This is a genomic window from Sporomusa sp. GT1 (assembly GCF_014634905.1).
GTDB lineage: Bacteria > Bacillota > Negativicutes > Sporomusales > Sporomusaceae > Sporomusa > Sporomusa sphaeroides.
In genome coordinates this window covers 115344-212892 of record NZ_BMBX01000005.1, presented here as the reverse complement: position 1 = coordinate 212892, position 97549 = coordinate 115344, and the positions used below count along the sequence as shown (strand labels likewise).

Sequence of the window (97549 nt, the reverse complement as noted above, 5' to 3'; positions counted from 1 at the left end):
GCTTATATTTAAAGTGCTCATTGAGCACCGCACATCTGGCTTTTTATGATGCATTACTTACATTGTTCAGTTTTCAGAGAACGCTGTCACATTTGCTGCCCAGCAGCACCGTGACGTTTATATATGTTACCAGATTACTTACATCATGTCAACATATTTTCTTTGTGTTGTTACCACCCTGCGGCGGCAGCTTTTATATACTATCACATCACTTACGCCATGTCAATAATATATCTTTTTGAATTTTCAATCGCATGTTTCAGCGACTTCTATATATTAGCATATAGCAATTGGTCTGTCAACATCTCATTTGAGTAACCATCGGTTAAATCTTCAAGCGAACGAGTAGTATATTAACACAATGGCTGTGAGCTTGTCAATCAAAACAAGATAGTTGTATGACAGCCGTCCACACCATGTCTTGTATCGGCACCCAAAACTTATAAACAACTGTCAAACGTATAAAAAGCTGACCGGCCGCAACCGGTCAGCTTTTTACACGTAGTTAATCACGGTGACGCATATGTGGGAAAAGCAGCACATCCCGGATGGAATAGGAATCGGTCAAAAACATAACCAACCGGTCAATACCAATACCCAGACCACCGGTAGGCGGCAGGCCATACTCAAGTGCGGTGATATAGTCTTCATCCATCATATGAGCTTCATCATCACCAGCCAGCCGCTGTGTCAGCTGATCAGCAAATCGTCCGTGCTGATCAATCGGATCATTCAATTCCGAAAAACCATTGGCAATCTCACGGGCAAAAACAAACGCCTCAAACCGGTCGGTAATGTCCGGATTGTCTTTGTTACGTTTAGCCAAAGGTGATATCTCGGTAGGATGGCCAATGATAAAGGTTGGCTGAATCAAATGCTGCTCTGCCACTTCCTCAAATACATTGTTCAAGATTCCGCCAATCCCATGCTTTTGTTCATACTTAACACCTAGTTTATCGGCAATAGCCCTAGCCGCTTCGATGGTAGTAACCTCATCAAAGTCCACTCCGGCAAACTTTTTAATAGCTTCCGGCATAGTCATCCGGTTCCAGGGCGGTGTCAGGTCAATTTCCTGGCCTTGATAAGTAATCTTGGTGGTGCCAAGAACGGCCTGGGCGACACCGGCTACGACTTCTTCTGTCAGACGCATAACATCCTGATAGTCGGCAAACGCCTGATACAGTTCGATCATGGTGAATTCCGGATTATGCTTAATCGAAATGCCTTCGTTTCTGAATACCCGCCCGAGTTCATACACTTTTTCAAAACCGCCCACAATCAGGCGTTTGAGGTATAGCTCCGGAGCAATTCTCATATATAGCTTCATGTCAAGTGCATTATGATGGGTAATAAACGGCTTGGCTGCTGCCCCACCGGCGATCGGATGCATCATGGGGGTCTCCACTTCCAGGAAACCGCGATCATCCAACTGTTGGCGCATAGCTCTGATGATTTTGCTGCGTATGACGAAGTTATTGCGTACCTCAGGGTTTACAATCAAATCAAGGTAACGCTGACGATAGCGGGTCTCAACATCTTTCAATCCATGCCACTTTTCCGGCAGCGGCCGGAGTGTTTTAGCCAAAAATTCAAAGCTGGTGGCCTTTATGCTGATTTCACCTTTTTGGGTTGTAAATACCACGCCTTCAATGCCTACAAGATCACCAATATCTAAGAGTCGAAACTGCTCATAGGCCGTTTCCCCCAGCACATCCTGGCGAAAATAAACCTGAATTTTGCCGGTCATATCCATTACATGGCCAAAGCTGGCCTTCCCATGACCGCGTACGGCCATAAGCCGGCCGGCTATGCGGACAGTTTGTCCTTCTAATTGAGCATACTGCTCAATGATGGTCTGCGCGTGATGGGTAAAATCATATTTCCGCCCAAAAGGCTCAATCCCCTGGGCAGCAATTTTATCCATCTTCTCCCGGCGAACCTTCATCAATTCGTTTAGGTCTTCTGCTGTCTGCTGATTATCTTGTACTGCTTCTGTTTCTGCCATGTAACGTCTCCCCTGTCCTACTTTCTTCAAATATCAGATTACTATTGTCGTCTGATCTCCATGACTTCATATTTCAAAATTCCGGCTGGAACATTTACTTCTACCACACTGCCGACCTTTTGGCCAATAATAGCCTGACCAACAGGTGATTCGTTAGAAATTTTGAATTCGGCAGGATCGGCTTCAGCCGAACCAACAATAGTATATTCCAATTCATCATCAAATTCCAGATCTTTAAGCTTAACGGTGGAGCCCAGCGCCACAATGTCGGTTCCTACTTCGCCTTCGTCTATGACTTTGGCATTGCGCAGAATTTTTTCCAAGCCCAGAATTTCACCTTCAATAAAGGCCTGTTCATTTTTGGCATCCTCATACTCTGAGTTTTCGCTGATATCACCGAATTCAATGGCTTGTTTAATACGCTCAGCCACTTCCCGGCGGCGAACTGATTTTAAATGGTCAAGCTTTTGCTCCAACTTCTTCAGTCCGTCTATGGTCAGCATAACGTCTTTTTCCATTATTACATTCTCCTCTTTATTCAAATATTTGCAAAAGTCTTTTTTGCAAATATTGCAAATTCCTTTTGTGATAGTGTATTCGGTTGAGTAAAAAAATTGCCCGAAGTTGCGGGAAAATCTTTAGCTATCAGGACTGGGCAATATAAATAGTGTCAAGTAGGACTTGACACTGTTGATGGGTAAGAGGCCTGATACTATGACTATCCTCTATTTTTCATTATTATAGGCATAAATGAGATTTTTGTCAATATTTTCTAAAGCACCCCTTTGTATACCTGATTGTACTTGAACAGCTTTCCGGGCAGCATTATTTTTAATCCCAGTCAGTTCCGGCGGCGTAATCGCTCTCTCAAAACTTCGGAATCCGGCAAGTTTAAAACCGTGCTTATTCGCCAATTTATTAATAGTTTCGACTTGTTTTACCGTCAAGTCCCGCCCTAGCGTAAAGTTTTCGTAACGTCCCTCTAACGCTAATATCATGGTTTCAGCCATACAGGCATAGGCAGTTTGCGGCGGAAACCCAAAGTTTAAGCCAAACTGTACATCTCCCGGGACCTCAACTATCCCACCTTCGATGACAAGTACATCATTACGTATTTCTGCTACCCGACGGGAGACATTGCGCGGCCTGGCTACATCGCACACAATAGCGCCTGGCTTTAGGTCCTCAGGCTCAATTATACTGTCGATAGCGCTGGTTACGGCTACAACAATATCTGCATTCCGAATAGCATGTTTAGTATTTGCAGTTACCCGCACGGCTAATCCTGTAGATTTTAAAATTTGTGTAGCAAGTTTTTCAAGCTTGGATTCATCACGGGCAGCCAGTGTCAAATAGCGCACTTCCTTGGCTAAAATCTGTGCACAAGCTGCGCCAATAGCGCCTGTCGCACCCAGAATAAGTACATTAGCCCGTTCTAAATCAATTTCCATCAGCTTAGCTGCCTGACGCGTTCCTTCCAGTGCGGTTGCCACCGTGTAACTGTTGCCTGTGGTCACTGCAATATTCAAATTCTTGGCGATAGATATGCCCGCATCACCAACGATGGAAGTAAAAGCACCAAGGCCAACAATTTTTGCGCCCAGTTTTTCAGCTACTTTGCCGGCCTTAATAATCTTTTTAATTACATAGGGTTCAGGCATGTCCAGCATTTGACGGGATGTCAGGGGGCACCCTATAAACCATCCTTCAGCCGTATTATGCCCAGAATCGATACCTCTAATGTGAGATACTTTAAACGGCGGTATGTATTTAATAATTCCCTCTACTAACCCATCAGGCCAGTTACGGGTAAAGGAAAATTTCCGGCTAAAATCCCTGGCTTCAAGCGGATGAACTACAAAAGCAAATTTTTGCAAATACAAGCGCCTCCTTCATCATAAGGTTTTTAACCTCGGCTCAATCCCGTTTTGTTCTATAAGCTGGGTATAATCTTCTACCGTTAACTGCTCGGGGCGTTTGCCGGATAAAGCGGTCAGTACCCCTTCTAAAATATTGGTGCCAAAAGACCTCCCGCCCATCTCCGGCGTAGTGGTTACCAGGGTGGCCACGCCGCGTTTTCTGAGCAGGGTTTCATCCTCTTGGGTCACAGTGTTGGTAATAATTAATTTATCTTTCATAATCGCCGGCATATATCGTCTAATGAAATGAAAATCTCCGGCAATAATACTGGCGTTATGGAAATACTGCTCAAATTTGGGGGTAACTTGTGTCTGCTTGTCACCAGTAGGATAAAACAAGCTGACAGGCAGTTTGGTGACAATAGGAGCTATCAGGATGGCCAGCCGGGACAAACCGGTTAAAGTGGTAATAGGTACAGGCAGCCCTAACCCAAACATCAGGTCACCAAATACCGTCCGGCTGCCGGCCGCCGCCAGGGCTTCGGCCAGACCAAACCGGTCAACGGCACACACGATAAGCACTTCTTTATCTTTGAAATCCCAGCCGTGTTTAGTCATAAGACAGGATACTACCCGCCGCTCCAAGGTGTTTTTTATGGCACTGCCGTCAACTACCGGCGTTATTTTGGCGTTGGCAGCCAAAGCTGCCGACTCCCGGAAAGTATACCGTTTTGCACCGGCATAAATATACAGGTCCGTACCGCCAAGCCCGATAGCATCCACCTGACCGTCCAGCTCACGAATAAGCCGCGCCGCCTTATTTTTATCCCCGTCTGTTCCTATTCGGTTGATACAAAATTCGTGCCCGCCAAAAGTGGCAACTGTCGTACCATTGCGTTTAGATGAACCCAGACTGATGCTTACCACCTGTTTCATCGCATATCCTCCCGACTAAAACCTGAGCTGCTTAATAAGTGCACAAATATCCTCCGGATTCACATATTTATCTTCTGCGATTGGTGATTCCCCGATTTGTACGCCGATTACGGCTTTGTCCAGTAAGGTCTCCATTAGCTTTATCCGCATATTTGACCCAATAATAATTACTATATCATGCTTACGCACACTGGAAATGATCTCCATAATGGTATTGAAAAGCTCGATACCGCTCTTAGTCTGAACAAAGTCCCAGCGCTCCTGCTCAGACAAAAGCAGGCAGTAATCAATGCCTTCCCGTCTGGCTATGGCGTAAATTTCCTCGCAGTTTTTTATCGGGAAACCAATGAGTGCTATCCGGCCGCCTTTGCGAATCTCGCCAATCGTCTCCAGACGTGAAACAAAAGTCCGGTCAACACCCGCCTGCCCCGCTACTTCCAGCTGTGACAGGCCGCCCTTGCGCAGCTCAAGAATTTTGTCCACAGTATGATGAATCTTCTGACGGTCAACAATCTTGTCACCAATGCGAAGCAACACGACTTGGTCATCTCCCCTTGTAGTATATGTGCACAATATTGTGTACATACATATTTTAGCATTATTTTTGCTTGTTAACAAGTTTTTCCATAAAATAGGAAAATTCGAAAAAAACCGTTATCCCCAGGGTTCAAAGGGGAAACGGCTTATTACTTTCTTATAGGTTTGCAGCTTTAATATTGTATCATCATGAACCATACCTTTTTTAAGCCCTTGTAAAACACGGATGCCTTGGTTCATAGTAAGACCGATATCGTCAGTCAGCTGAGACATCGTCGAGCGGCGGGCTTTATCCAGTGACTCATTCAAGGATTTGCCTGCTTCAATATTGCTGACAAACTCTTGGGCCAAATATACCTGGGCTAAATTGGTCATAGGATTGCCGCAGGCACCGCTGGCCGTCAATCCTAAAGCCTCCGGCAGGGTATGCTTGATGCTAAACTCCACCGATTTTTTCAGTTCGTCGGTTTCCCGGCTCATAGCCGCAATCAGTGTCCGGGGCGTACAAAGCCCGTAGGTCTGTAATGCCCTAATGACAGAGTGTTCAATGGTGTGAGCTTGTTCCAGTTCAACCAATCCGCCTAAATTAGCGGTTATACTTACTTGCCGGCCTGTTTCCAGGTCATTCCCATATAAAGTAACAGGAATATCACTTTTATCCCGGAACTCTGTATAGCCGCCCTGCGGCGCCCACCCGGCACCGGAAATGGACGGGTACTCCTGCCGCAGCTTCTTTAAGTTAAGCTGTTCAACATTATCGGAATAGATATAGCTGCCAGCCGTACGGAGTGTGTGCCAGCGGGCATGGCCCCGCCCTTCCAGCTTAGCCATCAGTACGGGAGTTTCAACGCCGGTCTCATCGACAACCGCATGATTCCAGATATTCATGATACGGACAATTACACCTACAGGATATAAACCTTGTTCTTCCACAATCCAGGGACAGATGAGAATTTCTTTTCCAACCCCTACATCTAACAGTAACTGGCCGCCATTTTCAATAATAAACATACCGGTAATCGTCCCGCCCTGCGCTCTTGGCAATACGCCGTTTGCGACAGGCATAATAAGCATATTCACGATATTCACCTCAATGCCAGCGCACGGTAATCTTCCATAATTCGAATAAAATCGGCTTTACTTGCCGCCTGGTTAAAGGTAAGCCTTAACTCGGCCGATTTATGCAGCCCCTTGGTGTACCAGGCAGCATGACTGCGCATTTCTCTGATACCAACATACTCGCCTTTGTGCTCAACAAGCATATCCAGATGCCGCAGCAGCATGTCAATCCGTTCGTCAAGTCCTGGCGGCAACAGTATTTCGCCGGTGGCCAGATAATGGATTATTTGACGGAATATCCAGGGATTGCCTTGGGCTCCCCGTCCTACCATTATGCCATCACAGCCGGTCTCAGTCAATAAACGCTTGGCATCATGCGGCGTGCGGACATCACCATTGCCGATAACAGGTATGCCAACAGCCTGTTTTACCTCCCGGATAATCTTCCAGTCAGCCTGACCGGAGTAAAACTGTTCCCGGGTCCTGCCATGCACACTGACAGCCGCCGCGCCGGCCTGTTCGGCCAGTTTGGCAATCTCTACGGCATTAACCGACTTATCATCCCAGCCTTTGCGAAACTTTACAGTTACCGGCACATCGCCAGCCGCCGTTACGACGGCAGCAATAATGCGATAGGCTAAATCAGGGCTTAGCATAAGCGCCGAGCCTTCGCCATTTCTAACAATTTTATTCGTAGGGCAGCCCATATTGATATCAATAATATCAGCTCCGGCATTAGCAACAATGGTGGCTGCTTGTCCCATGCTGTCAGGCTCTGAACCAAAGATCTGCAGCGCCACCGGCCGTTCCCGTTCATCAATAGCCAGCAGCTTCTTGGTATGAACATTATCATAAATAAGGCCTTTATCACTAACCATCTCGGAATAGACCAAGCCACAGCCCATTTCTTTGGCAAGCAAACGAAACGGCAGGTCTGTTACCCCGGCCATGGGTGCCAGAATAACCGGATTGGCCAATTTGAGTTTCCCGATTTGCATATGACCTCCTATATTTTTAAAGGGCGGCCATATTGACCGCCCTGCTTAGCCTCTGTATTACCGGTTGCGTTCGTAAATAAGACGGAGACCCTCTAATGTCAGGAAGGTATCCACCTTATCAATGGTGTTAGACTCCTGGGCAATAAGGTTGGCTAAACCGCCTGTAGCGACAACACTCGCCTTCTGTCCCATCTCAATACGCATGCGACGGACAATTTCATCTACTTGTCCAACAAAACCATAAATAATGCCTGACTGCATACTATTGATAGTATTGCGGCATATCACATTTTTAGGCTTAATAAGTTCGATGCGGGGCAATTTAGCTGCCCGCTGGAATAAAGCTTCAGTGGAAATACCAATACCTGGTGCAATGGCACCACCCAGATAATCGCCATTTTCCGCCAAAGCGCAAAAGGTGGTGGCTGTGCCAAAATCCACAATAATCAACGGTCCGCCATATTTGTCATAGGCCGCAATGGCATTTACAATACGGTCTGCACCCACTTCGCGCGGATTTTCATACTTGATACACATACCGGTTTTAACACCAGGCCCGACAACAAGCGGGTCGACATTAAAATATCGCTGGCACATCCTGGTTAACGGTACAACCAGCGGCGGAACAACCGAAGAAATAACAATGGCTTCAATATCTTCCATTTTCATGCCGCGATAAGTAAACAGGTTGTAAATCAACATTCCGTACTCATCACCGGGCTTTTGTTTATCTGTCGATACCCGCCAGTGGTACACAAGTTCTTCGCCGTCAAAAGCTCCCAAAACGATGTTGCTGTTGCCAACATCAAATACTAATAACATGAGTAAAATCCCCCTGTGCAGCCGGAAGCTGCCTGCGCTATTTGTGCAGATTTAATTATTAATAGCTATTATTGTACCGCAAAAGCGGGAAGATTGTAAATACACTCTAAAAACAATACGGGGAATTGACAGCCATTTATACAGGTTGCCTGCTGCCAAGCAAACCGGTTTTTAACAAAGCCCGGCGTACACGTACACCAACATATACAGCAGCCGCTGTTTTAATCAGGTCAAACGGCAAAAAGGGCAGCACTGCCAGATTCAGCGCCCTGTCCAGCGTCATAGCTTTGTGCAGCACATATTGGAAGGAAAGCATGAATCCCGCCAAACCCGCACCATAAATAACCGCCAGACCGGCTAACATGGACAAAGCGGTATACTTGTAGGTCAGTTCAAAGTGTTCCGCAACATAGCCAACAATATACGTACAGAAAAAATAGCCAACAATATAACCGCCCGTAGGACCAATTAAGACAGCCGCTCCTGCTTTGCCCTGGGCAAAAACCGGCAGCCCGAATACACCTAAAAGCACCCAGACGGCCACACTTGCCGGCCCTAAACGGCTGCCCAGCACCATACCGGCCAGCAGCACCATCATAACCTGCATGACAACCGGCACAGGCCCAATAGGAATAGATATCTGAGAGCTCACCGCCAGCAGAGCGGCAAACAAACTGGTAAGCGCCATCGAACGAATTTGCATCAGGTTCCCTCCTCAATACTAGGTCTGATAGATACATCACCGGCCAGCACCCGTTCTATGCCTTGCGGTGTCTTAATGAGCAACGCGCCGTCGGCATCAATATCAACAGCCAGGCCGGTAAAATTCCGGTCAATACCATTCACCGCCACCTGCTGCCCTAAGGTGATCGACTGGCTTTTCCACTCGGCAAGTATTGGCGCAAAGCCTGAAGTTTTGACTGTACTATACACATTTTCCAGTTCAGCCAGAATAGCTGTCAGCAGCTTCATGCGCGGAATCCGGCATCCGGCTGCCATGGCTAACGAAGTGGCGGTAGCGGCAATTTCTTCGGGAAAATCCTGCTCCTCCATATTAACATTAACACCAATGCCAATTACCACATAGTTAATGGCATCCATCTCCGCACTCATTTCTGTAAGAATGCCTACCACCTTGCGGCCCTTGCACAGAATGTCATTAGGCCATTTAATGCCACAGCCGGCGCCTGTTACAGCGTTTATTGCCCGGTTTATACCAACTGCTGCCATCAACGTGCATTTAGCCGCCTCCATGGGAGCAAACGGCGGCCTGAGAACCACTGACAGCCAGATCCCTTTGCCAAACGGCGAATACCAGCCTCTGGCCAAACGGCCGCGCCCGGTAAGCTGCTCTTCGGCAACAACAATAGTACCCTCCGGACAGCCGTCGGCTGCCAATTTTTTGGCCGCATTATTAGTTGAATCAATTTCGCTAAAATAATGAATTTCCCGCCCCAGTACCGAACTGGTCAGATGAGCCTTAATCTCCCCCGGCAGTAAGCGTTCTGTCATTTGTCTAAACACATATCCCAGCCGGGGATGGGCTTCGATTTCGTAACCGGCTTGCTTAAGGGCGCGAATATGCTTCCAGACCGCTGTTCGCGATACCTTTAGTAACTGAGAGATATTTTCGCCTGAAATGTATTGATCTGAATTTTTCTTTAAGAGTTCCAAAATGGCCGTTCGCATTGCATATTCACTCCAAAGTCAGCATTGTTACCCTAATAATAATTCATTGGTTAACCATTGTCAATTAGGCCTTTCCCCTCATTTACACAACCGCCGGAGTATGATAGCATTGCTTTAGGTTCTGGACCCACTTTATCCTTTTGAAAAAAAATGTATTTAATCACTATCGTGTGAGGTGGCTTATGGAACAGATCAAAATATTGCTGGCCGACGATGAAGCGACTATTGTTGAAGTCATTCAGCTTTATCTGGAGCGCGAAGGCTTTAAGGTCTTTACCGCATTTGACGGACAAACGGCCCTGGCAATAGAAGAGGAGCACCGTCCGGATTTATTAATTCTTGATGTCATGTTACCGAAACGAACAGGCTGGGAAATTTGCGCAGCGGTGGAACGCAAAGTACCTGTGATCTTTTTAACCGCCAAAAGTGCGGAAGCCGATAAGCTTACCGGATTTTCCCTGGGCGCGGATGATTATATCACCAAGCCCTTCAGTCCCCGCGAAGTTATTGCCCGGGTTAAAGCCGTACTGCGCCGCAGCGGCCTCTTGGTCGAGGCCGGCACCTGTATAGAATTTCCTGAGCTCAGTATCGATTTAGCTGCCCAAACAGTAGCCTCCGGCAAAACAAGCAATCAACTGTCCCCCAAAGAGTTTGAGCTGTTAACTTTTCTGGCCCGCCATGCTAAAATGGCTTTTTCCCGGGAGCAGCTCCTCATTAATGTCTGGGGCTATGACTTCGACGGCGCCGACCGCACCGTTGACGCTACCATCAAACGCCTGCGGCAAAAAATTGATAACCCCAAATACTGTTATATCCATACGGTGTGGGGCGTAGGCTACAAATTTGAGGTGACTGCCAAATGATCAGATCGCTGTTTGCTAAACTGCTGTTATCACATGTGGCAATTATTCTTGTCAGCATGTTGACCTTAGGCTTACTTATGTCTTACCTGGTGCGTGATCATGTTATCGAAAACAAACGCCGCGACCTCCTGGCCAAAGGCAAAGCAGCCGTAGATATGCTTACACCCACCTTAGCCAAAGGGCAAAAGCCGCCTGACCGGTGGATTGACCGCATGGGCGATATGGCCGGCGGCGATATCTGGCTCATGGATAAAAACGGCAAGGTCCTTGCCGGTCAACCGCCAAAAGGCTGGAGAGGAAAACGCCTGGGAAACTTGTCCGAGTTATGGGATAAAGCCGATTGGCTGGATTTGGACAGCAACGGCTCACAGAAGATATTGAAACCCTGGCGCAATGGCGACCCGGCGATAGTGGCAGCCTTGCCGCTGCCACCGCGGGAATCCGATCCGCCAGCCGCATTATTTCTCTATTCTCCACTGAAAGGTGTTACCCGCACAACGCAGGCCCTGGGAAATTTGCTGCTATATTCTCTGGCAGCCAGTGCTTTTGCCGCCATGATTGTGGGACTGTTAACGGCCCGCAACCTGACCCGTCCGCTGCGTGATATCAGCCAGGCCGCCGCTGCCTTTGCGGCCGGCAATTATGCCAGCCGCACCACAGCCACGCGAAGTGATGAAATCGGTGAACTTGGCCGAACCTTTAACACAATGGCGGCAGAGCTGGCACAATTGGAACAAAAACGGCGTGAATTTTTGTCAGATGTCTCCCATGAAATAAAAACCCCGGTAGCCTCAATCCAAGCTTTGGCTGAAACCATGCTGGACGGGCTTGTCACCACCGAAAAACAACGTGAACGCTACCTCACCGGCATTGTGGCCGAAAGCAACCGGATTGGCCGGCTGGTTGGTGATTTGCTGGACCTTTCACAACTGGAAGCAGGCGAAATCCCCCTTGCCGCTCAGCATATCCGGCTCACCGAGTTCATTACCGAACATACCTCTGCGCTGATTCCCTTCCTGGAGCTCAAAGAGTTAACAGTAGAGACAAACATCCCGGACACACTGCCGCCAGTCCTGGCCGATCCCGACCGGCTGGATCAGGTGCTTACCAACCTTCTGACCAACGCGATTCGCCATGCTGTACCAGGTTCGGCCATCAGTCTGTCTGCCCGTACCTTTCAACAGCAGGTAGCTATTGATATAAGTAACACCGGCCAAGGCATCGAACCCGAACACCTGCCATATATCTGGCAGCGCTTTTACCGGGTAGATAAATCGCGTTCCCGCGGTGACGGCGGCACCGGGCTTGGCTTAGCCATCACCCACAAGTTAGTAATCGCGATGGGCGGCACTGTCGGCGCCACCAGTACGCCGGGCCAGACCACTACGTTTACGTTTACGCTGCCGGTAAAATCCGATTAAAAACATTGCCACGCCCGTCAATGCCGGCGTGGCAATGTTATTTTTACATACTTGTATTAGGAATTCAGCCTGTCAACCACACCCTCGACTAGCCCATAGACATGCTCTGCCAGCTCGACAGGCAACGCTCCTGTGCCACAGCTTGGTGTCCAAATAATACTTTGCCGCAATACGGCAGCATCAACACCCCGCCCGGCCAGTTCGGCACACTGCTCATCAAACCGCCGCAGTATTGACGCCGGCGTTTCCTGCCAGGCTTCTTCCGAAGTAGGAACAAGCCCCCAGGCCAGTTTGCCGCCCTGCTCCAGGTACTGAGCCAAACCGTCTGCCTGCAGTGCCATGCCGGTAAAATAATGATACGCATCAAAACTTATTACATCCACTGGCAGCGCAAACAAAATTGACCAGTCAATGCCGGCGCAAGCATGCACCCCCACCTTAACACCTTCGGTGTGGAGGGCGTCAATAACAGCAGCCAAAGCAGCGGCGGCAGCTTCTCTGGTTAAGGTAATATGCGTAGATGCACCAATCAGAAACAATCCCGGATCATCAATAAATATAAGTACAGGTAAACCCAATGTTTTTAGCCGCCGTGCTTCGAGTACAGCCTCGGCGGTAAGGCAATGCACTAAAATTTCCCGCAGCGTCTCATCATAAAAACACGCCCTGCCCCGCTCATCCTTAATTTGCATCCCTACCGTCAGTGGCCCGCTGACATGACCTTTGACCCCTTGAGCCTTAGGGAAACAAAGGTTAAAATTCCTGATGAACGCTTCAAGACCGGCAAAAGCCTCACCCTCAAGCGCAAAGGTCTGCTCCGCCCTGCTATCGCCATTGACAAAGGCCAGATATTGCTCGTAAAAGTTACCGGCCTTATCCTCCCAGCCGGGCTCTGTCCGAACAAATACCGGATCCTTAAGCGGCCTTGACGTCAGCACCCCAAGTCTAATCAGTGGCTGAACATACTGTACGACAAAACCCTGTTCCGGCATCTTCGCCGGCAGCTGCGGCCAATGCGGCCAATCCGGCATGGCCTTGGCAATTACCTGCAGGGCCGTTAACTCATCCTGATGCGGCAAACTTCCCAGACCGGTAGCCTGATACGGTTTTATCCAACTCATCCTTCTCCCCCTCTCACGAGTCAGAGAACTGTCCCTTGACTCAGTCTCTTTTCAGCAGCATAGCCGTAATGACAGCAGTCAGCGGTATAGCGCAAACCAAACCGATGCTGCCGGTTAAGGCTCTGGCAAATTCGGTCACGATCAGATTTAGATTTAGTATCTTTAGCATCGGCGCATTCTGTTGTGAAGCAATCAGCAGCATCAGCGGCAGGGAAGTGCCGGCATAAGCCAGAATCAGGGTGATGGATGTGGTCCCCATAATATCCCGCCCCACATTCATACCTGCCCGCACCAGTTCCTTAAAACCGATGGTCGGGTGAACGCTCCTGACCTCATATACCGCCGAGGCAATGGAAATGGTAACATCCATAACAGCCCCCAGGGAGCCAAAAACCATTCCCGCAAACAGCACGCCCTGAAAATCAATCTGTGCCAGCATCGATGCTTTGAGCAGCATGGCCTCTTCGGAGTCCAAGCCTGTCAAGTGCATAAGCTTGACCGATAGCATTGACAGTATTCCGGCTATCGCCACACCGCCGACAGTCCCCAAAATGGCGGCCAGGGTTTTTTTCGACACCCCGCTTACCACCACCTGGGTCACCACGGCAATAATGGCAGACACCACCAGGGTCAACAAGGTTAAGCTGTACAGATTAACCATCACCTGATCAATAAAAAACTTAAAGATGAGCAGCATCGCAAAGGCGATAACCAATACCGACTTAGCGCCCACCACTCCGCCAAACACCACCAGCGCCAGCACAAATAAACCGCCCAGCACATACACATAATCAAAGCGGTCAAAATCACTGACATGATAGCTTGTTCTGCCCAGGTCACTGGTGACGGCAACAATAACCTTGTCACCCGGCTTAACCCTGATTTCATAGGCCGAACGGTCTGAGACAAAATTAAAGGTATCGACCACTTTGCCGGTCTCCGGTCCGCTTGTCAGCTGAATACTGACAAGCTCACCCTGGGCCATATGATACTGCTTCTGCATCGTTTGATCCAGCGGCCCCACAAATACCACAACACCTTTTTCGTATGCAACCGGCGGAGCCGCCGGGGCGGCTTGCAGCACCCCGGTTGATAATAGCATAATCACTATAATTACTAACAGTTTTCTCACCCTGAACCTCCTTGGCATCTATATTTACATATAACAAAACGGCAGGTATGTATACCTGCCGTTGTTCAGCTTACTTTCAGTAGCGCGATTCAGCCAGACCAAAACTATAAACAATCTTAGGACTGTTGCCGGTATCCGGGTCAGTTTCGGCATTGACCGGCGGCAGATCAGCAGGCGGCACATCATCCTCGCTGCTTAAATCTGTTTCAGTTATACTGCCCTGATTTAACAGCTGCTCCAGTTCATGGGCCTCAAGCGTTTCACGCTCTAAAAGCGCGTTGGCAATCAGGTGCAGCTTGTCAATGTTGGTCCGCAGCAGTTCTTCTGTCTTGTCATAGGCTTCTTCAATCAGGCGGCGCACTTCCTTGTCAATGGAATAGGCAACCTCTTCACTATAGTTGCGGTCACGGGAAATATCGCGGCCTAAGAAAACCTGCTGCTCCTGGCGGCGGCCAAAGGTAATCGGACCTAATACTTCACTCATGCCATACTCGGTAATCATCTTGCGGGTCAAATCGGTGGCCCGTTCCAAGTCATTTTGCGCGCCGGTACTAATTTCACCCAGCACGACAGACTCGGCAACCCGGCCGCCTAAGAGTGTTTTAAGCTGTTCCAGGAGCTCTGTCCTGGTTGCATAATAACGGTCTTCCTTCGGCAGCATCAGCGTATAGCCGCCCGCCCGCCCGCGGGGAATTATCGATACCTTATGCACCGGGTCGGTATGGGTCAGCATCATGCCGACAAGCGCATGACCGGCCTCATGATAGGCGGTAAGTTTTTTCTCTTTATCACTGATGACCTTGGATTTGCGTTCAGGTCCTGCCACAACACGCTCAACAGCCTCTTCCAGCTCCGGCATTTCAATCCGCCGCTTATTGCGTCTGGCAGCCAAGAGCGCCGCTTCATTAACTAAATTGCTGAGATCCGCGCCGGTAAAGCCGGGACTGCGGCGTGCCAGCACATCAAGATTAACTTCTTTGGCGACAGGCTTGCCTTTGGTATGCACTTTGAGTATTTCCAAACGTCCTTTAACATCCGGACGGTCAACCACAATCTGGCGGTCAAACCGGCCTGGGCGCAAAAGCGCCGGATCAAGGATATCCGGACGGTTGGTAGCGGCGATAATAATAATCCCCTCATTCACACCAAAGCCATCCATCTCAACCAATAATTGGTTCAAGGTCTGCTCACGTTCATCATGACCGCCGCCAAGGCCCGCACCCCGCTGCCGGCCAACCGCGTCAATCTCGTCGATAAACACAATACAGGGAGCACTTTTCTTCGCTTGTTCAAATAAGTCGCGCACCCTGGAAGCACCGACACCGACAAACATTTCCACAAAGTCGGAGCCGCTAATGCTAAAGAAAGGTACACCGGCTTCCCCGGCTACCGCCCGTGCCAACAAGGTCTTACCTGTACCCGGCGGTCCGAATAAGAGCACCCCTTTGGGGATACGCGCCCCTAAATCGTTAAATTTCTTCGGATGCTTCAGGAACTCAACAACCTCTTCCAGTTCCTGTTTGGCCTCATCTGCTCCGGCCACATCGCTGAAGGTAACCTTGGTTTTATCCTCACCATGCAGTTTTGCCCGGGATTTGCCAAAGGACATAACCCGGTTGCCGCCACCCTGTGTTTGCTGCATGATAAAAAACCATACACCAATCAAGAGCAGTATCGGCAGAATGGATGAGAAAATCGTCGTCCACCATGGCGGTTGGGGCGGCTCTTCGGCCTTGATGTCAACCCCTTTTGCCCTGAGCTCATTAATCAGCGTCGGATCATTAGGGGCAATTGTCGAAAACTCCTGCCCATCTTTGAGCTTACCGCGAATAGCGTTGTCAACAATCGTCACCCGCTCAACCTTTTGCTCCTGGACTTGCACTAAAAATTGAGTATAGCTGATTTCTTGCTTAGGTGTTGTTTTCGACGAATAGTAGTCGATTATCGAAATGGCTATTATGATAATCAACAAGTAAAAACTGACATTCCGGAAAAACTTGTTCAACAAGTAGCCCTCCTCTCGCTGGACCACAAAAACGGCGTTACTAACAGGTTATCATTCATATCGCATAATTATAGCATATTAAGGAAAAGTTGACAATTAAGAAAGCAGTTATCCTTCATAAACTTTCGGTTTAAGCACCCCGATAAAGGGCAGGTTGCGATATTTCTCTGCAAAATCCAAACCATAACCCACGACAAAATGGTCGGGAATAGTGAACCCATTGTAGGCAATGGGAACTTCCACTTTGCGCCGGTCTGGCTTGTTTAAAAGTGTGCAGATCTTGATACTGGCCGGTTTGCGGGACCATAAATTCTCTATCAGATAATTTAATGTTAACCCTGAATCAATAATGTCTTCAACAATAAGCAGATGTTTGTTTTCCACATTTTCATCAAGGTCTTTTAAAATCCGGACAACACCGCTGGAAGATGTGGCCGCACCATAGCTGGATACCGCCATAAAATCGATAGCCACCGGCAAATCTATGGAGCGGGCCAAATCAGCCATAAAAATCACTGCGCCGCGCAAAACGCCAATCATCAGAATTTCTTTGCCGGCGTAATCGGCAGTAATGGCCGCACCTAATTCTTTAATCCGGTCGGCTAATTCATCCTTACTAAATAATATCTTATCCAGGTCATCCAGCATTTTATTACTCATATTTAAACATCCTTCCATTAGAAATACTAAGCTGCAGTTTTTTTTGCGTATTAGCACTAACCTTTCCATGTTCACTTTGCCGGTAACCCGCCACCCAGATAATTTCCTGCTGATCGGCAATAAGCACAATAGAATCCCGCTGAATTTCCGGGATTTTATTGTCAATAAAAAACTCTTTGAGCTTTTTACTGCCGCCAAGCCCTAATGGCCGGAACCTGTCACCAGGCTGCCGTGTCCTCACAACAAGCGGCAGCCTGAGCTGTTCAAGATCAAATATGGCTGTGCCTGGTCCCTGACTGGACGGCGAGCCGGTGATCATCTCGGCCAGTATTTTCATACCGTTAACAACAGTTGCACCAGGTACAGCAACTTCTCCCGGCTTAAAGCCCCCTGTAAACGGTGCTGGTTTCAGATCTGAGGCACTGTTCAACAATTCCAAACCGCTATAGGTTTTTTGGGCAGTCAGCCCGCCGGGCAGTGTCAACACTGAGCCAACGGTGCCGGTTAATGCCATGATTAATAATTTTTCCACATGACCATAGCTGATTCCTGTTAGGTCTCCACGTTTTTTTTCAATAGCTTGACGGATAAGTTCACGCTGCAGGGCTTTATGCAGTCCGGCCAAAGCCTTGCCATCAATAGCCACCCGGTCACCGGCTGTCGCTACTGTCCCCCATAATTTGGCAGCCTCCTGGCTAAGATACTCATATTCATCACCCGCCAATTCAGAGAGCCGCCACAATGCGTCCCGTATAGCGGGATTATAATCAGCCTCCAGGGTTGGCAAAAGCTTAAGCCTGACACGGTTTCTCAGATAATTGGTTTTGTAATTTGAGCTGTCATACCGCGGCTTGAGTCCCCGGTCAGCGCAATAGGCTTCAATATCCCGGCGGCTGACAGCCAGAAGCGGCCGGATAATATCACCATTTTCCGGCTGCATGCCTCTTAAACCGCCGCTGCCGGCACCGCGCAGAAGGTTAAGCAGCACGGTTTCCACCTGATCGTCCCGGTGATGGCCTGTGGCAATCCGCGCCCCGCCCCAGCCGGCGGCAACGCTGCGCAAATACTGATAGCGCAGCAGTCTGCCCGCCTGCTGTGATGACAGCTTATTGGCAGCAGCATAGGCTGCTACGTCAATAGCTGTTACATGGCAGACAAGTCCCAAACCTGCTGAAAAAGCAGCCACATATTCCGCTTCCCCGGCTGCCTCCGGCCGAAACATATGATTGACATGGGCAACAGCCAGACTAAAGGAGTATTCCTCTTTAAGACTGTTAAGCATATGGACCAATGCCAGCGAATCAGGACCTCCCGAACAGGCTGCCAGAATCCGGCTGCCCGGTCTGATTAAATCATAGCTGGCAATCCAGCCTTTTACAATATCCAGCATAGTATCCCCGGCTCTCTACCTGATAGTCTGCACTTACCTGCTGATACAAAGCAGAGCTGGCCAAAGGACCAACAGCTCTGCCTGCAGACTTTTTATTATCAATTCGCGCCATAAACTGCATTTTCCTGCCACCTGTTAAACCCTCGCTGCCGCCGGTTTACTCCGGTACCGCAAAAGGTCAACAAAAGCCTCCAGCCGGGTTCTGATGCCGGCCTCGCCTGTCTGTTCATCATAGGCCAGGGTCAATACCGGCATGTCCACATCCTGACTAACCTTGGGCAAAATATTTTTGGCAATAACCTCCGGCATGCAGGTAAACGGATAAACCTGGATAATACCGTCATAATCCTGCTGCTTCTTTAAAATAGTATAAGCAATGCTTTTTAAACCATGTCCGCCAACATAATGCCCCAGATAAGGCGCAGCCATAGCCGAAAGCTGTTTGAACATTTCCACATAACTGCGCCGGCGGAGAAGATGGCCGCGTACATAGTCGCTTAATAGCATGGTTTTTGACGTTTCTACACCCATGCCGGCAAGGCATTGTTCCAAATTCTGATTGATAAACGGTTCCAGCATGACATAAATCTCTCCCACTACCGCCACACGCAAGGGACTAACACCTTGAGCCAGCTCTATTGCCTGCAATTTTGCCAACAGCTCGGCTCTAATGGCTTGTACTGACTGACAGCTTTCAGCCAAATCCACGGCGGCAACGGTCTGCCGCCAAACTCGCTCGGCTGAACCGCTTTTCATTTCGCGCGGCCTGATAACGGCAAGCTCGCGCTGTACATCATCAAGCAGGTTCATTTTGGCGCCGGCCAGCCGGAAGGCATGATAAATTTCGCGCCAGCTTTTCTGCGGGGCAAAATATTTTAGCTGTTTATATACATGGATAAGATTAGGCTCTATGGCTATCATGGTAAAACGATAACCTCTTTCCGCCAGAATTTTCTGCTGTACGGCGGCGTAATAACCCAGACGGCAAGGCCCGCAGCCGCCGCAGGTCACAATGGTATCGGCCCCCTGCTCCAGGGCTTCCATGAAATTTCCCAGCGTCATTTTAAATGGCAGGCACACGGTTTCCGGCGAAAACTGAGTACCGAGCTCCATAGTATGTCTGGTCATCGGCGGCGGGACCAGCACCTGGCACCCCAACTGGCTGAACAACGATTTCAGAACAATACTCAGGGTTCCCATATGCGGAAAAGTGACAATCATAGTCTGCGCCTCCGTTTAATCATATCGGTAAAGGCTTCCAGCCGGGTAACTACACCGGCTTCTGCCGTATGCTCATCCAGTGACAGCTGCATACAGGGGATATCCAGGCGCTGGGCTTGCTGGCGGATAATCTCCCCGACGAAGGCATCCGGTCCGCAGGCAAAACAAGTCACAAAGATAATCCCGTTTAAGGGCTGATTGCCAAGCATCAGCGCCAACGCCGCACCAGCCATGGTATGGCCGCCTGACCAAAACAGTCTTTTCTCCAGAGTGGCGGCTGCCTTATTCACTTCACCCGGCCTTACCATTTCCGGGGTCAAAACCTGTATACCCAGCTTATCCAGCCTGCCCAGCACGTCAAGGCTGACCTGACGGTCATACAGAATATACGGATGCCCGACAACAGCAACCCGGGGGCGCCCATCCAAAGTCAGCGCCTGCGGCTGCGTTCTTACCCGGTACTGCCAGGCACGAACCCAGGCACAGAGGCTTGCAGCCATACCCTGACCGAACAACCGGCCCACAGAAACAATAGCCTGATATAATTGCCAGCTTTTCTGCCGCATATTGACATGAATATCAATCAGTGGCGGCAGTTTGCCGGCATTGTGCTTAAGCACATCAGACATCCCGATAATTTTGGGGCAGGTATATTGCCCCTGGCTCACGCTGATAATCCTCGGCAAAAATAAATAATCCACCTTGTCCTGCAAATAACAGACATGGCCGAAACAGACCTTGGACGGCAAACACATTTCATCTAATACACTGCCACAGTCAAGCGTCTGGCGTGAGGTCTCGCCGGATAAGACCACCTCAGCCCCCAACCCGGTCAGGAAACGTTCCAGGACCGGGCCATACTGATAATACATCAGGGCTTGCGGCACTCCTACGCGAATACGCATGCCGGTTCACCTTCCTCTGCTGCTGTTCGTTCAAGAGCACTCTGGGTCCACTTGCCGCAGCGGTCACCCCAGCGTCCGAGAATAGCCTCATCGGCTTTGAGTTCAATGACTTCACAGAGATTGGCACAGCCGCTGCATTCGAAGCTGCGGGTGGTATAGGCGGCCTCAAGCGCCGTAAACCCTTTAAAGGCGGAAACGCCCTTGCCGGCCACTTCCTCCCTGGCCGCCAGCGCTGCGCCGATAGCTCCCATGACATTATAATAGGGCGGCACAACAACAGGACATTGCAGCGCATCTTCAAAGGCCCGCTGCATCCCCTTGTTAGCAGCGACGCCTCCCTGAAACACCACCGGTCCTGTCACTTGCTTGCCTTTACCGACATTACTCAAATAGTTTCTCACCAATGCCTGGCAAAGACCCTGCAAAATATCGGAGATTGCATGGCCTGTCTGTTGTTTATGAATCATGTCCGACTCGGCAAATACCGCGCAGCGCCCGGCAATACGGACAGGTGCCGTAGCCGTCAGCGCCAGCTCGCCGAATTGGCTGATGGGAATATTCAGCCTGGAGGCCTGCTGGTCCAGAAATGAGCCTGTTCCCGCCGCACATACTGTATTCATGGCAAAATCGGTTACAATACCGTTGCGGATAATAATCAGTTTCGAATCCTGTCCGCCAATTTCCAATACTGTTCTGACATCCGGCACAATATGCATAGCAGCAATTGCATGGGCGGTAATTTCGTTTTTTATGCTGTCGGCTCCCACCACCATACCTGTCAGATACCTGCCGCTGCCGGTGGTTCCCACACCCAAAACTTCCGCATCGCCCAACCGCTGTTTTATTTCCTGCAAGCCTGTTTGCACGGCTTCAATCGGCTTTCCCCGGGTACGAATATACAAACTGTCAACAACACTTCCCTCTTGCCGGAGGACAGCCACATTGGTGCTCACAGAGCCAACATCAATCCCCAGATATACCTGCATCGGAATCACACTCCTTGTAATTTCAAAAACCAGAACACGTTTTAACGGTCTGGTAAAGAAAGCAGTCTTAAAAACCTGTAGTTTTATTATTGGCTCTGATTCCATAATTATACATATCCAAAAGAAAGAGCCAGGGACTCTGTTCCCCGGCTCAAAACTTGTTTATTTATTGGATAATTCCCGGTGGCTCAGCTACTCTGGCTACCAGCACGGCCATGTCGTCGCCCGCGACGCCGCCTGAATATTCCAGAGCCTGCCCTAAGATTTTATCGGCGATGTCCTGCGGCCGCTCACTGCCTGTGCGGCGCAGAAAATTGGCTACCCAGTTCTCCTTGGCAGTACCACGCCCGGCATCAATAATGCCGTCACTGACCATAACCACGATATCACCCGGAACCAGCATCCGCCGGACAGGTTCAATCTCAATGGTTTCCAGGATGCCGATAGGCGGTGCCGCCGGGTTGATTGTCACAACTTCCCGCACTCTTTTCACATAGCTTGGTGCCGAACCTACTTTCAAAAACTCGGCTTCGCCGGTAAAGGTGTCGACAACCACCATATCCACGGTGGCAAAGCTGTCGCCCGGCATTTTTATCAACAACATAGAATTAACGGTCTTAACCGCGGTATCAATATCAAAGCCTGCCGCCAACAGCTGCTGCAAAAATTTCACAGCATGTCCGCTCCCATTGGCGGCCGCTTCGCCACTCCCCATACCATCACTTAAAATAAGCGCTGTCCGTCCCCGGCTAACCGGCTCTGCTACACAAGTGTCTCCGGATATTTCTCCTCCCCCCTTGGCCATTGTCGCCATACCTGTTTCCACATGGTAACGCTCAGCCAATTCCATAGCCAGTTTGCAATCCTTGTGGCGGATTTTACTGCCACACTCGGCATGCAGTATCATCTTTTCCTGCAAGAGGTTGGTGGTGGCCGGTAAAATGGTATTAACACATTCCCTCGTCCCCTCACACGCAGCTTTCTGCGCCTCCACTAAAACTTTACCCCGTTCACTGGTGACCCGTAAGCCGGTAAGCGGACATCCCAATATGGCTGCCCGTTCTGCCAGCAATTCGGCGGCTTCGGCATCACTCTGCGGCCCCTTTTTGAGTTCCTGCGCCAGATTGCCAATAATCATCCCTGTAGCCTTCAACTGCTCGACAGTTACCTGGCGGCAATCATGCAGTTTCTTGTGCCAATACCAATGAGCCCTGTTGCTCTCCGCCACTTGCACAAGCAAGTCGGTGAGCCCCTGGCGGTTTATGCAGGCAGTTCTTATGCAATCAGGCAAAACACCCGACTGCAGCCTGCCGGCCTCCGCCAGAGCCAGCATATCCAGCATTGCCTGATAGGTCTGGTAGAAATCCCGTTCCCAGCACTCATCGCGCCGCGCGCAAGGTCCGCAGACCCGCTCCCCCACAGCGGACAGGGCCTGTGCCAACTGGGCCTCTTTAATTTTTTCATTATAAGCAGTATTCTCTTTAGCGCTGCCTGAGCCAAACGCACCTGACAGGTCCTTGAACATGCCGGCAATCTGATTAAGCTTGTCCACTGCCGCATTAACTGTCTGCTGCGCCGCCTCAGCACTATCACTCTCATCCAGGCAGCGCTCACGCCACTGGCTTAGTTTGGCAGCAGGCACCAGCATGAAAGCCGCTCCTGCTACCGCTGCTTCCACCAGCACCAGCAGCAATTCCCCCGGCCGTCCCAAATATAATACGGCAATGGCGCTTCCCAGAATAAAGCCTAACAATACTGCCGATTTGCCCATACTTCGGAACAAGCCGCCCAGCATGCCGGCTAAAGCGCACATGGCGATACTAGAAGCTGCATTACCGTCACTCAGGCCTACAGCCAGTCCGGTGACAATCCCCACCGAAGCACCTAACCCTGAGCCGCCGCTGAAAGCCAGCAGCATGATAATCAGCGCTCCGGCCATATTGCGTACACTATAGTCATATATCATTACATTGCCTAACCCGGCAACAGCCGCAGCCAAGATAATTATGCCGCAGATTAAACCTTCGGTGCCGGCCTCGGGCCGCTGTGCCTGAGTCAAAAACAGCGGGACACCATACTGAAAAATAAAGACCAGCACCATACATAATGTTGCGTCAAAAAAAACTGCCAGCATACTGTACAAGGCCCAATCCTGCCAAGGCAGGAGCGCCATCCCGCTTAAGAAAACACTGCCAAACATAAACAACGGTACAGCCTGCACTTTTTTCTCATACCGCGATAGCTTGTCCGATAACCGCCAATATAACAGCATAGAAATCAGATAAACCATCGCCTCCTGATAAAGCCCGGCACTAAGCACACCGGCCAACGCCCATACCCCCACGGCAGCCGCCCGTTCTCTGGTTAGGCCGGCGACAGCAGCAAACAGTGCCAACCCGAAGGGAGCAACCTCGCCCATAAGCGATACCCGTCCGAGCAAGAGCGCCAACATATTAAACGGTAAGTTTTGCTGATGAAACAGTGCCCGGGCTACCGCCCTGACCCAGCTGAAAAACTCCTGCCAGGGAAAACGGCGCTTGCTTTCAGGCATTGCTTCTGCCGGCACTCTCGCCGCCGGCGGCTGCAAAACTTCTTCAGGCAGTGTAATAACAGATACTTTTGGCATGGTCCTCACCCCTGTAAATAATTGTCTCGTACTGTGACTCAAATTGTACAGAAGGTTATGATAAAATGTTTGTCTGTTTAGGGCATCTGCCGATAAAAAAAAACCGACACAGACTCAGGTGAAAATGCAAAAAGCCACCCGGCTGATTACGCCTGGTGGCTGACACGCTATTTTTTTACGTTGCATTATTTCAGTATTTGTCGAATAACGATCCTTTATTGGGGGATTATTCCGCCCGACGAGCCGGACCGCCGCCGCCACCGGCACCACCCCGGCCGCCACTGCCGCCGCGCTTGGATTCGGTACTGCGCTTCAAATCTGACAGACGCTCATCACTGTCTTTTAAAAACTTACTCAGTTTATCTTCAAACGTCAAGCTATTCACTCTATTAGACCGGCGGAAATCGTTGGTATGCTGTTTCTTGGGTGCTGGCGGTTGCAGCTGCTTAATAGATAAGCCAATCTTGCCGCGATCATCCACAGATAAGACTTTTACTTTTACTTTGTCCTGCTCTTTCAAAAAATCCTTAACATCGCGGACGTATACGTCAGCAACTTCGGAGATGTGAATCAAGCCTACCTTTCCACCCGGCAACTCGACAAAAGCGCCAAAGTTAGTTATGCCGGTCACAACTCCTTCTACAACACTGCCAACTTCAATGGACATACTAATCAAATTTCCTCCTTAAAATCTTTCGTACTTTTTACTGTGCTATTTGAATCTCGCAATCCATATTATACTCCCGCCGGTGAAAATGTGTCAAGGAATAGCTGGTTCCCTGGCAGGAATATAAGGAACTTCTCCCGGTTTAACCAAACCAAGCTGTTCGCGGGCCACCTTTTCAATATAAGCGGCTGTACTCAAATTCTCCTTTTCCGCAAGCAAGCGGCTGTTAACCTCACGCGCCTGCGCCATCTGAGCGTTTACCACCTCGGTTTCCCGGCGGATTTGGTACAGTTCGGTTTGCTGATCAATCACGGCATAGCAAAAATATCCGGCCATGATTAAAAGACATAACCGAAACCAGCTAAACTGTTTGGATTTCCTACGTTTTTGCGGCATAAACATCACCATATTAATAGTAATTCTTACCTATATTCGCTCTTTACACGCTAAATCCTCTTTAGGCTGGTAATTTATATAAAATATTACAGACATTAGAGCGGTGGTATTTCTTCCGGCGGCGGCGGACGCCGTCGTTTGTACCAGGCCGAATACTTCCTGCCAATAAACCGACAAGGCCATAGGACCGTTCGTGTTACGAAAACAACCGGTTTAATTATCGTAAAGGCAACTGCCAGTTTTGTCAGATGACAGAGTTTCGTAATCAGCAACAGCAGTGCCATAATAAATTTCATTACATATTGACTGACCAAACGATAATAGGCAATAATTCCGACAAGCAGTGCAATATAAACGTAAAACCGGAGTTCTCCCCAATTACTGGCAAGGAGTGCCGTAAACGCAATGGCTGATGCAAGCAGGCAATACAGCAGATCAGTCAGTGAAGTCACCAGCCACGGCGGCCGGAAACGCCGGCGCAGTACCCGATAGGTATCAAACAGTATCCCCAGAACAATCCCGGTTGTCACAATGAGTACAAATGTCCTAATCTGCGTGGATAACTCCATCGGTTCACCTCCCTGTCACCAGTATAGGAAAAGCGCCGATCACTCCCATCAGTACCTTGTCAGCTCTAAAACGGTAGAATAATGGCGAGACTATTTTTCGCAAACCAAGGCGGAGGAGGGAAGCATACCGGACGTATGCTGACTGACGACAACGAAGGGTTGCGGAAAATAGACCGTCAGTATTCACTGGATTAGGGCTGACAAGGTACTATCGCCAATGAAAACCTCTATGCCGCCGCAACAAATACCTGCCTGTTAACACCAGGGCACTGACTGTCATAACCATGCTCCAGCCTACTGCATAAGTAATTTTTGTCCAGGTACCGGCCGCCAAACCCGCTGGCGGCAGACGGCCGCTAAGCTGGTACCAGTAGCCGACTACCCGCTCTACATATTCTGTCGTTTCCGCATATGGCGGAATCCCGCCGTATTTATCAACTGCCCCCGGCCCGGCGTTATAGGCTGCCACCGCCAGTTCAACATGACTGTTATAACGTCTGACCAACTGGCCAAGATAATAGGTGCCGACAGCAATATTAAGTTCCGGATTATAGAAACAGTCACTGCCGCATTCCCCGTCATGCCGGCCATGGCAAATCAAAGCCTGGTTATTTACCAGCCGCCAAGTACCCGGAATGACCTGCATTAGCCCATAAGCTCCCGCTTTTGACAGCGCCCGGGCCTGAAAAGAGCTTTCGGCCTTAATCACGGCAGCTACCAGTTCCGGACTGATGCCATAGGTTTTACCAGCCTGATTAATCAGTTCCGAGTAAGGCAGACCTTTCACATCCTGTATGGCGGCAGTTTCTGTTGTAAAATGAGCATATAATGCCCGGCGACTGTAAGCGGCAAGACTGTTGGCAAAGCTATAGGCCACAGCTTGCGCTGCCAGCACAAACAGCAAAAACAGCCATAGCGACAATGCCCGGCTACGCACGTTACTTCAAAAACCGTTCCAGCAAGCCTTTTTTCTGGCGTGTCTCATCCTCATAAGTTAATCCTTTTACCGTTCCCTCTATAACAATATTGCCTTGCTCCAGATTAAGCTGTTTAATATTAAGACCCTCGCCGGTGATGGTAAGCACGCCCTGTTCAGTTTCCATAACAACTTCTTTTTCGTCATAGCTTCCCAGACTGCTGACTCCGTCCACGGTAAGTTCCTCCCGGTCTACCAATGTCAATTGATGACGCCACTTTGGCGTTTTATTATCTATCGGCATAAAAATATCCCTCCCTGCCAATGCTATCTCAAGTTATGTATATGTGGCAGAAGCTGGTTTTAGTACAAAGGATTGGGGACGGGTTATCCTGATTGTCAGGCTGCCTCATAAGCAGGAGGTATTCATGAGTAATATAGCATACTATTGGCAAAAGCTGGCTTACCTGCTGGTTCACCAGACTACTTTGTGGCTATTGCTTGTATTTTTTGCGACAGCACTTGTCGCCCGGGTACTGGCTTCAGTTCTGGAAAAACACAACGGCCGGGCCAGCGAAGCCAAATTCGCGAAAAAAATAGCAGCCGGGTATACCGTGGCCGCCATAGGGTTATGGTTATTCAGCATAATCTTTAAATAATTATTTGTGCTCACCCAACTGGTGAATAGTAACATTGACCGATACCACCAGCGGGATGAAGGGAAATATTTCGTCATGCCAGCGGTCTTTTATTTCTGCCCATTTTTTCGGATAGCGAATCTGCATTTTTTTCCCCATCCGCAGCGCATCGGCCCGTAAAGCCTGATGACGTTTATACGAATGATACACCGCCTTTTTTACCTCCTCGGCAAACTGCAATTCCAGTTTCCTGACGTACTGCGGATCCCTTACCTGATGATTATGGGGCTCCGGACAGCCCTCCATTTCGCCAATATTGCCATACATAGCAATATCAAGCGTATAGTAAATATTATCGCCGGACACATGAGGCGTGAGCCGGGTATCATGCCGGAACAGTTCAAATGCATATATCCGGTCAGGATGCTCCGTACAGGCAGTGGTTATAATGGCACTCTTCTCAAGACCTGTGATAAGCTTGGCACCAAGACTGTCATATTCATCTACATAACCGGCCAGTTCTCCTTTCATAATGAGCGCTGTACCGCCTACTTTAAGAACATCACCGACTAATTGGATTGTAGGGAAAGGAGCCGCCACCTTATTATCCATCCGTATGACGAGAAACCCGAGTTCAGTATCTGCACCGGCAATATGGGGATTCTTTAGATAGTTGCGGCCAATCCCTGCCAGAAATAACCCGTTGGGCTCACCGTTGGGAGGCTGATACTCAATAATGGGCCTGGCCTCACCGGTAGTAACATATACCCGGATACGCCAACGCATCTCTATATCACGCACAAACCAGTCCATTATCTGTCCGATCCCGCCGGCTTCAATAGCTGCCTGGCTGATAACAATGGCTTGAATATGCTCCCAATTCATCGGTTTGCCAAGCTGTCCCAGCATATCCCGCTCAATCTCGGAAAATAGGCGTCCGGTGCCCGAAATGACAAAAGTACTGATTTTTGCCCCGCGCTGCTGTTCCCCCTGCTGCGGTTCAATATCAAGCATCTGCACACTAAGCCGGAACACTTTGCCTCCATGCGGCTGAACAAATTGCTCCTGTTCCTTACCTTCGCCCTCGGCGACATCAATGGCTGCGGCCAGTACCATCTGCCGGTTCTGCAATTCCCGCTGATCCCAGCAACCGGCAAGTGGGAGACAAATAGCAGTCAGCAGCAGCCAAATCACAAAATTTCTGGCCTTATTGTTCTTTGTTATCAACAAATTCACCATATTACCCCCAGGCCAAGACACCTGCTGTCACAGTCGGCATCGGTTCAGGTATAGCACATACACTCCTGCCGGTTCCGGTTTGCCGAAACGGGTTTACTTGTGCTCGCCAAGCTGATTGATCACAACATTTACAGACACTACCAAGGGAACATTCGGGTATATTTCCTCCCAGTCATCCTTGATGGCATTCCAGTCTTTAGGCTTATACCTTTTGAGTTTGTTGCCGAAATTCAACACATCGACTCCCAACGACTGACAGACATTTTTGCTATAAAGAACAGTGCTTTTTACTTCTTCAGCCGCCTGCCGTTCCACCCGGCGGATAAATGCCGGATCATTGGCCTTTACTGTACGGTGGGGAAGTTGATGCTCGCCTAAATTACCCCACATAGTGATATCCAGGGTAAAATAAACATTATCTCCGTCAACATGCGGTGTAAGCCGGGTATCGTGACGAAATACTTCTACCGCCAAAAGCTCACCCGCTTCTTCACCCGGCAGCGTAATAATGGCCGACTTTTCTGTAGCACGAATCATTTTTAGCCCGGCTACCGCCCGTTCATCAACATAGCCGACGAAATTGTGTTTTTTGAATACCGCAGCACCCTTTGCCTTCACTACATTACCGGCCATATCAAGCCGGGGAATAATCAAATCAGACTTACTGTCCAGCATGATGCTAATATTCCCCAAGTCAGTACGGGCACCGGCAACATGAAGATTTTTAGTATGATTTCTCACAATATTGGCCAGATAGATTCCGCCGGCTTCTTTGCTGGGCGGCGCATATTCAAGAATGGGCCTGGCCTCGCCGGGCGTAACATATACTTTTATCCGCCAGCGCATTTCGGCATCGCGCAAAAAAAAGTCGATAATCGGGGTAATGCCTGTCTCCCGCAGCACCGCTTCACTGATAACAACAGCCTGGATATGCTCAAAAAACAGACTTTTGCTGGTTTGACCCAGCATATCACGAACAATCTCAAATATCGACTGCCCTGTATTAGACAGGACATAGGTTCTGTTATCACCGCCATTTTGTCCATTGCCGCCATTCTTAATTAATTTCAGTATCTGTAAGCTGACCCGGTAGCGTTTATCCCCCCGCGGCTGGACAAAGGTTTCTGCTTTGGCTTCCGCTTTTTTCTGCTCTGTTTGCTGACCGGCATCGGCTGTATCAATGGCCACAGCCATGACAAAATTCCGGTCCTGGATTTCACGCCTGTCCCAGCAACCGCCGGTAAGAGCGGCAATCGTCAGGATAAGCAGCATACCGGCCAGGCGCCTCCTAACTTTCACCTGCGGTCACTCCTCGATGCTTCCACTTAGCATAAAGATATACCAACGGTATGATTCCCAGAGAAAAAACCAGCGCCAGCAGGTTGATTACCTTTCCGGCCAAGGCAATCAGTTCCAGGCCATCCAGCAGCGTTGCCCCGATATAAATCAATGGCACCAATGCCAATACCCAGGGACGGTGATCGGCAAATCCCCATAACCGGGTCATGATCTTGGCCACCATATAAAGAAACAGCGACTGAGAGTTAAAGCTGAGCGGAATCCAGGCAAGCAGAAAATAATTTTCCAACCGTTCCACAAAGGTACCCGGCAATTCAACACTGCGTACAACAATTAACGTTGGATAAGATTCATTGGGAACAGCCGCTGCCGTTAATACCCCAACCGTCATCACAACAATGCTTACACTGACCAGGGTGATCAAAATAAAACTAATCCCCACCACTTTCACAAGGTTATGACGTTTTTGGCAAATTAACGGAAACAGTAATAAAACAATCTCATACCCGCCGAACGTTTCGCTGGTATTTAGGGCAGCCTGCAAAATATTCATAGGCTTATCTGTCCAAAAAGGCAGCAGGTTTTCCGGCTGGAAGTTGAAAATTCCCGCAAACCAAATGACACCACTCATGGCAATAGCAACAAAAAAGGTAAATTCAGCTACCCGGACAATGGTTCCCAGATCCTGCATGGTGGAATATACGATAACAGCCAGCATGGACAGGATAATCACATCAGGCGGTGTACGGTCAAACAGAAAAAACGTTACTACCCGGCTGAACTGGTTTTGCGCTACACAGAGCGCTATCAGGAATATCAGCACTAAGAAACCAATGATACCAATCCCAAGCCATTTTCCCAAAAGCTGTGGCAGATAGTCCGTAAGATCGGTTTGCGGATAGAGTGCTGCCAGTTTAATCATGATCCAGGCCGAACCAAAAAACAGGGCACCGCCAATCAGGACACTTATCCATGCTAACTGCTCGGCCAGGGGAACAATTTGAGTAGGCAGGTTAATATACCCGGCCCCCAGAATGGCGGCTGACATAACAACGCCAAACTGCGCTGCCGACATCTTGTTTTTTACTTCCAGATTAGCCATAACAGCAGTCCCCCAAGCCCAAATCCATAGTGTTCCTGTCGCGATTCATCCGCTAGCTTTAGACTTGGCGGACTACTGACTGTCACCTGTCCGCTTTTTATCCTGTGCGCCAAACTCTACCGGTCGATTCTTCATGAACCTTTGCGGCGCGCGAATCAATGTGTCTTTCCAATCAGAAATAGTATCAACATCCAGCATGCTGCCAAGATAGGACTCGCCAAAATTTTTCAGCGAACAAAGGTGCACGGTAATAATAATAACACCCAGCATCACTCCGTATAAGCCCAGGGTAGCTGCCAGAAACAGTATGGGAACCCTGAGCGCCCGCAGCCCCAGGCCAAAAGAATAGTAAGGCATGGCATAGGATGCAATAGCGGTAGTGGCAATTACCACAACCAGCAGCGGGTTGACCAGTCCGGCCTGGACAACGGTAGTGCCAATAACAAAAGCCCCCACCATACTGGCGGCACTGGAGACCTTCTTGGGCAGCCGGGTAATGGCTTCCTGAAAAAGCTCCAGCAGGATTTCCATTAATAGTGCCTCTAAGAACGAGGGGAAAGGTGTCCGCGCCCTAAGTTCGGCAATGGATATCGCCAAACCGGTTGGCAGCATGCCGGGATGATAGGATACGATCGCAATATATAATGCCGGCAGGTAGATGGCAATAAACGCGGCCGCGTGACGGCTGATCCGGACCAGGCAGGCCACCGAAGCCGGGATGGTATAATCGTCAACAGCCTGCATAATACTGGCATAGGTACAGGGGATGATAATGGAAGCCGGAGTATTATCCACAAGAATTGCCATCCGTCCTTCATAGATGGCAGCCATTACCTTTTCCGGCCGCTCCGTAGAGTCCAGTTGCGGAAAAGGCGTCCAGGGATGCTCAACAAGAGTCTCTTCCAGCGTTTTGGATACCAGGATAATATCCTTATCAAGAGCCTGAAGCCTGCGCTCTACTTCCTCCATAAGTCCGGGCTTAACCAAATTCGCCGAATAAATCAGCGCTACTGCGGTCTTGCTGCGCTCACCCACTTCCAGGATACGGATTTTGATATTGGGATCTTTAGTGCGCCGGCGCAGCAGCACAAGATTATCTGCCAGCGTCTCATTAAAAGCATCTTGCGGTCCGCGCAAACTTTCTTCAAGCACCGGTGCACTGACACTGCGTTTGACATGTTTAGTGGCGTCAATTAGCAACAGCTCCGGTATACCGTCAATTAAAATAAGAACATTGCCGCTCATGACAGCCTCAATCGCAGCATTGGCACTTGTTTCCAGGTTAAGGGCAACTATCGTGAGCCTTTCCTCCATTAGCTTTTTTAAATCGCTGCCCTCTTCGGCAAACACCATCAGCGGCTTCAATACATTAAGTTCCAGCGCAACCGAATCAATCATACCATCCAGAAATACCAGCAACGCCTGTCTGCCGCCTGTTTTAAGAAACCGGAATTTGATATCATTGCAATCGCGAAAAACCGCTTTTAATAAAGTAATATTTTGCGATAACTCTGGTGTAAAAACAAACATATCATTATTGGAAGATGGTACAGCCCTAAGATCAGCCAAAACCCCGGACATCTCCTCGCCAATGCGGGCGCTGTCCTGAATCAATTGCTTTAGCATGGTCAGGTGTCTCTTGACTATATGCAGCTCATTCTCCGGTAAAATATCTGACAGCTTGCCAAGCCTGCACGGGTTATCTTTATTGTTTTTCCCCACCGCCGGACAGCCTCCCTTTACCGTTCCAGTACGCCAATAGCCTGTGCCATATTGTCTGACAAAATATTTTTTACCGTCTGAAGCTCAGCTGGCTCACAACGGATAATAAGAACAATCTGGCCAAACCCGGTATTACAGGCTCCATTTTTTCCCCAGTTTCTTTTCCGAAAAATAATTGAACCTGTCAGCCACAGGCCAGTCCCGCAGAACAAGCCGATCAAGCCCCAGACAATCGGCCCCCCATACCAGACAAACCCGTATATTGTCGCAAGCACCATGGTAACCGTCCCAAAGGCCAACGAACCCCCAACCATGCCTACTCCATCAGTATCCTGCAGGGAAGTCAACACATGAACAGAAGTTCTTTGACATTGTAATGGCACAGCCATAATGTTAGCTTTACCCAAGCCTTGTTCCTCCAGGCGGGCAACCGCTAGCTCCAGATTGAGCGAGTGGCGATAGGTAGCGATAATATACATGTTTCAGGCCTTCCATCATAAATACTACTACAAGCACTACAGCGGCATTTCAAAGGCTGCATCCTGGTAATTATTGTGCAGAAACTGGGCTTGCTCCCGGTCAAACAGACTATTGTACTCCACACAATAGGCATAAGCATCATACATGCTAAAACAGTAAATAGAAGGAAGAAACAGCAGCCATTGAGGATCAGCAGTCAATACCGCCTGGCCGAACTGACCAAGCAGGGTCAGGTGCAGCGCCGGCAAAAAACCCGAATAAAAGACAGTCATTGTCCATATTCCAATCAGCACTAACGCCGTGGTGAGTCTGGTCGTATAAACATGCCCCAGTCCGGGCATGAGCATCGACCAGACAATCGCCAAATAAGGCGGCCGCTTGTCCAGGATATTAATCCCTATCCCGGTAATAGCCTGCGGCTTGATACTGAGCGGCTGATTTTGGGTGATTTGCGCCACTTTATTGATGCTGACAGCCATCCGGTAGCTGCACCAAATGTTAAAAATGTAGACAGGGCAATATAAGAGCAGCCACCGGCTGTCAACTACGGCAATACTCATGTCAAACCGGCCGGTAAAAGCGTAAACAATGGCTGCATTTAAGTTGGAATTAACATTGATGATAATCTCCCAGATAATAAACAGATACCCCTTCAAATGGCTGCACAGCGAAATATAGCCAAATCCGGGAAAAGCGGCCGACCACCAGGCAATCACGCCAGGAGGACGGTGATAAATCATCCCGATAGTATAAAAAGTAACTTTGGCTGTTTCACGCCGGTGCATACAAGGGGACGGTTCTTCTGTCTTATTCACCTTAATCCCAACGCTTTTCGACTTTCACGCCTTTAAAATAATGGGTAACAATGTCCTCAGGCTTTTTACCTTCTTTCGCCATACGGTTAGCTCCCCACTGGGACATACCGACTCCATGACCGTAGCCCTTACCGGCAAAGGTTACATTCTCTTCCCCGACTTCGATTTTGTCTAACAGCATGGATTTAAGTTTGGTACTGTCCAGCGCCACCCGCAGTTCAGGTGCTGACACTTCCACTTCCCGGTTAACCCTAAGCATAACTGCCCGGCCTGACGGGCCTTTCTGGGTAATTTCAATACTGCTGATATCGTTTACTTTTTTACCCATCTTAGCCATAGCTGCCATAACAGCTTCTTTCGGGAAAACAATTGTCCAGTTTTTAATATCTGCAGGTGCCAACTCATCCGGTGATTGAACAGATTGGATGTACGGCGGCTCAGCCTCCCGGTAGTTGAGCCCCTCTTTGGCAGTAGCGGTAATACCACCGGCCGAAGCGTGGAACCAGCCTTTAATGGGTTTGCCCTGATATGTCAAAACCATACCGCGTGTCATTTGCACGGCCTTTTTAACATTGTCATTAACCGCTTTGGCATTATAAGCCTGAAATTCCTTGATATCGGTGGAAGCCTGGGTGCCGCGTTCAGGCACACCACCTTTGGTCTCCATCGCCTCCAGCGTAAAAGTGCGGGCAATAATTGCCTGAGCTGCCAGCGCTTCTACCGGCCAGTCGTTCTTCATCTCCCCGGCCACAACCCCGGCAAGATATTCTTCCATTTTCATAGTCTTTTTCTCACCGGTTTCATGCATAAATACAGTAATATCCGGCTCTTGCTGCTGGGTGGCTTGTTGGGGAGCAGGCGTCGGAGGCGTTTCCGGTTTTTTCTGCGGCGAACTGCAGCCGATAAGCGCCAGACTTAAAACACCAAGTAATACCAAACAAACAATAATTTTTCTGTTCATCCTAAATCCACCTCGCTAAACATTTTCTTCTATCTTATTATGGCAAGCAAAGGCCTGTTGCATACATTTATAAAAACTTAACACAATCATTACAAAGCATGTCTTGTTGAGGATTATACTGGATATAGTTACTAGTCTTGTTAGGAGGAATCACGTTGCCACTAAAACTGCCTCGATGGCTGGATGACATTTGTAGTAGCATTATGGGATTTAACAATGCGGCGCTGCAGCTCAGCGGTATTTCCCTGGCCGATGCGGCAATATCATCCGCGCCCTGCATCACACCAGACTTAGGAAAAGAGCTGGAGGCAATTATTAAAGGCAGAAGAATCACACCTGTTTATCAACCCATTGTCAGCTTGCAAACAGGAACTATCATGGGCTATGAAGCATTGAGCCGCGGCCCGGCAGATAGCCCGCTGCATTATCCGGCCAACCTCTTTCGCGTTGCTATCGCTACTAACCGCCTATTAGCCCTCGAGCAACTATGCCGCGAGACAGCACTTAGACATGCTACCACCCTCGGGGTAAAGCAGCTGCTGTTTCTCAATATGAATGCCGAGGTTGTCAAGGACCCTGATTTTCGCGGCGGCCTGACTAAGGCATTCTTAATCCGTCAGGGTCTTAATCCTGATCAGGTTACTTTTGAAATTACCGAGCGTACAGCCATTACGGATTTCGAAAGCTTTGCCAAATCACTCAACCATTACCGCCAGCAAGGGTACCGCATTGCCGTAGACGACGCCGGTGCAGGCTATTCCAGTCTGGAAGCCATTGCAGCACTTCGTCCTAATTACATCAAACTTGATCGCTCCATTATTCATGCCATTGATAAAGACCCGCTCAAACAAGCTATGGTTGACGCTATGACCAAGCTGGCTGCAGTTATCCACAGCAAGGTTATTGCCGAAGGCATTGAAAGCGCTGACGAACTGTCCACCCTGATTAGTAAAGGAGTACACTATGGTCAGGGTTATTTTCTGGCACGCCCGGACTTTCCGCCGCCGAAAATATCTGAGGAGGTGCTGGAGATGATTGCCGATTTTAATTTTCAGGATAAACAGGCCAAATCCCGTTCCCGTAAAGGCCTTGGAATAAACATCGGCGAAATTGCCGAGCCGGTTCCTACCGTACAACCTGCCACAGCGGTAAATACGGTTGAGGAGATTTTTACCACAAGACATGTCAATGGCCTTGTGGTTGTTGATGATGAGGACCGGCCGGTCGGCTTACTCATGAAAGATAAACTGTATTATCAGTTAGGCACAAATTATGGAATGTCCCTGTATTACCGGCGCCCGGTTGAGCGGGTAATGGATAAAAAACCACTCATTGTTAATGCCGAACTGCCGCTGGAAGCGGTATCACAAATTGCCATGGGGCGGGAAGAATACAACCTATATGACTTTATCATTGTTGTCCGGGACGGAAAGTTTTTGGGTATAGTATCGGTGATGTCACTGTTAAATAATATAACCAACCTGCAAATCCACCGGGCACATAATTCCAATCCGCTTACCGGCCTGCCGGGTAATCTGGTTATCGAAAGCCGCCTTAAGGAGCTGATTGAGAACAGAGATGCTTTTGCGGTTATGTATCTTGACCTTGACAACTTTAAGGCATACAATGATAAATATGGTTTTGAACGCGGCGATAAAGTACTGCTGCTAACCTCACAGGTAGTAAGCCGGAGCCTTGGCAAGGCAGGCTCTGCCGATGATTTTTTCGGCCATATCGGTGGCGATGATTTCATCATTATTACCAAACCCGAATATGTACAAAATATCGCAGAAAACATTATTGAACTATTTGACCGCGAGGTTACCAGCCAGTATCACCCTGACGATCTAACTAAAGGCTATCTGGAAGTCAAGAATCGCAAAGGCCAGTTTGAACGCTTCCCTGTCACTTCCATTTCCATTGCCGTCGTCACTAACCAATTGCACCCTTTTAACAATTATCTTGAGCTTGCCGAAGTAGCCGCCGATCTAAAAAGTCTGGCCAAACAGCAAGCCGGTTCCTGCGTTGTCTATGACCGCCGGCACAAAGCGAGTCAGACAACAGCCCGATAGCTTAGCAAAAAACACGCCGCTTGTTTGCCGCTTAGCGGCCTTTTTTGTATATAAAGTCAACTTACATCTTACTGAATCCTTTGGAGATAACTCCCTTTGAGAAACCCAGCCCCATAGAGCGGGTTAAGCATCAAAAAAAATTTAACACTTTATTAATCCGGTGTTAACAGTCGTCTTGCTGCAACTTGCTATCATAGTAGTAAGACTCCTGCTTCTGGCATCCAGCTTTAAAGCCAGAAAAACAGCAACTGGTTATCGGATAAAAATAAGGCTATATATAAACGCCAGTGGTGGAGCGCTGTCAATGCACCACCCGCCTGCACCTATGAGATTCTTTAACGCGGAATATATAGTGACGAGGTGATAACTTTGTTGACAAAAAACAAACCGGTAAAAATTTTATTGGTTTCCGCATCACTGGGAGCCGGCCATACACAGGCAGCCCAGGCGATTAAGACAGCACTTGAAAGCAATCATTTAGCTGCAGCCGAGGTTGTCGACTTCATGGCCGGCGGCAACTCGTATCTTAATACACTGGTAAAAGAATCGTACCTTAAAATGATTGATATCTTCCCTGATATGTATGATCTTATGTACCGCTTGTCGCAGATGCCGCTGCCTGGCAGTAAAGTGCAAAATCTCATGGCCATAACTATGAAACGAAGCATGCTTGATTTAACCCTCAAACACCGTCCGGAGGCCATTATCTGCACCCACCCCTTTCCCTGCGGCGCGGCGGCCTATCTTAAGCGCACCCGCCAAATTGCCACACCGCTTATTGGTGTTATTACCGATTTTTCCTTACACCGCCTCTGGTGCTATAGCGAAACTGATTTATACTTTGTCGCCACCGCCAAGTTGAAACAGGAATTAACGCTGCAGGGGATCAACCAAGCCCGCATTCATGCCACCGGTATTCCCATTGACGCCAAATTCCAGCCTGCTGCGACTGATCAGGCAGCCATTCGCCAGACGCTGGGTTTTACCAATACACACCCTGTCATTCTCATTATGGGCGGCGGTCTTGGACTGGGTGATTTAAAGCAGGCTGTGTTTGCGATTGATGCTTTACCGCTGCCGTTTAATTTAGTGGTGGTGACCGGCCGCAACGCAACCCTTCGCCGCAGTCTTTTAGCAAAAGCCCACGAGCTTACCCATCCGGTCAAAGTCATTGGCTATTCCCGGCACATTCCTGAACTTATGGCCGCAGCCGATTTACTTATCACTAAACCGGGAGCCCTTACTATCAGCGAGGCGTTGTCCATGCGTTTACCGATGCTTTTCTGCCAGGCCATTCCCGGGCAGGAAGAAGAAAACGCCGCCTATCTCAGCCAAAGAGGTGCCGCGCTATGGGTCCAAAACAACCATAACCTGGCCAGCACTGTCTATGAATTGATGACCGAACCTGAGCGGCTGCATTATATGCGGGAGATGGCAGGCCTGCTTGCCCGTCCCGCTGCCGCTCAAACCATTGCAGCCACCATCTGGCAAAAGCTCTTTAGTTCCGGAGCCGCAGTATCGCGTTAAAAAGCGTTGACAACTGGTAATGGGGAGGACATGACTTATGCGAACCAAGTCATTATCAGCAGGAGCCACAGGCGTAGCCGGAGCCAGACTGTTGCTCACTGCCATTAGCCCGTTTCAAAGTTTGTTTGACCGCCCCAGCATAACGCATGAGTTTCTTAACAGGCAGGCGGTTACCATTTTACACAATGACGGTTTGGAAACTCATGCATATTTTCTTGAGCAGTTTCTTCCTGAGCTTACGGCTGGCGTATATTGGGCCGACAAAGGCTGGAAAAATATCAGCCATTACTATGAACCATTGACAGGCAAAGGCTTATGGCAATTTGCCACCGCCCTTGATGATTTTTCGGTCTATTATGAATTGGCCTTGAAAAATGCCTGGCAAAGCGATTTTGCCCAAAGCATTTTCTTCCTGGGAGCCGCCGCGCATCTGCTGCAGGATGTTTGTGTTCCACACCACGCCCGGGCCAAACTCTTTGCCGGGCATAAGGAATATGAAAATTGGGTTAAATGTAACCATACTGCGTTCGCCAGCGAATACCAGGGTATATATACAGCGGCTTCAACCCCTTATGTGCTTCTTATCAACAATGCTGCCGCGGCAGCCGACTATTTAGAATGGGTAACAGAGGAAAATCATACCCGCTTTCATACTGTGACCACCTGCCTTCTTCCCCTCGCGCAGCGCAGCACAGCCGGCTTGTTTGAATGTTTCTGCGCTACAGTTGGCATCAACCACATAATTAACAAAAACATCGTGGCCTAGCCCCTAAAAGGGATTGTCACTATGCTCGCTGACGACGCAAGCATAGTGACAGTCCCTTTTATTTTTTCAAATAAAGGCGTTGCCTAACTAAACGCGAATATTATGATAAAGTAGACTTAGCTTCAGGTGGGGTTTAACCCCCATCTGAAGGTTAGTCGCCCTTATCCAGGGACTTAGTCGCTCTTACTCCCACCTGGAGAGGCCGGAAGTCTTAGAGCGAGTTAGTCATCGGATAAAATGAGGATTTTTGGACATGCCTACATAGGAGGTGTTTCACCATGTCAAACATAGAAGCAGAACTTAAATTGCGCCTGGCTGACCCGTCCTGCCGCGACAGCCTGTTAACCGCGCCTTTGCTCCAGGAGCTTGCCACGCAGCTGCCGCGTAAACAAATACTGGAAACTACCTATTACGATACCGCCGACCGGCGTTTACTCAAATCGCGCCTGTCGTACCGCCTGCGTTCGGCCGACAGAGAATGGACAGCCACCGTCAAAGCCGACGGCACCAGTGACGGAGGGCTTCACCAGCGCTTTGAGTATAATGTGCCGGTAAAAAGCCCGCTGCCCAGCATTGAGCCCTTTCTCCTCACAGATATCGGCGACCGCCTGGCTGAAGCTGCAGGTGATAGGCCTTTAGAGCCGGTATTTAGCACCTGCTTTGAACGCAGTACGATGGAAATTATTACTCCGGATGGCAGCAGCATCGAGTTGGCGCTTGATGCCGGCAATATTCTGGCCGGTGATAAACAACAAGAGATTTTAGAGCTTGAGCTGGAATTACAAGCCGGACAACCGCAAGCTCTCATTTGGCTGGGGACGGCTTTAGCCACACAGTTTCCGCTATTGCCCGAACAGGATAGCAAACTGTACCGGGCAACCGTATTAGCCGGACTGGCAGACAGTCTTGCCCAGGATATCCCCCTGCCTTCCCCGCTGACAAAAGCCAGTGCTGTCCTGCCTGCACCTCGGGCTCTCAGCGAAATCATGATCCATACCATCCACAAGACAATCAGCGCCCAACAGGCTTATCTGGCCAATCCTGACGATAGAGAAGTACTGCATAACTTCCGCATGGTATTGTGCAAACTCCACTCGCTCTTACAATTTGCTGAGCCGCTAATGCCGCCCGAAGAGTACACCGACTGGCAGAACAAGCTAAGCACTTGGAATCGCAAGCTTGGCCGCCTCCGCGACCTGGATGAGTTTAGCCTGACTTGGGACCAGTTGACAGGTTATATGCTCCGGGTAATCCCTAACTATTCAGGCAAGCCGGTACTGACAGAAATCATTGCGGCTAAACGCAAGGACGCAAAAAACAACTTCCATACTGCGGTTGCCACAGGTGAACTTACACCGGTATTATTAGGATTATGGTCATTTCTGCTAAACTGGGCCGCCACCGGCAACAATCAGGTATTATGCAAGAGATTTGCTTATCTCCGTTTCGGCCATTGGCTTACATCCCTCTTACAACAGGGCAATGAGCTTGATCTCAGCGATTTAGCTGCCGTCCATGAACTCCGGATTGACGGCAGACGTCTCCGCTATACGCTTGAGGCTCTGGCCCCCGTGCTGCCGGACAGTTCGCGATTACTTGTCAGACGTTTGGAGCAGCTCCAGGACATATTAGGCGAGATCAGGGATGTTGCTTTCACTCCGCTGTTATTACAGGAACTGGTCAAGGCTTCGTCCAGCCGCCTTTCCCACCGTGACGCGGGTCTGATTACCGGCTGGCAGCTCGCAAGGTCAGCCGCCGCCCAACCACAATGGGACAAAGCGTGGGCCAAGCTGAATAAAGCCGTCACCAAGCAAAAAAAGCTAAAACCGTTGGCAGATGGTTCGGATGAAGCTGCCCGGCAGTCTAATTAAATTGCTTAATCTACCTGCTTTTTCGCCAGGTATAAACCGTCAGCACAGTCGCCCATAGTGCGGTAAGTATCTGATATTCTTCCAGAGTCTTAAAGGTCATGATAATATATACCAGTACTACAATAATGGCGAAAGAGATTATTCCATATATTAGTTTCTGCATTTGCCCCTTATTAAAGGGAAACCTTCTTTGCAGCGCTAAATTAGACCAGGACAAAGAATGAGCCGCCTGCCGCTTGACGGTATTCAGGGTTAACATTCTTTCGTCCACAACAGGCAATGGCCTGGTATCTTCCAATCTGTCTTTTAACCTGCGGCCACAATGGCGGCAATATTTTACGTAACCGGCCAGGTTTTTTCCGCAAAAATCGCAATACATGACTATTCCTCGCACAATTAGATACTTTTTGTCTATCATGTTCTAAAATACTCATTTTATTCCTCAGGTGCGGGAAAAAACCGAACCGGTGACTTTAAGCCGCCAGTTCGGTTCAAAATAAAGAAACAACACATTTAGGCTGGCCATCTGCTATAATAGGGTATATACTCTTAAGCCGCTAACTAAATCCACATTAAGGGGGACGCCATGAATATTACGGGAGAACAAAAAATGCTCGCCATACTTGCCCACCTGGCCTATTTACTGGGAGGGCTGGGATTCATTGTGGCGCCGCTGATCATTTTCCTGCTCAAAAAAGATGACCCGTTTGTCTACGAACACGCCAAACAGGCCTTAATAGCTCACCTCGCCATTTTGATACTTTCTATAATCACCAGTTTGTTATGCATGATAGTAATTGGTGTCTTGCTGCTGCCGGTAATAGCACTGCTTTGGCTGCTGCTGCTGGTAACCTCAGTTATTGCGGCAGTAAAAGCCATCAACGGCGAATATTACGAGTATCCTTTAATCCAGAAGCTTGTGCAAAAATTATAAAATAAACTCCCGCCTCGCAACACTGCTTGCGGAGGTGCGGGCAGTCTTAGAGCAGGTCCGTCGGCCTGATAGCGGTGCGACCTGCGTTCTATCAGGCTTAAAGATAAAAACGGGACAGAGCGTTTAACGCTTCTGTCCCGTTTATCATTTCGGCAGCACTCACTTTGTGAATTAATGACCGCCGCCGTTGGCTTTGCGTTGGATATACTTGCTGGGCAAAGTAAACATGAGGTTAAAGATAAGAATGGTAATAATCAATAATGCACCGGTGCCGTCGGCAATAGCTACCCGGTCGGGGACCAGGCCCACCGCCATAACGTACCACATATGCACTGCCAGGGTTTCCCCGGCGGCCGTGACATTAAAATCAGGCAGTATCCGGGATACCGTGGTGCCGGCAGTAAATATCAGAATGGCCGTTTCACCTAACGTCCGGCCGGCGGAAAGCGTAATGCCGGTAATAATGCCAGGCAGGGCGTTCGGCAGTACTACCCGCCAGATGGTCTGCCATTTGGTAGCTCCCAATGCCAGGCTGGCCTCCCGGTAATGAGCAGGCACAGTCCGGATGGATTCCTCGGTTACCCGCACCAGTATCGGCAGGTTGAGTAGCATCAGGGTAAGTGCACCGCCGATAATACTAAAACCCATTCCCAGCATATTGACAAAGATAATCATGCCAAACAAGCCAAGAACAATCGAAGGCACGGTGGCCAAACTTTCGGTACTTAACCTAATCATATCTGTCAAACGGGTGTTGGCTGCATACTCGGCTAAATAAATGCCGGCGCCAACAGCTACCGGAATAGAAAATAACATACAAAGTCCCAGGATATAGAAGGAGTTGAAGAGCTGCGGCCCCACACCACCGCCGGCATAAATATCACTGGGCTTGCCGGTAATAAAATCCCAGGTTAGCACCGGCAGTCCTTTATACAGCATATATCCTAAAAAAACAATAAGTATGCCTAAAATAATAATCCCTGCCAGCCACATAATAGCGGTGGCTGCTTTATCCTGACTTTTTGCCGACATTATACCACCCTCCTGGCCGCAATCTGTCTAATAAGCAAGATCATAACAATCGAAAGGATCAGCAGCACCAGCGCCATTAAGAACAACGAATTGCCCCAGGCCGAACCAAAGGGTGTATTCCCCATTTCCACCACAATTTCGCTGGGCAGCGTCGACGTTGGCGTAAATAGCGACTTAGCCAATTGCGGTGTATTGCCAATGACCATCTGCACTGCCATGGTCTCGCCAATGGCTCTGGCCATGGCTAAAATAACAGCAGTCAAAATCCCCGGCAATGCGGACGGCAGCAGCACCTTCGTAATGGTTTGCCAGCGGGTGGCTCCCAACGCTAACGACGCCTCTTCCAGCGTCTTAGGCACTGCCCGGATGGCGTCTTCGGAAATGCTGATAATGGTAGGCAGAATCATTATGGAAAGAATAAGAGCGGCTGCAAACAAGCCAAACCCTGTATTTACCTGAAAAAACTCACGAATAAAGGGAACCAGGACTGTCAACCCGACATAACCGTAAACAACTGACGGAATGGCTACATACAAATCAGTAGCCGGCCGCATGATTTCCCTCAGCCAGTCAGGCGCGATTTTGGCCATAAAAATGGCTCCGGCCAATCCCAGCGGCGCCCCCAATAGCACGGCCAGCACGGTGACATACACTGAGCCGGCGATAAAGCTCAAAGCACCATATTGGTTTTCGGTCGGATCCCATTTGGCAGAAAAGAAAAATTCCATGGGGCTGACTTCCTTAAAAGTCATCAAGCCTTGCTGACCTACAAACACAATAATAGATATAATAATTATCGTCATAAGAAACGCACTGGCGATAAACAAATAGCGCACATATTTGTCATACATAAGTTTGAGTTGGTGGTCCCGATTGCTGGCGGTTGCAGCCATCTACAGTCACATCCTGTCTAAAAGAATAGTTCGTCTCAATTATACGCTATTATTGTGTCCTGTTTTGTTAATACAATGTTAAGTTTATGTTAAGGTTAGGGTAAATAAACAGTACAAGCCCTGAGCGGCAGCTCAGGGCTTGTACTGTTTATAGTAAAGGGGAGGGATATTTATTTCTTCATCTTAGTGACAGGAACAAAGCCGTTTTTCTCAGCATAGACATTTTGAAACTCCGGACTTGTCGCATAATCAATAAAGGCTTTTACCGCACCTGTGGGCTCGCCTTTGGTAAACATGCGGCCAAAGGTATATACCGGATATTTACCGTCAATTACATCATTGATACTAAATTTTACGCCATTATACGCCAGTGTTTTTACCGATTGGTCAGCATAAGCGGCATCCACATAACCGATAGCGCCCGGAGTGCTGGCAATGGCTGCACGGACTGCGCCGTTAGAATCCTGAATGACTGCGTTGTCGGTAAAAGCAGCGCCTTTCAGCACAATTTCAGCAATGGCACCGCGGGAACCGGAGGATTTGGCCCGGTGGATAATGGTGATTTTCTGGTCCTTACCGCCTACCTCTTTCCAGTTGGACACTTTACCGGTAAAGATATCCACATATTGCTGCTGGGTCAAATTATCCACACTTACATCGGTATTAGTAATGAAGACAAAGGGGATACCTACCAGTTTGGTTTCAACAAGGCCTTTATCTTTTAAGCTGTCCTGCAAGGGCACATCAGAGTTGCCGATAGTAACAGAACCTGCCGCTACCTGATTTTGACCGGTAAAAGAACCACCGCCGGCAATATTCACGGTAACCTTAGGATTTTTGTTCTGGAACTCTTCCTGAGCCGGTTTTAGTAACGGTAGCAGCGCCGTCGAGCCTGACGCAGTAACAGTACCCGACAATTCTCCTTGTGCCGGAGCATTTTTCGGTGTTTCTTTCTGACCGCCACAGCCGGCCACTAAACTTACGCCCAACATCATAGCCAATGCGCCTGCTAACAGTTTTTTCGACAGTTTCATAGTTGTTCTATTTCCTCCTTAACGTTTGTACGGTTTTCGCATCTTTATTGTAATTCATTTAAACAAGCCTTGTGTTAAGGAAATGTTAAGGGAATGTTAAAGAAAACACGGCTTGTGCCGAGCCTCTGGCGACGGCGGAAGTCGATGTTGCCCTTATCCTGCTTTTAAGAAAGTTATACTTTCTGTTAGGATAAAGAAAGCCAGGTAGCTTTTAGAAACCATTTACGGTATATTGTTACTATATACCAGGTCATCTTCCACTCCACCGGCAAAAGCCGCAGTCTTAAGCCAAGGAAACACCCATTTAAAAATCCCTTCAGGGAGGTAACACGCATATGTTTGCCCGCAATCTCCGCAATCGTCTGGTTATGCTGTTTTTACTGATTGTTCTCTTTACATTGACGGCGCTTGGCAGCTATATCCTATGGTTTTTCTATCAGCACAACATTGCCAGTCTTAACGCCGCCATGCTCAGCCAGGGAAAAATTATTGAAGAACTCATTTACCGTGATATGTCCGGTCCCATCCAAAAAGCCCAGATCGATGAAAAGATAAAAGAGCTGAGTTCCCGGATTGACTTAAGGGTTACTATTATTGACGCTGGCGGCACTGTCATAGCCGATTCTGAACAGAATCCCGCACTCCTGGAAAACCACGGCGACCGTCCCGAAGTAGCCGCAGCTTTGTCCGGCGGCAACAGCTATAACATCCGGACAAGCGCTACGCAGGAGAAGTCTCTGCTCTATGTTTCCACTCCGATTTTTTACCAAAACGAAATTACCGGTGTGGTACGGGTAGCTATGCCGCTTGACCATATTGATGCCGGCTACCGGAAAATATTATCCGTCCTCCTGGCCGCCGCCCTCTTAACTTCAGCTGTCGCCATACTCTTCAGTTTGGCCTTTGCCTATCGGTATACCCGCCCGCTGGAACAAATCATCCATACAGCCAACACCATTGCCGGCGGCGATTTGAGTAAACGGGTGTTCATAAAAACAGGCGATGAACTGGAGATACTGGCCCATAGTATTAACAATCTCACCTCCAGCCTGGAGGACAAGGTCAATGATATGATTGCCCAAAATCACAAACTGGAGCTGATTCTCCAAAACATGGGGGATGCAGTTATCTTGCTTGACAGGTTTGGCAAGGTCACTACTGCCAACAAAACAGCCATGGTTATCTTTGGGATAACCGACCAAATGCTGGGGCAGCACAATATTCAGGTTATCGGCAATAGTCTGCTCAATAAAGCAATCCAGACTACGCTGCAAGAAAACCAAAGCAGGATTATCGACTTAAAAACCAATATTCATGCTAAAAAGCGGGTATTCCAGGTCTTCCTGGCTCCCATTACCGGCAGCGAAAATGATATTGGCGGCGTATTATCTGTGTTTCATGACATAACCACCCTCCAGGAAATTCATGACCGCCAGGCCGATTTTGTTACCAACGCCTCCCACGAACTGGCCACACCGCTCACTGCCATCAAAGGCTTTGCCGAAACGCTGTTAGACGGCGCACTGGAACAGCCTGAACTGAGCGAAAAATTTATCCGGATCATCCATGACGAAGCCGACCGGATGCACCGTCTGATTAATGATTTGCTCAAACTGGCCCGGCTGAGTGCCCAGGAATACCGCGAACAAATCCATTTAGAAGCTGTAGCCATCCTGCCGGTACTGACGGCGGCCAAACAAGATCTGTCTCCCCGGTGGCAGCAAAAAAATCAAACCGTTATCTTAAAATGCAAACAGGAGGGGCTTACTGCCCTGGCTCATCCCGACTGGCTGAAGCAGGTGATTGTTAACTTGCTGGAAAACAGTATTAAGTATACCCCGGAAGCCGGCAAAATACAGCTCACCTGCTGGCAGACAGACAGTCAGATCAAAATTGCTGTCCAGGATTCCGGCATCGGCATTCCGGCTAAAGACCTGCCGCTCATTTTTGACCGGTTCTACCGGGTAGACAAAGCGCGCACCCGTACCGCCGGCGGCACCGGTCTCGGGCTGGCCATCGCTAAGTTTATTGTGGAAATGTTGGGCGGACACATTGAGGTGGAAAGTAAGGTGGATGTGGGGACGGTATTCACCATCTCCCTCCCCTTAAGCAAAAACCGTCCATAGCGCCCCATCTGCTTCATTGCTCCTGCGGGCGTTCCCTCCGACGTACTTCCCAGTACGACTACGGTCACGTCCTCGTCGCGCCTCGCAGCTGGGGCACTCTGAACGGTTTTCGGCCCGGTGCCGGCAAAAAGGGACGATGGGATGACGGATTCGTTTCAGCAGAGCGAAACATCAGGAGAAAACATAAACGGGATTGTCGCACTGTGCTGGTGCGGCAATCCCGTTTGCTGTTTATAAACCTATTTTTTTCTCCGGCGCTGGCCTGTTACCAGATAGATGGTCCACTCGGCAATATTGGTGGCGTGGTCGGCCACCCGCTCCAGGTATCTGGCGACAAAAATAAGCTGAGTGGCCTGGGTAATGGTCCTGGGATCTTCCATCATATAGGTCAACAGTTCCCTGAATACCTGATGGTAGATGTTATCAACCTCATCATCGTTCAGGCACACTTGCTCTGCCAGGGTAATGTCCAAGGTTATATACGCATCCAGCGCATCTTTCAGCATTTTCTGAGACATCTGCGCCATGCGGGGAATATCCACCAGCGGCTTGATCAACGGCTGGTTAGCCATATCCAGGGCTATTTTAGCAATATCATAGGCGTGATCGCCCATACGCTCCAAATCGGTGGTGATTTTAAGTCCTGTGCCGATAATCCTGAGATCACGGGCAATAGGCTGCTGTCTGGCAATTAAGACCATGCATTTGTCTTCAATGTCTATTTCCATTTGGTCAATTTCGTCATCATAATCCATAACCCGTCCAGCCAATTCAGCATCCTGCCGGGCCAGCGAATTCACTGCATCATCAATAGCCCCCGCAACCGCCATGCCCATAGTTAACAGGCTCTGGCGCAGCTGTTCCAGTTCCTGATCATAATTATGCCTTATTGTCATATTGTTCTTCCTCCTTAGCCAAAGCGCCCGGTAATATAATCTTCGGTTCGCTTATCCTGCGGACGGGTAAAGATGGTATCGGTTCGATCATATTCCACCAAATCACCATTCAGGAAAAAACCGGTATAATCAGAGACCCGGGCTGCCTGCTGCATATTGTGGGTAACCATAACAATGGTATAGCTTGTTTTAAGCGCAGTAACCAATTCTTCGATCTTCATGGTGGAAATGGGGTCAAGCGCCGAACAGGGCTCGTCCATCAACAGTACTTCCGGTTCTACGGCCAGTAACCGGGCAATGCACAGCCGTTGCTGCTGACCGCCGGACAAACCCATAGCCGATGTATGCAGACGGTCTTTGACTTCGTCCCATAGCGCCGAACCTGTAAGGCTCTTTTCCACAATCTCATCAAGCACAGTCCGGCTGGTTTGTCCGTGAATGCGCGGGCCATAGGCAATATTATCGTAAATAGACATAGGAAACGGATTGGGACGCTGAAACACCATCCCGACCCGTTTTCTCAGCATAACGGTATCCACTTTGGGATGATATATATTCTCGCCGTCAAGCAGTACTTCGCCCTCGATTTTCACACCCTCAATCAAATCATTCATCCGGTTGAGAGTTTTGAGAAAAGTGGATTTGCCGCAGCCTGACGGGCCGATAAGAGCCAGCACACTGTTTTTTGCAATAGCAATAGAAATTTTTTTAAGGGCCAGGACCTCTCCATAGTATAGCTTGAGTTTATTCACCTGGATTTTATATGTCATAAGCCAGTCTAGCCTCCTGTAGTTTCTCATATGCACTATAACATAAAAGCAGCAGCGCGAATGTTAATATCTTGTTAAGTTTTTCTTAATTTTTATGAGTAACTATGTCCAGCAATACCTGCAATTCCGCACGCAGGCTTATCGTTTATTATAAGTTAAAACAGCTAAGCAATAACCGGGCCATCATGCCGGATTTTTTTTCCTGGGCAGTTCCCTCTTTTTATTGTCATAGTATAACCATTTCTAACATAATTTCATAAAGAAAACACGGCTTGCACTGAGCCTTGGACAACGGTCTGCAGGAAAATAAAATGAGACTTAGTTTCAGTCAGGATTTTAACCCGGCTGAAGCCAGTCTCGCACAAAACCAACAAAATCCTATTCACCAGGAGGGTTGCCTGTATGAAGTCCAACGATACCGCGCCTGCCTGTCCTGAGCTAAATCCTGAGCAATTGGAAAAAAAGGCAAAAAGGCTGGCCAAATCCCACAATGTAACGATTGCCGCCGGTAACGCAGTGGTATTGTTTACCATGTTCGTACTGGAAGAAATCCTTGAGCAACTGCTCCTGGACCCAATTACCAATCTTACCAGCATCCTCGCGTTGGCCGATATTATTGCTAATTTAAACGCCAGCATCAACCTTGACCCGTAACAACCGTCCGGTAAATACTGCTACAAGTCTTTAAAGCGGTAACCAACACCGCGCACTGTTTCAATCGCCTCAGCCACTTCATTATCTTGCCCCAGCTTGACTCGCAAATGCCGCACATGCACATCCACCGTCCGGGTATCGCCGAAGTATTCGTAGCCCCATACCTTTTCCAGCAACTGCTCTCTGGTAAATACTTTACCGGTATTGGTTACAAACAGTTTGAGCATTTCATATTCCTTCGGTGTAAGCTCAAGCTTAACCGTCCCTAAATACGCTTCATAACGGCTAAAATTGAGCTTCAACTTACCTATGACCAATTCGCCGCCGGCAACATTGTCCTTGTGGCTGCGGCGCAGCACTGCCTTAATTCTGGCCACAAGCTCCCGCGGACTGAACGGCTTTGTCAGATAGTCATCTGCGCCTAACTCCAGCCCAAGGATTTTATCAATTTCCTCATTCTTGGCAGTCAGCATAATGATGGGAATGGCTGCCGTTTCGCGGGAGTTTTTGATTATCCGGCATACCTCCAGACCGTCCATACCAGGCAGCATCAGATCCAGTACGACAAGATCAGGCTGCTCTGCTTTTGTCACAGCCACCGCCGTCTGGCCATTGTCTGCCTCAAGAACCTTATAGCCTGCCTTCTCCACATTGAACTTTATAAGTTCGCGAATGTTAAGCTCATCATCAATAACCAAAATTTTGCCTGCCATGAATGTATTACTCCTCACTTTTTATTTGAATCGGTGAGTCAGGAGGCTGCCGCACAGGCACCGTCAGTTCTGCTGCCATAAACGCTCCGGCCGCCCCCTGCTGTTTCAGCTCGGCTGCAACAAGTGCACACGTATTACCAGAGTAAGCAAAAACCAGGTTTTTAAACCTGGTTTATTGTCATCTTGTCCACTTTTGAATTACGCGTTTACAGCATCCTTCAGACCTTTACCTGCTTTGAACACAGGATTTTTGGAAGCGGGAATAGTAATTTCCTTGCCGGTCTGAGGATTACGTCCTTTACGCTCCTCACGGGTTTTCACTTCGAAAGTACCAAATCCAATGATTTGTACTTTATCATCGTTGGCTAAAGCTTCTTCTACAGCGGCAAATACAGCATTGATAGCTTTCTCTGCGTCTTTCTGAGTCATATCAGCCTTTTGAGCCACTGCTTTGACAAGGTCGGTTTTATTCACAATCTTGCTCCCCCTAACGTAAATCGATTACGAATAGCTTTATTCGCTATGGATTTTTTTATTCCTGCCAATAATAAAAAAAATGGTAAAAAAACTCATTCTTTTGCTTCTTTTTCTTTAGCTTCCTCCCATAAAACATCCAATCCGGCCAAATCCATGTCTTCCCAGCGGCGATTTTGGGCTGCAAGTGCCGCTTCAATGTGGCTGAACCGCCGGCGGAATTTATTGTTGGCAGCGTTTAGCGCCGTTTCCGGCTCAATCCCCATAAACCGGGCCAGGTTAACAACAGCAAACAGGACATCGCCCAATTCGTCTTCGGCCCGTTGACTGCGCCGAGGTTCAGGCAAGGCTACTGCTTCCCTCAATTCTGAGAGCTCCTCGGCCACCTTGTCCCACACCGGGCCAATATCTGCCCAGTCAAAACCGACTTTGGCGGCTTTGGCCTGCAATTTGAAAGCAGCCATCAGGCTGGGCAGACCAATCGGGATACCGTCAAGCACGTTAGTTCGCTCCCCGGCCTTCTCCCGCTTTTTAATTTTGTCCCAGTTGACGACAACCTCGGCAGCATCCCTCACAGTAATTTCACCAAATACATGGGGATGACGACGAACCATCTTTTCCGTCACCGTATCCACCACATCCTGCATGGTGAACCCACCGCTTTCTTCGGCAACACGGGCATGGAAAACAATTTGGAGCAGTAAGTCGCCGAGTTCTTCGCATAACTTGACCCCATCGGCCAGTTCAATGGCCTCCAGCACCTCATAAACTTCCTCGACAATATAGCGGCGCAAACTCAAATGGGTCTGCTCAATGTCCCAGACACAACCGCCAGGCGAACGCAGGCGCGCCATGACATCAACCACCGGATCAAGGGAAAAAACCTTGCTTCTGGCCTGACGCGGCGGCACATACACACTGGTAAGATGGTCAATAACCGGCAAACGGTCAAGCTCAAACAGCATAACTTTGACAATTTCCTCATCAGGCAAGCCTAAATTGCGGACAACCGTCACCTGGTACTCATCCCCGAAATAATCCATCAGCGTCAGTTTAGCCTCTGAGGCTACCTGACGGCTGTACACCTGCGTAATGATCAGACCGGTGGCAAGATCGGGCGGCAGCGCGGCTAAATCCGCGGCATCCACAATAGTTACACCGGTAATCGGGTCAACTCCCAGCCTGGTGTACAGCACTTCCAGAAAACTCATAGCCGGAATAATGGTAAGGCTGATACCGGCGGCTTTCGCCTGGGAACTGATTAGCTCTACCGTTTTTTCCGCCACCAATGGGCTGCCGGGCACGGCATAAACAATTTTCTCACCCCGCCTGGCCTCAGCAATTACCTTGTCGGCTATTTGCCGGTAAAGGCTGGCGAAATCCTCAGCCTGCTCATACAGATGGTCAAAAGCAGTAAATCCAAGACCCCTGGCTTTAAGCACCTCCACACAAGGGTGTTTTTCTGTACGCAGCAGCAATGTGCCTGCACCTGTTAGGATATCCCAAGTTTCCAGAGTTATGTGTTTAAAGCTGCCAGGCCCCAGGCCAACAATCGTAACTCCCATATTATCGCCTCAACAATCGTAATTTAATCAAAAGAGCTGCCAGCGGCTCTCCGATACGGGGCAGTTGCTCAATATCACGGGCCTGCACCCCGCCGACCAGCAGAAACACAGTACCAAACACAGTGCCGCCGGCTGCAATCGCCCCGATAGTAGCCACCGTATTGCGAAGAGTATAGCTCATCAGAGCATCATAGGCCAGCAATACGACAGCCCCCATGACGGCTGAGGCCGCAATGGCCTTAACCGTATCCTTGATATCCAGACTGAAACCGGTATAGCGGTATACAAAAAACATATTTAGGAGCGCCGCCACACCAAAATCGGCCACCGTAGCCCAGGCAGCCCCCATGATGCCCAGTGCAGGCATCGCGGTAAGCAGCCAGCTCATAATAACCTTGACCACAGCCGAAAGCGCCATATTAATAACCGGAATAGCGGTATGTCCCAAGCCCTGCAGTACACCGGTGGTTACCTGGTGGACACCCAGCAGGAAAATACCTATCGACAGAATGGCAATAGAGGTACCGGCATTAGGTGTACCGTAAAGCATCAGTGAAATAGGCGTGGCTAATAGGCCCATACCAATAAAACTGGGAATGGTAATCATATTTGAAATACGCATAGCCGTCGCCGTACGCTGATAAATCAGTTGCTTATTGCCGAGCGTGAAGGCCTCCGACACCGCCGGCACCAGGCTGGCGGCCAGGGAAGCTGTTAAAATTGTCGCCAGATTAACCAGCGGTACTGCCATCCCGGTCAAATAGCCAAACAGTTCGGTGGCCTGCTCGACAGAATAACCGGCTACTTCCAGCCGGGCAGGAACAATTAAGAGATCAATGCTGGCCACCACCGGCAGCATGATATTGGCCAGCGATACCGGCAGTGCCAGTTTTACAATCCGGCTGATAATACTGACACTGGTTTCCTGGATAATTTGCGGCTGGGTCTCCATCTGATGTTTAAAGCCAGGCTTGTGTTTCCAATAAAAATACAAGAGCACCAAAAGACCGGCAGCAGCCCCCGGACCGGCTCCGAAACTGGCGCCGGCAGCGGCAAACTCGAGACCGTGCGGCAACAGGATATAGGCAAAAGCAATCATGGTAATAACCCGGAGCAACTGCTCGAAAATCTGGGAAACAGCAGTCGGTGTCATCATTTGCAGCCCCTGGAAATAACCACGGTAGCTTGACAATACCGTGACAAAAAAGATAGCAGGGGCCAGCGCCGCGATAGCATAATAAGCCCGGGGATCACGGACAAAATGATGTTCTATCAGCCAGCCGGCGCCAAAGTATAGGAGAAAGGTAAATAAAAGACCGGTAGCCGCCAGTACGCCCAGCGAAATACGAAATACGCGGTTGGCACCGCGATAATCACTCAAAGCGATTTTTTCAGCCACAATAATGGAAATAGCCACCGGTATGCCGGCCGAAGAAACGCTGAGTGCCAATAAGTAAATAGGATACGCCATCTGATACAGGCCTATCCCTTCGCCGCCCAACAGCCGGGACAGCAGAATGCGGTTAACTGAACCGATAATTTTTACAATAATACCGGCCACAGTCAGGATAAATGCGCCTTTTAAAAATGTATCTTTACTCAACCGAGTCAGTCCTCTCCAAATTTTGCCTAATTGGCCACTTTTACTATTATAGCAAAATCTCACTACCAATAAAACAGAAATGTAACAGGTAAAAAATAATATAAAAGTAGCGAACTTAACAGAATTGTTATTGTCCGCTACTTACGCCATGTAATGGTGTGTAATATTATTGAGCCATTTGTTTTGCCAGGAAGCCTGCGGCTGTTTCGGCTAATTTAACCTCCATGTCCGCCATTTGTGCGCCAGGCTCTTTGGAACAGATTAGAACAGCACCGATGGCATCACCTTCAACAATAATAGGGGCAATGACCTCTACTGTGAATTTGCAGGGTTGATCATCCTCACATTGAGATGCGCAGCCTTTACAATGCTTATACTCGCCTGGATTGGTAATAAGAACGGTTTTGCGCTCTTCCATTACCTTCTCAACAGCCGGCCCAAGGGGTTTGTTTAAAAACTCCTTTTTGGAAGCCCCGGCAACAGCTACGACGTTATCGCGGTCAGCAATGAGTACAATGTGACCAATGGCTTCAAATAGTGAATCCGCATATTCTTTGGCAAAATCCCCCAGTTCACCGACAGGAGAGTATTTTTTTAGAATTACCTCACCCTCACGATCAACATATATCTCGAGTGGATCCCCTTCGCGAATTCTTAAGGTTCGTCTGATTTCTTTTGGTATTACAACCCGGCCTAAATCATCAATTCTGCGTACAATTCCGGTTGCTTTCACCAATATCCCCCTTTCTGCAGCTTACGTCAACTAGTGTAATACGGAAACAATTGCAACAGACAAATCGAAGCCAAACAAACACATTCACTGGCAAATACTTAATCCTTCATTGATAGTAGTATATATCCGGCCAATAGGTTTTATTCATTTTTCTGGGTCACTTACAAGAGATAAATTAACATTTTTTTACATAATCCAAGCCAGCCAAAGTGGAAAATAATTTGATCAGCGCATCCGGGATAGCCACGGTAAGGCGGGAAGTAGACAGACGCATGGTTTCAGGCGGGCCGGGCAGGAAGGCCAGTTTGCCGGGAAAAAGATTTTTGGCACTCACTAGACCATCCTCAGCTATCTGTGGATTATCACCAAAGGTAATCTCCACCCGGTTATTTTGCTCAGCAATGGAGCGAACCCCGAGCCGCCGGGCCAGGTTCTTAATCCTGGCGACAGCAAGTAAATTGCTTACCGGCAGCGACGGCTCGCCAAAGCGGTCAATCAGCTCATCAATCAGTTCCGTCAAATGCGACTCCTGACGCACGGCGGCAATACGCTGGTATATTTCAATTTTATGCATGGCATCACCGATATAGTCGCCGGTCAGATAGGCATCGATATTAAGTTCAATGGTTGGCTCCGGCGGCGGGACAAACACCTTGCCGGTTTTGAGTTCTGCGACCGCCTCATCCAGCAAACGGCAATACATTTCAAAACCAACGCTGACAATATGCCCGTGCTGTTCACGGCCCAAAATATTGCCTGCGCCTCTAATCTCCAGATCCCGCATGGCAATTTTAAAACCTGAACCCAGTTCGGCAAACTCTTTGATGGCCTGCAGCCGTTTTTCGGCAACCTCTGTGAGCACTTTGTCCCGCCGGTAAGTAAAGTAAGCATAAGCCATCCGGTGCGAGCGGCCAACCCGCCCGCGCATTTGATACAATTGGGACAGGCCAAAATGATCGGCATCATAGATAATAATCGTATTGGCATTCGGTACATCCAAACCGTTTTCAATAATACTGGTGCAAATCAGGACATCGTCCCGGCCTTCGTAAAAGTCAAGCATAACCTGTTCCAACAGCTCTTCCGGCATTTGGCCGTGCGCTGTTTTAATCGTGGCATCTGGCAGAATTTCGCTTAGCCGCTGGCGTACTTTATCAATAGTCTGCACCCGGTTATAGACAAAATATACCTGTCCGCCGCGCTTCAGTTCCCGGACGATAGCCTCACGGATAATTTCCTCATTATATTCGACAACATAGCTTTGCACCGGAAAACGCTCTTCCGGCGGAGTTTCAATAATGCTCATATCCCGTGCACCTACCAGCGACATATGGAGAGTGCGCGGGATGGGCGTGGCACTTAAGGTAAGCACATCCAGATTGGCCCGCCAGCGTTTCATCTTTTCCTTTTGGGCAACACCAAACCGTTGTTCTTCATCCACAATTAAGAGCCCTAAATCTTTAAACACCACATCGGACTGCAAAATACGATGGGTGCCGATAAGCACATCCACCTGGCCAAGAGCCAGTTTTTGCAAGGTGGCCTTTTGTTCTCTGGCACTGCGAAAACGGCTGACAACATCAACGCTTGTGCCAAACTCGGCAAAGCGGGCGCTGAAGGTCTGATAATGCTGCTGGGCAAGCACGGTTGTCGGCACCAGGACGGCTACCTGTTTTCCGCCCATAACAGCCTTAAAGGCGGCGCGTATGGCCACCTCAGTCTTGCCAAAGCCGACATCGCCGCATAACAGGCGATCCATCGGCCGCGGCTGTTCCATATCGTGTTTGACTTCAGCAATGGCTTGCAGTTGGTCTGGTGTCTCCTCATAAGGGAAGGTATCCTCAAACTCCCCTTGCCAGGGAGTATCCGGCTGAAAAGCATGCCCCACCTGCAATTGACGCTGGGCGTAAAGTTCGATCAGCTCTTTGGCCATATCGGCCACGGCGGCTTTGGCCTTGGTCTTGACCTTTAGCCAGTCGCTGCCGCCCATTTTGCTGAGACGCGGCACCTCACCCTCGGCGCCAATGTATTTCTGCAACAGCCCCACCTGGTCTGTCGGCACATACAGTTTGTCATCACCGGCATAGCGAATGTAGAGATAATCCTTATGTACGCCGCCCACTTCGAGCGTCTCAACCCCGACGTATTTGCCAATACCGTGATTGACATGCACCACATAGTCGCCAAGGTTAATATCACGAAAATAATTAATCTGCTGGTCTTTCCCCACCCGGGGCCGGCGTCTGCGCTTCTGCCGTCCGAAAATATCAAGCTCGGTCAGCACCACCAGCCTGGCCTGGGGTAATTCAAAGCCGCCTGACAGCGTACCTGTTGATACAACAACAGCGCCCGGAATCAGCGGCATGGGACCCGGCGGCGCTATAATAGTGGTAATCCCCTCTTGGGTCAGGTTCTGCTGGATATTGGCGGCCTTATCCTGACTGGGCATAAATAAAGCAATACTGTATTTCTTATCCTGCCAGCCTTTGATTTCGTCAATTAGCATATCAATCTGACGATGAAACGGGGCAATGCCTTTGGCTGTTATGCTGATAATCTCTGTTGGCTGGGTGTTAGGGATTTTTTGCAGCAACAGCGACAAATATACGGCATTATAGGCCTGGCAGGCAGCGGCGAATTCAGTCCAGCCCACTACCCGGCGTTTAATATCCGGGTTTTCCTTAACCAGTTTGGCCATCTGCTCCCTGAGCCGCGCCGGTTCGTCCAGCACAATAGTGGCCCCTGCCGGCAGATAGGAGACAAACACGGCCGGTTTGCCGCTTAGCTCCTGTTCGGTTAATGGCATGATGTCGGCCAGTTCCAGATCCTGTACCGAACGCTGGCTGACAGGTTCAAATTCACGCAGAGAATCTATTTCGTCCCCAAATAACTCAAGCCGGAGCGGCAGACTCCGGTTAACAGCAAAAATATCAATAATCCCGCCGCGGATGCTAAACTGTGCGGCACCGTCCACTTGATCCACCCGCTCATAACCAAACTCCACCAGCGAATGAATCAGTTCCTCCCGGTTAATGAGGTCGCCGCTACTGATCGTAAGACGGCTGTTTAAAAACTCCTGTTTGGGTATAACCTTTTGCATGGCGGCTTCGGCGGTAGCCAGAACAATGATTTTTTCTCCCCGTACCATACGGTTCAAAACATCCATACGTTTGGCTGCCAACTCAACACTTTTGGCAGCTGCCGCAAAGGTTACAATATCTGCAGCCGGTAGCTCGACTACCGGCACCTCAGGCAACAGCGCGGCAAAATCGGTTCGGAAGGTTTCTGCGGCTTCATGACCGGCGGTTATAATAATGGTCGGCCGGACTGCAGCCTGAAAGGCGGCCGCTATCAGCACACTTTTTTGCGAACCGGTGACGCCATATAGCAGACTCTGAGCATTTTCCGCCGTAAATGCCGCCTGCGCCTGCCTTAGCGCCTTATCCTCATATAAAGATGCAAATAACGTCAGCATCGTTTTCTCTCCCATACTAAAAACCTCATTGATGGTAGTTATCCCATAAATGGAGACTTGATTCAGATAGAGTTTTAGCCCCATTTGAATCTTAGTCGGAATTATCCGGGGACTTAACCGCTCGCCTGTGCCCGTAGGGGTATAACTCCCGCTTGCAGAAGCGGGAGTCTTAGAGCAGGTTAGTCATTGGATAATTTTTTTATTGGATTTCAAAAGGGCTTTAGCCTAGGCTAAAGCCCTTACATATTTATGTTTTTGCAAAAGCTATTTATTCATTAATGAATATAGCTTTTATTGGCAGTCGTCGTCATGCCCAGTCCGATGGTATCCTCCAAACCCATGGCGGCAATACAGGAATCACACAACGATTTTACATACATAGCATTTTGCGCAGCATCAATCTTAATTATATCCTGGCGTTCCTGGGCAGTCAAGCAATCAAACCCAAACTTGGCTTCATCTACTTGATCTACTTCTAATGTATCGATAGGTTCATTACAATATTCACAAGTATAAAAAATTTTCATGGGTTATCCCTCTTTCTTGAATTTTTGCCGGCACGTTCAGCCAACAGCCGGATAACAGCAACATTGTAGACAAGATGCAGTACAATGCCTGCGGCCAGCCCCAGCCAGACAGTGCCTGTCATGGCCAGAACACCGGCAGTAGCCACTCCAAACAAACTGTGGCCGGCAAGGCTCAGCGCCGGTGCCGCCAGCCCACCGCCTTCCTGGTACCAGTCATATACTGCCTCAATAGCACCAAATATCACATGCACAGCAATAAGCTCAGCCCCCAGATAATAGGCCAGCAGCGTTTTGGCAGCTTCCTCCGCAACCGGTCCCAGGCTAATAACGGTGACCGGTCCGATATACCGCAGGAACAGCCGGTTAAGTAAAAAGCTCAGGCTGGCCATCAGCGCAGCAATTATATAGACCATGAGTTGTCCTCGCAATAGACAGGTAAGAGTACCCTATGAATCCAGCGCAATAATGTTAGCTGCAAGCTTGGGGTTATGATAGTACAAAATCTACAATTATTATTTCCCAAGAGAACAGCCATGTATACTCCAGCATGCCTTGACGGTATTTTTTGCATTACCATCACTATAGCAACAGGAAAAAACTGCATATGCGGCGAAATTATTTTTAAATCAATGAACAAATAGCTTTGGAGGGATAATTTTGCAAAAATTTTATAACCAACTAGTACGCCTGGCAGCCTTGGCGCTGGCTATCATCTGGTGCCTGCCGGGCATGGCGCTGGCGGCACCGAAAGAAAAGGCCCCCACGTCGCTTGTGCCTGTAAAAATCACCGTACTGGCCACAGCCGGAGTTAACGGCCATCTTATGAATTGGAATTATGACCTTTCCCGGAAAACCGATTTTGGGCTTGTACGGATTTCCAGCCTGGTGAAAAAAGAACGCCAGAGTAATCCGAACGTGCTGTTGGTGGACGGAGGCAACATGCTGTCCGGCTCATCCTTAACCAGCTATTTTGCAAGCGATCCGCTGCCCCTGCCGCCCCCGATGACTGCCATGTACAACTATCTTGGCTATGATGCCGTAACGCTTGGTGAAGGCGAATTGGCCTATGGTCAGGCTTACCTGTCCAAATCACTGGCAATAGCAAAATTCCCGATGTTATCAGCTAACGCCCATTTTTCAGACAAAAACAACACCTTACCGGCTATTAAGCCTTATACCATCAAAGAGTTTGAAGTAAGCCAAGGCAAGAAAAAGGAAAAACTCCGCATCGCCATTATCGGCGGTTCAACCATCAGCCCTTATGCCAATCAGGTTGACGGGCTTACCTTTACCGATCGCGATAAAGCCATTAATGACATCGTCAAAAAAATCCAGAAAAAGGTAGACGCTGTCATTATTGTGAAAAATGACGGCTTAACCGTAAACGGAATTACAGCTGTCGAGCCCGGCAAATTGGGCAGCAGCATCAGCAAAACAGAAATAACCTTTGTCAAAGCAAAAAAACAATGGGTGGCTGTACAGTCAGAAACCTCCAGCCTGCTTACCTTAACCGCAGCACCAGACAAAGGAATGGAGGATGCGATCTGGCCGTATCATGATGCCACACTCCAGTACCTAACCAAACGCCCTCAGCAATAAGCTGACAGATGCCATAAAAAGCAAAAGACGGCAAACCGGCGCAATAGCCGGAAAGCCCACTTGCGGCGATACTCTAAGAGGCAGAACTTCTGCCTCTTAGTTTTGTTTTGGCGATTCATTGACGCTGACAACGGTAAAATATATTGTAATCCTGTCGGGGTTCTATTATTACTGAAAGGTTTGATGATAATGTTCGATGATAGATATCTGGCAACCGATATGAGTATATGGCAAGGCCGCACCGACAGTTTTGACAACTATGATGCATTTAGATGGCATCAGTGGATACGGGGCTGGGATTTAGAAGAGGATACCCTGTTGGCATGCAATAAGCAGGGATTTGCGCTAGTGGGGTTTTGCTGCGATGAGGGTATCAGACGCAATAAAGGCCGTGAAGGCGCTGCCATGGGTCCTGCAAGCATTCGCAGGGAGCTTGCCAATTTACCGTGCTCATTTTCCCCTGAGGTTATGCTGGTGGATGCCGGCAATATCCTGTGTGAGGATGGCAATTTGGCTGCCAGTCAGGCTGCACTTGCCAATGCCGTTTGTCGCATCCGCAGCGCTGGCCTGTTCCCTATTGTTCTTGGCGGCGGACATGAGGTGGCTTTAGGACACTACAATGGGCATGTGAAATTTTTAAATCAATCCCACGACAAGCCCAATGTGAGTGTAATAAACTTTGACGCCCATTTTGACCTTCGTCCCGTACACCAGGAAGGCAGTTCCGGCACTATGTTCAGGCAAATTGCCGAGGAGGCCTTAAGCCAGGGGCAAAAATTCAATTATTTATGCATGGGCATTCAACGCACCAGTAATACTCTGGAGCTTTTTAAAACAGCCGAACGCCTAGGGGTTACCCATGTGCTTGCCGGCGACATTAATTCCCGCAAAGATGAACATGTATTAGATAAATTAGATGACTTTACCCAGGCAAATGAAAATATTTATCTGACCATATGTGCTGATGTCTTTTCTTCGGCTTTTGCCCCCGGCGTCAGCGCCGCCCAGCCTTTAGGATTGCATCCGGAGGATGTGTTACGTTATATCAAGCACATTATCCGTACAAATAAAGTAGTAGGTTTTGATATTGCCGAGGTTTCACCCCGTTTTGACCGAGATCATGCAACAGCCAGCCTTGCGAAAATCCTTGTTTTCTCGGTGATTGACACCATCTGCCGGTTAAAGGGGCTGGCCCGGTGAGTGATAGCTCCTTGTCTGTAGAAAATTTGACGTTCTCTTGACGCCTGCTGGTTTATTATACATAGTGGTGGCAAATATATAGTAAATAAAAAAATTTATTATAAGGAGAATAGCAAAATGAGCAAACTTGTTGAATGTGTACCTAATTTTAGTGAAGGACGCCGTCCTGAGGTAATAGCAGCTATTGTTGAGGAAGTAAAAAAAGTTGCGGGGGTTTCGCTTTTAAACGTTAACTCAGACGCCAGCCATAACCGCACGGTAGTTACTTTTGTCGGCGAACCGCAGGCAGCCAAGCTTGCCGCTTTCAATGCCTGTGCCAAAGCGGCTGAGCTTATTGATATGGAGCAGCATCAGGGAGAACATCCCCGCGTAGGCGCTACCGATGTTATTCCCTTTATTCCGGTAAGTGAAGTTACCATGGAAGAATGTGTTGAGCTTGCCAATGAATTAGGCCGGGAAATTGCCGAGAAACTTGACATTCCGGTATATCTGTATGAAGCGGCTGCCAAACTGCCGGCCCGGGTTAAATTGCCTGATGTCCGCAAAGGCGAATACGAAGGCCTGAAGACAGCTATCACCTCACCGGAACGCCAGCCAGACTATGGCCCTGCCCGGATGCATCCAACCGCAGGCGCTACCGTGGTCGGCGCACGGCAGTTTTTAATTGCCTATAATATCAACTTAAGCACAAGTGATGTCAACATTGCAAAAAAAATTGCGGGCAGCATCCGTGAAGCTAAAGGCGGCTACAAATATTGCCGGGCTATGGGAGTAATGATTGAAGACAGAAACATGGCACAAGTTACCATTAATATGGTAGACTATACAGGGACACCGCTGCACCGGGTATTCGAAACCGTCAAATCAGAAGCTGCCCGGTATGGTGTCAGTGTCATCGGCAGCGAGGTTGTCGGTATGATACCGCTCCAGGCACTGATTGACACAGCCGATTTCTACCTGCGGTTCGAAGGCTTTGAGCGCAAGCAGGTGCTTGAAGAGAATATTTAAAAAGGGGTCGAAAACATGCTCATTCAAATGAAAATCACAGATTTTCTGGAAGAACTGGGTTCCAATTCACCGGCACCGGGGGGCGGCAGTATCTCGGCCTTAGCCGGTGCACTCGGCGGAGCCTTAACAGCCATGGTATGCCGCTTGACAGTTGACAATAGCAAATATGCGGAAGTTCAAAGTGAAATCCAGGCAATCCTTGCAGAAGCAGACAGGCTGTCTGCCAAGCTGACCAACTGTGTTGATGCTGATACCGAAGCCTTTAATCAGGTAATGGCCGCCTACAAACTGCCGAAAGCAACCGATGCCGAGAAGGCCGCCAGAAGTGAGGCCATTCAAAAAGCCATGCAGCATGCCGCTGATTTGCCGCTGGGTGTGGCTGAGTGCTGTTTAAGGGTACTGGCAATGTCCGGACGTGTTCTTAAAATAGGCAACGCCAATGCTGCCAGTGACGCCGCAGTTGCCGGACTAATGGCCCATGCCGGTCTCCATGGCGCACTATATAACGTAAAAATTAATTTAGGCAGCATTAAAGATGAAAAGTTTGTGGCAAATACCCAAACTAAAGTTTCAGCAATAATAGAAGAAGATAAAGTGCTGCATCAAGAGCTTCTGGCTACCGCCAGCCAGGTTATCGGCTGATAGCCGGGTGCTGCAGACTTTGCCCATATATAATATAAAAGCGTTCAGACTATTTAGTCTGAACGCTTTTATATTACTCCCACCGTTTTTATCCGATGACTACTCGCTCTAAGACTCCCGCTTCCATAAGCGTGAGTTATACCCCTACGAGCACAGGCGAGCGAGTAAGTCCCTGGATAATTCCGACTAGGATTCAGATGGGATTAAAACCCCACCTGAATCAAATCTCCATTTATCTCTGCAATTTTGCGACTCGCTCAACCTCACCGGCTGTGGCAACCAACTGCTGCAGGGAAGCCGATATTTCCTCAGTCGCGGCAGCCTGGCGTTCTCCCACCTCGGCCGTACTAATAACCGTACTAACCAATGAGTCGGTTTCTTTTTGTATATTCTGCAGTATGCCTTTTATATTTTTTACTGCCTCAGCACTATTTACAGCCATTTTGCGGATTTCCTCGGCCACCACCGCAAAGCCTCTGCCATGTTCCCCGGCCCGTGCTGCTTCGATGGCGGCATTAAGGCCAAGCAAATTTGAGTTTGCAGCAACATCACTGACAAAACGCAAGATACCGTCGGTTTTTTGTATGTCGCCAAGAACCCGTTCCCCACTGCTGCGTATGTCCCCCAAGTTACTTGCCAGACGGGTTGCCGTCCCGGCCAATTCTCCCGAGGTAGCTGACAATTGCTCGGTTGTGGATGCTATTGTTTGAGCTGTCTCATTAAGAGCATGCTGGGTTTCCATACTGACAGCGCAGGATATGGCTCCAACCAGTTCTCCTGCTTCAAATATCGGCATACATGTCGCCTTGGCATGAAATCCGTATACTTCATACGGAAGCATCTTATGTACACTGCGTTTAGTTCTTAAACATTCGTCAACAGCGCCACCACTTGGCACCTTGCCACCGACAGGATTGTTTAGTTTAAAACTCTCCGCATTGAGAAAGTGGACAACATTCCCCTCTGCGTCGGCAATCATAATACTGCAATCATATGTGTTTAATTTCTGATAAAGACCGGCCGAATTAATTGCTGCTTCCAGTTGGTTCATACGGCTTCCTCCCGTCAATTGATTTGGGATTTCTTCTCCCCCATACATATTGATTACGGCAACGTTCGCAGGCAAAAGGGACTTACCCTTAGCGTGAGCAAGTCCCTTATACCTATTTTGATAGGCTTTATCCCTTAAATGCTACCTTGGTATTCAGAACAGCCAATATGCAATAGGTGTTGTTATAATTAGTGTAAGTATTGTTCTCTGAAACCATATTAAAACTATCTCAGGTATACTGAGTGGTATTTCAGTTGACAATATGCACGGTATTGACGCCGAGAAAAACAATATCGCAGAAATTGATACTACAGCTATTACGAATTTGGTTACCAAAGGAGCACCAGCAACCAATAATGCCGGTAAAAACATCTCTGCTATGCCGACTGCACATGCTTTTGCAGCCAAAAACGGCTCTGGCAGTTGGAGCAATAACGTCACCGGATAAAAAACATACCCCACTATGTCAAATACAGGTGTGTATTTTGCCAAAATCAAGCCAATTAATCCCACAGACATAATTGACGGCAGTATTCCCATCGCCATAACCAAACCGTCTTTTAAATTATCAATAATGTTTTTTCCTATTGGGACAGAAATTTCAGCACCTTCCATGCCGGCTGCCCACGCACTTTTTAATAGATTTCCCTCGTTGTAGTTCTCCGGAGATCCTTCTTGATTATTATAGTACTCATCAGGTTTCGTGCTCAACGGTCTTATTCTGGCAGTAATGGCAGTGACGATAAAAGTAATTACCAGTGTTATCCAAAAATACTCATTCCACAAATGCATGATGCCTAAGGTTTTTGCAACGATAATCATAAAGGTTGCCGATACGGTGGAAAACCCTGTAGCAATGATCGCCGCTTCTTTAGTTGTGTATTTTCCTTCTTTATATACCCTATTGGTAATTAACAGAGCAAGTGAATAACTGCCTACAAAAGAAGCAACAGCATCAACAGCCGAACGCCCCGGTGTTTTCCAGATAGGTTTCATAATTGGCTTTACCAAGGCACCAATAAATTCCATTAGACCATAGCCAACTAAAAATGCCAAAAAGACCGAACCTAAAGGCACAATTACTCCCACTGAAAGAACCAATGCATTGAATAAAAATGGAATCATATCCTTCTCAAACAACCAAGCGGGTCCAATCTTGAAAAAGGCCATAAATCCAATTATGATACCTAATAGCTTAAGCACAGAAAATACTATTGCTACCTTAGTTTTATTCCATGTTTTTGTATAAAAAGGATATAATCCGCCTAAAACAATAATTACCAGGCCATAAATTCTAACACCTTCCGGCGATAAGCCTTTTATTGCATTAACCAGATGGTCTATTGGGATAGTTTCCTTGCCGTTTATAGTTATGGTTATAAAAAACATGAATATTCCAACTGCACTATAAACTAAAAACTTCAACATATTAGCTGTATTATTGGCTTTAAGATTTGCATTTACTGCTTTTTCCATAGTATTCATTCTTACCTTCCCTCCCGACTAATGCCGTATTAATTCGCTGGCCTTGGGCAGCTTGCCCTCTCTCTTCCCTACGGAAGCCTCTCCTTTCGAATAGAATACATTTGATAAGACCTTAATCTTAAGGTTTTATCGTAGTGGAATAGTAATAATACTGGGATCCTTTGATTCTGAAGTTGCCGTTTTGGTATCGCCAAATGATTCCCCAGATTACGAAGATTACGAATATACTTTTATAATAAACTACAATCGTCGATATAACGTCAACACCTTCAGACAGGGTTTTAACCCCCATCTGAAGGTTAGGTGCCAGCTGACTATTTAAACGACTCATCCTGATAAATTGCGTTCTCTTGAAATAGGGTCACTAAACTTTTGTATCTAACCTCAAATATACTTGCTTTGGAAAAAAAGAGGACTTGCCCTTAGTGTGAATGATTCTGCATTCCGCGAAAAATTCACAGCTAAAAGCAAGTCCATTATTCTGATGGTTAACAGGTCTTATCCCATACAACTTTTCCGTGCTTTATTACTTTACTCACAATGTTCATACCGGCATGATAGACTAAAAACTGGTGTGACGGATACTCTAAGAGAACCAGATCTGCCTCCTTGCCTACCTCTAAACTGCCTACCCGGTGGGCCGCTCCTACGGCAGCAGCGCCATTGATTGTCAATGCATTGACTATCTCTGCCGCTGTCATACCAAGCTGAGTTGCCGCAAGCGCGGCTACCAGCGGAATAGAATGACTAAAGCAGCTGCCCGGATTGTAGTCGGTCGCCAAGGCCACCGCGGTACCGCTGTCAATCATTGTCCGCGCCCGGGCATACGGTTCCCTAAGGCAAAATGCTGTCATCGGCAAAATAGTAGCCACTGTTCCACTGGTTCCCAAAGCGCTAATCCCGGCATCAGAAGCCTGCAGCAGATGGTCGGCCGAACAAGCCCCAAGCTCGGCTGCCAGTTCAGCTCCGCCCAAAGAAACAATCTCATCGGCATGCAATTTAGCCTTGAGTCCCAGGGCTTTGGCGGCTGTCAGAATACGCCGCGACTGTTCTATCGAAAATATGCCTTTTTCACAGAATACATCACAGAAAACGGCTACTCCCTGCTCGGCAACAGCCGGCAGCACCTCATCAATGATAAAATCCACATACTCATCGGTTCGCCCTTTATAATCAGGCGGTATCGCATGAGCCCCCATAAAAGTCGGCACAACGTCCACCGGATGTTCCCGGTTCAGCTCATCCATGACTGCCAGTTGCCGCAGTTCTGTTTCAGAGTCCAGACCATAACCGCTCTTGCCCTCAACGGTAGTGACACCCATAGCCAGCATGGCATCCAGACGCTGCCTGCCCAAAGCCTTCAGTTCTTCCTTGGTGGCTTGCCTGGTAGCCTTAACCGTGTTCAAAATACCGCCGCCACGCTCAAGAATCTCCAGGTACGGCAAACCGCCCAGCCGCCAGAAAAACTCGTCAGCACGATAGCCCCCAAATACCAAGTGCGTATGGGAATCAACAAATCCGGGTAATACACACCTGCCGGCAGCGTCCACTATCTCGCACTGAGCCTGGTCCACTTCCGGCAACTCATCGGTCTTGCCTACCCAGATAATTTTGCCGTCTTGTGCCAGCAAGGCTCCATCTGTAATAATTCCCATTTCTGCCATGGCCGCCCCCGCTTTGGGGGCCGGTCCGGCACAAGTTACCAGTTCGGCAGCATGTTTAATCAATAAAAATTTCTTGTCAGATTTTTGGATAAAACAGTCTCTCATGCTATTGCTCCTCTCAGCCCAGATATAGGTTTAGGATTTAGGATTTAGCCAATTCTAAATCCTAAATCCTATCATTTATTTCGCGAACAATTTAGCAACCAATCCCTCGACCAGCTCTTCTTCCGGAATATAGGGCAGGGTTGCGTGTCCCTTACCTGCATAATTCTGGTTGAACTCTACAATGGTTTCGATGGAGTGTTCATTTCTGGCCCAAGCCCGCCGGGCAACACCGCCAATAACGTCCCACAGCATAGCTTGCTTGAGTATCTCATCAACCCGGTGGCTGCCGTCAAGCACCATTCCAAAACCGCCGTTAATGGATTTACCAATACCCACACCGCCGCCATTGTGCAAGGCTACCAGGCTCATACCCCGGGCAGCGTTGCCGGCAAAGCACTGCACTGCCATGTCGGCCATGACGTTACTGCCGTCTTTAATGTTGGCAGTCTCTCTAAACGGTGAGTCTGTACCGCTGACATCATGATGATCCCGCCCCAGCATAACAGGTCCAATTTCCTGGTTACGAACCATCTCATTAAACTTAAGGGCTATCTTAAGCCGGCCCTCAGCATCCTGATACAGAATCCGCGCCTGCGTACCAACCACAAGTTTGTTTTGTTCGGCATCGCGAATCCAGATATAATTGTCGCGGTCCTGACCTCGGCGGTTAGGATCAATACACTCCATGGCCGCTTTATCAGTCTTCTGCAAATCTTCCGGAGCACCGCTCAGGCACACCCAGCGGAACGGTCCATAGCCATAGTCAAACAGTTCCGGCCCCATAATATCTTCTACATAGGACGGGAAAATAAAGCCGTCACGCTCGTCATACCCGTTCTTGGCAACTTCCTTGACACCGGCATCATAAATAGCTTTCAGGAAGGCATTGCCGTAATCAAAGAAATACGTACCGCGTTCACTAAGTATCTTGATCAATTCAAAATGACGCTTAAGGCTCTTGTCAACCAAAGCCCGGAATTTCTGCCGGTCACTTGCTAAGAGTTCGGTACGTTCATCAAAAGTCAAGCCCTGGGGACAATACCCGCCATCATAGGCTACATGGCAGGAGGTCTGATCAGATAAAAGCGGAATGTGTTTGTTGTTGGCAACAGCATATTCCAGTAAATCTACGATATTGCCGTGGTAAGCAATGGAAACCGGTTCTTTCTTTTGCTGATATTCTTCTGCCAGTGAAAATACTTCTTCCACCTTGTCAGATACCTTGCTGACCCACCCCTGATCATAACGGGTTTTAATGCGCGAATAATCTACTTCCGCAACAATGCCTACACCACCGGCAATCTCAATAGCCTTAGGCTGAGCGCCGCTCATGCCGCCTAAACCGGAAGAAACAAACAGATGTCCTCCGAGATCGCCTTCTGCCGGAATACCCAGCCGCTTTCTGCCTGCGGTAAGAAGGGTATTAAAGGTACCGTGAACAATGCCCTGCGGCCCAATATACATCCAGCCCCCTGCAGTCATTTGCCCGTAGTTGGCCACACCCATTTGTTCGGCAATCTCCCAATCATCCTGATTGTCAAACATGCCAATCATCAGCGCGTTAGTAATGATTACCCGGGGTGCTTCAGGCTTAGACGGAAACAGTCCCAGCGGATGACCGGATTCCAGAACCAGGGTCTGCTGGTCGGTCATGACTTCCAGGTATTTTTTGATAAGCTGATACTGCAGCCAATTCTGACAAACGCTGCCGGTTTCGCCATAGGTAACCAGCTCATAGGGATAGAGTGCCACAGCAGGGTCCAAGTTGTTGTCAATCATTACCTGGAAAGCCTTGCCTTCCACACAGTTGCCCTTGTATTCGTCAATAGGCTTTCCGGACAACTTTTCTTTCGGCATATAACGATAGGCATAAATTCGCCCGAAAGTGCGTAATTCCTCCAGAAACTCCGGCGCCAGTACTCTATGCAGCTCGGCAGGCACATACCGCAGCGCGTTCTTTAAGGCTACTTTAGTCTGATCAGGCGTCAGCCGGAAGCCGCGATTAGGAGCGCGTCTGATTCCCTCTTCAAATACAGGCATCTCCGGCAGAGTATTATCAAGCTTGATTGTCATTGCATTGCCAATCCCAGTATTGTTTATCACCATGTTTTATCCTCCCCTATGACTATTTCAGGTTTCTTTTTTCCAATCTATCACAGTTTCCGTCTATCAAACGTCAAATTAGGTTAATCCCCAAACTTAATATTTTCTGTCCCTAGTACCGCACTGCCTGTAACTGGCTTAATAGATTTTCATCGGACCAATAGCCGCCTCTACCACTTTAATCAGGGAGCCGTCAGCGATTAGCCGATATATATTTTGGATGTCAGGTGCCGGTATCCGGTCTTCGTCCAAGTGCGGCACGGCCTGGCGAATGGCCTTATGTGCCGCGCCGGTACCAACGCCTGGGGTCAGCGGGGCTAAAAAGTCAATGCCCTGGGCAGCCGCCAGACACTCAATCGCCAGAATATGGCGGACATTCTCCAAAATTTCCCGTGCCTGACGGGCCGCAATTGTTCCCATGCTGACATGATCCTCCTGGTTGGCCGAGGTAGGAATGGAGTCAGCACTTGCCGGATGCACCAGTACTTTGTTCTCCGACACTAACGAAGCTGCCGTATACTGGGTAATCATCAGCCCTGAATCTTCTCCCGGATAAGCAGTCAAAAATGACGGCAGTCCGCTCAAATGGGAATCCAGCAAACGGTTGGTACGCCGTTCCGAAATATTGCCAAGTTCGGCCAAGGCCAATTTCAGATAATCCATTACCAGGGCAATGGGCTGTCCATGAAAATTGCCGCCGGAAATGGCTTCACCGGTATCTGGCATAATTAACGGATTATCGGTAGCCGCATTGATCTCGATAGTAAGGGTTTCTTCCGCCCGCCGCAAAGCATCTTTGGAAGCACCATGTACCTGCGGAACACAACGCAAAGAGTACGCATCCTGTACTTTGGCACAATCGATATGCGACTCAATAATCGGACTGTTTTCAGTCAACCGCAGCATATTCTCCGTGGTAGCCACCTGTCCGATATGCGCTCTAACCTGACTAATTCGCGGATCAAAGGCAGTGCGGGTGCCCTTCAGGGCTTCGGTGCACAGAGCGGCTGCAACATCGGCGGTCTTCATCAGGTTCACAGCATCCTGCCATACCATTGAGCCGACAGCAGTCATTATTTGCGTACCATTAATCAAGGCCAGTCCTTCCTTACCGCCCAGGGCTATCGGTTCCAGGCCGCTCACTGTCAGTGCTTCTGCCCCACTCATTAACTTGCCATTAACATAAGCCTCGCCTTCTCCCAGCATGACTAACACCATATGGGACAGTGGCGCCAAATCACCGCTGGCTCCCACCGAGCCTTTTGACGGAATGGCTGGGGTTATGCGCTTGTTCAGCAGTTCTAAAAGCCGCTGTACCGTAGAAAGCCTAATCCCCGAATAGCCTTTGGCCAATGAGTTGGCCCGGAGCAGCATAACAGCCCGCACAACATCTTCCGGCAAATGCTCGCCCACACCGGTGGCATGACTAAGAATCAGGTTTTTTTGCAGTTTTTCTCTTTTTTCCTTAGAAATAAAGATTTGGCTAAAATTGCCGAAACCGGTGGAAATACCATATACCGGAGTCTCAGCTTCCAGGATTCTATCCACAATGGCGCGACTGTCCTCAATTTGTTTACGGCCCTGCTCGCTTAAACCTGCTTCCTCATACTCTCTGGCTACTTTTACAACATCTGATAGAGTTAACGCATATCCGTCTAATAATATCATGACTATACCTCCATTTTTTTGAAAATAAAAAAGAGGGTAAAACTCATCAATGAGTTTACCCCCTAATATCTCATAACTGTGGGCACGCTATTCAGTAACATTCGCATCTCACAAAAACCGGTAAAACTACTTCAATTAAACCATTCCGCCTACCCAGTTCTCATCTCTCGCATCTTAGGAAGGCACCTCATTTTTATAATAGTTGACAAGACTGCTAAAGTCAAGTCTAATATCTTTTCGACAAGGGAGGGTAAACTTATTTCCAAGCCTACCCCTTAGTTCTCATCATTTCATTATTGCTTTGGAACCCTCGCTGGCTTGTGGTTTGCATTTATAGCCAAGATACAGGACAATAAGCCAAATAGGGGTCAGGTACAAGGAAATGCGCCAGTCGCCGCCCATATACCCCATCAGGGCAAATACCATGGCCAAAAAGCCCATGCAAATATAGTTGGTGACAGGATACCATACTGCCGGAAAGTCGGTCTTTTCCCCTTGAGCTGACTTGGCCTTGCGGAATTTCATATGACTGACACTAATCATTACCCAGCTAATAATATCAGCAGAAACAACCAATGCCATCAGATAAACGAAAACCTGACTTTCGATAAGATAGTTTAAAAATACCACCAAGCCCATCAGGAAAGACGAAAATAACACTCCCGCTACCGGTATTTGCGCCTTATTCAATTTTTTAAAAATGGCCGGAGCATTGCCTTGGTGCGCCAGATTATAAAGCATGCGTCCATTAGTGTAAAGACCGCTATTATAAGCTGAAAGAGCCGCCGTAATTACAACGACATTCAACAAGGCCGCTGCCGAGGAAATGCCTATTTTCGAGAAAATCTGGACAAAGGGACTGCCTTCGGCTCCGCCTACCCCTAATTGATTCCACGGATAGATCATCAAAATAACCAGCAAAGCGCCAACATAGAAAATCAATATCCGCCACATAACTTGGTTAATGGCCTTAGGAATAGTCTTTTTGGGATTATCGGCTTCCCCGGCTGCGACCCCTACCATTTCAGTCCCGCCGTAGGCAAACATGACAATAGCCAAAGAACAAAGGAAGCCTTCCAGACCATTGGCGAAAAAGCCGCCATGATTCCACAGATTACCCACACCGCTTGCGCTTCCTGCATCCCCTTTTAAGAGAATCAGTGTACCAAAAACAATCATACCGATAATGGCTACTACTTTGATAATGGCAAACCAGAATTCAAATTCTCCGTATAGCTTAACATTGATTAAATTAACCACAGTAAGAAAAGCCCAGCATACCAGGGCCGTGACCCACACCGGAATATCCGGCCACCAAAACTGAATATATTTCCCTACTACCGTCAGTTCTGCCATATTGACAAGCACATAGGCCATCCAATAATTCCAGCCTGACAGAAAACCGGGAAAATCCCCCCAGTACTTATAGGCAAAATGACTGAAGGAGCCTGATACAGGTTCGTCAACAAGCATTTCACCCATGTGACGCATAATCCAAAAAATGATGATACCGCCAATCAAGTAAGAAAGCATAACAGACGGGCCAGCTATTTGAATAGCTTTGGTTGATCCGTAAAACAGCCCTGTACCGATAGCCCCTCCCAAGGCAATCAATTGAATATGCCGGTTTTTTAGCCCTCTGTGCAATCCTTCAGCTTGAGAATGTTCGGACACTTCGTTTTCCCCTCTTTCTTTTTAATAATATAAAAAGGAGGCAAAACTCAAATAGAGTTTTGCCCCCTAATTTCTAATAGCTATAGGCATTTCTACAATTTTAAATTTTCTTAACTTTAAATATATTATAAGTTAAGCATTCAGAACTTGTCAATGCTTTTTTTGAGCAGAAAGCAACAACTGGAATTACCGCCTTATCGGCAGGCAATCTCCGCCGCGAGGCAGAACTCCGATCTTCCCATTAGGAAATTTCTGCAATACATAGTCTACTGCCGCCTGAAGCGTATCAAACTTTGCGTAGCCAAGAACACCAATATCTTCCTGACTCAAGCCGTCACTCACAATCAAAATGTTGGCTTTTTCACGAATTCTGGCATTGCAAATAGCAATATCAGCCGCCACCAAATCCGAACTTTCATCATCCAAAACTGTATGTCTGGCTACATCACAGCCTTCCTTATAGGAATATTTTAACCACTCTCTTAGTTTCGGATGATTATGCTCAAGTCCTTCATAACACGGAGAAACGAAAATGATATAGCCACCGTTTTTAACGGTGAAATAAGCTGCAACCAGACCTTTCATAGCTTGCCAATAATCAATATTACACGGGTGCGAACTTACAATTGTTATATCAGCTAATGCCGGTATATCTACTCCGTAAACCTTGGCAGCTATTTTAGCCCCTTCGCGATGCGCTGTAACAAAGTCGCCTGCGACCACATCGACAACTTCCTGATTGGCATTCATAACTGTGTTGATAATGAATCGTAAGCCTACTCTCTCCGCTACCTTTTCAATTCCTAACCGGCACGGATTCTCGGCATCACCCAGCGGAATCTCTTCCAGCAATGCCCCCGTAATATGCGTGCTTGCCGTAGTAGCAATACCACAGATTCCAGGCTGCACAATTTTGCCGCCACCGCTATAACCGGCATCACAATGTGGCACAATATTACCCAAACCTAAAATAAAATCCACAGCCAGTGCCCGTTTGTTCACCTGAACCGGTATCTTATTCGGCCCTACCGCTACAGTACCCAAGTCGGCAATATCATTTTTTTCCGTACAGTCGTGCTGATAAATTCTAAGCTTGCGAAAAACATCCAAACCTACCTTCTCAATTATTTCTTCTTCAGTCATAATACGATGCGTGCCTGTTGCTATCAATATTTCAATTTGACCGGCTTTAACCCCGTGTTGCTCCAGATAATTAATCAAAACAGGCAAAATGCGTTTAACCGGCGTTTGCCGCGTATTATCTTCCACCAAAATCATAATTTTGTCTGACTGTGACACCAACTCTTTTAACGGCTTACAGCCAGTCGGACAATCTAGTCTGGCAAGCACCACAGCTTCTAAGTCAGCTAACGGAGAACACTCGGGCATAGTACCATTAAAAATTACCGAATCCGCAGAAACCGATGCTCTTACTGTCTCGTTCCCGTATGGTACTTCAATTAATTTCATCTGGCATTTCATTTTCGTTGCCTCCTATCCCATTAGTTAAGAATACAGTGTTGGCATCCTGTACCAACACTGTATTCTGGCATTTGCTACTTTCTGCACAATATCGAAATTTCACCGTTATTTGCATCTACTCGAACTATATCGCCATTTTTAATACTGCTATAAAACTGTTCTTCCACTTTATCCACCATGGCAATTTCCATAATGATACCACTAGTGACCAACACTGTCTCAGGGTTTTTAATGACCATGGCTTTGGGGGCATTTTTTTTCATTAACAATTGGAACAGGCCGTCTGCCTGTACAACTGAACTGCCTTTGCCGCCAGGAAACACCAATATCTTTTGCGCTACGCTTTGTCCTTCAATATCATGCCCACTCTCAATTACATTGCCTGTAGCGGGATCAACCAGATAGTAACAAATATCATCTTGGGATATGAGTACTTCACCTTCAACCACACCCTCTGAAAGCTTATGGCATAAAAAATTATCCTTCATTTATTCTACTTCTCCTTTCAATGCAGCTTGAACACTGGTTTCTAAATCCCTGATGACAAAATTTATTCCGCGTTTTTTCGGATAATATGCCAATTTAGGTGAATCGGTAATACCGACTTTCCCCTTCAAAAAATGCCAGCATGGCTGATCCATACAGGTTTCCTCTACAATATCAGCACCTGCCGCATTAAGAATTTCTTTAAGCCCCATTCTCTCGGCAAGATACTTATTATTAGCGGAAGTCATGATCCATAAATCAACAGCTAACTTCTTCCCCTGAACAATATCCGCCACTTGCTTTATTTGATTAATACTGAAATGCGGGCAACCAAATAAGGCAAAATCAATACGCCCTGGTGCATGCGAAATAGCATCGCGAATTTCTTTTAAGTCCTGGTTGGTAATTACCACTTTTCTTGCCGGTTCCTTGCCGCCAAATGCCGCTTCAAGCGTCGGAGCCTCCGGCGTTACGCCTACGATATGATACATTCCGTAAGCCCCTGAGGTATTCAGCTGCGCTCCTAAATTCATTAAGGCTTCCGGCGTAGGACGTTTAGCTATGCCAACAAATACCGGTATTCCCGGTCCAATTTTTTTCCCCATATAGCCAAGCATTTGATAGGCAAAATCATTATCCATATCGGCCTGTACTTCCACCAGGATATCGCCTTTACGGTTTTCATCCAGCAAAAGCCCGTATTCCGGTACTAGCCCGGTAATGGCAGCACATAACGCACTCAGCGAAGATTCCCGATTGCTTCTTGCTCCCCATACCGCATTTACATAGGGGGTAGCACTGGATTCCGAAAACCCGATAACTTCTTTAAACTGAGGAATATTACTGCCTAAATAAGGGGTGCAGTTGTAAGTCAGAACGGCTCCCAGCTGCTTATAGGCATTATGTGTTCTGTGCATCATATCTACATCTTCTGCTGTCATTGCCTTTTGTGACTGACAATGACCACAGAAATATTTCAATGAAAATCCTGGATTAACAGTAGGGGCAATCTTACATTTTGCACCTGCCTTTGCCATTTTTTCGGCAAACCATGTATCTGCATCCTGATTGCTAAGAGCCACATGGGCCCTGGTAATAGGAACCATACGGGCAGCACCAAACGCTTCCCCTGTTGCAACCTGCACTTTCATAGCTAAAGCAACGCCTTCACCATGTTTTCCTTCCAGCATCTCTTGTTCCATTTGTGTCAATTCCATCTCATTCATCCCCCAAACCAAGTTCTTATCCTTTAATTACATTGACAGTTTCGTCCGGTTTCATCAATCCCATTTTTTCTAAAACAGCTCGATCGGCAGGCGGCAATACCATCATACCAATTATGACAGTAATGAGAGAGAAAAATCCCCCCACTGCCGCCGGACCAAAGCCCATAGGATGCCATCCCATATAACTGACAGCCCAGCCGATAATACCGGCAAGCATAGCGTAAAATCCAGCCTTTTCACCAACCCTGGGCACAAAGAAACCGGCCAATATCGGCACCGTCAGAGATGCCCCCAGAATATCCGCACTGATTACAAATAGCTCAAACATGCCTGGTGCGGCAAATACAAACACTAATACTAAAACGCCTAAGCCCAGTGTCGATATTTTTGAAAATTTCAGCAATTCCGCATCGGTAGCATTTGGCTTGATGATCCCGTTATACAAATCACGGGTAAAATGGGTTGAAGCAACCAGCAAACAAGCCGAGGCTGTGCTGGTAATAATAGCGACTAGCGCCGCTAGCAGCAACCCGCCAATATAGGGACTGAAATGGTGGATTACCAGAGTTGGAAATAAGCTTTCCGGATTCGCAATATTGGGTTCTAAAACCTTGCCAGCAAATCCAATCATATAAATAAGCGTTTCAATAAACACAAAGCCTGCTACCAGATACATTAAACCCAGGCGAGCTTCACGTTCACCTTTGGCGGCTAAAACCCGCTGCCACCAGTCCTGCATCGGTATGATCCCTAAAAAGAACACCAGGAACCATGTCAAAGCCTGCCCTGGCGAAATGTAGCCAACTAAACTAAAATGCTGCACAGGCACAGCGCTTGCTATCCCTTCCATTCCTCCAGCCTTCATATAAAGAACAGGAGCCATAATAAGAATACCAATAAAGACCAAGGCGCCTTTAACTACCCCGGTTATGGCAATCGCCCACATACCGCCATACGAAGTATATAAGATAGTAATCAGGGCGGCAATCAATACTGCGATATTGTAGTCAATGCCTGTAACGGTATTAATAATTCTGCCTATACCCATATACTGAAACGCAGCAATTGACATAAACGCAAACCACATCAAAGTAGCACCTATGTAACGAGCCGATTTGTTATAGCGCATCTCCAAAAAATCGGCAAAGGTGTAGGCGTTACAATAAGTGCCAAACCGCCGGACACGCGCGGCCAAAAACAGCCCGATAAACAAAAACACCACTGCGTATCCCGCAGTCATCCACACCTGCGACAACCCGCGTTTCCATATCCACGCTGTTGTTCCCACAGTTGTACCGGCCCCCAAAAACGTTGCCATCATTGTAAAAAATACGAAAACTATTCCAAACTGCCGTCCCCCTAAAAAGAAATCTTCATTAGAGGTCGTTCTTTTGCGACTATAGATAATCGCAATGGCGAAAGCGATAATAAAGTAAACTATCATGCTGACCGAATACACATTCATACTACTTTTCACTCCTTAATTTTAGAATTTTTAGGGTTGCTTTACTGTTTTACCTTGCCCCTTTTCCCAGATTGAAAAATACCATCGTTACCACAAACATAATATTATAGTTATCGCAAAATCAACGCCAAATTATCGTCAAATCCCTAGCAAATTTGGTAATGTGTTCAAGTGCATCTAATCTCTGTTTATGCTGTTGAGCCACTCTTGCATATATTTCTTTAGTTTTATTGCTAGGACATAAATTCAGTTCATCAGCCCATTTTTTTTCTAATTTATGATAAGTTTCAGTGACCTTATAAAAAGCTTCTTCACGTTCGTAAATCTTCATTAATAAACGATAGGCACTTTCGTTATACTCATCTATTTTTATTAATTGCTTAATGTGCTTTTTCGCATCTGTGTATTGTTTATTATGTATAAAATTCAGTATGCCACTAGTGAGACGCGTTATCATTATTTCTTTAAATTCCAGACGCTTTCCCATAACCCAATCGTCAAATAGCTCCGCATCTTTACAGTAAAAGTTTTCCAGAAACTCACCGGATTGCTTTTGCAAAAAATCTTGTACATCTGTATTCAATAATTCAATATCTGTAGCATAAATCAATTTATTATTGAGAGAAATCATTTTTCGAGTTGGTGTAATAAACAATTCAGGTGATATCATTTTTTTGATTGAATAAATCGTATTCCTTAAATTCTTTTTTGCATCCTGATCCGCCTTTTCTCCCCAAAGTAACATTGCTAACTTATCACGTGTACATTCGCCCTCAACTAACAAATAATATAGTACCGCCTCCATTTTCGCAAATGGGAAAAATACTTTATTATCATTCCAGTAAATAGCAGGTGTTCCAAACATTACGACACGTAACATACACATAAAAATCATCTCCTGTAAATCAGAATGAAACTACTAAACATTCTGTTAAAGAGCTCAGCTCTACCTTTTAACAGATTTATAGAATAAAATTATATGTATTCAGGTTGTATACAAGTTGCTTTAAAATTTTTTTACATATTCTTCATAATGTATTCCATCGACTGTATTAAGTGCTTTTCCAAACTAGCACAAATCTGTTTACTATCTTTTGCTTTTAATAGCCTTAATAATTCGAGATGTTGAAGTATAGTTACTTCCGAATTCCCCAATGATTTAGCCGCTAATCGCTGATATCTAAGAATCTTACTATTTAATAAATTATATATATGTTTTAAAATATTGTTATGACTCTTATATATAATCATACGATGCAGTTCATTATCTGATGATACAACCTGCTTCCAATTTATATCAGTACTATGTTTCAGTGCTTCCCACTCGGCTATCATTTTATCAATTTGCTGATCATCAATATAATGAATGGCTTTTTCTACGGCTAAGCATTCAAGGCTAATTCTAACTGAAAAAAGGTCGGAGAGTTCTTTTTCTGTAACACTCTTAACAAACGTTCCACTCCCCTGAATTACTTCAATTAAGTCATCTTTTTGCAACATCCTTAAGGCTTCTCTAATAGGTGTTCTGCTCATCCCTAATAAATCTGCCAATACATTTTCACTTAAAATACCACCAGAAGAGATTTCATCCTCAATAATCATATCCAGAATTTTTTGATAGGCCACTTTCGTTAATGTTTTTTTCTGTGGATTATTTATTTCCTGACTTAATTTAAACACATGATCCTCCTATTAACTTGTATACCATTAGTATACTTATCTATATTAATTACTGTCAATATTAAGCGATAGAATTTTCAGTTATCTATCAACTTAAAAATTCAAACTTAAGTCCGCAGATTGATAAAATTTATAAATTATACCTTTACTATAAAAAGCTAAAACTCCTGTTATTAATACAAATTAACAGGAGTTTTATAATCAGGCGACGCTCCAAAACAAGCACTTAACTCCCCTTATAACCCGCATAGACTTCATCCAGTAACCGCTGATCGAGCACACTATCCAGATGCAGAAAAATTTCTTTCCCCCGCCGGTAATACTCTTCAACCGGTAACGGCAAATAATCTCTGAAGGCTTGCCTAAGCTTACCGTCTTGCTGCATCCAGATAGCAAGCTGGAGTTTTGTCCGCCAGATTACTCCGGCTTGGTAGGCATCATAATGCCTTTGTAAAATTGTATCGGCTTTTTTTAAATGCTGCAGTCCTGCCTCCAGCCGCTTATCCCTGATAGCCAGTAATGCCAGTAAAGAGTGCAGTGTTGAATAGCACCTGAGACACCAATAGCCGCGCTGGTCCCCAAACCGCTGGCCTAGACCTAAGGCGTCCTCAAGGTATTGATAAGACTTACCGTATTCGCCCAACTCATAGGCAGCAAACCCGGCGTTGATGAGAAAGATGGAAAACCCGGCGCTAACGGTATGTTTGCCAGTTATGCGTATAGCCTGCTCATAATAATATAAGGCTTCTGCCAAGTTGCCGTCCGTTCGCCTGAGCTCACCGATATAATTATAGGCGGCTGCTATATGCAAACTATAATTGGAGTTTTCTTCGCCCAGCCGCTTAAACACGGATAATGACTGCCGGTAACACTGTTCTGCCAGTTCCTGCTCTCGCCGTAAAGCATGAGCTATTCCCAAAAATCTGGATACAATAGCCGTCTTTTCTGCTAAATTTGCCTCATTGGCTTTCTTAAGCAGTTTCCCGGCAAACCATTCGATTAATCTTGGATGGCGAATTTGAATCCCACAATATACGACCTGCTGATACCCTTTAATCAGGTAATCATCAAAATTCAACTTAGCTGACAAACGCAGCATTTGATGAATGGCTTTGAGGCCCTCCCGATGATTACCCTGCCAAATATAATACCGTCCTAACATTTCTAAATACGCAACACGAAACCTGCCTATGCCCTTTTTATCCACCGTGCAGTGCTCCAGTTCAGCTAAGAGCTCCCGGATGTTGTCCAGGTGCCGCAGTATTTGTGCACCATCGTCAAAAACACAGGCATTACCACCCCGGAGAATTTCACTAAGGTCAGGGAATAGTTCATACTGCGGGCAAGAATACCTCTCGGCTATTTTAACAGTGTATTCCAGTACTTTGACTTTCTCCTCAATCTGAGAATAATGATACAAAATTTCCGAATACAAATCCTGGCCTCTAAGGTCCCGCTCCATCAGTCCCTCCAGGTAGGTTCCGGCTTTTCTGTGCAGCATTCGCTGCCTGAGGGATGACAATTGGGAGTACACATACTCCCGGATTCGCGTATGGCTATATTTATAAATAGGTCCTCTACGACCCAGTGCCGCGCTATCAACTTCCTGAATCAGACGTTTTTGCTGAAGCTCCTCAATAGCTTCCACAATCCCGAATTCATCCATACCGCAGACAGCAAAAAGTTCATCATAACTAATATCGCTGAAAAAAACGGAAATAACTTCAAGTATTTTCCGGGCATTGTCCGAAACAGCATTGAACCGCTCCTGCAAAACGCCGCGCAAACGTGCCGAAAGTCCCAGTTCCTGTCCTAGCTGAATAAGCTTAAAGCTCTCTACTAAAAATAGCGCATTTCCCTCTGTATATTCATAAAGCTTCTGTTGTAATTCTGCATTTACCTTATCAGGAGGAAGCACCTGCGTAGAAAACCTGGCTACTTCCTCCAGGCTAAAGTTTTCCAGCACAATACATTCCAGCAAACCGGCCTTCTCAAACTCTCCGGTAAACCGCCCCATCTCCTGCCTGTATTCGCTGCGACAAGTAGCAATACACAATACCTGCCTGTCAAGGGTCCGGATAATATAATTGAGCACAGACCACCCGGAAGTATCAAGCCATTGAATATCTTCCACAATCAAGAGCAGTTTCCCCTGACCGGCAACCTGGCCAAGTATGGCGCCCATAATTTCTTCCACCATACCGGCATGGATGTCATACGCATTGATTAAACCGTGCTCGGAGTCCGGTGCTGTAGTACTGACAATGGCCGGAAAGACATAGGACATTACCTGCCGCCACATGGCAGGCAATACTACGCCTCTTTCGCCCAAGAATCCCAATGCCTGACCTAGAATTTGGTTCCACGCCTTATAGGGGTACTCTTTTTCGGCTTGATAGCACTGGGTACGTAAAAGCACACTGCCACCGCCCACACGCTCTGTTAGCTGCTGCACAATGGCCGTCTTTCCCACACCCTGTTCACCACAAACCAGAACCAGCGACCGTGGTTGCCGCCCGGCGCAAAAGTTTTCATACATATTGGTAAGCAGTGCTAATTCCCGTTCCCGTCCGAAAAATATTTCCCCGCCAAACTCTCTAGGTCTGTCCGGCTTAACGAATTTCCGCGCTCGAATACGATTATAAACTTCTTTTGTTTTATTGTCAGGTTCTAATCCCAGTTCGGCGCTAACTTTTGCGGCAAGTGCGCTATATACATCAATAGCCTTATTAAAAGCGCCCTCGCGTTCATAAATTTTCATTAGCGCGCGATAAGCGCTTTCATTGAGTTCATCCAATGCAATCAAACGCTTCAGGTAACGTTTGGCACTTGCGTAATCCTTATTATTCATCTTGCCTACAATGATTTTGGTAAAACGGGAGACCAGTTCTTCTCTGATTTGCTCCCGTTCACCACTTAACCATGTTTCAAACAGCTCGGCGTCCTTACAGGCGAAGCCTGCTAAAAATTCTCCCCGGTATAAAACCAGCGACTCCTCCAGCCCGGCAGCAAAGAATTCTTGTAAATCGGTACTGGCAGCAATGGCTTGACTATTCAGCAGCACATTAGCCCGTGATGGTGTCAACAGAAAATCATCGGCAATCAGCTTTTTAAGCAGATAAATAGTATTGCGCAAATTTTTCTTAGCTGCCGCGTCCTCCATATCACCCCATAATAGCGCCGCCAACTCTTCCCGCGAAGCACTTTTCTTGACTAAGAGGTAATAAAGAAGCGCTTCACTCTTGGCAAAAGGGAAAACCAGTTTCCTGCCATTCCAGTAAACTTCCGGACTTCCCAATAATACTGCGTTTAACTCGCCCATCACAGTTTCATCTCCCATTATGGTACGAACTCTATTTGTTAACTACCGCTCACAAAGTTTAGAACAGTTTGATTATAACAATATTTTCGACTCCAGGCTACGACAAATCTTTACATTGTACCGATAATGGACTTAAAACAATGGATGAGGAAGTTGTTTTTATTAGGCAAATTAACAACTGATTTAAGACGAGCCTTCCTCAAAAAAAGAGATTGCCGCAATGGCAATCTCTTTTTTTTACGGCAGCAGCCCCATCGGGTCTACCGCCTCGCCGTCTTTTTGGATTTCAAAATGCAGGTGCGGGCCTGTCGAATTGCCGGTATTGCCCATTGAGGCAATCCGTTGACCTGCCCGTACATATTGGCCCCGTTCAACAAAATAATCGTCCAGATGGCCATAGAGACTGACATAACCGCCGCCATGATCCAACATGACAGTATAGCCGTAGCCGCCCCGCCATCCGGCCCAGATGACTCTCCCTGCCCGGGCAGCCATAACATGGGTGCCAATATCGTTGGCAAGATCAACGCCGGCATGGAGCCGGCCCCAGCGCCAGCCAAACGGAGAGGATACTTCGCCCCTGGTCGGCCAAATAAACCGGCTGACCGTGGCCCGCGCTACCGCCGTTTCGGCTCTGGCCCAACGTGCTCCGGGAATGAAAAGTTTTTCGCCAACAGCAAGATGATCATCCTGTTTACTATTGGCTGACTTGATTTCCTCCACCCGTATACCATATGTATGCGCAATATCCCATAAGGTATCCCCGGTATTTACCTGGTAAATTACGCCCTTATTGGCCACTATATCCAGTTGGTCACCAGGGTGAATAAGGTCGCTGATGCCAGGGTTTGCTGCCATTAGTGTATCAAGGTCAATGCCATGTTGCTGAGCAATACCACTCAAAGTGTCTCCAGCCACTACCGTATATTTTTGGATTGGCTGCTGACTTGACTGGACAGCGGCAGTTGGGGGTGGTTCCACCACTTGTTGTTCTTCGGCTGCAGGTGTTTTCACAACCGTCTCCGGCGAGACCCTCGGCCCGGGAGCAATCCAAACTCCGGTCAGCAGAGCAACCCCGCCCAAACAGGCCCATTGCTTGTTACTTATTCGCGGCAGCTTCAAATACATCACCTCGCTTACTGGTCTAATGTTGGTTAACAGTTAGTCTGTTAACTCAAACTATCCCCAGTATTATCATAAGCACCAGACTCACAAAATATGCATAACTTGGATGATTTTACTGAAAACTTACATATTGTATAGTATTATTACAAAAAATATTCATTTTTCGGCATAAAAAACGGCTTACCGCCAGGCTTTTGGCCTAAACGGAAGCCGCTGCAACAAGTTCACTTAGTTACTATAAACAGTATCGGATGCTTGAACCAATTCGTCTTTGCCTACCTCCGGTTTATACTATAAAACCGCCTGTTTTACGTCGTCAGCTGCCCTATTCAGCATATCTCTCCAGGCCGTAAGCTACCAACTCCTGACCCTGTTTTACCGCCAAGCCTCCCCTATAATAAAACACCGTGCCGTCAGCTTGAGCCCGGTACTCAGCTATGGTGTTCCCGAAAAAATCCTCCATCCGGCCGAGCAAATCGCCTTCCTTGACAGCTGCGTTGGCAGTAATGGCGGGAAACCAGAGGCCGGCATGCACGGCAGACAAATAGATAGTTTTATGAAACACCTTTTTAGGGCATACAGCCTTATTATCATCGTAAGGATATACAGCCAGATGCCTGAGCAAAAGCCGGATATCCCGGTAATATGCCTCGACCCAACTATCTTCGCACAGGCCGCTATGGCCGCGTTCCAATAACAGCCCCGGAATTTTCAAGGCGCTGGCAGCATAGCTGTAATGGCCTGTTGTTGCCGTTGAGGCGATCAAATACGGAATATCGGTGATGCAAGCAGCGGCTTTGGCTGCCTGCCGCACCACATCACCTGCCGTATCCGGGAAAAACAGGCATGGCGTCAGCGGCTCCATGGCGCTCCCGCTATGCAAGTCAATGATAAAATCTGTTTGGGGGAATATGTCTCTAACAAAAAAGTCGGCGATTCGCTCGCCTGCCGTCCCATCAGCTTTACCAGGGTAGTTGGCGTTGAGATTGACGCCATCTGACGGCACATACCGGCTGCCTGCCCAAAATCCGGCTGTGTTAACACAAGGGATGATCAAAATTTGCCCGGTTACAGCCGCCGGGTCAATTTCATTTGCCGCCCTGATTGCCGCAATGATACCCGGATATTCATCACCATGAACGGCTGCCGTAATTAAAACAGTTTTTCCGGGCTTCATCCCTTTGATCATCACTGCCGGCATTTCACAGCCGGCAATATCTGCAGTCAGCATAATCTGCTTTTTTTCACCGCATGCAACAGCCTGTCCGCATATTGTCCAAACCTTCATATGATCCCGCCTTTTATAATAATAGATGACACGCCGCTTGATGCGCCGCAGCAATCTCCCGCAGCACCGGCTGTTCATGCCTGCAAATTTCCACGCAGCTGGAGCAGCGGGTATGAAAAGAACAGCCGCACGGCAAATCAAGTGGACTGGGCACATCTCCTTCCAGCGTATTGAGCGGCTTGTCAAAATCCATATCTGTTGCGAAAACAGAACTCAAGAGCGCCTTGGAATAGGGATGGCAGGCCTGATTCCACACTTGATCACCAGGCAGCGCTTCCACAACACCGCCCAGATACATAATCATTACCCGGTGCGCTATCGACTGGACAAGCGCCAGATCATGACAAACAAAAATGATTGACAATCCGCGCTGTCGTTGAATGTCTGCCAGCAGTTCAATAATCTGCCGCTGTACCGACACATCCAAGGCGGAAGTGGCCTCATCACAAATCAGAATATCCGGATCAAGCGCCAACGCCCTGGCTATGGCAAGCCGCTGCCGCTGGCCCCCACTCATGGAATGAGGATACCGGTCCGCGTACTCTGCCGGCAAGCCCACCAGTTCCAACAGCTCGGCTTGCTTGCCCAGCATCTCTTGCCGGGAAAGCTTGCGAAAATTACGGAGCGGTTCGGTAATGGCTTCGCCGACCTTCATACGCGGAAAAAAGCTGGCAGCCGGATCCTGAAATACCATTTGGATATGGCAGCGATTGCGGCGCAAAGACTCGCCTTTGAGAAAAGTAATCTCTTGGCCATTGAAAAACAACCGGCCTTCAGCAGGACGCTCCAACTGTGTCAGAATCCGCAGCAGCGTACTTTTGCCACAGCCGCTCTCGCCCACAATGCCCAGCGTTTCCCCCTTGCGCAGCGTGACATCGACAGCACGGCAAGCGGTGAGAACACGACCGGTATCGGTTTTGTAGCGTTGAGTCAAGCCCCTGCCCTCCAGAATAAACTCAGACATAGCGTTCCCCCCTCATGGACGGAACAGCTTCCAGCAAATCCCGGGTATAAGAGGCAGCCGGCTGCTGTAAAAGTCTCTCCCTGGTTCCCTGCTCAACGATGCGGCCATCCTTCATGACAATGATGCGGTCTGCCATATAGGCAGCCACACCAAGGTTATGGGTTACCAGCAGAATCGCGGTGCCATATTTCTCGCGAAGCTCCAGCATCTGCCGGATAATCTGCGATTGGGTTGTAACATCCAGGGCGCTGGTAGGTTCATCAGCCAAAAGAATCCGCGGCTGAAACACCATCGCCATAGCAATGCCCACCCGCTGGCGCATCCCGCCGGAAAGCTGAAAAGTATAAGAATTCATGATGGTCTCGCTATGGGGCAGTCCCATGCGCTCCAGCATCACCCGCCCCATCTCCCATGCTTCCTGCTTCTGTACAGACCGGTGGGCACGAATATATTCAACAAACTGACTGCCAATCCGGCGGATGGGGTTGAGCATAGCCCCCGAATCCTGAAAAATCATCGACATTTGCCGGCCGCGCAAAGACTGCCATTCGTCGGGCGATAACGTAAGCAGGGATTTTCCGTTAAACAGAATATCCCCGTCGACAACTTCACCGCCGCCGGGTAAGAGTCCAATTGCCGTCCGGATGGCAGTGGTTTTACCGCTGCCGCTTTCGCCAACCAACGCGACTATCTCTCCCGCCGCTACATCCAGCGTAAAGCCTGTAAGGGATGGCCCCCCATCCCCATAGGCAACCGATATATTACGAAACTGAAGCATCATAGCATTACCTTGCAGGCTTGATGCCGGTGGTCAGCCAATAATAGTCGATAGTGGCAATATCTGCCCCTGTAACCTTGTTAGCCCGGCTGAACATCCGGCTGTTATAGTAGCCATAGGCGATTGTAGCGGCATCATCAATCAGAATCTGCTGCAGCTGGGTAATAAGCTCCACCCGGCGATCCTTGTTCATCTCCACCATCAGCTGCTCAAAAGCGGCATCATACTTGGGATTGGAATAATAGCCGAAACCGCCGGAGTTGCCGGAGTACCAGTTGCCCAAGTAGGCTTGCGGATCACCTACACCCACAGTAAGCGTATTGCAGGTCCACAGGTCGAACTCGCCTGCCTTTAACAAGGCAAGTGCAGTATCATAATCGCGGATATTGACTGTTACCTTAATGCCGATTTCGGCTAGCTGGAGGGCAACGGCCTCGGCCAAGTCGTTCAGATTACGGCTGGTAAAGGCAACATGATCCAGATTGATCATTTTCCCGTCAAGCTCGCGCCAGCCGTCACCGTCTTTATCCACAATACCAGCCTGGTCCAATAGGGCGATAGCCGCCTGCTTGTTGAAGGGAAACGGATTGGTCAGTTTATCATAATTATAGGCTAATGAAGAAGGCAATACCGAAATACCCGGCTTATACATGCCTGACGTCGTGATATCACACATGGTTTGCTTATCCAGTGCCATCATGATAGCCTGACGCAAGGCATCATTTTTCAGTGCCCCGTGGAAATTCATATAGGCGTTGGCGGTACGCACACCCGCCGCAGTGGAAACATAATAGGCCTTGTCGTTGGAAAGCGATTGCAAATCGCTGGCGGTGGTAATGTTCTCAACCAGATCGACATCGCCCCGCTTCAATGCCATGGCCTTGGTGGAGCTGTCATCAATAAACATAACCGTTACCTTTTCATAAGGAGCAGCTCCATTCCAGTAATGCGGATTGCGGGACATCTCCACACTAACCCCGGCTTTAAAACTGTCCACCTTATACGGCCCTGTCCCGATAATTTCCTTGTCGGCCACAGACGCATCAATAATGGCAAAATAGGGGTGTGACAGAATACCGGGAACATTAGAGGTAGGCTTACTGCACACGATGGTTACCGTTCCGGCCGCGTCATCTGCCGTAATGGAATTGTAAATCAAGTAACCCTTCGGCTTGGAGTTGCCTTTGCCGCCCTGCGCAGTATCGGTATTTTTGTACAGGCGCTCAAGAGACGCCTTGACGGCTGTAGGGGTAACATCATTGCCGTTGGAGAACTTAACGCCCTTGCGGATATGCAGTGTCCAGGTGGTGTAATCGTCCGAAACCTGATAATTGTCACACAGATTAGGCTCGGCTACCACCTTATCGGAAAAACGGAAAAGACTCTCGGTAACAGCAAAACGCATCGCAACCCAACTGGAATTCTCGTTATTTGCCGGATCGAAGGAATCCGAATAATTATAGCAGCCAAATTTCAGATGCTTGTCGTCAGCTGCCTGCTGTGAGCTGCCGCCACAACCCGTTAACGTTACAGCCAGCATACAGACCACCAGCAGTAGAGCTGCAACCTTGATTTGCTTGTTCATGTTTCTTACTCTCCTTTTTTTCTGAAAAATATTGATTTGCTCCTTCGGGTCAAGAATATCCCGCAAGCTGTCCCCTAAGAGGTTGAATGCCACTACGGTAATGAAAATGGCAAGCCCGGGAAAAAGCATCAGCCAGGGAGCAGCTTCCAGATAGGCCCGGCCTTCATTGAGCATATATCCCCACTCAATAGAGGTGGACTGTGCGCCCAGCCCCAAGAACGAGAAGGCAGCAAGCTCCAGCATCATCCCCCCCATATCGGTCGCGGCAGTAATGGCTAAGGTGGGTAAAACGGAAGGCAGCATATATCGCCAAAGGATATACCGCGTGCGGGAACCAGACATAATGGCAGCCAAAATATAATCTTGATGCTTGACCTTTAGCACCAGGCTGCGGGCCAGTCTTGCGTACTTGGTCCAGCTAACCATAGTGATAGCAATTACGGCATTGGTGATGCTCGGCCCCATAATGCCTGCCATCGCGATCGCCAGCGCCATGCCCGGAAAGGATACCATCATATCAGAAACACGCATGATTACAGTATCGGTTTTGCCGCCCATGTAGCCGGACACAACTCCAAGCACACCGCCTACGGTAAAGATGCTTACTACCAAAACCAAAGTGGAAGCCAGCGAGGTGCGGGTACCATAAATAACCCGCGAGAACAAATCCCGCCCCATACGATCGGTTCCAAACCAGTGTTCGCTGCTTGGTGGTTTGTTGGCTGCAGTCAACACAGCCTGTCCAGGATCATGGGTAGCAATCTGCGGTGCAAACACTGCCACTGCCACGATGCCTAACACCAAGGCCAGAAATATGTAAAATTGACACCTGCTCCGCGCCATCGCCGGTTATACCCCTTTCCTGAGGCGTGGATCCAGAAAACTGTAAGAAACATCCACTGCCAAATTAACGATCATATAAATCAGGGCAATCCACAAGACATATCCCTGAATCAAGGGGTAGTCCATCGACGTAATGGCGTTGATGGCCAGGCTGCCCAATGCCGGGTAGGAAAAAATGACTTCAACAACCGCTGTGCCGCCAAGCAGCGAGCCTAAGGACAGACCCAGCAGCGTTAAGAGCGGCAGCATTGCATTGGGGATAACGTGCCGCCATAGCACAACCGTTTCCGATAACCCTCTTGCCAAGGCTCCATAGACATAGTCCTGGCTCATTTCCTCTAATATGGCGGCGCGAACCTGACGTGCGTATTTTCCTGCCATAGCAAAGGCCAGGGTAAAGGCCGGCAGAATCATCTTTTGAAATCCCATGCCGGTGGAAACGACCGGCAGCAATCCCAGTTTAAGCGCCACAAAATAGATGAGCAGCAGTCCCGCCCAGAAATTCGGCAAAGAAATGCCGAAAAAGGTCGCTGCCCGTATAAAATAATCCAAAAATCGGTTTTGATGCAAGGCCGATAGCACGCCTGCCGGTACCGCCATCACCAGCATCATCACCAGGGACAAAAGTGCCAGCTGCAATGTGGGAAGAACCCGCACCGCCAGCATCTGAGACACCGGCTTGCCCTGAGAATAGGAAGTGCCAAAGTCTCCTTGCAGGCAGTTCATCAGCCAATTTCCATACTGCACCAAAAACGGGCGGTTCAGCCCCATTTGTTCACGCATATCTGCCAGTATTTCTTCTGAGGGAATGTTGCCGGTAACGGCGAACATGGCTCGCACCGGGTCGCCAGGCGCCAGATAAATGAGCAGAAAACTTAAAAAACTAATACCAAAAAGCACGATAACGATTTGAAGAAGCCGCTGCAACAATTGTCGCTTAAGAATACTCCATCACTCCTGTTCATTTTGCAATCGGCACCACCCGTCCAACAGGTGGTACTGTACTTACGAATAAAGAAAAGCCCTCCGCATAAGCGGAAGACTTGGTCCACATATTTATTGTTCCGTAAGATAAAAATTCCTGACTATACGTCAGGAATTCCAAATACGGCGCAGCCATATGCAAAAATCCCCTTCCCATCGCTCGCGGGTTCCATGGATAGGCAGCAGCAGCTATCCATATTCGGTGATTGCTAAACAGGCAGTTCTTCTGGCTACGGTTCATCGCTTTGCCTCGCCTTCTCAGAATGTTCATCCTAATGGCATCATGGAGGCAAAACTCACCGTTACAGCGGCGGGACCGCGCCGGACTCGAAGGATGTCAAACATCCGTCTTCACCGGTCTTCCCTATTAAGCCCCGGAGGGCACCTGCTTCTACAATATAAAATTGTAACCTATTTACCTATTCGGTATATTGCTTATAAAAATAACATAAAAACACAATTTATGCAATAACTTTTATTTTTGCCTTACTTTCTCAAAAGCACCGTCCAAAATCATAAATTGTTACTTATATCGGTTTGCAGCTAATTTTTGTTTGATACCTGATCTGTGGCTGTGATCTTGAAAATAACTGGTCTTAGCCCATCATTACAGCTGCAGATTGCCACTCCAGGCTTATCGATCCAATCACCATAATAAAAAATGTCACTCCCATGTGCCAGGGCAAATACATATTGATACATGGCTTTCCAGGCTTCATCACATAGCCCTTCCGGTTTAGCGTAATCGCCATAATAGATATCGCCAACTTTATGCATTGGACATTTTCCCAGTCCCTTGCAGCCATAAGCTCTCGCTAACTCTTCATCAAATGTAGTTTTAATAACTTCAATTTTACACTTGTTCATGCATTCTGCTCCTTTACATTAAGTATAGCTATATCTTACAATGAAAAGGAAGTAAATTGAAGTATGCACTTTTATGCCGCATACTGGTGAAAAGGTAAGTGATACTATGAGCATGAGAGAACAACGCCCAATCAGCAGCTTGAAAGATACACCCTTTGGTTATACTCTATCAATGATCAGCGGCAAATGGAAAATGGTCATTTTGTATTGGCTGGTTGAAACACAGCCAATTCGATATAATGAATTACAACGACTAATCGGTACAATCTCACATAAGACCCTGAGTGTACAACTGAAAGAATTAGAAAATGATGGCCTAATCACACGCGAAGAATATCCTCAAATTCCCCCAAAAGTTGAGTACAGCTTATCTGAAAAAGGGCTATCACTTTATCCTTTGATGGAACTAATGTGTCAATGGGGAGAAAAACATAAACCATAGATGATACTGAGGAGGCTTTCTGGCCCCCTCCATGCCTCCTCAATATTTTGCTTTTTTTTGCCGGCTCAGCACATTGCCCAGGTATTGCCTGGACCTCTTTTTTCAAAGAAACGGCAGTGCCCCGGTTATAAATTGAAACGGCAAGAGATAATAACCATGGATAATAAAGTAGACTTAGCTTCAGGTGAGGTTTTAACCCCACCTGAAGCTAAGTCGCCCTTATCCAGGGGCTTAGCCGCTCTTAACCCTTAACCCCCACTTGTAGAAGAGGGGGAGTCTTAGAGCGGGTTAGCCGTCGGATAAATCACAGAAAGGGATGAGTAGATGGTAAAGAATGCAATGACCGCGAAAGTTAATCTAGAAGAAATATTGAATGCTGCTACACATGGTGTGGGAACGGTTTTTGCACTAATCGGGCTTGGTGTGCTTACGGCATCAGTCTATAGCAATGGGAGTATCTGGCATTTGCTAAGCGTTATCATCTATGGTACTTCTTTGGTGCTCTTGTACTTGTCATCAACACTTTATCACAGCTTTACTAATGAAAGAGCAAAATATATCCTGAAGATTTTTGATCATGCAGCTATCTATGTACTGATTGCCGGCAACTATACACCGTTTACTCTGATTCCTCTGCATGGCGCACTGGGGTGGACAATTTTCAGTGTAATATGGGTACTCGCGATAATTGGGATCATTTTTCAAATATTTTTTGTCAATCGATTTAAGGTTTTCTCAACCTTATGCTATCTATTAATGGGATGGTTTGCGGTAGTAATGATCAAGCCGTTGTTAGTTACGTTGCCGATTGAGGGTATATACTGGCTGGTAGGCGGTGGTCTTTTTTATTCTGTTGGTGCTATATTTTATTTAGTACACAAGATTCCATATAATCATGCTATTTGGCATTTATTTGTTCTTGCAGGCAGCATCGCCCATTTTGTTGCTGTTTTAAAATATGTTCTGCCTATTCCAGTGATGGGTTAGCCAGTCTTGGATGGTTAATCCGCATGCTTTACTTCGTTCAGGGTATTGCCGCTAGATGTTCCGCTACTGCCGGGATTGCATATAATCAGCAGTACATAAAAACCATAGTAAGGCAGACGAAAATTGTCTGCCTTACTATGGTTTTTATGTCATTGAATAATTAAGAATATCACCCCCGAAGCAAAAAGAACGTCCCCACGCTTCGCAGAGACATTTCCATTGCATGGCAGGTTAGACACGCTTATCCCGATAGACAAGCGCCGACAGGGACACGATGGCGTAAAGGCCAATCATAAGAGGCAACGTAAAGAAAATGTTTTCACGATCCGAATCCAGGGAAGTAACAGCCACTCCCAGGCAAGCCAGCGCCACTAAGCCGGCTGCGGCTGCCGACAGAAAAAACAGCCATGACGGTGTCACCGCCCGGATAGTTGGCTGCCGCAGCAACAGCAGGCTCATCGCGGCCGACGCTGCGCAGGCCACAGCAGCCACTATGTGGGGAATAACACTCATCAACCAGGCGTCCTGCTCCTGAAAGTCACCGGCCGCCACCAGCAAGCTGGCAATAAAGGCCAGGGTGCCGCCGGCCGCGATTTTGGCGGCAAGAACCGCGTTTGCCTCCCAGGCAGGCCGCAGAGCAAAACGGAAATACAACAGGACCAGGGGCACAAACAGGATCGCAGTGATTATGGCCGCCGCCACCAGCGAGGTATCTGCCAGCCGGTAGCCGGTGACATCCAATTGTTCACCCGGCAGCACGGTTTCCAGCAAGTCCATGGACAAAAGGGTCAGATCTCCCGGCCTCGACCGTATATGCAGCGTGGCTGCTACCATATTTCCCAATATCCCCGCACCGGCCGCCCCAACCAGTCCGGGCACTGCCAGACTGGCAAGGGGCCGGGGAAAGGATTGCAGACTCGTGTCATTCATTATCAGTTAACCTCCTTGCTTTCTATGCCGGCGGGAAATACGGTAATGGCCTGATTGTAAGCAGGCACGTTCATGTTATAGACCCGGCGGACTGCCTGCAGACCATCTGCGCACAAAAGGACGGCTCTTGCGTGCTTCTCATTCCGCTATTGATCGGTTACCGGCTGTAATATTGCCTTGGCCGGTATGTACCGTTCGCCGTCTACCTGCACTCTGAAGACCTGCCACAGTAGAGTGCCGTCATCGCTAAAAATCAGGTCTGCCCACCCTTCGGCGTTGCTGTACCCGCTTTGCCAGCGCACGATGTACTCGTTTGGTTTATCCTCGCTAACACCCTCAATCGAAATTTCGTCCCAGGAATCGTCAATACGGTTCCCATTTCTTGCCCATCCCGTATGCTGACCCCACACCTTGTTTCCCTCACGCCAGAGGGTCATAGAAAATCCGCTGCCTTGCTGTTCGTTGGAATACGACCATTTGCTAACAGATGGCTCAGCGAATACCGCTGCGGATTGCAAAACAAGCAGCATCCCAATAAGTAGTATTCTACATAGTTTTTTGCTTTTCACTAATATGCACGCTCCTTATCCGTCTCTTCAAAACGGTTAACTCACCATTCTTGACTAAGAGAAGCAAGGGGACGTAAAGTTTCCGAGAAGCTTTACCGGCGATCAGGGTCTCCAGTAAACGACACCGTCGGTTTCCACATACCACCGGTCAAGGGACACCTGCCGGCGGTTGCTGCCCGGCGGGCATTTTTCCCCATCATAATATTTGAAGGATTCTTTAATCACTGTCCGTTTTATGGGGTCAAGGCCGCTGCCGCCCCAGGACGCTTCTCGGGTGTAAGCATGGATATAGACGGAATTTTTCTTGGTCGAGCCGGAAAAGTTCAAGTTTCTTGTGCTGTTGGGGTCAACTCTATACCAGCCTCTTGTTACCCATTTGTTGGACGAATCTTCAAAATATACAATAGCCGTCCATAAGGTATCCGAGTAAGGGTTTCTAAGGTTGATATTGACGGCTTCCGCCGGCTGCGGAACCATAACCGCCGCTAACAGGATAAATGCACCGAAGAGTATACTAAGCACGCTTTTTTTCATTACCTTTCACCTCATCATTTAATTTATAGGTAAAGCATAAAATCCGTCAAAGAGGTCGGTCTGCTCGTTGAAATCATAAAAAGTTACGCCGTCTATCGCGATAGTGTCCCTATCTGTTTCGGGTTTCACGCCGGTTTGGACAATACGGTAGGTCTCAATTTCCGGCGGATTACATATCAGCTTGATCAATCCCCCGCCAAGTATAATCAGTTCGTCATTTGGAACTATATCCTCTATATTTCCCACCGGCAGAACCCACCGCGACTCGACTGCCAGCCGAAGCTCGTCGTTTGCGATGCTCCATGTTCCCGCTTTGTATAACTCGCGCTCTACTATTTCAGAAGATCCGTAAATAAATGTGCCGTCGCCGTAAAGAGCGTACCGCGCATCAAGTTCCCCCGTCACCGTATTCACGGCCTGCCACATCCCTACGAACGGTTTGTCACCTGTGTTCTGTGATGCGTCAGCGCGGTTACCGCCAACGGCAAGAGAAAGCGTCAGCGCCAACGTCAGCGTAAACACAATTAACCTGTTCAATTGTATACCCTCCCTGTAATTAACAGATTAAAATAGCATCAGTCAAAATTCATCGCCACATCGTCTTTTTTGTTATCCTCGGCTTCGAAAAACGCCTGAGGAGCCCGGTGCTGCAGCCCGGCGATAATACTGGCGGGAAACACGGCAATGGCCTGGTTGTAAGCAGACACATTCATGTTATAGACCCGGCGGGCCGCCTGCAGGTGGTCTTCGACGTCAGCAATGGCGTCCTGAAGGTTGATGTAGTTTTCACTGGCTTTGAGGTTGGGATAAGCTTCGGCGAGTATATTAACCCGGCGGAAAACCTCGTCCATCTGCTGACTGGCTGCGGCTTTTTCGGCAGCAGGCATATTTTGCCGCAGCCGGACCACGGAGGTCAGGGCCTCTACCTCATACTTAGCATAGTTTTTGCAAACTGCCAGCAGCTTGGTCAGCGTGTCATAACGTTTGGTCAGGGCAACCTCGATACCGGAATCGGCTTCTTCGATTTTGACCAATATCCGCCTGAAATTATTGGATGTGCTAATGGCCCAGTAAACTGCAAACAGGACGGCTGCTCCCGCAGCAAGGATAATTTCCATGTGTTTCACACCTCAGTTTCTTTTTCACTGGCTGGCGCGTACCGGGAACGGCCGCAGTCATTGCCACAGCCAGTCTATTTTTCTTTTTCCAGTTTCAGCGTAACACTGCGCAGGTTTATGAAGTAATCTACGCCGGAATAAGCATCACCCCAATTGGGTTTGATGGACAACTGCCAGGTTCCGGCTTCCAGATAAGCGCCGCCGATTTCGTGGATTTGATAAACCGACCAGTCTCCATCATTTTTGCCGGTGGACCGCACCGTGAAGTTCAGTTCATGAGAGTCGTATTTATCATGCTCCAGGCTGATGATGCCTTTGGCCTTGTCGGTCTGTCCCGGCCGGGAATATTCCAGGCTGACTTTGTACATACCTGCCTGCGGAATTTCCACTTTCCACATCGGTTCGCTGTCGCCCCGCCAGCCTCCCAGGTTGTAGGGGGGTTTGTCAGGCTCCACCACAACACCGTCGGCAAAGCCCAGATGGGCTTTTTCCGGCAGCAGTTTAACCTCTACTTTTTTCCCGCCGCAGCCGGTCAGCGCCATTATGAGTAACAGGCCCGCAGCCAGCAGGCATACCATACTTTTTTTCATTTGTTTCCCCTCTTTTCCCAATTTACCTATTGCGTTATATTCCGCCTGCCAACAGCAATGTCGCCGCCAGATACAGGCCCATCAGCAGGGCAAGCAGCAGGCCGCACCTTCCCAGCAGCCGGTTCAGCCAAGGCGATAGCCACCTGCTCCCGTCCCGGAGAAAAAATAGGCTTGCCGCAACACTCGCACCCAGCAAAAGAGCCGCCACATAAGCCGGCATCCCTTCACCCCCCACCCAGTAACAATAAAAACCGCTTTTTGTATGTGAAAATTATACAAAGCATTGTTTTGCACCAACAGTACCCACCGGGTAATTTTGCTCAATAAAAATTTCATTTCGTCGCTTTACTGTCTTTTAAACGTTCTTGCAGTTGTGCCCGCGACTTAATAGCAAGCTTTTCGAAAACCATTTTTAGTCTTGCCTTTACGGTATTTTCCGAAATCACCAGATTGCCGGCAATTTCCCGGTTGGACAAACCGGCCGCGGCCAAAACGGCAACCTCGTTTTCCCTGGCTGTCAAATCCGGCTTAGGGGCGGCGAAATGTGTCCGCAGAATTTTTTTTATACCTTGTTCATATTTTTTACTTAGAGAAAAGATCTGCCTTACATGACCGGTGTACTGTTCTTCAGCGGCAAGCTGTTTCAAAAGATCCGCGATATAGCTGACATTCTCGGCAAAAGGCAGATAGACCTGATCGGGAAGAGCAATGGCCAGCGCGGCTTTAAGGCTGGAAATCGCCTCGTCTTTTGCGGTCAGCTTATGGTACGCCGCAGCCAGATATATCCGGGTATAGATCTCGCTGAGCAGGTTCGGATACACGGCGGCGGCCGCCAGAAATACATCAGCCATACCAACCAGCCTTCGGTATTCTCCGTTTGCCAGCAAATAGCGTCCATGCACAATATAAAGTGCGGGCAGAGCCGGGAACATCAGCCGGGTACCGGTATAATCACCGCCGGCAATCCACCCGGCGGTCCTGCCGGGCATGTTGAGCAGCAGATGCACATAAGATTCACAAATGTCAAGCGTGTGTAATAACAGATATTGCTTTCTGGCCTCGATCAAATCCCGTATTTGCTTTTGCAGCGAAACCGCTTCCGGGTAACTGCCATGCAGCAGGGCCAGCCGCATTTGGACAAAGGCGGCTGCCAGCATTATGCTCCACTGGCCTTTCTCCCGTGCATAATGCCGGCCTTTATGAATAACAGCTTCGGCCTTTTCTATGGCACCGGTGTGCAAAGCGGCTTCGGCTTCCATAATGTACTCTGCACCGCTGCCATGTCCGTCAGCCAGCCGGCAATAATAGGGCAGGCATTCTTTCAGGTCTTCCACCTGGGCCGCCAGCCGGCCGCTTTCACGGTAAAACATCAGCAGCACCG

At 48.2% G+C, this 97549-nt stretch carries 89 protein-coding genes, 1 pseudogene and 1 riboswitch (1 of these 91 running past the window's edge); of the genes and pseudogenes, 16 read left to right on the top strand and 74 right to left on the bottom strand.

Annotated elements, in window-relative coordinates:
• Positions 1 to 505 precede the first annotated feature (505 nt).
• From lysS to GT1_RS09510, 10 genes are all read right to left on the bottom strand, one after another.
• Entirely contained in the window at positions 506 to 2005 is a 1500-nt protein-coding gene (lysS, locus tag GT1_RS09555; RefSeq protein ID WP_188398506.1) for a lysine--tRNA ligase, read from the bottom strand.
• Between the two features lie 41 nt (positions 2006 to 2046).
• On the bottom strand, positions 2047 to 2523 hold the full coding sequence (gene greA / locus GT1_RS09550) for a transcription elongation factor GreA (protein ID WP_181382960.1): 477 nt from the start codon (positions 2521 to 2523) through the stop codon (positions 2047 to 2049).
• A 207-nt stretch (positions 2524 to 2730) separates the two neighbouring features.
• The gene (locus GT1_RS09545; protein WP_188398505.1) at positions 2731 to 3882 is read right to left on the bottom strand and encodes a shikimate dehydrogenase; all 1152 of its coding nucleotides are present in this window, start codon (positions 3880 to 3882) and stop codon (positions 2731 to 2733) included.
• Positions 3883 to 3900: 18 nt separating this feature from the next.
• Positions 3901 to 4800 (bottom strand): quinate 5-dehydrogenase, encoded by a 900-nt coding sequence (locus GT1_RS09540; protein ID WP_188398504.1) that lies wholly within the window; start codon positions 4798 to 4800, stop codon positions 3901 to 3903.
• Positions 4801 to 4815: 15 nt separating this feature from the next.
• Positions 4816 to 5337, bottom strand: coding sequence for a helix-turn-helix domain-containing protein (locus GT1_RS09535; RefSeq protein WP_075752712.1), 522 nt, complete (start codon positions 5335 to 5337; stop codon positions 4816 to 4818).
• A gap of 117 nt (positions 5338 to 5454) precedes the next feature.
• The gene (locus GT1_RS09530) at positions 5455 to 6426 is read right to left on the bottom strand and encodes a hypothetical protein (RefSeq protein WP_223226142.1); all 972 of its coding nucleotides are present in this window, start codon (positions 6424 to 6426) and stop codon (positions 5455 to 5457) included.
• The gene (gene dusB, locus GT1_RS09525) at positions 6423 to 7394 is read right to left on the bottom strand and encodes a tRNA dihydrouridine synthase DusB (RefSeq protein ID WP_188398503.1); all 972 of its coding nucleotides are present in this window, start codon (positions 7392 to 7394) and stop codon (positions 6423 to 6425) included. The genes GT1_RS09530 and dusB overlap by 4 nt, the downstream gene beginning before the upstream one ends.
• Positions 7395 to 7451: 57 nt before the next feature.
• Positions 7452 to 8216: a type III pantothenate kinase gene (locus GT1_RS09520; protein ID WP_075752706.1), complete on the bottom strand. Its 765-nt coding sequence runs from the start codon at positions 8214 to 8216 to the stop codon at positions 7452 to 7454.
• Positions 8217 to 8352: 136 nt separating this feature from the next.
• A complete protein-coding gene (locus tag GT1_RS09515) occupies positions 8353 to 8919 on the bottom strand; it encodes a biotin transporter BioY (RefSeq protein ID WP_075752704.1) in 567 nt (188 codons plus the stop codon).
• Positions 8919 to 9905 carry a biotin--[acetyl-CoA-carboxylase] ligase gene (locus tag GT1_RS09510; RefSeq protein ID WP_188398502.1) on the bottom strand — a complete coding sequence of 329 codons (987 nt, stop codon included), beginning with the start codon at positions 9903 to 9905 and terminating at the stop codon, positions 8919 to 8921. Before GT1_RS09510 ends, GT1_RS09515 begins: the two co-directional genes overlap by 1 nt.
• A 182-nt stretch (positions 9906 to 10087) precedes the next feature.
• Between GT1_RS09510 and GT1_RS09505 the strand changes: the two genes are divergently transcribed.
• Together GT1_RS09505 and GT1_RS09500 are read left to right on the top strand one after the other, a co-directional pair.
• Positions 10088 to 10768 (top strand): response regulator transcription factor, encoded by a 681-nt coding sequence (locus GT1_RS09505; RefSeq protein WP_075752700.1) that lies wholly within the window; start codon positions 10088 to 10090, stop codon positions 10766 to 10768.
• Entirely contained in the window at positions 10765 to 12189 is a 1425-nt protein-coding gene (locus tag GT1_RS09500) for a HAMP domain-containing sensor histidine kinase (protein ID WP_188398501.1), read from the top strand. Before GT1_RS09505 ends, GT1_RS09500 begins: the two co-directional genes overlap by 4 nt.
• A gap of 56 nt (positions 12190 to 12245) precedes the next feature.
• Here the strand turns inward: GT1_RS09500 and GT1_RS09495 are convergent, their stop codons facing one another.
• The 14 genes from GT1_RS09495 to yabP all read right to left on the bottom strand — a co-directional run bounded on the left by GT1_RS09495 (position 12246) and on the right by yabP (position 27087).
• Positions 12246 to 13310, bottom strand: a complete 1065-nt coding sequence (locus GT1_RS09495; protein WP_188398500.1) for a hypothetical protein — start codon at positions 13308 to 13310, stop codon at positions 12246 to 12248.
• A gap of 40 nt (positions 13311 to 13350) precedes the next feature.
• Positions 13351 to 14442 (bottom strand): YibE/F family protein, encoded by a 1092-nt coding sequence (locus GT1_RS09490; RefSeq protein ID WP_223226141.1) that lies wholly within the window; start codon positions 14440 to 14442, stop codon positions 13351 to 13353.
• Between the two features lie 76 nt (positions 14443 to 14518).
• A complete protein-coding gene (ftsH, locus tag GT1_RS09485) occupies positions 14519 to 16447 on the bottom strand; it encodes an ATP-dependent zinc metalloprotease FtsH (protein WP_075752692.1) in 1929 nt (642 codons plus the stop codon).
• 108 nt (positions 16448 to 16555) lie between these two features.
• Positions 16556 to 17107 carry a hypoxanthine phosphoribosyltransferase gene (gene hpt, locus GT1_RS09480; protein WP_349255069.1) on the bottom strand — a complete coding sequence of 184 codons (552 nt, stop codon included), beginning with the start codon at positions 17105 to 17107 and terminating at the stop codon, positions 16556 to 16558.
• Positions 17100 to 18497, bottom strand: coding sequence for a tRNA lysidine(34) synthetase TilS (gene tilS, locus GT1_RS09475; protein ID WP_188398498.1), 1398 nt, complete (start codon positions 18495 to 18497; stop codon positions 17100 to 17102). The genes hpt and tilS overlap by 8 nt, the downstream gene beginning before the upstream one ends.
• 135 nt (positions 18498 to 18632) lie before the next feature.
• Positions 18633 to 19718, bottom strand: a complete 1086-nt coding sequence (locus GT1_RS09470; protein ID WP_188398497.1) for an acyl-CoA dehydratase activase-related protein — start codon at positions 19716 to 19718, stop codon at positions 18633 to 18635.
• On the bottom strand, positions 19715 to 20623 hold the full coding sequence (locus GT1_RS09465; protein ID WP_188398496.1) for an acyl-CoA dehydratase activase-related protein: 909 nt from the start codon (positions 20621 to 20623) through the stop codon (positions 19715 to 19717). The genes GT1_RS09470 and GT1_RS09465 overlap by 4 nt, the downstream gene beginning before the upstream one ends.
• The gene (locus tag GT1_RS09460) at positions 20608 to 21609 is read right to left on the bottom strand and encodes an acyl-CoA dehydratase activase (protein WP_075752683.1); all 1002 of its coding nucleotides are present in this window, start codon (positions 21607 to 21609) and stop codon (positions 20608 to 20610) included. Before GT1_RS09460 ends, GT1_RS09465 begins: the two co-directional genes overlap by 16 nt.
• 166 nt (positions 21610 to 21775) lie before the next feature.
• Positions 21776 to 24235 (bottom strand): stage II sporulation protein E, encoded by a 2460-nt coding sequence (gene spoIIE / locus GT1_RS09455; protein ID WP_188398495.1) that lies wholly within the window; start codon positions 24233 to 24235, stop codon positions 21776 to 21778.
• A 226-nt stretch (positions 24236 to 24461) separates the two neighbouring features.
• A complete protein-coding gene (locus tag GT1_RS09450; RefSeq protein WP_188398494.1) occupies positions 24462 to 24902 on the bottom strand; it encodes a S1 RNA-binding domain-containing protein in 441 nt (146 codons plus the stop codon).
• A 93-nt stretch (positions 24903 to 24995) separates the two neighbouring features.
• Positions 24996 to 25238, bottom strand: a complete 243-nt coding sequence (locus GT1_RS09445) for a septum formation initiator family protein (RefSeq protein ID WP_075755900.1) — start codon at positions 25236 to 25238, stop codon at positions 24996 to 24998.
• Positions 25239 to 25393: 155 nt separating this feature from the next.
• Positions 25394 to 25867 (bottom strand): spore cortex biosynthesis protein YabQ, encoded by a 474-nt coding sequence (yabQ, locus tag GT1_RS09440; protein ID WP_188398492.1) that lies wholly within the window; start codon positions 25865 to 25867, stop codon positions 25394 to 25396.
• Positions 25868 to 26075: 208 nt separating this feature from the next.
• Positions 26076 to 26804, bottom strand: coding sequence for a lytic transglycosylase domain-containing protein (locus GT1_RS09435; RefSeq protein ID WP_188398491.1), 729 nt, complete (start codon positions 26802 to 26804; stop codon positions 26076 to 26078).
• Position 26805: 1 nt separating this feature from the next.
• Positions 26806 to 27087: a sporulation protein YabP gene (gene yabP / locus GT1_RS09430; RefSeq protein WP_188398490.1), complete on the bottom strand. Its 282-nt coding sequence runs from the start codon at positions 27085 to 27087 to the stop codon at positions 26806 to 26808.
• 124 nt (positions 27088 to 27211) lie between these two features.
• Here yabP and GT1_RS09425 point away from each other — a divergent pair, with 124 nt between their 5' ends.
• A complete protein-coding gene (locus GT1_RS09425) occupies positions 27212 to 27442 on the top strand; it encodes a hypothetical protein (RefSeq protein ID WP_188398489.1) in 231 nt (76 codons plus the stop codon).
• Here GT1_RS09425 and GT1_RS09420 read toward each other — a convergent pair whose 3' ends face one another.
• The 7 genes from GT1_RS09420 to GT1_RS09390 form a co-directional block, all read right to left on the bottom strand.
• The gene (locus GT1_RS09420) at positions 27443 to 28660 is read right to left on the bottom strand and encodes a Ger(x)C family spore germination protein (protein WP_188398488.1); all 1218 of its coding nucleotides are present in this window, start codon (positions 28658 to 28660) and stop codon (positions 27443 to 27445) included.
• Positions 28661 to 28753: 93 nt separating this feature from the next.
• On the bottom strand, positions 28754 to 29959 hold the full coding sequence (locus GT1_RS09415; protein WP_223226140.1) for a Ger(x)C family spore germination protein: 1206 nt from the start codon (positions 29957 to 29959) through the stop codon (positions 28754 to 28756).
• Complete coding sequence (locus GT1_RS09410) at positions 29949 to 31061, bottom strand: GerAB/ArcD/ProY family transporter (protein WP_188398487.1); 1113 nt, start codon at positions 31059 to 31061, stop codon at positions 29949 to 29951. The genes GT1_RS09415 and GT1_RS09410 overlap by 11 nt, the downstream gene beginning before the upstream one ends.
• Positions 31062 to 31133: 72 nt before the next feature.
• Positions 31134 to 32783: a spore germination protein gene (locus GT1_RS09405; RefSeq protein ID WP_223226139.1), complete on the bottom strand. Its 1650-nt coding sequence runs from the start codon at positions 32781 to 32783 to the stop codon at positions 31134 to 31136.
• Positions 32784 to 32800: 17 nt separating this feature from the next.
• Positions 32801 to 33262, bottom strand: a complete 462-nt coding sequence (locus tag GT1_RS09400; protein ID WP_188398486.1) for a hypothetical protein — start codon at positions 33260 to 33262, stop codon at positions 32801 to 32803.
• Positions 33263 to 33298: 36 nt separating this feature from the next.
• Positions 33299 to 34078 carry a hypothetical protein gene (locus GT1_RS09395; protein ID WP_188398485.1) on the bottom strand — a complete coding sequence of 260 codons (780 nt, stop codon included), beginning with the start codon at positions 34076 to 34078 and terminating at the stop codon, positions 33299 to 33301.
• 1 nt (position 34079) lies between these two features.
• Complete coding sequence (locus tag GT1_RS09390) at positions 34080 to 35039, bottom strand: SpoIID/LytB domain-containing protein (RefSeq protein ID WP_188398484.1); 960 nt, start codon at positions 35037 to 35039, stop codon at positions 34080 to 34082.
• A 203-nt stretch (positions 35040 to 35242) separates the two neighbouring features.
• On the opposite strand from GT1_RS09390, the gene GT1_RS09385 reads away from it, so the two are divergent.
• From GT1_RS09385 to GT1_RS09370, 4 genes are all read left to right on the top strand, one after another.
• A complete protein-coding gene (locus tag GT1_RS09385) occupies positions 35243 to 37111 on the top strand; it encodes a GGDEF domain-containing protein (protein ID WP_223226138.1) in 1869 nt (622 codons plus the stop codon).
• A 372-nt stretch (positions 37112 to 37483) separates the two neighbouring features.
• Positions 37484 to 38638 (top strand): glycosyltransferase, encoded by a 1155-nt coding sequence (locus GT1_RS09380; RefSeq protein WP_188398482.1) that lies wholly within the window; start codon positions 37484 to 37486, stop codon positions 38636 to 38638.
• A gap of 37 nt (positions 38639 to 38675) precedes the next feature.
• Positions 38676 to 39404, top strand: a complete 729-nt coding sequence (locus tag GT1_RS09375) for a zinc dependent phospholipase C family protein (RefSeq protein ID WP_188398481.1) — start codon at positions 38676 to 38678, stop codon at positions 39402 to 39404.
• A gap of 278 nt (positions 39405 to 39682) precedes the next feature.
• Positions 39683 to 41275, top strand: a complete 1593-nt coding sequence (locus tag GT1_RS09370) for a CYTH and CHAD domain-containing protein (protein ID WP_188398480.1) — start codon at positions 39683 to 39685, stop codon at positions 41273 to 41275.
• 10 nt (positions 41276 to 41285) lie between these two features.
• Here GT1_RS09370 and GT1_RS09365 read toward each other — a convergent pair whose 3' ends face one another.
• The gene (locus tag GT1_RS09365; protein WP_188398479.1) at positions 41286 to 41573 is read right to left on the bottom strand and encodes a hypothetical protein; all 288 of its coding nucleotides are present in this window, start codon (positions 41571 to 41573) and stop codon (positions 41286 to 41288) included.
• 288 nt (positions 41574 to 41861) lie between these two features.
• Here GT1_RS09365 and GT1_RS09360 point away from each other — a divergent pair, with 288 nt between their 5' ends.
• Positions 41862 to 42209, top strand: a complete 348-nt coding sequence (locus GT1_RS09360) for a DUF4870 domain-containing protein (protein ID WP_188398478.1) — start codon at positions 41862 to 41864, stop codon at positions 42207 to 42209.
• Between the two features lie 171 nt (positions 42210 to 42380).
• Here the strand turns inward: GT1_RS09360 and pstA are convergent, their stop codons facing one another.
• The 3 genes from pstA to GT1_RS09345 form a co-directional block, all read right to left on the bottom strand.
• Positions 42381 to 43241: a phosphate ABC transporter permease PstA gene (gene pstA / locus GT1_RS09355; RefSeq protein WP_188398477.1), complete on the bottom strand. Its 861-nt coding sequence runs from the start codon at positions 43239 to 43241 to the stop codon at positions 42381 to 42383.
• Positions 43241 to 44134 carry a phosphate ABC transporter permease subunit PstC gene (gene pstC, locus GT1_RS09350; RefSeq protein ID WP_188398476.1) on the bottom strand — a complete coding sequence of 298 codons (894 nt, stop codon included), beginning with the start codon at positions 44132 to 44134 and terminating at the stop codon, positions 43241 to 43243. Before pstC ends, pstA begins: the two co-directional genes overlap by 1 nt.
• Positions 44135 to 44304: 170 nt before the next feature.
• Entirely contained in the window at positions 44305 to 45168 is an 864-nt protein-coding gene (locus tag GT1_RS09345) for a phosphate ABC transporter substrate-binding protein (RefSeq protein WP_075752641.1), read from the bottom strand.
• A 335-nt stretch (positions 45169 to 45503) separates the two neighbouring features.
• On the opposite strand from GT1_RS09345, the gene GT1_RS09340 reads away from it, so the two are divergent.
• Positions 45504 to 47294 carry an ATP-binding protein gene (locus GT1_RS09340; protein WP_188398475.1) on the top strand — a complete coding sequence of 597 codons (1791 nt, stop codon included), beginning with the start codon at positions 45504 to 45506 and terminating at the stop codon, positions 47292 to 47294.
• Positions 47295 to 47533: 239 nt separating this feature from the next.
• Here GT1_RS09340 and phoU read toward each other — a convergent pair whose 3' ends face one another.
• Positions 47534 to 48190, bottom strand: coding sequence for a phosphate signaling complex protein PhoU (phoU, locus tag GT1_RS09335; protein WP_188398474.1), 657 nt, complete (start codon positions 48188 to 48190; stop codon positions 47534 to 47536).
• A 14-nt stretch (positions 48191 to 48204) separates the two neighbouring features.
• On the bottom strand, positions 48205 to 48960 hold the full coding sequence (gene pstB / locus GT1_RS09330) for a phosphate ABC transporter ATP-binding protein PstB (RefSeq protein ID WP_075752635.1): 756 nt from the start codon (positions 48958 to 48960) through the stop codon (positions 48205 to 48207).
• Between the two features lie 402 nt (positions 48961 to 49362).
• Between pstB and GT1_RS09325 the strand changes: the two genes are divergently transcribed.
• Positions 49363 to 49614 carry a hypothetical protein gene (locus tag GT1_RS09325; protein WP_075752604.1) on the top strand — a complete coding sequence of 84 codons (252 nt, stop codon included), beginning with the start codon at positions 49363 to 49365 and terminating at the stop codon, positions 49612 to 49614.
• 20 nt (positions 49615 to 49634) lie between these two features.
• Here GT1_RS09325 and GT1_RS09320 read toward each other — a convergent pair whose 3' ends face one another.
• From GT1_RS09320 to GT1_RS09285, 8 genes are all read right to left on the bottom strand, one after another.
• Complete coding sequence (locus GT1_RS09320) at positions 49635 to 50327, bottom strand: response regulator (RefSeq protein WP_075752602.1); 693 nt, start codon at positions 50325 to 50327, stop codon at positions 49635 to 49637.
• A gap of 198 nt (positions 50328 to 50525) precedes the next feature.
• Entirely contained in the window at positions 50526 to 50801 is a 276-nt protein-coding gene (locus tag GT1_RS09315; protein WP_075752600.1) for an HU family DNA-binding protein, read from the bottom strand.
• Positions 50802 to 50896: 95 nt separating this feature from the next.
• Positions 50897 to 52366 (bottom strand): nucleoside triphosphate pyrophosphohydrolase, encoded by a 1470-nt coding sequence (gene mazG, locus GT1_RS09310; protein ID WP_075752598.1) that lies wholly within the window; start codon positions 52364 to 52366, stop codon positions 50897 to 50899.
• A 1-nt stretch (position 52367) separates the two neighbouring features.
• Entirely contained in the window at positions 52368 to 53969 is a 1602-nt protein-coding gene (locus GT1_RS09305) for a polysaccharide biosynthesis protein (RefSeq protein WP_188398473.1), read from the bottom strand.
• 166 nt (positions 53970 to 54135) lie between these two features.
• The gene (spoVT, locus tag GT1_RS09300) at positions 54136 to 54702 is read right to left on the bottom strand and encodes a stage V sporulation protein T (RefSeq protein WP_075752594.1); all 567 of its coding nucleotides are present in this window, start codon (positions 54700 to 54702) and stop codon (positions 54136 to 54138) included.
• A 175-nt stretch (positions 54703 to 54877) separates the two neighbouring features.
• Entirely contained in the window at positions 54878 to 58177 is a 3300-nt protein-coding gene (gene mfd / locus GT1_RS09295; protein ID WP_188398513.1) for a transcription-repair coupling factor, read from the bottom strand.
• A 275-nt stretch (positions 58178 to 58452) separates the two neighbouring features.
• Entirely contained in the window at positions 58453 to 58704 is a 252-nt protein-coding gene (locus GT1_RS09290; protein ID WP_188398472.1) for an anti-sigma-F factor Fin, read from the bottom strand.
• Positions 58701 to 59117, bottom strand: a complete 417-nt coding sequence (locus GT1_RS09285; RefSeq protein WP_188398471.1) for a hypothetical protein — start codon at positions 59115 to 59117, stop codon at positions 58701 to 58703. The genes GT1_RS09290 and GT1_RS09285 overlap by 4 nt, the downstream gene beginning before the upstream one ends.
• Positions 59118 to 59361: 244 nt before the next feature.
• Here GT1_RS09285 and GT1_RS09280 point away from each other — a divergent pair, with 244 nt between their 5' ends.
• The 4 genes from GT1_RS09280 to GT1_RS09265 all read left to right on the top strand — a co-directional run bounded on the left by GT1_RS09280 (position 59362) and on the right by GT1_RS09265 (position 63153).
• Positions 59362 to 60303: a hypothetical protein gene (locus GT1_RS09280; protein ID WP_188398470.1), complete on the top strand. Its 942-nt coding sequence runs from the start codon at positions 59362 to 59364 to the stop codon at positions 60301 to 60303.
• Positions 60304 to 60492: 189 nt separating this feature from the next.
• Positions 60493 to 61503, top strand: coding sequence for a formimidoylglutamase (gene hutG, locus GT1_RS09275; protein WP_188398469.1), 1011 nt, complete (start codon positions 60493 to 60495; stop codon positions 61501 to 61503).
• Between the two features lie 117 nt (positions 61504 to 61620).
• On the top strand, positions 61621 to 62511 hold the full coding sequence (gene ftcD, locus GT1_RS09270) for a glutamate formimidoyltransferase (protein ID WP_188398468.1): 891 nt from the start codon (positions 61621 to 61623) through the stop codon (positions 62509 to 62511).
• A 15-nt stretch (positions 62512 to 62526) separates the two neighbouring features.
• Positions 62527 to 63153: a cyclodeaminase/cyclohydrolase family protein gene (locus GT1_RS09265; protein ID WP_188398467.1), complete on the top strand. Its 627-nt coding sequence runs from the start codon at positions 62527 to 62529 to the stop codon at positions 63151 to 63153.
• Between the two features lie 232 nt (positions 63154 to 63385).
• Here GT1_RS09265 and GT1_RS22645 read toward each other — a convergent pair whose 3' ends face one another.
• From GT1_RS22645 to GT1_RS09165, 21 genes and pseudogenes are all read right to left on the bottom strand, one after another.
• Positions 63386 to 64204, bottom strand: coding sequence for a methyl-accepting chemotaxis protein (locus tag GT1_RS22645; RefSeq protein ID WP_188398466.1), 819 nt, complete (start codon positions 64202 to 64204; stop codon positions 63386 to 63388).
• A gap of 153 nt (positions 64205 to 64357) precedes the next feature.
• Positions 64358 to 65689, bottom strand: coding sequence for a YjiH family protein (locus GT1_RS09255; protein ID WP_075752577.1), 1332 nt, complete (start codon positions 65687 to 65689; stop codon positions 64358 to 64360).
• A 488-nt stretch (positions 65690 to 66177) separates the two neighbouring features.
• Positions 66178 to 67458, bottom strand: a complete 1281-nt coding sequence (gene hutI, locus GT1_RS09250) for an imidazolonepropionase (protein ID WP_188398465.1) — start codon at positions 67456 to 67458, stop codon at positions 66178 to 66180.
• A gap of 75 nt (positions 67459 to 67533) precedes the next feature.
• Complete coding sequence (locus GT1_RS09245) at positions 67534 to 69564, bottom strand: urocanate hydratase (RefSeq protein WP_188398464.1); 2031 nt, start codon at positions 69562 to 69564, stop codon at positions 67534 to 67536.
• A 135-nt stretch (positions 69565 to 69699) separates the two neighbouring features.
• Positions 69700 to 71229: a histidine ammonia-lyase gene (gene hutH / locus GT1_RS09240; protein WP_188398463.1), complete on the bottom strand. Its 1530-nt coding sequence runs from the start codon at positions 71227 to 71229 to the stop codon at positions 69700 to 69702.
• Between the two features lie 285 nt (positions 71230 to 71514).
• Positions 71515 to 72903 (bottom strand): amino acid permease, encoded by a 1389-nt coding sequence (locus GT1_RS09235; protein WP_188398462.1) that lies wholly within the window; start codon positions 72901 to 72903, stop codon positions 71515 to 71517.
• A gap of 186 nt (positions 72904 to 73089) precedes the next feature.
• Positions 73090 to 74385 (bottom strand): nickel-dependent lactate racemase, encoded by a 1296-nt coding sequence (gene larA / locus GT1_RS09230; protein WP_188398461.1) that lies wholly within the window; start codon positions 74383 to 74385, stop codon positions 73090 to 73092.
• Positions 74386 to 74459: 74 nt separating this feature from the next.
• The gene (locus GT1_RS09225; RefSeq protein WP_188398460.1) at positions 74460 to 74873 is read right to left on the bottom strand and encodes an aconitase X swivel domain-containing protein; all 414 of its coding nucleotides are present in this window, start codon (positions 74871 to 74873) and stop codon (positions 74460 to 74462) included.
• Complete coding sequence (locus tag GT1_RS09220; protein WP_188398459.1) at positions 74874 to 76088, bottom strand: aconitase X catalytic domain-containing protein; 1215 nt, start codon at positions 76086 to 76088, stop codon at positions 74874 to 74876.
• Between the two features lie 25 nt (positions 76089 to 76113).
• Complete coding sequence (locus GT1_RS09215) at positions 76114 to 77562, bottom strand: sodium:solute symporter (RefSeq protein WP_188398458.1); 1449 nt, start codon at positions 77560 to 77562, stop codon at positions 76114 to 76116.
• 121 nt (positions 77563 to 77683) lie between these two features.
• The gene (locus GT1_RS09210) at positions 77684 to 78448 is read right to left on the bottom strand and encodes a BTAD domain-containing putative transcriptional regulator (RefSeq protein ID WP_188398457.1); all 765 of its coding nucleotides are present in this window, start codon (positions 78446 to 78448) and stop codon (positions 77684 to 77686) included.
• Positions 78449 to 78579: 131 nt separating this feature from the next.
• A complete protein-coding gene (locus GT1_RS09205; protein WP_188398456.1) occupies positions 78580 to 79242 on the bottom strand; it encodes a GntR family transcriptional regulator in 663 nt (220 codons plus the stop codon).
• Positions 79243 to 79468: 226 nt separating this feature from the next.
• Positions 79469 to 82582: an AAA family ATPase gene (locus GT1_RS09200; protein ID WP_188398455.1), complete on the bottom strand. Its 3114-nt coding sequence runs from the start codon at positions 82580 to 82582 to the stop codon at positions 79469 to 79471.
• Positions 82583 to 82801: 219 nt separating this feature from the next.
• Entirely contained in the window at positions 82802 to 83692 is an 891-nt protein-coding gene (locus tag GT1_RS09195; protein WP_188398512.1) for a M23 family metallopeptidase, read from the bottom strand.
• A gap of 322 nt (positions 83693 to 84014) precedes the next feature.
• Entirely contained in the window at positions 84015 to 84977 is a 963-nt protein-coding gene (locus tag GT1_RS09190; protein ID WP_188398454.1) for a M14 family metallopeptidase, read from the bottom strand.
• Positions 84978 to 84990: 13 nt separating this feature from the next.
• On the bottom strand, positions 84991 to 85941 hold the full coding sequence (locus tag GT1_RS09185; protein ID WP_188398453.1) for an ABC transporter ATP-binding protein: 951 nt from the start codon (positions 85939 to 85941) through the stop codon (positions 84991 to 84993).
• A complete protein-coding gene (locus GT1_RS09180; protein ID WP_223226135.1) occupies positions 85934 to 86722 on the bottom strand; it encodes an ABC transporter ATP-binding protein in 789 nt (262 codons plus the stop codon). The genes GT1_RS09185 and GT1_RS09180 overlap by 8 nt, the downstream gene beginning before the upstream one ends.
• Positions 86723 to 86726: 4 nt before the next feature.
• Positions 86727 to 88370, bottom strand: a complete 1644-nt coding sequence (locus tag GT1_RS22175) for an ABC transporter substrate-binding protein (RefSeq protein ID WP_373325902.1) — start codon at positions 88368 to 88370, stop codon at positions 86727 to 86729.
• Positions 88344 to 89147: pseudogene (gene nikC, locus GT1_RS22170) on the bottom strand (nickel transporter permease); the annotation flags it as partial. The gene GT1_RS22175 and the pseudogene nikC, both read right to left, overlap by 27 nt.
• 6 nt (positions 89148 to 89153) lie before the next feature.
• Positions 89154 to 90092 carry a nickel ABC transporter permease gene (nikB, locus tag GT1_RS09170; protein WP_188398510.1) on the bottom strand — a complete coding sequence of 313 codons (939 nt, stop codon included), beginning with the start codon at positions 90090 to 90092 and terminating at the stop codon, positions 89154 to 89156.
• Positions 90093 to 90329: 237 nt separating this feature from the next.
• A riboswitch (cobalamin riboswitch) is annotated at positions 90330 to 90535 on the bottom strand.
• 139 nt (positions 90536 to 90674) lie between these two features.
• Positions 90675 to 90998 (bottom strand): TIGR04076 family protein, encoded by a 324-nt coding sequence (locus GT1_RS09165; RefSeq protein ID WP_075752549.1) that lies wholly within the window; start codon positions 90996 to 90998, stop codon positions 90675 to 90677.
• A gap of 112 nt (positions 90999 to 91110) precedes the next feature.
• Between GT1_RS09165 and GT1_RS09160 the strand changes: the two genes are divergently transcribed.
• Together GT1_RS09160 and GT1_RS09155 are read left to right on the top strand one after the other, a co-directional pair.
• Positions 91111 to 91440, top strand: a complete 330-nt coding sequence (locus GT1_RS09160) for a helix-turn-helix domain-containing protein (protein ID WP_223226134.1) — start codon at positions 91111 to 91113, stop codon at positions 91438 to 91440.
• A 324-nt stretch (positions 91441 to 91764) separates the two neighbouring features.
• Positions 91765 to 92427, top strand: a complete 663-nt coding sequence (locus GT1_RS09155) for a hemolysin III family protein (protein ID WP_188398450.1) — start codon at positions 91765 to 91767, stop codon at positions 92425 to 92427.
• Positions 92428 to 92658: 231 nt separating this feature from the next.
• Here GT1_RS09155 and GT1_RS09150 read toward each other — a convergent pair whose 3' ends face one another.
• The 8 genes from GT1_RS09150 to GT1_RS09115 form a co-directional block, all read right to left on the bottom strand.
• Positions 92659 to 93357 (bottom strand): hypothetical protein, encoded by a 699-nt coding sequence (locus GT1_RS09150; RefSeq protein WP_188398449.1) that lies wholly within the window; start codon positions 93355 to 93357, stop codon positions 92659 to 92661.
• 146 nt (positions 93358 to 93503) lie between these two features.
• Positions 93504 to 93794, bottom strand: a complete 291-nt coding sequence (locus tag GT1_RS09145) for a hypothetical protein (RefSeq protein WP_188398448.1) — start codon at positions 93792 to 93794, stop codon at positions 93504 to 93506.
• 234 nt (positions 93795 to 94028) lie between these two features.
• Positions 94029 to 94460: a DUF1036 domain-containing protein gene (locus tag GT1_RS09140; protein ID WP_075752539.1), complete on the bottom strand. Its 432-nt coding sequence runs from the start codon at positions 94458 to 94460 to the stop codon at positions 94029 to 94031.
• Between the two features lie 18 nt (positions 94461 to 94478).
• The gene (locus GT1_RS09135; protein WP_188398447.1) at positions 94479 to 94997 is read right to left on the bottom strand and encodes a hypothetical protein; all 519 of its coding nucleotides are present in this window, start codon (positions 94995 to 94997) and stop codon (positions 94479 to 94481) included.
• Positions 94998 to 95035: 38 nt separating this feature from the next.
• Positions 95036 to 95578 carry a LemA family protein gene (locus GT1_RS09130; RefSeq protein ID WP_188398446.1) on the bottom strand — a complete coding sequence of 181 codons (543 nt, stop codon included), beginning with the start codon at positions 95576 to 95578 and terminating at the stop codon, positions 95036 to 95038.
• Between the two features lie 74 nt (positions 95579 to 95652).
• Positions 95653 to 96168 (bottom strand): hypothetical protein, encoded by a 516-nt coding sequence (locus tag GT1_RS09125; RefSeq protein ID WP_188398445.1) that lies wholly within the window; start codon positions 96166 to 96168, stop codon positions 95653 to 95655.
• A 34-nt stretch (positions 96169 to 96202) separates the two neighbouring features.
• Positions 96203 to 96388, bottom strand: coding sequence for a hypothetical protein (locus GT1_RS09120; protein ID WP_188398444.1), 186 nt, complete (start codon positions 96386 to 96388; stop codon positions 96203 to 96205).
• Between the two features lie 112 nt (positions 96389 to 96500).
• Positions 96501 to 97549 carry the 3' end of a LuxR C-terminal-related transcriptional regulator gene (locus tag GT1_RS09115; RefSeq protein WP_223226145.1) on the bottom strand. The gene runs 1441 nt beyond the window's last position, so only the last 1049 of its 2490 coding nucleotides appear in the window; its start codon lies off the right edge, out of view; it ends in the stop codon at positions 96501 to 96503.

Excerpts from the sequence above, each read along its gene's own strand:
- GT1_RS09320 (WP_075752602.1), bottom strand. The coding sequence starts at position 50,327 with ATGGCAGGCAAAATTTTGGTTATTGATGATGAGCTTAACATTCGCGAA.
- GT1_RS09180 (WP_223226135.1), bottom strand. The coding sequence starts at position 86,722 with ATGATGCTTCAGTTTCGTAATATATCGGTTGCCTATGGGGATGGGGGG.
- mfd (WP_188398513.1), bottom strand. The coding sequence starts at position 58,177 with ATGCTGACGTTATTTGCATCTTTATATGAGGATAAGGCGCTAAGGCAG.
- GT1_RS09425 (WP_188398489.1), top strand. The coding sequence starts at position 27,212 with ATGAGTAATATAGCATACTATTGGCAAAAGCTGGCTTACCTGCTGGTT.
- GT1_RS09185 (WP_188398453.1), bottom strand. The coding sequence starts at position 85,941 with ATGTCTGAGTTTATTCTGGAGGGCAGGGGCTTGACTCAACGCTACAAA.
- GT1_RS09375 (WP_188398481.1), top strand. The coding sequence starts at position 38,676 with ATGCGAACCAAGTCATTATCAGCAGGAGCCACAGGCGTAGCCGGAGCC.
- GT1_RS09465 (WP_188398496.1), bottom strand. The coding sequence starts at position 20,623 with ATGCGTATTCGCGTAGGAGTGCCGCAAGCCCTGATGTATTATCAGTAT.
- mazG (WP_075752598.1), bottom strand. The coding sequence starts at position 52,366 with ATGGGAGTTACGATTGTTGGCCTGGGGCCTGGCAGCTTTAAACACATA.
- GT1_RS09495 (WP_188398500.1), bottom strand. The coding sequence starts at position 13,310 with ATGAGTTGGATAAAACCGTATCAGGCTACCGGTCTGGGAAGTTTGCCG.
- GT1_RS09540 (WP_188398504.1), bottom strand. The coding sequence starts at position 4,800 with ATGAAACAGGTGGTAAGCATCAGTCTGGGTTCATCTAAACGCAATGGT.
- GT1_RS09390 (WP_188398484.1), bottom strand. The coding sequence starts at position 35,039 with ATGAACAGAAAAATTATTGTTTGTTTGGTATTACTTGGTGTTTTAAGT.
- GT1_RS09450 (WP_188398494.1), bottom strand. The coding sequence starts at position 24,902 with ATGTCCATTGAAGTTGGCAGTGTTGTAGAAGGAGTTGTGACCGGCATA.
- hutI (WP_188398465.1), bottom strand. The coding sequence starts at position 67,458 with ATGAGAGACTGTTTTATCCAAAAATCTGACAAGAAATTTTTATTGATT.
- GT1_RS09150 (WP_188398449.1), bottom strand. The coding sequence starts at position 93,357 with ATGAATGACACGAGTCTGCAATCCTTTCCCCGGCCCCTTGCCAGTCTG.
- GT1_RS22645 (WP_188398466.1), bottom strand. The coding sequence starts at position 64,204 with ATGAACCAACTGGAAGCAGCAATTAATTCGGCCGGTCTTTATCAGAAA.
- lysS (WP_188398506.1), bottom strand. The coding sequence starts at position 2,005 with ATGGCAGAAACAGAAGCAGTACAAGATAATCAGCAGACAGCAGAAGAC.
- dusB (WP_188398503.1), bottom strand. The coding sequence starts at position 7,394 with ATGCAAATCGGGAAACTCAAATTGGCCAATCCGGTTATTCTGGCACCC.
- GT1_RS09520 (WP_075752706.1), bottom strand. The coding sequence starts at position 8,216 with ATGTTATTAGTATTTGATGTTGGCAACAGCAACATCGTTTTGGGAGCT.
- phoU (WP_188398474.1), bottom strand. The coding sequence starts at position 48,190 with ATGACAATAAGGCATAATTATGATCAGGAACTGGAACAGCTGCGCCAG.
- GT1_RS09445 (WP_075755900.1), bottom strand. The coding sequence starts at position 25,238 with ATGGCCGGATATTTTTGCTATGCCGTGATTGATCAGCAAACCGAACTG.
- GT1_RS09410 (WP_188398487.1), bottom strand. The coding sequence starts at position 31,061 with ATGGCTAATCTGGAAGTAAAAAACAAGATGTCGGCAGCGCAGTTTGGC.
- GT1_RS09510 (WP_188398502.1), bottom strand. The coding sequence starts at position 9,905 with ATGCGAACGGCCATTTTGGAACTCTTAAAGAAAAATTCAGATCAATAC.
- GT1_RS09245 (WP_188398464.1), bottom strand. The coding sequence starts at position 69,564 with ATGGTGATAAACAATACTGGGATTGGCAATGCAATGACAATCAAGCTT.
- GT1_RS09125 (WP_188398445.1), bottom strand. The coding sequence starts at position 96,168 with ATGAAAAAAAGTATGGTATGCCTGCTGGCTGCGGGCCTGTTACTCATA.
- pstA (WP_188398477.1), bottom strand. The coding sequence starts at position 43,241 with ATGTCGGCAAAAAGTCAGGATAAAGCAGCCACCGCTATTATGTGGCTG.
- GT1_RS09120 (WP_188398444.1), bottom strand. The coding sequence starts at position 96,388 with ATGCCGGCTTATGTGGCGGCTCTTTTGCTGGGTGCGAGTGTTGCGGCA.
- ftcD (WP_188398468.1), top strand. The coding sequence starts at position 61,621 with ATGAGCAAACTTGTTGAATGTGTACCTAATTTTAGTGAAGGACGCCGT.
- GT1_RS09190 (WP_188398454.1), bottom strand. The coding sequence starts at position 84,977 with ATGAAGGTTTGGACAATATGCGGACAGGCTGTTGCATGCGGTGAAAAA.
- GT1_RS09195 (WP_188398512.1), bottom strand. The coding sequence starts at position 83,692 with ATGTATTTGAAGCTGCCGCGAATAAGTAACAAGCAATGGGCCTGTTTG.
- GT1_RS09500 (WP_188398501.1), top strand. The coding sequence starts at position 10,765 with ATGATCAGATCGCTGTTTGCTAAACTGCTGTTATCACATGTGGCAATT.
- greA (WP_181382960.1), bottom strand. The coding sequence starts at position 2,523 with ATGGAAAAAGACGTTATGCTGACCATAGACGGACTGAAGAAGTTGGAG.
- GT1_RS09160 (WP_223226134.1), top strand. The coding sequence starts at position 91,111 with ATGAGAGAACAACGCCCAATCAGCAGCTTGAAAGATACACCCTTTGGT.
- GT1_RS09420 (WP_188398488.1), bottom strand. The coding sequence starts at position 28,660 with ATGGTGAATTTGTTGATAACAAAGAACAATAAGGCCAGAAATTTTGTG.
- yabP (WP_188398490.1), bottom strand. The coding sequence starts at position 27,087 with ATGCCGATAGATAATAAAACGCCAAAGTGGCGTCATCAATTGACATTG.
- GT1_RS09255 (WP_075752577.1), bottom strand. The coding sequence starts at position 65,689 with ATGAATACTATGGAAAAAGCAGTAAATGCAAATCTTAAAGCCAATAAT.
- GT1_RS09400 (WP_188398486.1), bottom strand. The coding sequence starts at position 33,262 with ATGTATATTATCGCTACCTATCGCCACTCGCTCAATCTGGAGCTAGCG.
- GT1_RS09145 (WP_188398448.1), bottom strand. The coding sequence starts at position 93,794 with ATGACCCTCTGGCGTGAGGGAAACAAGGTGTGGGGTCAGCATACGGGA.
- spoIIE (WP_188398495.1), bottom strand. The coding sequence starts at position 24,235 with ATGCCAAAAGTATCTGTTATTACACTGCCTGAAGAAGTTTTGCAGCCG.
- GT1_RS09155 (WP_188398450.1), top strand. The coding sequence starts at position 91,765 with ATGGTAAAGAATGCAATGACCGCGAAAGTTAATCTAGAAGAAATATTG.
- GT1_RS09210 (WP_188398457.1), bottom strand. The coding sequence starts at position 78,448 with ATGTGTATGTTACGTGTCGTAATGTTTGGAACACCTGCTATTTACTGG.
- GT1_RS09265 (WP_188398467.1), top strand. The coding sequence starts at position 62,527 with ATGCTCATTCAAATGAAAATCACAGATTTTCTGGAAGAACTGGGTTCC.
- GT1_RS09200 (WP_188398455.1), bottom strand. The coding sequence starts at position 82,582 with ATGGGAGATGAAACTGTGATGGGCGAGTTAAACGCAGTATTATTGGGA.
- GT1_RS09515 (WP_075752704.1), bottom strand. The coding sequence starts at position 8,919 with ATGCAAATTCGTTCGATGGCGCTTACCAGTTTGTTTGCCGCTCTGCTG.
- hutG (WP_188398469.1), top strand. The coding sequence starts at position 60,493 with ATGTTCGATGATAGATATCTGGCAACCGATATGAGTATATGGCAAGGC.
- hpt (WP_349255069.1), bottom strand. The coding sequence starts at position 17,107 with ATGAGTAATAAAATGCTGGATGACCTGGATAAGATATTATTTAGTAAG.
- GT1_RS09225 (WP_188398460.1), bottom strand. The coding sequence starts at position 74,873 with ATGAAGGATAATTTTTTATGCCATAAGCTTTCAGAGGGTGTGGTTGAA.
- GT1_RS09340 (WP_188398475.1), top strand. The coding sequence starts at position 45,504 with ATGTTTGCCCGCAATCTCCGCAATCGTCTGGTTATGCTGTTTTTACTG.
- hutH (WP_188398463.1), bottom strand. The coding sequence starts at position 71,229 with ATGATATTATTAGACGGATATGCGTTAACTCTATCAGATGTTGTAAAA.
- GT1_RS09385 (WP_223226138.1), top strand. The coding sequence starts at position 35,243 with ATGGGATTTAACAATGCGGCGCTGCAGCTCAGCGGTATTTCCCTGGCC.
- tilS (WP_188398498.1), bottom strand. The coding sequence starts at position 18,497 with ATGCTGGATATTGTAAAAGGCTGGATTGCCAGCTATGATTTAATCAGA.
- GT1_RS09470 (WP_188398497.1), bottom strand. The coding sequence starts at position 19,718 with ATGATTGTCACTTTTCCGCATATGGGAACCCTGAGTATTGTTCTGAAA.
- GT1_RS09505 (WP_075752700.1), top strand. The coding sequence starts at position 10,088 with ATGGAACAGATCAAAATATTGCTGGCCGACGATGAAGCGACTATTGTT.
- GT1_RS09165 (WP_075752549.1), bottom strand. The coding sequence starts at position 90,998 with ATGAACAAGTGTAAAATTGAAGTTATTAAAACTACATTTGATGAAGAG.
- GT1_RS09290 (WP_188398472.1), bottom strand. The coding sequence starts at position 58,704 with ATGAAAATTTTTTATACTTGTGAATATTGTAATGAACCTATCGATACA.
- GT1_RS09285 (WP_188398471.1), bottom strand. The coding sequence starts at position 59,117 with ATGGTCTATATAATTGCTGCGCTGATGGCCAGCCTGAGCTTTTTACTT.
- larA (WP_188398461.1), bottom strand. The coding sequence starts at position 74,385 with ATGAAATGCCAGATGAAATTAATTGAAGTACCATACGGGAACGAGACA.
- GT1_RS09220 (WP_188398459.1), bottom strand. The coding sequence starts at position 76,088 with ATGGAATTGACACAAATGGAACAAGAGATGCTGGAAGGAAAACATGGT.
- pstC (WP_188398476.1), bottom strand. The coding sequence starts at position 44,134 with ATGGCTGCAACCGCCAGCAATCGGGACCACCAACTCAAACTTATGTAT.
- GT1_RS09360 (WP_188398478.1), top strand. The coding sequence starts at position 41,862 with ATGAATATTACGGGAGAACAAAAAATGCTCGCCATACTTGCCCACCTG.
- GT1_RS09215 (WP_188398458.1), bottom strand. The coding sequence starts at position 77,562 with ATGAATGTGTATTCGGTCAGCATGATAGTTTACTTTATTATCGCTTTC.
- pstB (WP_075752635.1), bottom strand. The coding sequence starts at position 48,960 with ATGACATATAAAATCCAGGTGAATAAACTCAAGCTATACTATGGAGAG.
- GT1_RS09370 (WP_188398480.1), top strand. The coding sequence starts at position 39,683 with ATGTCAAACATAGAAGCAGAACTTAAATTGCGCCTGGCTGACCCGTCC.
- yabQ (WP_188398492.1), bottom strand. The coding sequence starts at position 25,867 with ATGGAGTTATCCACGCAGATTAGGACATTTGTACTCATTGTGACAACC.
- GT1_RS09345 (WP_075752641.1), bottom strand. The coding sequence starts at position 45,168 with ATGAAACTGTCGAAAAAACTGTTAGCAGGCGCATTGGCTATGATGTTG.
- GT1_RS09140 (WP_075752539.1), bottom strand. The coding sequence starts at position 94,460 with ATGAAAAAAAGCGTGCTTAGTATACTCTTCGGTGCATTTATCCTGTTA.
- GT1_RS09130 (WP_188398446.1), bottom strand. The coding sequence starts at position 95,578 with ATGGAAATTATCCTTGCTGCGGGAGCAGCCGTCCTGTTTGCAGTTTAC.
- GT1_RS09460 (WP_075752683.1), bottom strand. The coding sequence starts at position 21,609 with ATGCAGGTATATCTGGGGATTGATGTTGGCTCTGTGAGCACCAATGTG.
- GT1_RS09325 (WP_075752604.1), top strand. The coding sequence starts at position 49,363 with ATGAAGTCCAACGATACCGCGCCTGCCTGTCCTGAGCTAAATCCTGAG.